This is a genomic window from Actinoplanes solisilvae (assembly GCF_003999975.1).
Lineage (GTDB): Bacteria > Actinomycetota > Actinomycetes > Mycobacteriales > Micromonosporaceae > Actinoplanes > Actinoplanes solisilvae.
This window is the reverse complement of the sequence record NZ_RJAC01000001.1, coordinates 1310184-1422469: the sequence shown is the minus strand read 5'-3', so window position 1 is coordinate 1422469 and position 112286 is coordinate 1310184. Positions and strand designations below refer to the sequence as shown.

110 protein-coding genes (1 of these 110 only partly in view) are annotated in these 112286 nt (G+C 70.3%); 45 read left to right on the top strand and 65 right to left on the bottom strand.

Going from position 1 to position 112286, the window contains the following annotated elements; genetic code table 11:
• Positions 1–213: the 5' portion of a hypothetical protein gene (locus EER30_RS06760; protein WP_240669826.1), read on the bottom strand. It extends 756 nt beyond the left edge of the window; only the first 213 of its 969 coding nucleotides appear in the window; its start codon is at positions 211–213; the stop codon falls past the left edge of the window.
• Between the two features lie 3 nt (positions 214–216).
• Between EER30_RS06760 and EER30_RS06755 the strand changes: the two genes are divergently transcribed.
• Positions 217–1647 carry a CCA tRNA nucleotidyltransferase gene (locus EER30_RS06755; RefSeq protein WP_127499187.1) on the top strand — a complete coding sequence of 477 codons (1431 nt, stop codon included), beginning with the start codon at positions 217–219 and terminating at the stop codon, positions 1645–1647.
• Here the strand turns inward: EER30_RS06755 and EER30_RS06750 are convergent.
• Together EER30_RS06750 and EER30_RS06745 are read right to left on the bottom strand one after the other, a co-directional pair.
• The gene (locus EER30_RS06750; protein WP_127499185.1) at positions 1644–2753 is read right to left on the bottom strand and encodes a TolB-like translocation protein; all 1110 of its coding nucleotides are present in this window, start codon (positions 2751–2753) and stop codon (positions 1644–1646) included. The two genes, EER30_RS06755 and EER30_RS06750, sit on opposite strands and share 4 nt — an antisense overlap.
• A complete protein-coding gene (locus tag EER30_RS06745; RefSeq protein WP_127499183.1) occupies positions 2750–3253 on the bottom strand; it encodes a SigE family RNA polymerase sigma factor in 504 nt (167 codons plus the stop codon). The genes EER30_RS06750 and EER30_RS06745 overlap by 4 nt, the downstream gene beginning before the upstream one ends.
• Positions 3254–3343: 90 nt before the next feature.
• Here EER30_RS06745 and EER30_RS06740 point away from each other — a divergent pair, with 90 nt between their 5' ends.
• On the top strand, positions 3344–3799 hold the full coding sequence (locus tag EER30_RS06740) for a methylated-DNA--[protein]-cysteine S-methyltransferase (RefSeq protein WP_127499181.1): 456 nt from the start codon (positions 3344–3346) through the stop codon (positions 3797–3799).
• A 171-nt stretch (positions 3800–3970) separates the two neighbouring features.
• Here EER30_RS06740 and EER30_RS06735 read toward each other — a convergent pair whose 3' ends face one another.
• Both EER30_RS06735 and EER30_RS06730 read right to left on the bottom strand, forming a co-directional pair.
• Complete coding sequence (locus tag EER30_RS06735; RefSeq protein WP_127499465.1) at positions 3971–5050, bottom strand: inositol-3-phosphate synthase; 1080 nt, start codon at positions 5048–5050, stop codon at positions 3971–3973.
• 20 nt (positions 5051–5070) lie between these two features.
• Positions 5071–5718 carry a PadR family transcriptional regulator gene (locus EER30_RS06730; RefSeq protein ID WP_127499179.1) on the bottom strand — a complete coding sequence of 216 codons (648 nt, stop codon included), beginning with the start codon at positions 5716–5718 and terminating at the stop codon, positions 5071–5073.
• A gap of 202 nt (positions 5719–5920) precedes the next feature.
• On the opposite strand from EER30_RS06730, the gene EER30_RS06725 reads away from it, so the two are divergent.
• The 3 genes from EER30_RS06725 to EER30_RS06715 all read left to right on the top strand — a co-directional run bounded on the left by EER30_RS06725 (position 5921) and on the right by EER30_RS06715 (position 11011).
• Positions 5921–6391, top strand: a complete 471-nt coding sequence (locus EER30_RS06725; RefSeq protein ID WP_127499178.1) for a DUF5318 domain-containing protein — start codon at positions 5921–5923, stop codon at positions 6389–6391.
• A gap of 510 nt (positions 6392–6901) precedes the next feature.
• Complete coding sequence (locus EER30_RS06720) at positions 6902–9370, top strand: transglycosylase domain-containing protein (protein WP_240669824.1); 2469 nt, start codon at positions 6902–6904, stop codon at positions 9368–9370.
• A 111-nt stretch (positions 9371–9481) separates the two neighbouring features.
• A complete protein-coding gene (locus EER30_RS06715) occupies positions 9482–11011 on the top strand; it encodes a glycosyltransferase family 87 protein (RefSeq protein WP_127499174.1) in 1530 nt (509 codons plus the stop codon).
• A gap of 92 nt (positions 11012–11103) precedes the next feature.
• Here EER30_RS06715 and EER30_RS06710 read toward each other — a convergent pair whose 3' ends face one another.
• Together EER30_RS06710 and EER30_RS06705 are read right to left on the bottom strand one after the other, a co-directional pair.
• Entirely contained in the window at positions 11104–13368 is a 2265-nt protein-coding gene (locus tag EER30_RS06710; RefSeq protein ID WP_240669822.1) for a hypothetical protein, read from the bottom strand.
• 22 nt (positions 13369–13390) lie between these two features.
• The gene (locus EER30_RS06705) at positions 13391–14167 is read right to left on the bottom strand and encodes a deoxyribonuclease IV (RefSeq protein ID WP_127499172.1); all 777 of its coding nucleotides are present in this window, start codon (positions 14165–14167) and stop codon (positions 13391–13393) included.
• Between the two features lie 130 nt (positions 14168–14297).
• Between EER30_RS06705 and EER30_RS06700 the strand changes: the two genes are divergently transcribed.
• The 5 genes from EER30_RS06700 (at position 14298) to rplI (ending at position 17303) form a co-directional block, all read left to right on the top strand.
• Positions 14298–15293 carry a hypothetical protein gene (locus tag EER30_RS06700; protein WP_127499170.1) on the top strand — a complete coding sequence of 332 codons (996 nt, stop codon included), beginning with the start codon at positions 14298–14300 and terminating at the stop codon, positions 15291–15293.
• A 323-nt stretch (positions 15294–15616) separates the two neighbouring features.
• Positions 15617–15907 (top strand): 30S ribosomal protein S6, encoded by a 291-nt coding sequence (rpsF, locus tag EER30_RS06695; protein ID WP_014448192.1) that lies wholly within the window; start codon positions 15617–15619, stop codon positions 15905–15907.
• 65 nt (positions 15908–15972) lie between these two features.
• Positions 15973–16548: a single-stranded DNA-binding protein gene (locus EER30_RS06690; RefSeq protein WP_127499168.1), complete on the top strand. Its 576-nt coding sequence runs from the start codon at positions 15973–15975 to the stop codon at positions 16546–16548.
• Positions 16549–16599: 51 nt separating this feature from the next.
• On the top strand, positions 16600–16839 hold the full coding sequence (gene rpsR / locus EER30_RS06685; protein ID WP_007073789.1) for a 30S ribosomal protein S18: 240 nt from the start codon (positions 16600–16602) through the stop codon (positions 16837–16839).
• Between the two features lie 14 nt (positions 16840–16853).
• On the top strand, positions 16854–17303 hold the full coding sequence (gene rplI, locus EER30_RS06680; protein ID WP_127499166.1) for a 50S ribosomal protein L9: 450 nt from the start codon (positions 16854–16856) through the stop codon (positions 17301–17303).
• A 174-nt stretch (positions 17304–17477) separates the two neighbouring features.
• Here the strand turns inward: rplI and EER30_RS06675 are convergent, their stop codons facing one another.
• Positions 17478–21233 carry a hypothetical protein gene (locus tag EER30_RS06675; RefSeq protein WP_127499164.1) on the bottom strand — a complete coding sequence of 1252 codons (3756 nt, stop codon included), beginning with the start codon at positions 21231–21233 and terminating at the stop codon, positions 17478–17480.
• A gap of 432 nt (positions 21234–21665) precedes the next feature.
• Here EER30_RS06675 and dnaB point away from each other — a divergent pair, with 432 nt between their 5' ends.
• A complete protein-coding gene (dnaB, locus tag EER30_RS06670; protein WP_127499162.1) occupies positions 21666–23096 on the top strand; it encodes a replicative DNA helicase in 1431 nt (476 codons plus the stop codon).
• A 3-nt stretch (positions 23097–23099) separates the two neighbouring features.
• On the opposite strand, the gene EER30_RS06665 is transcribed toward dnaB, so the two are convergent.
• Genes EER30_RS06665 through EER30_RS06650 form a run of 4 tightly spaced genes read right to left on the bottom strand, consistent with a single transcriptional unit; the run spans position 23100 to position 27802 of the window.
• Positions 23100–23435 carry a hypothetical protein gene (locus EER30_RS06665; RefSeq protein WP_127499161.1) on the bottom strand — a complete coding sequence of 112 codons (336 nt, stop codon included), beginning with the start codon at positions 23433–23435 and terminating at the stop codon, positions 23100–23102.
• Positions 23432–27070 (bottom strand): toxin glutamine deamidase domain-containing protein, encoded by a 3639-nt coding sequence (locus EER30_RS06660; protein ID WP_127499160.1) that lies wholly within the window; start codon positions 27068–27070, stop codon positions 23432–23434. The genes EER30_RS06665 and EER30_RS06660 overlap by 4 nt, the downstream gene beginning before the upstream one ends.
• Entirely contained in the window at positions 27067–27384 is a 318-nt protein-coding gene (locus tag EER30_RS06655; protein ID WP_127499159.1) for a hypothetical protein, read from the bottom strand. The genes EER30_RS06660 and EER30_RS06655 overlap by 4 nt, the downstream gene beginning before the upstream one ends.
• Positions 27374–27802 (bottom strand): YbaB/EbfC family nucleoid-associated protein, encoded by a 429-nt coding sequence (locus EER30_RS06650; protein WP_127499158.1) that lies wholly within the window; start codon positions 27800–27802, stop codon positions 27374–27376. Before EER30_RS06650 ends, EER30_RS06655 begins: the two co-directional genes overlap by 11 nt.
• Positions 27803–27903: 101 nt before the next feature.
• Between EER30_RS06650 and EER30_RS06645 the strand changes: the two genes are divergently transcribed.
• Entirely contained in the window at positions 27904–29112 is a 1209-nt protein-coding gene (locus tag EER30_RS06645; RefSeq protein WP_127499157.1) for an SUKH-3 domain-containing protein, read from the top strand.
• A 69-nt stretch (positions 29113–29181) separates the two neighbouring features.
• Here the strand turns inward: EER30_RS06645 and EER30_RS06640 are convergent, their stop codons facing one another.
• The 3 genes from EER30_RS06640 to EER30_RS06625 form a co-directional block, all read right to left on the bottom strand.
• On the bottom strand, positions 29182–29589 hold the full coding sequence (locus EER30_RS06640) for a TFIIB-type zinc ribbon-containing protein (protein WP_432417512.1): 408 nt from the start codon (positions 29587–29589) through the stop codon (positions 29182–29184).
• Between the two features lies 1 nt (position 29590).
• Positions 29591–30880 carry a glycosyltransferase family 87 protein gene (locus tag EER30_RS06635; RefSeq protein WP_127499459.1) on the bottom strand — a complete coding sequence of 430 codons (1290 nt, stop codon included), beginning with the start codon at positions 30878–30880 and terminating at the stop codon, positions 29591–29593.
• 446 nt (positions 30881–31326) lie between these two features.
• The gene (locus tag EER30_RS06625; protein WP_432417511.1) at positions 31327–33891 is read right to left on the bottom strand and encodes a putative bifunctional diguanylate cyclase/phosphodiesterase; all 2565 of its coding nucleotides are present in this window, start codon (positions 33889–33891) and stop codon (positions 31327–31329) included.
• Between the two features lie 479 nt (positions 33892–34370).
• Between EER30_RS06625 and moaC the strand changes: the two genes are divergently transcribed.
• From moaC to EER30_RS06605, 4 genes are read left to right on the top strand one after another with little or no spacing between them, the layout of a single operon-like run.
• A complete protein-coding gene (gene moaC / locus EER30_RS06620) occupies positions 34371–34862 on the top strand; it encodes a cyclic pyranopterin monophosphate synthase MoaC (RefSeq protein WP_127499155.1) in 492 nt (163 codons plus the stop codon).
• The gene (locus tag EER30_RS06615) at positions 34859–35353 is read left to right on the top strand and encodes a MogA/MoaB family molybdenum cofactor biosynthesis protein (protein ID WP_432417510.1); all 495 of its coding nucleotides are present in this window, start codon (positions 34859–34861) and stop codon (positions 35351–35353) included. Before moaC ends, EER30_RS06615 begins: the two co-directional genes overlap by 4 nt.
• A 9-nt stretch (positions 35354–35362) precedes the next feature.
• Positions 35363–36586 (top strand): molybdopterin molybdotransferase MoeA, encoded by a 1224-nt coding sequence (locus EER30_RS06610; RefSeq protein ID WP_127499153.1) that lies wholly within the window; start codon positions 35363–35365, stop codon positions 36584–36586.
• Positions 36583–37008 (top strand): molybdenum cofactor biosynthesis protein MoaE, encoded by a 426-nt coding sequence (locus EER30_RS06605; RefSeq protein WP_127499151.1) that lies wholly within the window; start codon positions 36583–36585, stop codon positions 37006–37008. Before EER30_RS06610 ends, EER30_RS06605 begins: the two co-directional genes overlap by 4 nt.
• Here EER30_RS06605 and EER30_RS06600 read toward each other — a convergent pair.
• The 4 genes from EER30_RS06600 to EER30_RS06585 all read right to left on the bottom strand — a co-directional run bounded on the left by EER30_RS06600 (position 36995) and on the right by EER30_RS06585 (position 40895).
• Complete coding sequence (locus EER30_RS06600) at positions 36995–38251, bottom strand: glycosyltransferase 87 family protein (RefSeq protein ID WP_164842235.1); 1257 nt, start codon at positions 38249–38251, stop codon at positions 36995–36997. The two genes, EER30_RS06605 and EER30_RS06600, sit on opposite strands and share 14 nt — an antisense overlap.
• A gap of 103 nt (positions 38252–38354) precedes the next feature.
• Positions 38355–38918 (bottom strand): DoxX family membrane protein, encoded by a 564-nt coding sequence (locus EER30_RS06595; protein ID WP_127499147.1) that lies wholly within the window; start codon positions 38916–38918, stop codon positions 38355–38357.
• Positions 38919–38946: 28 nt separating this feature from the next.
• Positions 38947–40152, bottom strand: a complete 1206-nt coding sequence (locus tag EER30_RS06590) for an ATP-binding protein (RefSeq protein WP_127499145.1) — start codon at positions 40150–40152, stop codon at positions 38947–38949.
• 101 nt (positions 40153–40253) lie between these two features.
• A complete protein-coding gene (locus tag EER30_RS06585; protein ID WP_240669820.1) occupies positions 40254–40895 on the bottom strand; it encodes an LppU/SCO3897 family protein in 642 nt (213 codons plus the stop codon).
• A 332-nt stretch (positions 40896–41227) separates the two neighbouring features.
• Between EER30_RS06585 and EER30_RS06580 the strand changes: the two genes are divergently transcribed.
• Positions 41228–41716, top strand: a complete 489-nt coding sequence (locus EER30_RS06580) for a prepilin peptidase (RefSeq protein WP_240669817.1) — start codon at positions 41228–41230, stop codon at positions 41714–41716.
• Here EER30_RS06580 and EER30_RS06575 read toward each other — a convergent pair.
• Together EER30_RS06575 and EER30_RS06570 are read right to left on the bottom strand one after the other, a co-directional pair.
• The gene (locus EER30_RS06575) at positions 41703–44834 is read right to left on the bottom strand and encodes a UvrD-helicase domain-containing protein (RefSeq protein ID WP_127499143.1); all 3132 of its coding nucleotides are present in this window, start codon (positions 44832–44834) and stop codon (positions 41703–41705) included. The two genes, EER30_RS06580 and EER30_RS06575, sit on opposite strands and share 14 nt — an antisense overlap.
• Before the next feature lie 106 nt (positions 44835–44940).
• Positions 44941–46179, bottom strand: coding sequence for a metallophosphoesterase (locus tag EER30_RS06570; RefSeq protein ID WP_127499141.1), 1239 nt, complete (start codon positions 46177–46179; stop codon positions 44941–44943).
• A gap of 135 nt (positions 46180–46314) precedes the next feature.
• On the opposite strand from EER30_RS06570, the gene EER30_RS06565 reads away from it, so the two are divergent.
• Positions 46315–47517 (top strand): calcium-binding protein, encoded by a 1203-nt coding sequence (locus EER30_RS06565; protein ID WP_127499139.1) that lies wholly within the window; start codon positions 46315–46317, stop codon positions 47515–47517.
• Between the two features lie 39 nt (positions 47518–47556).
• Here the strand turns inward: EER30_RS06565 and EER30_RS06560 are convergent, their stop codons facing one another.
• The 4 genes from EER30_RS06560 to EER30_RS06545 all read right to left on the bottom strand — a co-directional run bounded on the left by EER30_RS06560 (position 47557) and on the right by EER30_RS06545 (position 50356).
• Positions 47557–48021 (bottom strand): phosphotransferase, encoded by a 465-nt coding sequence (locus EER30_RS06560; protein ID WP_127499137.1) that lies wholly within the window; start codon positions 48019–48021, stop codon positions 47557–47559.
• A 12-nt stretch (positions 48022–48033) separates the two neighbouring features.
• On the bottom strand, positions 48034–48282 hold the full coding sequence (locus EER30_RS06555; protein ID WP_127499135.1) for a MoaD/ThiS family protein: 249 nt from the start codon (positions 48280–48282) through the stop codon (positions 48034–48036).
• A gap of 63 nt (positions 48283–48345) precedes the next feature.
• Positions 48346–49362 (bottom strand): GTP 3',8-cyclase MoaA, encoded by a 1017-nt coding sequence (moaA, locus tag EER30_RS06550; protein WP_127499133.1) that lies wholly within the window; start codon positions 49360–49362, stop codon positions 48346–48348.
• A 112-nt stretch (positions 49363–49474) separates the two neighbouring features.
• Positions 49475–50356: a fructosamine kinase family protein gene (locus EER30_RS06545; RefSeq protein WP_127499131.1), complete on the bottom strand. Its 882-nt coding sequence runs from the start codon at positions 50354–50356 to the stop codon at positions 49475–49477.
• A gap of 56 nt (positions 50357–50412) precedes the next feature.
• Here EER30_RS06545 and EER30_RS06540 point away from each other — a divergent pair, with 56 nt between their 5' ends.
• Positions 50413–50916, top strand: a complete 504-nt coding sequence (locus EER30_RS06540; RefSeq protein WP_127499129.1) for a GNAT family N-acetyltransferase — start codon at positions 50413–50415, stop codon at positions 50914–50916.
• Between the two features lie 42 nt (positions 50917–50958).
• On the top strand, positions 50959–51978 hold the full coding sequence (locus EER30_RS06535; RefSeq protein ID WP_127499128.1) for a DUF4192 domain-containing protein: 1020 nt from the start codon (positions 50959–50961) through the stop codon (positions 51976–51978).
• A gap of 14 nt (positions 51979–51992) precedes the next feature.
• Here the strand turns inward: EER30_RS06535 and EER30_RS06530 are convergent, their stop codons facing one another.
• Positions 51993–53633, bottom strand: coding sequence for an alkaline phosphatase D family protein (locus tag EER30_RS06530; RefSeq protein WP_127499126.1), 1641 nt, complete (start codon positions 53631–53633; stop codon positions 51993–51995).
• A gap of 69 nt (positions 53634–53702) precedes the next feature.
• Complete coding sequence (gene fdhD, locus EER30_RS06525; protein WP_127499124.1) at positions 53703–54530, bottom strand: formate dehydrogenase accessory sulfurtransferase FdhD; 828 nt, start codon at positions 54528–54530, stop codon at positions 53703–53705.
• Between the two features lie 138 nt (positions 54531–54668).
• Here fdhD and mobA point away from each other — a divergent pair, with 138 nt between their 5' ends.
• The 3 genes from mobA (at position 54669) to EER30_RS06510 (ending at position 56780) form a co-directional block, all read left to right on the top strand.
• Complete coding sequence (mobA, locus tag EER30_RS06520; RefSeq protein ID WP_255436475.1) at positions 54669–55268, top strand: molybdenum cofactor guanylyltransferase; 600 nt, start codon at positions 54669–54671, stop codon at positions 55266–55268.
• A gap of 25 nt (positions 55269–55293) precedes the next feature.
• Positions 55294–55608: a DUF6457 domain-containing protein gene (locus EER30_RS06515; protein ID WP_240669813.1), complete on the top strand. Its 315-nt coding sequence runs from the start codon at positions 55294–55296 to the stop codon at positions 55606–55608.
• A gap of 83 nt (positions 55609–55691) precedes the next feature.
• Entirely contained in the window at positions 55692–56780 is a 1089-nt protein-coding gene (locus EER30_RS06510; RefSeq protein WP_127499122.1) for a T3SS (YopN, CesT) and YbjN peptide-binding chaperone 1, read from the top strand.
• 80 nt (positions 56781–56860) lie between these two features.
• Here the strand turns inward: EER30_RS06510 and EER30_RS06505 are convergent, their stop codons facing one another.
• The gene (locus EER30_RS06505; protein WP_127499120.1) at positions 56861–58702 is read right to left on the bottom strand and encodes a beta-propeller domain-containing protein; all 1842 of its coding nucleotides are present in this window, start codon (positions 58700–58702) and stop codon (positions 56861–56863) included.
• Between the two features lie 40 nt (positions 58703–58742).
• Positions 58743–59201, bottom strand: coding sequence for an Lrp/AsnC family transcriptional regulator (locus EER30_RS06500; RefSeq protein WP_127499119.1), 459 nt, complete (start codon positions 59199–59201; stop codon positions 58743–58745).
• Between the two features lie 67 nt (positions 59202–59268).
• On the opposite strand from EER30_RS06500, the gene ddaH reads away from it, so the two are divergent.
• Positions 59269–60096: a dimethylargininase gene (gene ddaH, locus EER30_RS06495; protein ID WP_127499117.1), complete on the top strand. Its 828-nt coding sequence runs from the start codon at positions 59269–59271 to the stop codon at positions 60094–60096.
• Between the two features lie 68 nt (positions 60097–60164).
• On the top strand, positions 60165–60734 hold the full coding sequence (locus EER30_RS06490; RefSeq protein WP_127499115.1) for a bacterial proteasome activator family protein: 570 nt from the start codon (positions 60165–60167) through the stop codon (positions 60732–60734).
• Here EER30_RS06490 and EER30_RS06485 read toward each other — a convergent pair.
• From EER30_RS06485 to EER30_RS06470, 4 genes are all read right to left on the bottom strand, one after another.
• Entirely contained in the window at positions 60731–61531 is an 801-nt protein-coding gene (locus tag EER30_RS06485; protein WP_127499113.1) for an HAD family hydrolase, read from the bottom strand. The two genes, EER30_RS06490 and EER30_RS06485, sit on opposite strands and share 4 nt — an antisense overlap.
• Position 61532: 1 nt before the next feature.
• Positions 61533–62345, bottom strand: coding sequence for a Cof-type HAD-IIB family hydrolase (locus EER30_RS06480; protein ID WP_127499112.1), 813 nt, complete (start codon positions 62343–62345; stop codon positions 61533–61535).
• Positions 62346–62460: 115 nt separating this feature from the next.
• Positions 62461–63759: a serine--tRNA ligase gene (gene serS / locus EER30_RS06475; protein WP_127499110.1), complete on the bottom strand. Its 1299-nt coding sequence runs from the start codon at positions 63757–63759 to the stop codon at positions 62461–62463.
• Between the two features lie 68 nt (positions 63760–63827).
• Positions 63828–64589: a hypothetical protein gene (locus EER30_RS06470; protein WP_127499108.1), complete on the bottom strand. Its 762-nt coding sequence runs from the start codon at positions 64587–64589 to the stop codon at positions 63828–63830.
• Between the two features lie 66 nt (positions 64590–64655).
• Between EER30_RS06470 and EER30_RS06465 the strand changes: the two genes are divergently transcribed.
• From EER30_RS06465 to EER30_RS06455, 3 genes are all read left to right on the top strand, one after another.
• The gene (locus tag EER30_RS06465; RefSeq protein ID WP_127499106.1) at positions 64656–65084 is read left to right on the top strand and encodes an OsmC family protein; all 429 of its coding nucleotides are present in this window, start codon (positions 64656–64658) and stop codon (positions 65082–65084) included.
• Positions 65085–65149: 65 nt separating this feature from the next.
• On the top strand, positions 65150–65512 hold the full coding sequence (locus tag EER30_RS06460) for a metallopeptidase family protein (RefSeq protein WP_205650112.1): 363 nt from the start codon (positions 65150–65152) through the stop codon (positions 65510–65512).
• A 62-nt stretch (positions 65513–65574) separates the two neighbouring features.
• Entirely contained in the window at positions 65575–66309 is a 735-nt protein-coding gene (locus tag EER30_RS06455) for an AIM24 family protein (protein ID WP_127499104.1), read from the top strand.
• Positions 66310–66355: 46 nt separating this feature from the next.
• On the opposite strand, the gene pheA is transcribed toward EER30_RS06455, so the two are convergent.
• The 5 genes from pheA to EER30_RS06430 all read right to left on the bottom strand — a co-directional run bounded on the left by pheA (position 66356) and on the right by EER30_RS06430 (position 69705).
• Complete coding sequence (pheA, locus tag EER30_RS06450) at positions 66356–67303, bottom strand: prephenate dehydratase (RefSeq protein WP_127499102.1); 948 nt, start codon at positions 67301–67303, stop codon at positions 66356–66358.
• Between the two features lie 9 nt (positions 67304–67312).
• Positions 67313–67912 (bottom strand): hypothetical protein, encoded by a 600-nt coding sequence (locus tag EER30_RS06445; protein ID WP_127499100.1) that lies wholly within the window; start codon positions 67910–67912, stop codon positions 67313–67315.
• Positions 67913–67932: 20 nt separating this feature from the next.
• Positions 67933–68322: an ACT domain-containing protein gene (locus EER30_RS06440; RefSeq protein ID WP_127499099.1), complete on the bottom strand. Its 390-nt coding sequence runs from the start codon at positions 68320–68322 to the stop codon at positions 67933–67935.
• Positions 68323–68407: 85 nt separating this feature from the next.
• The gene (locus tag EER30_RS06435) at positions 68408–68869 is read right to left on the bottom strand and encodes a hypothetical protein (protein WP_127499097.1); all 462 of its coding nucleotides are present in this window, start codon (positions 68867–68869) and stop codon (positions 68408–68410) included.
• A gap of 104 nt (positions 68870–68973) precedes the next feature.
• Positions 68974–69705 (bottom strand): hypothetical protein, encoded by a 732-nt coding sequence (locus EER30_RS06430; RefSeq protein WP_127499095.1) that lies wholly within the window; start codon positions 69703–69705, stop codon positions 68974–68976.
• A gap of 313 nt (positions 69706–70018) precedes the next feature.
• On the opposite strand from EER30_RS06430, the gene EER30_RS06425 reads away from it, so the two are divergent.
• On the top strand, positions 70019–71218 hold the full coding sequence (locus tag EER30_RS06425) for an arginine deiminase (RefSeq protein ID WP_127499093.1): 1200 nt from the start codon (positions 70019–70021) through the stop codon (positions 71216–71218).
• Here the strand turns inward: EER30_RS06425 and EER30_RS06420 are convergent.
• The 9 genes from EER30_RS06420 to EER30_RS06380 all read right to left on the bottom strand — a co-directional run bounded on the left by EER30_RS06420 (position 71207) and on the right by EER30_RS06380 (position 79307).
• Positions 71207–71935, bottom strand: a complete 729-nt coding sequence (locus tag EER30_RS06420; RefSeq protein WP_127499091.1) for a glycoside hydrolase family 16 protein — start codon at positions 71933–71935, stop codon at positions 71207–71209. The genes EER30_RS06425 and EER30_RS06420 overlap by 12 nt on opposite strands.
• Before the next feature lie 4 nt (positions 71936–71939).
• Positions 71940–72818 carry a DUF5926 family protein gene (locus EER30_RS06415; RefSeq protein ID WP_127499089.1) on the bottom strand — a complete coding sequence of 293 codons (879 nt, stop codon included), beginning with the start codon at positions 72816–72818 and terminating at the stop codon, positions 71940–71942.
• Between the two features lie 109 nt (positions 72819–72927).
• Positions 72928–74121: a sensor histidine kinase gene (locus EER30_RS06410; protein WP_127499087.1), complete on the bottom strand. Its 1194-nt coding sequence runs from the start codon at positions 74119–74121 to the stop codon at positions 72928–72930.
• 39 nt (positions 74122–74160) lie between these two features.
• Positions 74161–74955 (bottom strand): glycerophosphodiester phosphodiesterase, encoded by a 795-nt coding sequence (locus EER30_RS06405; RefSeq protein ID WP_127499085.1) that lies wholly within the window; start codon positions 74953–74955, stop codon positions 74161–74163.
• A 3-nt stretch (positions 74956–74958) separates the two neighbouring features.
• Positions 74959–75294: a rhodanese-like domain-containing protein gene (locus tag EER30_RS06400; protein WP_127499083.1), complete on the bottom strand. Its 336-nt coding sequence runs from the start codon at positions 75292–75294 to the stop codon at positions 74959–74961.
• A gap of 19 nt (positions 75295–75313) precedes the next feature.
• A complete protein-coding gene (locus EER30_RS06395) occupies positions 75314–76495 on the bottom strand; it encodes an LCP family protein (protein WP_127499081.1) in 1182 nt (393 codons plus the stop codon).
• A gap of 114 nt (positions 76496–76609) precedes the next feature.
• On the bottom strand, positions 76610–78283 hold the full coding sequence (locus tag EER30_RS06390) for a solute symporter family protein (RefSeq protein ID WP_127499079.1): 1674 nt from the start codon (positions 78281–78283) through the stop codon (positions 76610–76612).
• A complete protein-coding gene (locus tag EER30_RS06385) occupies positions 78283–78654 on the bottom strand; it encodes a DUF485 domain-containing protein (protein WP_127499077.1) in 372 nt (123 codons plus the stop codon). The genes EER30_RS06390 and EER30_RS06385 overlap by 1 nt, the downstream gene beginning before the upstream one ends.
• 125 nt (positions 78655–78779) lie before the next feature.
• Positions 78780–79307 (bottom strand): flavin reductase family protein, encoded by a 528-nt coding sequence (locus EER30_RS06380; protein WP_240669811.1) that lies wholly within the window; start codon positions 79305–79307, stop codon positions 78780–78782.
• Positions 79308–79395: 88 nt separating this feature from the next.
• Here EER30_RS06380 and EER30_RS06375 point away from each other — a divergent pair, with 88 nt between their 5' ends.
• Positions 79396–79629: a hypothetical protein gene (locus tag EER30_RS06375; RefSeq protein ID WP_240669809.1), complete on the top strand. Its 234-nt coding sequence runs from the start codon at positions 79396–79398 to the stop codon at positions 79627–79629.
• On the opposite strand, the gene EER30_RS06370 is transcribed toward EER30_RS06375, so the two are convergent.
• The 8 genes from EER30_RS06370 to EER30_RS06335 all read right to left on the bottom strand — a co-directional run bounded on the left by EER30_RS06370 (position 79626) and on the right by EER30_RS06335 (position 88682).
• Positions 79626–81233, bottom strand: coding sequence for an ABC transporter permease (locus EER30_RS06370; protein WP_127499073.1), 1608 nt, complete (start codon positions 81231–81233; stop codon positions 79626–79628). The genes EER30_RS06375 and EER30_RS06370 overlap by 4 nt on opposite strands.
• Positions 81224–82003, bottom strand: a complete 780-nt coding sequence (locus EER30_RS06365) for an ABC transporter ATP-binding protein (protein ID WP_127499071.1) — start codon at positions 82001–82003, stop codon at positions 81224–81226. The genes EER30_RS06370 and EER30_RS06365 overlap by 10 nt, the downstream gene beginning before the upstream one ends.
• A 31-nt stretch (positions 82004–82034) precedes the next feature.
• Positions 82035–83657, bottom strand: a complete 1623-nt coding sequence (locus EER30_RS06360; RefSeq protein WP_127499069.1) for a sodium/solute symporter — start codon at positions 83655–83657, stop codon at positions 82035–82037.
• Positions 83654–84070: a DUF485 domain-containing protein gene (locus EER30_RS06355; protein ID WP_127499067.1), complete on the bottom strand. Its 417-nt coding sequence runs from the start codon at positions 84068–84070 to the stop codon at positions 83654–83656. The genes EER30_RS06360 and EER30_RS06355 overlap by 4 nt, the downstream gene beginning before the upstream one ends.
• A gap of 41 nt (positions 84071–84111) precedes the next feature.
• Complete coding sequence (locus EER30_RS06350) at positions 84112–85614, bottom strand: DUF4153 domain-containing protein (RefSeq protein WP_127499065.1); 1503 nt, start codon at positions 85612–85614, stop codon at positions 84112–84114.
• A 74-nt stretch (positions 85615–85688) separates the two neighbouring features.
• Entirely contained in the window at positions 85689–86702 is a 1014-nt protein-coding gene (locus EER30_RS06345; RefSeq protein WP_432417509.1) for a HAMP domain-containing sensor histidine kinase, read from the bottom strand.
• Entirely contained in the window at positions 86699–87385 is a 687-nt protein-coding gene (locus EER30_RS06340) for a response regulator transcription factor (protein WP_205650111.1), read from the bottom strand. The genes EER30_RS06345 and EER30_RS06340 overlap by 4 nt, the downstream gene beginning before the upstream one ends.
• A gap of 427 nt (positions 87386–87812) precedes the next feature.
• Entirely contained in the window at positions 87813–88682 is an 870-nt protein-coding gene (locus EER30_RS06335) for a poly(ethylene terephthalate) hydrolase family protein (protein ID WP_127499061.1), read from the bottom strand.
• Between the two features lie 142 nt (positions 88683–88824).
• Between EER30_RS06335 and EER30_RS06330 the strand changes: the two genes are divergently transcribed.
• Together EER30_RS06330 and EER30_RS06325 are read left to right on the top strand one after the other, a co-directional pair.
• A complete protein-coding gene (locus EER30_RS06330) occupies positions 88825–90009 on the top strand; it encodes a sensor histidine kinase (RefSeq protein ID WP_127499059.1) in 1185 nt (394 codons plus the stop codon).
• Complete coding sequence (locus EER30_RS06325) at positions 90006–90758, top strand: LytR/AlgR family response regulator transcription factor (RefSeq protein WP_127499057.1); 753 nt, start codon at positions 90006–90008, stop codon at positions 90756–90758. Before EER30_RS06330 ends, EER30_RS06325 begins: the two co-directional genes overlap by 4 nt.
• Before the next feature lie 68 nt (positions 90759–90826).
• On the opposite strand, the gene EER30_RS06320 is transcribed toward EER30_RS06325, so the two are convergent.
• Positions 90827–92413 (bottom strand): sugar transferase, encoded by a 1587-nt coding sequence (locus EER30_RS06320; RefSeq protein ID WP_127499055.1) that lies wholly within the window; start codon positions 92411–92413, stop codon positions 90827–90829.
• A gap of 171 nt (positions 92414–92584) precedes the next feature.
• The gene (locus EER30_RS06315; RefSeq protein WP_127499053.1) at positions 92585–93484 is read right to left on the bottom strand and encodes an Fpg/Nei family DNA glycosylase; all 900 of its coding nucleotides are present in this window, start codon (positions 93482–93484) and stop codon (positions 92585–92587) included.
• Positions 93485–93509: 25 nt separating this feature from the next.
• Between EER30_RS06315 and EER30_RS06310 the strand changes: the two genes are divergently transcribed.
• The 4 genes from EER30_RS06310 to EER30_RS06295 all read left to right on the top strand — a co-directional run bounded on the left by EER30_RS06310 (position 93510) and on the right by EER30_RS06295 (position 97872).
• Positions 93510–94688 (top strand): glycosyltransferase family 4 protein, encoded by a 1179-nt coding sequence (locus EER30_RS06310; RefSeq protein WP_127499051.1) that lies wholly within the window; start codon positions 93510–93512, stop codon positions 94686–94688.
• A 31-nt stretch (positions 94689–94719) separates the two neighbouring features.
• On the top strand, positions 94720–96228 hold the full coding sequence (locus EER30_RS06305) for an arylsulfotransferase family protein (RefSeq protein ID WP_240669807.1): 1509 nt from the start codon (positions 94720–94722) through the stop codon (positions 96226–96228).
• A 239-nt stretch (positions 96229–96467) separates the two neighbouring features.
• Positions 96468–97301: an alpha/beta fold hydrolase gene (locus EER30_RS06300; RefSeq protein ID WP_127499049.1), complete on the top strand. Its 834-nt coding sequence runs from the start codon at positions 96468–96470 to the stop codon at positions 97299–97301.
• Positions 97294–97872, top strand: coding sequence for a TetR/AcrR family transcriptional regulator (locus EER30_RS06295; protein WP_127499047.1), 579 nt, complete (start codon positions 97294–97296; stop codon positions 97870–97872). Before EER30_RS06300 ends, EER30_RS06295 begins: the two co-directional genes overlap by 8 nt.
• Here the strand turns inward: EER30_RS06295 and EER30_RS06290 are convergent.
• The 3 genes from EER30_RS06290 to EER30_RS06280 are packed head-to-tail and all read right to left on the bottom strand — an operon-like array spanning position 97844 to position 100327.
• Complete coding sequence (locus EER30_RS06290; RefSeq protein WP_432417508.1) at positions 97844–98572, bottom strand: CDP-alcohol phosphatidyltransferase family protein; 729 nt, start codon at positions 98570–98572, stop codon at positions 97844–97846. The genes EER30_RS06295 and EER30_RS06290 overlap by 29 nt on opposite strands.
• Positions 98547–99608 carry an iron-containing alcohol dehydrogenase family protein gene (locus EER30_RS06285; protein ID WP_127499045.1) on the bottom strand — a complete coding sequence of 354 codons (1062 nt, stop codon included), beginning with the start codon at positions 99606–99608 and terminating at the stop codon, positions 98547–98549. The genes EER30_RS06290 and EER30_RS06285 overlap by 26 nt, the downstream gene beginning before the upstream one ends.
• Positions 99596–100327: a phosphocholine cytidylyltransferase family protein gene (locus EER30_RS06280; RefSeq protein WP_127499043.1), complete on the bottom strand. Its 732-nt coding sequence runs from the start codon at positions 100325–100327 to the stop codon at positions 99596–99598. The genes EER30_RS06285 and EER30_RS06280 overlap by 13 nt, the downstream gene beginning before the upstream one ends.
• 113 nt (positions 100328–100440) lie before the next feature.
• On the opposite strand from EER30_RS06280, the gene EER30_RS06275 reads away from it, so the two are divergent.
• The 3 genes from EER30_RS06275 to eccB all read left to right on the top strand — a co-directional run bounded on the left by EER30_RS06275 (position 100441) and on the right by eccB (position 104149).
• On the top strand, positions 100441–101535 hold the full coding sequence (locus EER30_RS06275; protein WP_127499041.1) for an aminotransferase-like domain-containing protein: 1095 nt from the start codon (positions 100441–100443) through the stop codon (positions 101533–101535).
• Positions 101536–101637: 102 nt separating this feature from the next.
• Positions 101638–102747 (top strand): magnesium and cobalt transport protein CorA, encoded by a 1110-nt coding sequence (locus tag EER30_RS06270; protein WP_127499039.1) that lies wholly within the window; start codon positions 101638–101640, stop codon positions 102745–102747.
• A gap of 34 nt (positions 102748–102781) precedes the next feature.
• Entirely contained in the window at positions 102782–104149 is a 1368-nt protein-coding gene (gene eccB, locus EER30_RS06265; RefSeq protein ID WP_127499038.1) for a type VII secretion protein EccB, read from the top strand.
• Positions 104150–104194: 45 nt separating this feature from the next.
• On the opposite strand, the gene EER30_RS06260 is transcribed toward eccB, so the two are convergent.
• Positions 104195–104815 carry a hypothetical protein gene (locus EER30_RS06260; protein ID WP_240669805.1) on the bottom strand — a complete coding sequence of 207 codons (621 nt, stop codon included), beginning with the start codon at positions 104813–104815 and terminating at the stop codon, positions 104195–104197.
• Positions 104816–104978: 163 nt separating this feature from the next.
• Here EER30_RS06260 and EER30_RS06255 point away from each other — a divergent pair, with 163 nt between their 5' ends.
• On the top strand, positions 104979–105509 hold the full coding sequence (locus EER30_RS06255) for a peptidylprolyl isomerase (RefSeq protein ID WP_127499036.1): 531 nt from the start codon (positions 104979–104981) through the stop codon (positions 105507–105509).
• Positions 105510–105523: 14 nt separating this feature from the next.
• The gene (locus EER30_RS06250) at positions 105524–106435 is read left to right on the top strand and encodes a rhomboid family intramembrane serine protease (RefSeq protein ID WP_127499034.1); all 912 of its coding nucleotides are present in this window, start codon (positions 105524–105526) and stop codon (positions 106433–106435) included.
• On the opposite strand, the gene EER30_RS06245 is transcribed toward EER30_RS06250, so the two are convergent.
• Complete coding sequence (locus EER30_RS06245) at positions 106432–106839, bottom strand: PH domain-containing protein (protein WP_127499032.1); 408 nt, start codon at positions 106837–106839, stop codon at positions 106432–106434. The two genes, EER30_RS06250 and EER30_RS06245, sit on opposite strands and share 4 nt — an antisense overlap.
• A 35-nt stretch (positions 106840–106874) precedes the next feature.
• On the opposite strand from EER30_RS06245, the gene EER30_RS06240 reads away from it, so the two are divergent.
• Both EER30_RS06240 and EER30_RS06235 read left to right on the top strand, forming a co-directional pair.
• Positions 106875–108005, top strand: a complete 1131-nt coding sequence (locus EER30_RS06240) for an acetyl-CoA C-acyltransferase (protein ID WP_127499030.1) — start codon at positions 106875–106877, stop codon at positions 108003–108005.
• Between the two features lie 58 nt (positions 108006–108063).
• On the top strand, positions 108064–108507 hold the full coding sequence (locus tag EER30_RS06235; protein WP_127499028.1) for a hypothetical protein: 444 nt from the start codon (positions 108064–108066) through the stop codon (positions 108505–108507).
• Here the strand turns inward: EER30_RS06235 and EER30_RS06230 are convergent.
• Entirely contained in the window at positions 108496–109368 is an 873-nt protein-coding gene (locus EER30_RS06230) for a transketolase family protein (RefSeq protein ID WP_127499438.1), read from the bottom strand. The genes EER30_RS06235 and EER30_RS06230 overlap by 12 nt on opposite strands.
• Positions 109369–109376: 8 nt before the next feature.
• Positions 109377–110057, bottom strand: coding sequence for a transketolase (locus EER30_RS06225; RefSeq protein ID WP_127499026.1), 681 nt, complete (start codon positions 110055–110057; stop codon positions 109377–109379).
• Positions 110058–110103: 46 nt separating this feature from the next.
• Between EER30_RS06225 and soxR the strand changes: the two genes are divergently transcribed.
• Both soxR and EER30_RS06215 read left to right on the top strand, forming a co-directional pair.
• On the top strand, positions 110104–110550 hold the full coding sequence (soxR, locus tag EER30_RS06220; RefSeq protein ID WP_127499023.1) for a redox-sensitive transcriptional activator SoxR: 447 nt from the start codon (positions 110104–110106) through the stop codon (positions 110548–110550).
• A gap of 44 nt (positions 110551–110594) precedes the next feature.
• Positions 110595–111824 carry a DNA methyltransferase gene (locus EER30_RS06215; protein WP_205650110.1) on the top strand — a complete coding sequence of 410 codons (1230 nt, stop codon included), beginning with the start codon at positions 110595–110597 and terminating at the stop codon, positions 111822–111824.
• Between the two features lie 36 nt (positions 111825–111860).
• Here the strand turns inward: EER30_RS06215 and EER30_RS06210 are convergent, their stop codons facing one another.
• A complete protein-coding gene (locus tag EER30_RS06210) occupies positions 111861–112226 on the bottom strand; it encodes a hypothetical protein (RefSeq protein WP_127499021.1) in 366 nt (121 codons plus the stop codon).
• Positions 112227–112286: the final 60 nt, after the last annotated feature.

Genomic DNA, 112286 nt, shown 5'->3' with positions numbered 1-112286 from the left:
GCCGGTCAGGTCGAGCACGAGGGCATAGCCGCCGGTGACCGGGAAGGTCACCCGCAGCGCGGGGGATTGGTCGTCGCTCTCGCCCGCCCAGAAGCGGGGATCTTCGGTCAGGCGGAGCAGCTCCGAGGGAACGGGCACCCGCCAATCCTGCCCGCTGCGCTCCAGTGCCGCCCACCACGGCCCCACCGACCGGCCGTTCGATACCCTGGTCATCCCATGTCTGTGTTGAACACCGCCCAGCGGAATGCGGTCGCCGAATTGCTGAGGGTCTCTCCCGTCGCCGACGAGCTGGGGCGCCGGTTCGGCGCGGCCGGCCATGAGTTGCACCTGGTCGGCGGTTCGGTGCGTGACGCGCTGCTCGGCAGCCTCGGCGACGATCTCGACTTCTGCACCGACGCGCTCCCCGAGCAGACCCTCGCCATCGTGCAGGGCTGGGCCGACGCGATCTGGGAGACCGGTCGCGAGTTCGGCACGATCGGTCTGCAGAAGAACGGGCTGCGGCTCGAGATCACCACGTTCCGCGCCGAGGCGTACGACGGTGTGACCCGCAACCCCGTCGTCCAATACGGCACGTCACTGCTCGACGACCTGGAGCGTCGCGACTTCACCATCAACGCGATGGCGGTGTCGCTGCCCGGGCACGTCTTCACCGACCCGTACGGGGGTCTGGACGATCTCGGAGCCAAGATCATCCGTACGCCCGCGTCGCCTGAGCAGTCCTTCGGTGATGATCCACTTCGGATGCTGCGGGCCGCGCGGTTCGCGGCGAAGCTGCAGTTCACTGTGGAACCGGCGGTCATCTCGGCCATGCGCGACATGGCTCTCGATCTGCAACGAATCACCGCAGAACGGATTCGGGACGAGTTCACCAAGCTGATGATCAGCGCCGATCCGATCGCCGGGCTGCGCCTGCTGGTCGACACCGGCCTGGCCGACCAGTTCATCCCCGAGATCTCCGGGCTCAAGCTCGAGATCGACGAGCACGCCCAGCACAAGGACGTCTACGAGCACACCCTGATCGTCGTGCAGAACGCGATGCGCCTCGAGGGCGACGGCGGCCCCGACTTCGTGCTGCGCATGGCGGCGCTGATGCACGACATCGGCAAGCCGGCCACCAAGGCGGTCGGGCGCGACGGCCGGGTCAGCTTCCACCACCACGAGGTGGTCGGCGCCCGCCTGACCAAGCACCGCATGAAGGCCATGAAATACCCCAAGGACGTCACCTCCGAGGTCGTCGAGCTGGTCGGCCTGCACCTCAGGTTCTATGGGTACGGCCGAGGGGAGTGGACCGACTCGGCGGTGCGCCGCTACGTGACCGACGCCGGCCCGCTGCTCGACCGGCTGCACAAGCTCACCCGCTCGGACGTGACGACCCGTAACAAGCGCAAGGCAGCCAACCTGGCGGCCGACTACGACGCGCTGGAGGAGCGGATCTCTCGGCTCGCCGCCGAGGAAGACCTGGCCCGGGTGCGTCCCGACCTCGACGGCAACGCGATCATGGAGCTGCTCGGCGTGCCGCCCGGCCCGGTCGTGGGCCAGGCCTGGCGCTTCCTCAAGGAGCTGCGCCTCGACCGGGGCCCGCTCGACCGCGACGAGGCCGAGGCCGAGCTCTTCAAGTGGGCCCGCGACAACGGTCACCTCTCCTAAGGGGTACCGATGCTGATCTGCCGGGCGAGCAGGCTCGGCGGCAAGGTCATCTCCTCGAGCAACCGTCCGCCGGTGTCGTAGAGACGGGCCAGGGCGTCGTCGTCGCCGGTGGACAGGCCGAGGACCTTCCCGTTCGGCAGGAAATGGGCGATCGGATCCGGGACGGAACCGAGGACCTTGCCGTCGGCGGCCCGGACGATCCGCTGACCGCCGCCACGGCCCAGACCGGGGCCTCGCACCAGTACCTTCGTACCGTCCGGTGACCAGGCATCCTGGCCGGACGGCACCCCACGGACCGGCAGGGTGGTCAGCAGTTTCCCGCTGTTGACGTCGAGGATGGCGACCTTCTTGATCGTGTCGGCCACCTCCTCGTTCTGGGGGACGTCCGGGTCGCGCTGGGCGAGGGCGACCCGGCGGCCGTCGGGCAGCCAGGTGAAGAAGCACTCGTCGGGGCAGACGTCCATCACCTCGGACGTGTTCTCGCGGTGCACCTTGCCGGTCGCGGCGTCGATCACGGAGTAGCCGTTCAGCGTGGTCGCGAGCAGGCGAGTGCCGTCGGGTGACCACTGCGGTTCCAGGATGTACGACACCTTCGCCCAGGCGATCCTGCCGTTGTTCCGGACGATGCCGAGGCCGCGATCGCCGCTGACCACGCCGCGGTGCGTTTTCGGAGCACCCCAGACCGTGTAGTAGTCGCCCCCGAGGGCGACGTAGCGACCGCTCGCGCGATCGAGAACCACGTTGCCGGTCGCGAGCGTCTTTCCCGCCGGACCATCGCGGCCGACGTCATTGCGAGTGACTGCGGTCACGATGACGTCGCCGGGCAGCTTCAGCGGCGTCTTGCCCCAGACCGGCGCGGCCGTCGTCCGGCGTACGGGGGCCTCGGTCGTCGCGGCGGGGTGAGGCTGGTCACGATGCGCCTCGGGCAGGGCGAACGGCACGGCGGCCACCGCGACCAGAACCAGCCCCGTGGCGGCCAGGCCGGTCTGCCGGCGCCGGCGGACCCGGCGGCCCCGCTTGCGGGCGACCTCGGCGAGATCGGAGGGGAAAGGGACGTCGTTGGCGAGGTCGTGGACGGCGGTCCGCACCTTCTGCTCCAGATTCATCGGGATCCCTCCATCGACCAGGCGTTGTCGCCGATCCGCTCACGAAGCTTGGCCAGCGCGCGGTAGGACTGACTGGCCACGGTGCCGGGGCGGCAGCCCAGCACCTCGGCGGTCTCGTCGACCGTGCGGTCCTCGAGATAGCGGAGCACCAGCACCGCGCGCTGCCGATCGGGCAGCGTGAGCAGGGCCTCGCGCAGGGCGAGCCGTTCAGCGACGTCGTGCTCGTGGCCCGGAACATCGGGCACTTCGGACATTGGAACCTCACGCTGCCGGGCAGCACGGCGCCAGCCGGAGGTCCGGTCGTTGTAGAGGATGCGGCGTACGTAGGCCTCGGCGTCGCCGTGAATGCGCGGCCAGCGGGCGTACGCCTTGGCCAGCGCGCCCTGCACCAGGTCTTCCGCGGCGCGCGGCTCGCCGGTGAGCGCGTGCGCTATGCGCAGCAGCACCGGACCCCGCTCCGCGACGAACGCGGTGAACTCCGCTTCGAGCGACTGTTTCACCCGTCACCTCCGCTCGGTAGGACGCTCGAGGGCCGGAGAACCTTGCACGGATTTTCGAACTTGTCGTACCCGCGGAGCAGAATCGGTGCCATGTTCGTCGTCGAATCGCCCATCGGGCCGCTCGGAGTGGCCGTCTCCGATGACACCGTCGTGGGCGTGCGCTTCGCGGCCCGGCCGGGGCCGTCCGGCTCGCATCCGGCGGTCACGCAGCTCGAGGCCTACTTCGCCGGCGAGCTGACCGACTTCACGGTGCCGTTCGAGATGCCGGGCGGTTCCGAGTTCGAGCGCGCCGTCTGGGGCGAGATCGCCCAGATTCCGTACGGCGAGATGATGACCTACGGTGCGATCGCGACGGCTCTCGGCGACCCGGGTGCCGCTCGCGCCGTGGGCACGGCCTGCAACCACAACCCGATCCCGGTGATCGTCCCCTGTCATCGCGTCGTCGGCGCCGGCGGCAAGATGGTCGGCTTCGGCGGCGGCCTCGACCGCAAACGCAAGCTGCTCGAACTCGAGGCGAGAGTCGCGTTGACCATGAATTGGGGGTGATGTTGTTCAGGGTGAGAGCCGGGACAGCCCGGCAGCCGCGCGTGGAGCCGGACCCGGCAGCCAGCGTGGCGGTGATTCGTGAACTTGTCCTAAATGCGTAGGAAATCTTTGGTAGTGGGCGCAAGAGAAGGCCGGACCGCAACTTCGGCCCGGCCTTCTGCTGCGTGAGACTTAGCTCTCGATGTCGCCGCGGATGAACGCCTCGACGCTTTCCTTGGCGTCGTGGTCGTTGTACTGCACCGGCGGGGACTTCATGAAGTACGACGAGGCCGACAGGATCGGGCCGCCGATGCCGCGGTCCTTAGCGATCTTCGCGGCGCGAACCGCGTCGATGATCACACCGGCCGAGTTCGGGGAGTCCCACACCTCGAGCTTGAGCTCGGCGTTCAGCGGGGTGTCACCGAACGAACGGCCCTCGAGGCGGATGTAGGCCCACTTGCGGTCGTCGAGCCACGGCACGTGGTCCGACGGGCCGATGTGCACGTCGCTCTTGATCATCTCGTGCGGGATCTGGGACGTGACCGACTGGGTCTTCGAGATCTTCTTGGACACGAGGCGCTTGCGCTCCAGCATGTTCATGAAGTCCATGTTGCCGCCGAAGTTGAGCTGGTAGGTGCGCAGCAGCTCGACACCGCGGTCCTCGAAGAGCTTCGCGAGCGCGCGGTGCACGATCGTGGCGCCGACCTGGCTCTTGATGTCGTCACCGACGATCGGCAGACCGGCGTCGGTGAACTTCTGCGCCCACACCGGGTCGGAGGCGATGAAGACGGGCAGCGCGTTGACGAACGCGCAACCGGCGTCGATCGCGGCCTGAGCGTAGAACTTGTCGGCCTCCTCGGAACCCACCGGGAGGTACGAGACGACGACGTCGACCTCGGCGTCGCGCAGAGCCTGCACGATGTCGACCGGCTCGGCCGTCGACTCCTCGATGATCTCGCGGTAGTAGGTGCCGAGACCGTCGAAGGTCGGACCGCGCTGAACGGTGACGCCGCTCGGCGGCACGTCGGTCAGCGTGATCGTGTTGTTCTCGCTGGCGACGATCGCCTCACTGAGATCCATGCCGACCTTCTTGGCGTCCACATCGAACGCCGCGACGAACTTCACGTCCGATACGTGGTAGTCGCCGAAGGTCACGTGCATGAGACCCGGAACGCGGTCGTTGGGGTCGGCGTTCTTGTAGTACTCCACGCCCTGCACGAGGGACGAGGCGCAGTTACCCACACCGACGATGGCGACGCGGACGGAACCCATCGCGTTTGCCTCCTTGTTCATCACGGCCGGTCCTGGTGCGGACGCGGATCTTCTGGGGGTGCGTCCCCCGCTGGTCGCTCTGGTGACGCTTCAGCGGGGAAGTCGATGGTCCCGGCGGAGGCCGCCGGGGCCCGGCCGGAGCGCTCGTTGGTGATGAGCTCCTCCAGCCAGCGGACCTCGCGCTCACAGGCGTCGAGTCCGTGTCGTTGCAGTTCGAGGGTGTAGGCGTCGAGCCGGCCGGCGGCTCGGGACAGCACGTCACGCAGGCCTTCGCGCCGCTCCTCGATGCGGCGGCGGCGGCCCTCCAGGATGCGGAGCCGGGTGGCTCGATCGGTCCGGGAGAAGAACGCGAAGTGAACGCCGAAACCGGCGTCGTCGTACGTCTCCGGGCCGGCTTGGGCGAGCAGATCGGCGAACCGCTCCTTGCCGTCAGCAGTGATCTTGTAAACAACGCGGCCCCGTTTGCTGGTCATCGGGGGGACGATCGAGGGGTCGGACTGGGATTCGGTGATCCAGCCGGCCGCCTGAAGTCGCTTGAGCGTCGGGTAGAGGGTGCCGTAGCTGATCGCGGCGCGGATCGTGCCCAGCTTGGTGGCGAGTTCCTTGCGGAGCTCGTAACCGTGCATCGGGGTCTCCTGGAGGAGGCCGAGAATCGCCAGCTCCAACACTTGGCCGCCCCCTTCTCTCCATCCAACCGCCCCGCCCGCCACCCAAAAACGGACTGAAGACTGAGCCGATGTATCGGCCCGATACATCGCTACCGTAGATCTGTTGGTTCAGGTGCGCAAGGTGTTCATGGCTCGGCTACCTGTGCGCCACGCTGAGTGATGGCTGTCGCCCCTTCGCGCAGGACCGCGTACGCTTCTTGCCATGCGAACGCAGCGGCAGATCGTCGACTTCTCGCTACAGAAGCGAGCAGTGCTGCGTGACGTGCACAACGGCAAGATCGGGACGCTTGAGGTCTGTGACGCCTCGCCCTATCTCAAAAGTGCTGCTCGATTCCACGGTGAGCCCACTGAGGAGCGTTGCCCCATCTGTCGCCGCGACAACCTGACCCTCGTGCATTACATCTACGGTGATGAGCTCAAGCAGTCCGCCGGACAGGCTCGTAAGCTCTCCGAGCTTCCCGTGCTGGCGATGACGCTGCGTGAGTTCCAGGTGTTCGTCGTGGAGGTGTGCCAGTCCTGCGCGTGGAATCACCTGACCGAGCAATACCTGCTCGGCCGGGACGCGCTGACCGCCGACGAACTCGATCGGGTCGAGGCGATCGCCGCCTCGTCCGCCGCGGGCCGTCACCGCGAAACTGGATCGTTGTCACATGGCTGGGACGGCCGCCGATGACGCGGATCGATCTCGCTACCGTTGACACGACCCCGACCGGCTCGCGCATCCAGTGCCACAGCCGGTCATTCATGACATCCGTCAGGGCGGCTGCCGGTATGCAGCCCGAATCGTCCGCGGGTGACGTCGCAGGTGAAGGCCCCTCCAGGGTCGTCCCGGCGCGCGCCATCGCGACCGAGGTGTGACCGCATGAACCCGTACGGCGAACCGCAGTCTTCGCGTGCCCGGGCCCGAGTGCCCGGGTCCGTCGGCTCAACGCCTGACGACGACCAGTCCTCGTCCCCCACGGCCTCGGGCCGCTCGTCGCCGGACGCCTACCGCCGTGGGGCTGGTGGGCGCGCGTCCGTCGGCTCGGCTTCGGTGGGCAGTGCCTCCGTGGGCAGTGCCTCGGTGGGCTCGGCGGCTCCGGCCGGCCGTGCCTCGGCCCCGCCGCCCGGGCGCGCCTCTGTGGGCAGCGCCTCAGTCGGCTCCGCCCGTGTCGGGGCGAGCGCCTCCGTCGGTGCCGCCCCGGTGGGCGGACGTGCCTCGGTCGCGCGTGCCGCCGTAAGCCCGGGGTCGGTCTTCGATTCTGACGAGGGCAGCGTCGGTGGCGGCCGGTCCGGGCGGGGTGGCAAGGACAAGTCGAAGTCGGCCAAGAAGCGCCGGCGCACGAACATCCTGACCGCCGCGGCCGCCGTTCTGGTGATCATGCTCGGCGCGGGTGTGGTCGGCGGCACCTACTTCTTCGACGACGTCGCTCTGCCCCCGCCGACCACCGAAGACCAGTCGAACCTGATCCTCGACGCCAAGGGCGGGGTCCTGGCCCGGCTCGGCGAGCAGAACCGCACGGTGGTTCCGCAGGCGAAGATCAACATGGTCGTACAGCACGCCGTCGCGGCCGCCGAGGACAAGAACTTCTACAAGCACCACGGCATCGACATGAAAGGCATCGTGCGGGCCGCGTGGAACAACTTCACCGGCGGCGACAAGCAGGGCGCCTCGACGATCACGCAGCAGTACGCGCGGCACGCGGCTGACCTGAAGGACATCAGTTACAACCGCAAGCTGCGCGAGGCTGTGATCGCCCGCAAGCTGGAGTCGAAGTACGACAAGCCGCAGATCATGGCCATGTACCTCAACTACATCTACCTGGGCGAGGGCCGGTACGGCATCGAGGCCGCGGCGCAGGGCTACTTCGGCAAGTCGGTGACCACGCCGGCCGGGCAGAAGAACGCCGTCACGCCGTACGAGGCCGCGGTGCTCGCGTCGATCATCAAGCAGCCCGAGCCCACGAAGACGCACAAGGGCTACGACCCGAACTACAACCCGACCGACGCCAAGCAGCGGTGGGAATACACCATGAAGAACATGGTGGAGATGGGCTGGATCACCAAAGAGGTGTACGACGCCCGCAAGTACCCGAAGGTCAAGCCGGTCAGCTCGGGCGCCTGCAAGACGTGCGCGGCCGGCAAGCCGGTCGGCATGATCATGCGGCACGTCCGCGCCGAGCTCGCCGAGATGGGCATCAGCCAGCAGGAGTTCGACAAGGGCGGCCTGACGGTGAACACGACCATCGACCCGGCCGTGCAGAAGGCGGCCGAAGAGGCGGGCTCGCGCAAGAGCAAGGAATCGCCGATGCACGACAAGCCGGCGACCTACCAGGCCGCGGTGATCGGCATCGACCCGAGCAACGGGCGGGTGCTGGGCTACTACGGCGGCGACGACCCCGACGGGCTCGACTACGGCGGCTATCTCTCCGGCGACGGCAAGAAGATCATTGGTGGTCAGTCGCCCGGATCGACGTTCAAGATCTATACCCTCGCGGCCGCCCTGAAGGAGGACATCTCCTTCAAGACGACGTGGGACGGCACCAAGCTGCGCCCGAACGGTTCGAAGATCAGCAACGCGGGCGCTGACCCCGGCAAGGTCTGTGGCGGCAAGATCAAGTTCTGTGATCTCGAGACGGCGACGATCAAGTCGTACAACTTCCCGTTCTACTGGATCGCCGAGGGCATCGGCCGGGACAAGGTCATCGCGGCCGCGCGGGACGCCGGTATCCGGCACATGTACACCGACGGCAACGACCAGTTCCCGAACGGCAAGCTCGTCGACCTCGCCAAGACCGACAAGTCGACGTGGATGAAGGACGGCTACTTCGACAACGAGGTCGCGTTCGGCCAGTACCGCGTCCTGCCGATCGAGCACGCCGAAGGCGTCGCCACGATCGTCGGCAACGGCGTGCACCACGAGGCCCACTTCATCAAGTCGGTGACCCGGGTCGACCCCGACACCGGCAAGAAGACGCCCGCGGGCAGCGAGAACATCAAGGGCAAGCAGGTCTTCGACCCCGACCAGATGTCGAACCTGCAGTCGGTGCTCAAGGAGATCGTCCGGGTCGACGACCGTGACCTGCGCAACGGCCAGGAAGGCATCGCCAAGTCGGGCACCTGGGAGTTCAAGGAGGGCAGCGGTGACACCTGGTTCGTGGGTGGCATGCCGCAGCTCGCCGCGACGGTCTGGGTCGGTGGCGCCAAGAACAAGGTCGAGCTGAAGGAGAAGGGCGGCGGCGACATGTTCGGCGCCGGCACGCCGTCGAGAATCTGGAAGAAGTTCCTCGACGCCGTGATCAAGGCGAAGGACCTCGAGCGGGAAGACTTCCCGAAGCGGGTCGAGACCGGCAACGCGGACAGCCCCTACGCCAACGGCCAGGAACCGCCGCCGCCCCCGGTGCAGCAGCCGCCGGACAACGGCGGGGACTGTGTACTCGGCTTCATCGGCCCCGGTTGCGACAACAACGGCAACAACAACGGCGGCAACAACAACGGCGGCAACAACAACGGCGGCAACAACAACGGTAACAACGACGGCGGTAACAACGACGGCGGTAACAACGACGGCGGTAACAACGACGGTGGGAACGGCGGCAACAACGACGGCGGCGGCGGGAACCAGCAACCGACGCAGCCGACCATCGGGCCGCAGAACAACGGTGGCGATTAACACTCGCCGGTGAACACGGCGCGCACCTCCCCCGGGGGTGCGCGCCGTTTCGTTTCGGTTTGCCGTAGGTCGTTCCGGTCCCCGGTGCGAAGTACGGCATGATGCCATGACATGAGCACGCAACCGCCCGACGACGTCGACCGTCCCGATCAGCCGAGCACACCGGCGACGACAGACGGATTCGTACGGGGGATCTCGCAGGCGATCGGGGGCCCACTCGGTTCCCACGCGGTGCGACCCGGCGCGAAGCGCGGACGGTTCTGGACGGCGACCCGCATCATCCTCGCGCTGACCTGCCTGACGCTGGCGTTCTCGTGGGTGCAGAAGTCGCCCTGCCAGAGCGGCGACTGGCAGCAGAACGTGCAGTACACGCGTTTCTGCTACACCGACGTGCTCGCGCTGTACTACGCGGAGCATCTCAACGAGGGCGCTGTCCCCTACAAGGACTGGCCTGTGGAATACCCGGTGGTGACCGGCTATTTCATGGGCGCCCTGGGGCTGCCGATCCACTCCTACGGCGAGAGCCACCCCGAGATCAACCAGGGTACGTGGTTCTACAACGCGAATGCGCTGGTGCTCTCGGCCCTCGCGGTGGCGACAGCGGCGATCATCCTGGCCCTGCGTCGTCGCCGGCCCTGGGACGCGGCGATCTTCGCGATCTCGCCGATCATCTTCTTCACGGCCACGGTGAACTGGGACTTCCTGGCGATCGGGTTCGCGGCGGCCGGTCTCTACCTGTGGGCCAAGAAACATCCGGTGTGGGCGGGAGTGCTGCTGGGGCTGGGTGGGGCGGCGAAACTGTGGCCGCTGTTCATCCTCGGACCGCTGCTCGTACTGGCCCTGCGCTCGAAGGCGATGCGCTCGTGGGGCGCGGCGATGGCCACCGCGGCGGTGACCTGGGCGGCGGTCAACTTCCCGGTCTTCTTCTGGTACCACGAGAGCTGGCTGAAGTTCTTCCGGCTCAACAGCGAGAGACCGATCGACTGGGGCACACTCTGGTACATCGGCCGTTATCTCGACGGCAAGTGGAACACCGGCGGGGCCGGCAACCAAGGGCCCTTCCAATGGCTGAGCGATCACGTCCCGACGCTCAACCTGCTTTCGTACGGTCTGTTCGGGCTCGCCTGCGTGGGGATCGGCCTGCTCGCCTGGCTCGCTCCGCGCCGTCCCCGGGTGGCCCAGCTCGCATTCCTGGTCGTGGCGGCCTTCCTGATCACCAGCAAGGTGTGGTCTCAGCAGTACGTGTTGTGGCTGCTCCCGTTGATCGTGCTGGCGCGGCCCCGGTGGGGAGCGATCATCGCCTGGACGGTGGCCGAGTTCGGTTACTTCACCGCCTTTTACGCCGAGCTGATGGGTGCGGGCGGCAAGCCGGTGATCCCCGAGGGCACGTTCGTGCTGGCCTCGGGTCTGCGCCTCATCACCGTCGTGGTGCTGTGCGGCCTGGTGATCCGGGAGATCTGGCGGCCGGAGCTGGACGCGGTGCGCCAGACCTATGGCGACGATCCGGACGGTGGCCCGCTGAACGGGCCGGACGCACCGTGGATCGCCCGGCTTCGTCGAGCGTTCCGCGTGGACCGCTCCCCTTCGTCGCCCGACTCCGCGCTACCCCCGCCTGGCGATCAGATCGTCGCCAAGGTCTGATCCGCCGGCCGGCGTTCGAGCCGGGGGCGGGTGGGCGGGCGGCGCGGTGCGTGCCTGGCGTTGGCTCGTGGCGTTCGGTCTCGGCGTTTCGGTCAGCGCAGGTGGAAGACGACCGCGTCGTCCAGGTCTTCGCGGCGGATCTGCAGGCCGTCGACGGGGATGTCGCCGGCGCGTTCCCACGGCGTGCCGACCGACTGAGCCCGCAGCAGCAGGACCCGGTCGACGTTGAGGGAGCGCAGGAACTCGATGCTGGCCGCGTCGGGGAACGTCTGGACCTTGGCGCGGAGCTCGGTCTGCTCGGCCTCACCGAAACCGCCGGAGCCGTTCGCCAGGGCCTGGAAACGGGTGGTTGACCAGAGCATCACGGTCTGATCGGTGAGATTGGCCGTCGGCAGCACCAGCACGGGGCCGTTGACGGTGCGCATCGCGGCGGGCTGGGCCGGGACCACGGGGTGAGCGGTCGCGTTCCAGCCCTCGACCAGCACGAGCGCCAGCGGCACAAAGGTGGCCAGGCGCAGCCAGGGGCCGGGCCACGGAGGGATGCGTTGCTCGGAGAGGTGCTCGGCCCGGCGCACGAACTCGGCCACGGCACCCGCGGCGAGGATCGCCAGGACGATCGTGGTCCATAGCATGAGACGACCGGGGATGCGGACGTCGAGCGAGCCGGGCAGGTGGCCGAAGAGAGGCAGATAGGTCCAGCGGCCCTCGAAGAAGTTCGTACCCAGGGTCAGGATGATCGTGACGGCCAGGGCGACCAGCAGGAGCAGGCGCTGCAGCAGCGTCCAGATCGAGAACGCCAGCCCGGCGAGGGCGAGGGCGTAGAGCACGAAGCCGGGCAGCAGGCCCATCTCGGCCGGCCAGCCGAGCGAGGAGCGCGGCACCTCGTGAGGCGCACCCCAGATGCGTGACTCGGCCGGCCCGATCAGCAGGCTGCGCAGCGGCGGCGAGAAGAAGCGGATCTCGGTGGCGGCGGGGCCGGTGTCGGGACCGCGGAAGTAGGGGATGGCGATCAGCGCGCTGACGCCGGCCAGGATCAGCGGGCCCAGCGTGTCGACGAGCTGGAGGCGCCAGCCGAGAACGCGGCCCTCGGCCGGGCGGAGCAGGCGGCGGATCGGCGCCCCGATCGCGATCACGACCAGGATCAGGCCGAGTACATAGAGGAACGGCAGGCCGAGTGAGAAGCCGAGGCTGACCTGCCAGATCGCGACCAGCCAGCCGGCGGCGGCCCAGCCCGCGCTGCGCCGCTCGGGTCGCAGGCCCCGCCGCAGCGACCAGCCATGACCGCGGGCCAGCATGGCCAGGGCGAGCGGGATGCCACCGGCCGAGATGATGTCGAGGTGGCCCTCCTGAGCGAGGCGCCAGGGTGCGTATGTGATGGCGACGGCGGCGACGGCGGCCCCGGTGCGGCCGGCCCCCAACTGGCGGACCAGGGCATAACCGCCGACGGCGAGCAACGCGTGGGCCAGTACGAAGAGGATGTTGTAGCGCAGGACGGCGGCCAGCGGTCCCTCGCCGAGCATGCCGGCCGGGGCATAGCCGAGCAGGCTGTTGCCGAACGCGAAGCTGTCGGTCAGGGGATAGAAGGCGTTGGACTGCCAGAGGCGGTTCGGGTCGGTCAGCAGGATGTGGCCGGACCAGGAGATCTGCCACGCCTGGCGGGACGGGTCCCAGATGTCCTGCGGCAGGGTGTGCTGCGGGTAGCGCAGCGTGGGCCAGGTGAGGGCGACGGCCAGCAGCAGAGCGCCGTAGATGACCAGCGCGTACTCGTGGATCAGCGCGCGGAAGAAGGCACGCGTCGACCGCCGGAACGACCCGGGTGCACGTTCGGACGTGGCGGCGAACGCCTTCCACGGGTCGGGCGGGGTGCCGGGCGGGCGCTCGGTCGGCAGAGGCTCAGCGGGCTTCCTAGTCTTCTGTGGACTCTCAGCGACCTTTGCGGCGTCGGCCTTGGGCTGGTCCGGGGACGTGGCGGGCGGGCTTTCCGCTGCGGGCTCGGACGGAAGGGCCGCCGGCTTCTGGCGGGACCGTTTCCAGAACGCCAGGCCACGCTTGGTCGTCCGAGGGACGGCGGTCGCAATGACGGCGGGCGCCGCGGTGGGTTTCTCACCGGGCTTGTCCCCGGATTCCTCGCCTGTCTTCTCGGCGGGCTTATCGCCTGGTTTCTGGGCGGGCTTACCGCCTGGTTTCTCGGCGGGCGAGGCGTTGGGCGGGCCTGCATCAGTGGTGCTGACCGGGCCCGCGGCGCTCGGGGTGGCGGCCTCTGCGGGCTTGGCCTCGTCGGGGGCGGCTGGTCGCAGCGCCTCGGCGGACCGTTGAGCCGACGGGGCGGTGGGTTGCCTCGGCTGCTCGGTGGTCATGACCCTCTCCCCGTGCGGCGCGTCACCGGCCCGTCCGCTCCCGCAGGAACGAAATGTCGGCGGTCTGTCCTTCGGAGCCACCCGGAGTCTCCACGACGGCCGGCGCACCGGCGGCGCGGATGGCGGCCACGATCAGTTCGGGGTCGATCTTGCCATTGCCGAGGTTGTCGTGTCGGTCCTGGCCCGAGTCGAATCCACCCTTGGAGTCGTTGGCGTGGATCAGGTCGATGCGCCCGGTGATCGCCTTGACCCGGTCGACGATGCCGACGAGGTCTTCGCCGCCCGCGAAGGCATGGCACGTGTCCAGGCAGAAGCCGGCGCCGAACGAGCCCACCGCCTCCCACAGCCGGGCCAGGTCGTCGAACCGGCGGGCGCAGGCGTTGTCACCGCCGGCCGTGTTCTCGATCAGGATCGGCAGGGGCAGGCCGCCGTCGGACTCGGCGTATTCGAAGGCTTTGCGCCAGTTGTCGAAGCCGGTCGCGAGGTCGGCGTCCTTACCGACGTGGCCGCCGTGCACGATCAGCCCCTTGGCGCCCAGCTCGGCCGCGGCCTTGGCGTGGGCCATCAGCAGCTTGCGGCTCGGGATGCGGATGCGGTTGTTGGGCGAGGCCACGTTCACGATGTAGGGCGCGTGAACGTAGATGTCCACCTCGGACTCGCGCAGCGCCGCCGCGTCGTCCCGCGGTTTGGGCGTCTTGTAGCCCTGCGGGTCGGTGAGGAAGAACTGCACCGCCTCGGCCCCGCGGGAGGCGGCCTCCTCGAGGGGTGCGGCGGGATCGACATGGGCTCCGATGCGCATGAGTCGAGACTACGACGAGGGTCCGACAGTTCGCCTCCTGCGTCACCGTGCCTCGCCGGGCCTCGTTAGCCCCATTGATCACGTTTGACCGATACCGGCGTCCGGGCCGGTGCGAAGTGGGAGATGGTGCATGTCTCGGCAGGTCCGACAGCGAGTGACGGCGATCGTGCTGGGCGGTCTGATCTTCGGAGCCCCGATGCTCGCGAACGGAGCGGCCAGCGCGGAAGAGGTTCCCGAAGGCGCCCGCCAGGTGACTTTCACGAGTGGCGGGATGTTCGGCATCTCCTGCGACTCCCGGCCCGACGTCGAGTCGATGACCGTGCCCGCGCAGACCACGATCCGGGTGGTCAACCAGACCGGGTACGCCGCGAGGCTGCTGCTCGCCGGTGACACGAAGGGCACCGTGCCCGACAACTCGGCCACTGAGGTGATCTTCCGGCGAGGTACCACGTCGGTCGTGCTCAAGCCGAACTGCGCGATCGGCGACGACGTCTCGCCCGTCCTGGTCACCGCTTCGCCGTCCGCGTCGGCGGCGACCCGGCCCGACCCGGCCTCGGCGGCGCCCCCGGCGGACCAGACGCCGATCTCGCTCGCGCCCCAGGGCTCCGGCAACGCCTCGCGCACGGCGGCGGGCTCGTCGGCGCCGGGCCTGGCCAAACCGGACGATCATCCCTCGCGAGCCCGGTTCGCCGACCGTCCCGGCACTCCTCAGCAGTCGTCGCACCGCTCCACCGGGTCAGCCCACGCGGCCACCACGGCGGCTCAGGCCATGCCCCACGGCGCTGCGGTGTCCCGGCCCAAGGTCAAGTCCAAGACCCCTTCCGGTACGCCGGGGAGCGCGGCACCGGCATTCGCGGGCATGCCGCCCGGCGCGGAGAAGGAGCTGCTCCCGAGTGCACCCGGGCTGGACCTCGAGCCGGCGACAGTCGGCGCGGAGCCGGCGGGAGAGGTGCCGGCCACCACGGAGATCGCCGCGGCCGAGCCCGTGGCCGTACTGGAGCCGATGCAGGAAGGCGGCTCGCTGGGGCTGCTCGCGCTGACCGCCGCCGTCTGCGCGATGGGCGTAGGAGTCGGTGCTATTCGGGCAATCGTGTCGCAACGTGCAAATCGGGCGAGAATGGCTTAGTCTTTCTCTCACAAGCTCCGCGGGGCGGCCGTGTCCAACCTCATCGGTGTGGTCGTTCCTCCCCAGGTCCCACCCAGCGAATGCGGACCGGGCGCCCCGCGGCTCCACCAGGCAGGACCCCGTCATCCGGCGGGGTCCTCCTTTTTGGCGGCGCGACGGTCCTGGGTATGCTTGCTCGGTTCGCACTGTGACCGCCGTGGGCCATGTCCCGCGGTGTCGGCTTTCGGGGCCTAAATCCCGGGGTCGGCAAACATTGCGATCGACACAAGACCTCCTGCCACGGAGAGACCGTGGCCGTTCAGCCCACAGGAGGTGAGAACGTCTTGCGTCATTACGAACTCATGGTGATCCTCGACCCTTCGCTCGAGGAGCGCACCGTCGCCCCGTCGCTCGATCAGTACCTGAACGTCATCAGGACCGCGGGTGGCTCGGTGGAGAAGCTCGACGTCTGGGGCCGTCGCCGGCTCTCGTTCGAGATCAACAAGAAGGCCGAAGGCATCTATGCGGTCGTCGACCTGCAGGCGACGCCCGAGGCCGTGGCCGAGCTGGACCGTCAGCTCCGGCTGAACGAGTCCATCCTGCGCACCAAGGTCATCCGGCCCGAGACCCGCTGAGTCTCGTTTTTGTCAGGGGGTCCTGAGACCCTCCAACGAACGAGCGAAGCGGCGAGGAGAAGATCATGGCAGGAGAAACCACCATCACGGTCGTCGGCAACTTGACCGACGACCCCGAGCTGCGCTTCACCCCTTCGGGTGCGGCGGTTGCCAAGTTCCGCATCGCCTCGACGCCGCGGACCTTGGACCGGCAGTCGGGCGAGTGGAAAGACGGCGAGCCACTATTCCTCGCGTGCAACATCTGGCGTGACGCCGCCGAGCACGTCGCCGAGTCGCTTCAGCGCGGCTCACGGGTGATCGTGCAGGGTCGGCTGCGCCAGCGGTCCTACGAGACCCGCGAGGGCGAGAAGCGCACCGTCTACGAGCTCGAGGTCGACGAGATCGGCCCGTCGCTGCGGTACGCCACGGCGAAGGTGCAGCGCATGAACCGCTCCGGCGGTGGCTCCGGGGGTAACTCGGGCGGCGGCTTCGGCGCCTCCGGTGGTGGTAACCGGCCGGCCGGTAACGGCGGCGGCAGCGGCGGCGGCGGAGGTAACAACTTCGACGACCCGTGGGCCACGGCCGCTCCGGCTTCCAGCGGCAGCACCCGCTCCGGCGGTGGCGGCGGCAACTCCTCGTTCGACGACGAGCCTCCCTTCTAGCCCACTGGTTTATCGCAAACACAGGGCTTTTTGACATCAGGAGTAAGAGCAATGGCTAAGGCTGCGGCGCTTCGCAAGCCGAAGAAGAAGGTGAACCCGCTCGACAAGGACGGGATCACCTACATCGACTACAAGGACACCGCTCTGCTGCGGAAGTTCATCTCCGACCGGGGCAAGATCCGTGCCCGCCGGGTCACCGGGGTGACGTCTCAGCAGCAGCGGCAGATCGCCCGCGCGGTTAAGAACGCCCGTGAGATGGCGCTCCTGCCGTACACGGCGACGGCGCGCTGAGGGGGATCGCCAATATGAAGATCATCCTCACCCAGGAGGTGTCGGGTCTCGGCACCCCCGGCGACATCGTCGAGGTCAAGAACGGCTACGGCCGTAACTACCTTCTGCCCCAGGGCTTCGCGATCCTGTGGACCAAGGGTGCCGAGAAGCAGGTCGCGGTCATCAAGCGGGCCCGCGAGGCTCGCGAGATCCGTGACCTGGGCCAGGCCAACGAGGTCAAGGGCCAGCTGTCCGGCCTCAAGGTCACGCTGACCGCCCGCTCCGGCAACGGTGGCCGGCTGTTCGGCTCGATCACCCCGGCCGAGATCGTCGACGCGGTCAAGGCCGCCGGCGGTCCGTCCCTCGACCGGCGCCGCCTCGAGCTGCCCGGTCACATCAAGACCACGGGCGCCTACAGCGTTCAGGTCAAGCTCCACCCCGAGGTGACCGCGACGTTCCCCGTGAACGTCGTCGCCGCCAAGTAACAAACGCCCCGCGCGTCCGGACGGCGCGTCGAGATCCTCGATCTCGACGCGCCGTTCGTGTTTTCAAAGCGGGGTGCGCTGCCGACAATGCGGTTCCGGCGCCGGCTCGCCCCGGAGACGGTGTCCGGCCCCGCCTGGCCCATCCAGCCGGCCCAGGTCGGTCACAATGGACGGTCAGCTGAGGCTGTTGCCGGTGATGGCCGAGGTCAGCACGGTAGCCAGGCCCCCGCCGACCACCGCGGCGGCCAGACCGACGCTGATCGCCTTCCACGATTGGCTGACGAAGCGCAGGCCGATCGCCACCAGGACGCTCAGCACCAACGAGATCAGGAACTGCGGGGCGGCCTTGGCCAGCGTGCCCAGGGCGTGGCCCTGTCCGCCGGCGCCGACCACGAGCATGTAGGCGATGAAGAGGACGACCGGGACGCCGTACCAGATGACGGTGTAGCCGACCACGGCGAGCGGGCTGCCGGAGCCCTGTTCATCCTCCTCATCGTCCGGATCGAGCAGATCGCTCTTCCGGCCGGTGGGGTAGCCGCCGGTGACCGGGCGGCGTTCGTAGGCCCCCGACGGGCCGTTCCAGCTCGCCGCGGCACGCTGCGCGGGACCCGTCGCAGCCTCGCGGGGGGCCGAATCGCGCCCGATCGGCGAGATCAGCGAGGTCGACGTGGTGGATAAGTTTGATTGTCCCGTGACAGCGGCTGAGCCGCTCGACCGAAAGGGCACGTAATCCGAGGTGCCAAATCGTCGGGACTCGCCCTCGGCCAGATCGCTCTGATCGGCCAGGTCGCGGCGCCAGTCGCCGCCACCACCGTCGCGGTACATCGCGCTGCCGCGAGCACGTTCCCGACGTTCCTCGAGATGCCAGGCGCCCGAGTCGGGCTCAGGCGGGGCCTCGGTCTCGTCGCTCGACCACGAGGGAACGTCGTCGGCGCGGCCCGGGCGATTCGTTCGGGAGTCGGGGCCGGGCTGCTGCCAGGTCGCGGGACTCAGCGGTTCGGCATAGCCGCCCGGGCCGGCGGCGTTGCGCCGGGTGGGCTCGTCGTCCTCGGCGCGACGGCGACCGGAGCGCCGTGGCTCTTCGAGCGGAATCAAACCGCCGGAAGGCGCCGCACCCGACGAGTAGCGCGAGGTGTCGGCCGGAACCGAGCTGACCTGCGCGGAAGCGGACCCGGAGTAGCCGGGGGCGCTGCGTGGCGCGGCTGAGCCACCCGAGTAGCCGGGGGCGCTGCGCGGCGCGGCTGAGCCACCCGAGTAGCCGGGGGCGCTGCGCGGCGCGGCCGAGCCACCCGAATAGCCCGGGGCGCTGCGCGGCGCGGCTGAGCCACCCGAGTAGCCGGGGGCGCTGCGCGGCGAGGCCGAGCCACCCGAATAGCCCGGGGCGCTTCGCGGTGCGGCCGCGCCGCCGGAGTAGCCGGGGGCACTTCGTGGGGCGGCTGAACCACCTGAGTAGCCGATCGGGCCGCCGGGAATGCCGCTTGCCGGAGCGGAGGGGCCGTCGTAACCGGGGGCGCTGCGCGGGGCACTCGGCAGGGCGCGCTGACCACTGTAGGGAGCCGCGGGCCCGCTGCGGGGCGCGTTGCCGGGCTCGTCATCGCGGTAGCCGCGGCGGGAACCAGCGCCGCCGTAGCCGCGAGACTGGTCGGCAGGCGCGGCGCCGTAACCGTAGGGGTCACGGCCGGGAATCTCGTTGCCGTAGTCGCGCGGCTCGTCGTAGGGGGCCGGGCCGGCGGGGGCCGCGTCATAACCGCGAGAAGGCGCCTCGTATGAGTCGCGACCCCGAGCGGAACGGGCGGGCCCGCTGCCGTAGGGGTCGCGGTCGGGAAGCGAACGGGTCGGACCGCTGTCGTAGTCACGGCTCGGCACCGAGCGGGTCGGACCGCTGTCGTAGTCGCGCGCGGGGTCGTACGAGTCGCGGCCGGAAGTGCCGCTGCCGTAGTCGCGCGGCTGGTCATAGGGGACCGAGCTGGCGGGCGCGACACCATAACCGCCGGACGTCTCATAGGAGTCTCGGCGCGAGCCGGAGCTGGTGGAGGCGTAGCCGGGTTCGGTGTAGGGGGTAGCGCTGCGCGGCGTGGGGCCGGGCGGCAGAGGTGCCGGCGGCCTGTTCCGCCAGCCGGCGGCGGCTGGCGGCTCGGGGCGCGGTTCCGGGCCGATCTCGGGCTCCATCGCGGCGGGCGGCGGGGCGGGCAGGGCACGAGGGCCCTCACCCATCGCCTCGCGCCGGGCGGCCTCGCGGCGCCACGCCAGGATTCGCGGGTCGTCGTCGGAGCGGCTCCACTGGCCGGTGTCGGGATCGCGGACCCAACTGCTCGTGTCGGGTTCGGCCTCCCACGAACCGGTCTGTTCACGCCAGTCGTTGCCACCGCCGTTGTATTTCGCCCGGCCCTTCGGCGGGCCGTTGCGAGGGGTGTCGCCCGGCGCCGGGACAGCGCTGCGGGGAGCGGGCATCGGCACCGCACTGCGCGGCGCTGACGTCGGCTGCGGGGCCGGCATCGGCACCGCGCCGAAGGCGCCCGAGTCGTCGCGCTGCTCGGGGCGGGAGCGCCGCGGAGCACGGGGCTCGGGCGGCGCGTACGAACCGGCAGCCGGGGCGCCGTCGGGCTCCTCGGCATAGCGGCGTGAACGTCGACTGCGGCTGCCCTGTGCCTCGTCGGCATAGCGGGGCTGGTCGTCGTCGGGTGCGTAGCGCTGTCGCGGGGTCTCGTCGTAGCCGCCGGGGGGCAGCGCACGGGCGCTCGCGGTGTCGTCGCGGCGAGGCGGGCGGGGCGGAGGCTCGTACGGCGTGGCCGGGGGCACCTCGTAGGCGGGCGAATCGCCGTACGCGGAAGGAAGTTGACGGCGGCCGGTGTCCTCACGCCGGTTGACGTTGCGCGAGCCGAACCCCGTGCCTGTGCCCCAGCTCGTCGAAGGTGGGGCGGGCGTGTCGCCGTACAGCTGGATGCCGCCGGTGTCGGTGTGCCGGGCCCAGCCGTCGGTGTTTTCCCAGCTCTCGTTCTCGGGGCGGGCCGCGGACCAGCCCGTACCCCCGGAGGGGGCGGAACCGGGCTCGGGAGCGCGACGCCGCCCCACCTGAGGTGACCCACCGCCGGAATCGCGTCGCCAGGCGGCGCGGTCGTCCTCACGCACCAGGTGACGGCCGTCGTCGGGGTTCTCGGTGCGCAGCCAGGTGGTGCCGGAGTCGGCCGGGGCGGGCGCGGGAGCCGAGCGCTGGTCGGTGAGGTCGGTCCAGGTCGCGGAGCCCTCGATCGCGTCGCGCTGCCATGAAGGTCGGGAGTCCCGCGGCTGCGGTTGAGGCGGATCGACCAGTTGCTGCCACGACGGCGAGCTTTCAGCGGGCGTACGCGGGGAGGGCTGTTGCCAGCTCGGCTGGGCACTTTCGGCGGGCAGTGAACGCCGCCGATCGGGCTCGGGCTCGTTCGACGGGTCGGCGAACTGCTGCCAGGCGGGGCGGGAATCGGAGTTCGACTCCTCGGACCACGCGGTGCTCGCGATCGCCGGCTGGGACATGGGCGTCTCGGCGTCGTCCGGGTAGGCGCTGTTGCCGCCGGTCTGCCAGGCCTCGGTCGTCGAACGCCAGACATGCGAACCGGTGGTGGAACGCCACTCCGTGGTCTGCCGCCAGCGGGCGCCGGTCGCGCGCCACTCGGCCGTCTCGGTGCGCCAGCCCACGCCGTCGGCGGGGAACGTGGTGCGACCCGTCGACGCCGCGTCGGACCAGCGGTTGGCCGGCTCGACAGCCTGGTGATCGTCGGATTCGGCCTGCTGAGCCCACTGATCGGCCCGGCGCTGCCAGTCGAGTGCCTCGTCGCTCGGTTTCAGACTGCCGGTGTCGGTGAGCGAGGACCAATTAGGATCAGGCTCGGCGAAATCGGGCGAATCCGGGTTGCGAGGAGTACGGGCGTCGGCCGCTCGTCGCTGTCGCGACATGCGGGCACCGTAGTCCCACTCCCGTTGGTCCACCTGAAAAGCGTGCCTTCCGCGCGTCAGAACCGCAACGCCTCCGTGCGACGGCTTGCTCACGCGGCGAACCTTTTCGCAGTTGTGCAGGTCTTTTTTGCTCTCCACAGGTGGGGATGAAGAAATGCCTGCTCGACAAGGCAGAACCGTCGTCGTCCCCAGGAGTTGTACACAGGCTGTGCACAGGGCTGCCCACAGGCTCGGCGGAGATGTCCACAGGTTGTCCCGAGGCTCGTCCACCGGGGCGCTTGGGCAGGTGGGGGCGGGGTTCGTAGAGTGGTGCGGCCGCAGCAGCGGAGCTTGATCGGAAGTTTTTCCTGATCATGGTGGTGGATCAGCCGAAAGTGTCACACCCGAGCGGTTGTATTCGGGGTGCACGAACGGCGAACGGAGGAGGTCCGGGTGTCGATCACCGACGAGACGCGACCGCCGGCGAAGCCGTCAGGTGGTGGGCCGTCCGGTGGTGGTCCGCCCGGCGGCGGGCCAACCGGGGGCGGCGGCTCATTCGACAAGTCCCCACCGCAAGACGTCGCGGCTGAGCAGGGCGTTCTCGGCGGCATGCTGCTGTCCAAGGACGCGATCGCCGACGTCGTCGAGATCCTGAAGACACACGACTTTTATCGCCCGGTCCACGGCACGATCTACGACGTCATTCTCGATCTCTACGGACGGGGCGAGCCCGCCGACGCGCTGACCGTGGCCGCAGCCCTGGCCGACTCGGGTGATCTGCAACGCATCGGTGGCGTGCCCTATCTGCACACGCTGATCGAGAGCGTGCCCACCGCGGCGAACGCGTCCTACTACGCGCGCATCGTCAGCGAGCGAGCCATCCTGCGCCGCCTCGTCGAGGCCGGCACCAAGATCGTCCAGCTCGGCTACGGGGCGAACGGCAACGGCGGCCGTGACGTCGACGACATCGTCGACCTGGCCCAGCAGGCGATCTACGACGTCACCGAGAAGCGGGTGAGCGAAGACTTCGCGGCCCTCGGCGACATGCTGCAGCCCACGCTCGACGAGATCGAGGCGGTGGGCGCGTCCGGCGGCGTGATGACCGGCGTGCCGACCGGCTTCTCCGACCTCGACCGCCTGCTCAACGGCCTGCACCCCGGCCAGCTGATCATCGTGGCGGGCCGCCCCGGTCTCGGTAAGTCGACCGTCAGCATGGACTTCGCCCGCAACGCGGCGATCCGCGCCAACTGCGCCAGCGCGATCTTCTCCCTGGAAATGAGCAAGATCGAAATGGTCATGCGTCTGCTCTCGGCCGAGGCCCGGGTGCCGCTGCACGTGCTGCGTTCCGGCCAGCTCACCGACGACGACTGGAGCAAACTGGCCCGCCGCATGGGCGAGATCAGCGAGGCCCCGATCTTCGTCGACGACACGCCGAACATGAACCTCATGGAGATCCGGGCCAAGGCGCGCCGCCTCAAGCAGCGACACAACCTGAAACTCCTGGTAATCGACTATCTGCAGCTCATGTCGTCCCCGAAGAAGACCGAGAGCCGTCAGCAAGAGGTCTCGGAGCTCTCCCGTGGTCTCAAGCTGCTGGCCAAAGAGGTCGAGTGCCCGGTGATCGCCGTGTCCCAGCTGAACCGTGGCCCCGAGCAGCGCACCGACAAGCGACCCCAGCTGTCCGACCTGCGTGAATCCGGCTCGATCGAGCAGGACGCCGACGTGGTCATCCTGCTGCACCGCGACGACTACTACGACAAGGAAAGCCCCCGAGCCGGCGAGGCCGACTTCATCGTCGCCAAACACCGAAACGGCCCCACCGACACGGTCACCGTGGCCGCCCAGCTCCACCTGTCCCGCTTCGTCGACATGGCCATCGTCTGAGGCTCAGGTTCTCGGTGGCCCATATCCCCAGCCGTTGCGCTCACCCTCGTCCGACAGTTCGGTGAGGGTGCTTTCGGCGGGAAGTTCCGTGTGGAGGATGTCGCGGGAGATCTGCTCGGCGGTCTGGCGATCGACCGGGCGCCCGCGGTCCTGCTCCTGATCGTCGTAGAGGATCGGTGCGGCGATGTTCGGTGCGTAGATCCATTGTTGGCGCGGCACACTCCAGATGACCGCGCGAAGACGTTGATCGCCGGGCGCTTGATAGGCGATGAGGCTGGTGATGGTCGAGCGGTCGTCGCTCTTCAGGATCGCTTTGTAGGCGAAGTTGTGCTGTGTCATTCGAACAAGCCCACTTCCTCCATCCCCGGCACGTCGCGCCAGGTCAGCCCGTGCTGTCGCAAATGATCGCCGAACGAGATGCCCCGCGTGGAGAGAGCATCACGGTATTGACGAAGTGTCTCCTGATCCGAGGCTAGCCAGGAGGCCAGCGTCGTTCGCTTCGTTCGCAGCTTGTCGACCAGATGCAGATCGGACGGTCGGTGGTCATAGATGCTTTTCGTCTTGTTTGTCGCAAGAATTTCGAGGAAGGCGTTGACACGGTCGTAGCCGTGACTGCCGCCGAATCTCATGATCTCGTAACTGTGATGGGTTGCCTTACCGACAGCGCGGGAGAGCGGCGTTGGAAATTGGACTTCGACCTTGAACCCGTTGGGGTCGGTCAACCACACGTTCAAGCCGTTGTGTCTTCCATGATCGGCCCAGAAGCTCGCCGTTTGCATGGTCCGGTAGCCGCGGCTATGAAGTTGATCAACTAGCTGAGCCACGGTTGCTCCGTAACCTGCTTCAGGGACTTCAACAGAAAACCGGACGCGATCCTTGACCCGGCGGAGGTACTCGTCAGGGTCGATGTCCTCGAACGATGACGCTTCGAGATATTTTCTGCCGAGTGATTCGACAGATTTAACCCGATATCCCTCGTCCACCACACGGGCATGCCCAGCGTGGAGAGTCGACGTCACCTCGTGCAAATCAGCCGAGACCCGCGCTGCGGTGATGCTGGAGTCCGCGATGGACCGTTCTAGAACAGCGCGTCGATCGGCAGGGAGCGACTCGAAGGCCTCCCGCTCGGCTTGTCGGATCGCCTCGGAAGGGTCATAGGCGCCGGTGGGCGGTTGGGCGGACCAGTTGCCGGGGGCGTGGTTGGGCAATGGGGCGGGGGTGCCTGAGGCGTCTACCACCAGGGCTTCCAACGAGACGATGTTGATGGGGGTGGGGACGCCGTGGTGGTGGTACATGGGGGTGTGTTCGGAGATGCGGCCTATCTGGGGGTCCAGGTAGAGGATCGTGCCGTTCTGGTTCAGGGCTGACCAGGAGTGGCTGCCGCCACCTTCCAGGTCGGTGAGGATGAAGGCGTAGGCGCCATGTCCGGTGTTCAGCAGGTGGTTGGTCAGGTTCTGTACGGCCTGGTCCATGGCCGGCTTGGCCTGGGCGGGGTCTGCCTGGCCCAGGTAGGGGCAGAGGCCTTGGAAGTCGCCGCCGGTGGCCAGGCGGATGCGGTTCACGCCCTCCAGTTCGCCGCCAAGGGGCCGGTCGGGGTTGCCATGGGCGTAGACGTCGAAGGTTCTCGGGGCCGAGACGCGGGGGCGGCCGTGGATGTAGGTGTCGAACAGGGCCAGGACACCGTCCACGCAGTTCAGGCCCCGGGTCGGGTCGGCTGCGGGGCCACCGTCGTTGGCTAGGCGGAACCAGGTGCCGGCACGCGGGTCGGGGAGGCGGGACACCTGGCCGTGCTCGTCGCGGGGGACGGCGTTCTCCAGGTCTACCTGGTGGACGGCCAGCGGGGCGCGCAGGCCGCCAACCACGTCGTAGCGGCGGGTGCGGTCGATGGGTGGGCGGCCGGAGAAGCCGTCCAGGGCCGAGCGGTCGCCGACGCGTACGCCGCCTGGGGCCAGGTTGCCCACGTCGTGGTTGATGCGGGACCAGTCGGGCGGGTCGACCTCGATGCGGGCGGGGGCCAGTTCGCCCGAGCGGACCTGGTCGATCTGGATTTCGATCTCGGCGACGATCTCGGTCAGTTCGACTGCCTGACGGCGGTATGCGGCCTCGCGCAGGGTGAAGCCGGCGCGGCCGGCCTGGTAGGCGCTCTGCCCCAGGTCGGCGATCCTGGCGCGGTTGTCCTCGGCGATCGAGTCGAGGTAGGTGGCGTACTCGTCTCGCCGGTTCTGCTCGTGGGTCCGGCGGGCGTGGTCGACGTAGCCGAAATAGGCCTGTTCGTCGCGAGCCTCGGGTGCGGGCGGAGCCGGACGGGCGGGCGGGCGGAAGTTCGTCAGCCGGGGAATGTCGACGTGGCGAGGGGCCGGGCGGGGTGGAACGGGGCGCGGGGCGAGGGCTTCGGCGATGCGGTCCAGGTCGGAGAGTGGCGTACGGGGGGAGCCCGGAACCGAGGAGCCGGAGGAGCTGGAGGGGCGGCCCGTCGCGGGAAGGTAGGGGCCGAGGAGGGGATCGCTGCTGGTGGCGGGCGTGGGCGACGGGAGTGGTGACGTGGCGTTGGTGGTGAGCGGGTCCGCGAGGGCGAGCGTCGGGGTGGCGAGTGGGTCCGCCAGGGCGAGCGTCGGCGCGGAGGTCAGGGCGCGAGAGTTTTCGGTGGCAGCCGACGAGGGAGGAACCGGCGAAGACGAGGAGGACGAGGACGAGGAGGACGAGGAGGAGGAGGAATCGGGGGACGGCAAGGGCGAGGTCGGGGTGGGGGATGGGGACGAGGACGAGGTAGCGGACGAATCGGGTGCGGAAGCGGTCTGGGGGTCGGGCGAGATGACCTCGGACCGAGCGGGCACGGCGGTGTCCGGTGTGGAGGGCGACGGACCCTCAAATGCTTTCGTGAACTCGACCGGAAGCGATGGTTGGGCCACTCCGCCTATCAGTTCGACGCTTTCCCTCGTACGGTCGAAAAGCGGGACGGAATCACTCACCGGGACCGATGGGAGGACCGGCGGGGCCAGGCCTTCGAGGGAGCCGAGCGAGAGCGCGGACGGTGCGGCGTGCAGGGCCGAACCCGCGGCACCCGAGGTGGCGGATTTCGCGAGCCCTGCGGCGTCGGGCAGTTCGCCGAAGGTGGCGGCGGCGCCGAACTCGGCCAGCACCTCGCCGCCGGCGCCACGCAGGGTGCCGCCGGGCCCGTGCGATCCGAGGGAGGATCCGGTCGACGCGGCTCCTCCGGCGAACCCGGCCGCCGCTGATCGCCCGAGGTCGTTCAGGTCGAAGCTGTCCAGTCGACCGTTGGACTGCTGATAGAGCTGGATGCCGCCGTTGACCGCGATCTCTTCGCGGGCCTCGTCGAAGCCCTCGCCGACCGCCTTACGACTCAGCTTCCGCACTCCCTCACGCGTCGTGACCTGCTTGAGCGCGCGTCCGGCGGTCTGCTTGAGCGCCTTCATGCCGAGCTGTTCGACCAGCTTCCGGAAGATCTGCTGGACGGCGAGGCGGGTGGCGATGATCAGGCCGCCGGCCGCGGGCGAGGCGGCGCCGAAGGTGAGCGCGACCGTGACCGCGGCGCCGATCAGCTCGATGAGGAAGATGCCGATCTCGATCCAGGCTTCGAGTTTCGCGGCCTCGATGTCGGTGCCGGCGCCCTCGACCAGGCGACCTAGTTCGTCCGAGACGCGCAGCAGGTCGTGCAGCGGGGCGTTCTCGTCGCCGGCCACGCGACGCCACGCGTTGTCGAAGCCTTCGGCCGTGATGCCTTCGCCGCCGTAACCGGAGAGGAACTGGTTCGCGGCCGACATCGCTGCCTCGTTCGGCGCGGCCAGCGACGTGGCCAGGTCATACCAGCGGTCGGCGATGTCCCAGGTGGCGACCTCGTTGCCGGCCGGCCAGTCGAAGCCGACCACCCATTCGAGCGCCTCGTAGGCCCAGGCGGGAACGTCGAACGGGCTGAACTCGAGCGGGTGCGGAACGGGACTGGGCAGCAGGCTCATGATCGGAACCGCCGTTCCGCGTCGACGTCCGCGGCCAGGTTGTCGCGCACCGACTGGCCCGCGGCGTCGCCGAGCCCCGAGACATAGGTGGCTAGCTGCTGCCAGGCGTCGAGGACCTGCTGCTCGAACGGCCGGTAGTGCTGCTCGAACGACTGCCCGTACTTGTCCCGGCCCCACGGCGTGGCCGAACTCGCGGCGGCGATCTCGGCGCCGGACCGGTTGCGGCGCGCGCCGAGGTCCTCGCCGGCCGCGCTCAGGGCGCGTGATCCCGCGAGGGCCTCCTCGGCGTCGAGCCGCAGCCGGTCATTGATCATGACGGCCGCCCAGGTCGTGAACGATTTCGTCGGAGCGGCCGAGCAGGGCGCCGAAGTCTTGGTCGCGCAGGTAGCGAAGGGCGCCGGAATCAGCCGGAAGATAGTCGCCCATCAAAGTCTGGACACGTTCCGCAGCGCGTTGGGCGGCACTGTGGACGGTAGCGACGATGGTCCGCGAAACGTATTCGCTGTCCATGTTCCGAGTGGCTCGGCGGATCAGCTTCAAATCGATCAGCTCGCCGCGCGGGCCGACCGTCACCCGCACCAGTCCGTCCGGGGAGACAACGGTGATCCGGACCGCGGCCAATCGCTTCTGAAGATCGTCCAGATCGGACCTCAAGCGCGCATAGCGTTCGTGCACCTCTGCGAGGCGATCCCTCAGTTCCCGATTCGCGTCGCGATTCGCCGATACAGCCACCGGGCCACACCCCTCGTCCGTGCCGAGACTTTGCGTGTTCGGTTAACTTCAATCTGCGAACGTCGTCCGGGCCGATCGGGTTCAGGAGGAGGAAGCGGGCAGTGATCACACGCGGGGAAGCCGAACAGATCGCCGAGCGCTGGGCGCGCAACGAGTCCGAGCAGCGCGGGTACGGATGTGAGCCGATGCTCGCCGAGTTCGACCTCGGCTATGTGGTGTGGACGCGCCAGCCCTCGACCATGCTCTCCGTGCCCGGCGACGGTGCACGGACGGTCATCGACCGCGAGACGGGGCTGCTCTCGACGTGGCCCGGCGTGCCGGCCGAGGAGATCGCCGCGGTCTATCGAGACCGTCGCCCGACGCCGCCCGGCACGGTTGATCCGGCCATCTCGCTGCTGCGGCTAACCCGCCGGAGGCCCGCGCCGACCACGGCCGCGCACCTCACGGCGGGTGACCGGCTCTTCCGGGCGCAGGGTGCGAAGGGTGACCAGCGGATCAACCACCATGCCCTGGTGATCGACCGCCTCGAGATGCTGGGTGCCGAGGCTCGGGTTCGTGGCGCCCATCGGCACGCGGAGTTGATCGCCGTTTCCGACGCGCTGCACGACGCTTCCCGTGCCCGCGGGCGGGAGATCGCGCTCGACGAGGCCAGGGCCTGGCTGACCGAGGCCGCGTTCACTGCCTATCTCGTACGTGACCAGGGCGATCCCACGGCAGGCAAGGAGATGCGCCCATGCGAGACGTGTTTGAGCGTGCTTGTCGACCTTGCCGTGCTGCCGTGGTCGGACCTGGCGTTCACCAGTGAGTGGCGGCACGGATCCGACCGGATTCCGGCGCCCGGACGTTTTCCGCACGAGGTGGCACGCACCCTGGCCGGGGGTGGCTGGATCGGCACCGAACCGGGCGCTTCACTTGGCGCTGCGGCGGTCGAACGGGCGGTTGACGCCTCGGACGGACGTCTTCGGCCCTTCGACGCGGCTCGGGCCGCGGTGGCCGACTTTCCCCGTGTGCGCTGCGGGCGGCGTGGGCCTGGGCAGCGCCGGGCTATCCGCCTGCTGCTGCTCGACCCGGTGCCAGGGGCCCACGCGTCGGCCGCTCTCTCGGAGTTTTCCGAGGTCATCGGGGTGCCGCTCTTCCCGATCGGTGTCGAGGGCGGCGACGCGGTGGTGGCGATCGACGAACTCGGCCGGGTCTTCGTGCTCGATCAGGCCGGCGAATGGTTTGTGGGCAGCACGCTCGACGAGGCGCTGACCGGTCTGCTCACCGGTGACGGACCGGCCCGCCGGGTGCACGACGACGGCACCTGGTGAGCCGGGCGCAGCACTGGCCTCCGCCGGTCTCGTGAGGAGACCGGCGGACAGCGGCGAGTGCCTGCGCTCTTAGTCGAAGAGGTTGTGCAGGAAGCTCTTGCGGCGGTTGTAGTGGCCGTGGTGGCCGCGCCGGTAGTGGCCGTGGTGGCCGTAGACCGGCGCGCCGTGGCCGGGGACCGGGGCCTGCGGGTAGGCGTGGCCCGGCTGACCGTAGCCCGGCGCGGGCGGCGGAGGCGGCGGGGCGTAACCACCCGGCTGGGGCTGGCCGTAACCCGGCTGAGGGGCGGCGGCGGGGCGCGGCGGGGCGGACTGAGGCGGGGCCTGGCGAGTGTTGAAGCTCGACTCGGCCTCGAACAGTTTTTCCAGCTCACCGCGGTCGAGGAAGATCCCTCGGCACTCGGTGCACTGGTCGACTGTGACGCCGCTGCGCTCGTACACTCGCATGTCGCCGTGACACTTCGGACAGGTCATCTGCATCTCATTGACGGTACAAGGCTGTGTCATCCAACGGGCCACTTGTAGCTGTGTGGTTCCTGTGCACGGGACGCAGCGCGGACACCCAGACGAGGAACGCGACGGGGTAGAGCAGGTAGCCGAACCGGGTCGTCGGCACCAGCAGGATCGCCGCCAGCAGGCCCCAGCCGCAGATCAGCGAGGCCGAGGCGGCGGTGCGCGGAGGCCGCCACAGAAGGCTCACGCCGATGATCGCCGCGACGGTGAGCAGCAGACCCACCGCGACATAGCGGCCGCTGGGAACATTCTGGGCGATCAGATAGCCCGGAAAGGGTGACTGGGCGGGACTCTCGACCAGGCCGTGGCCGAGCGGGAAGCGGATCACATTTTCGAGGAACGCGTCCTGGTCGACCTGGAACGGCGGGATCAGCACGAGGATCGGCAGACCGAGCGCGCCGGGCAGCAGCTTGCCGCCACGCCCCCGGGCCAGGGCCAGGATGATCAGTACGGCCACCACGGGCAGCGCGAAAAGCTTGCAGGCCGCGGCAGCGCCGACCGCCACGCCGGCCCATCCGAAGCGCTCCGTGGCCGCGAAGGCCAGCGCGAGCAGGCAGAACGCGAGTACGGGGATGTCGTCGCCGCCGGTGGCCAGGGTGAGGGCGCAAAGGGGGAGAACGGTCGCGACCTGAAGAGCTCGAACGATCGGGTGGCGTCGTAGCAGCAGGACGGCGGTGATCAGCAGGATCGCGGTGGTCAGGGCGAACCAGATGCGGGCGTCGGTCCACCAGACGTCGCCGAAGAGAGCCCGGGGCAGACCGAAAATCGACATTCCGGGCTGGTACGGGCTGTATCCCATCAGGCGTTCGTCGGCGGGCAGGGCGGCGATTGCCTCCCGGGAGAGGTACGGCGTGCCTTCGGTCCACAGACGTTCGCCCATGTGCTCGACGACCAGCACTTCTTCCTGAGCGCGGTCGGTGCGGCCGTCGGCCCGCTGAACGGCCTGGACGACGAGGGGGAGCAGGGCGGCGCCGGCCCAGGTGAGCCAGGTGAGGGTGGCCCGGCCGGCGCGCCAGCGGCGAGCTCGCCGACGGGTGAGCAGGTAGATCGTCAGCTGCAGGGCCGCGATGAGGAAGGCGCCGGCGTAGGCCCAGACGGCGATCGCGCCCCACGCCCGATGGGGCAACAGCGTCGAGTTCAGTGCGGTGACCAGGGCGAACACCGCGGACAGGCCGTAGAGCGCCAGATCAACCGCGAAGCCGCCGGCCGCCTGATCAACACGCGCGAAGAATCGGCCGAGCCGGCGGGACGGCGAAATGTCCTTTGTGGGAGAAGTGGCGGCGGTGTGGCTGGTCGGAGCGGGCTCGTCGTCCAGCTCAGGCGCGTCCACCGGCGGGGGCACTGCGTCGGGCACTGCGTCAGGGGTCTCGGCCGGCAAGGGTGTTTCGACCGGATCGGACGCCTCGAGAGGCGGAGGGGCTTCGCCGGGGTCAGGAGTCTTGACCGGCGGACGCGGGTCGGGCGCAATGGCCGACGCAGGCGACTCAGGCGCAGGCGACTCAGGCGCAGGCGATGCGGGCGCGGGCGATGCGGGCGCGGGCGAATCGGTCGATGCCGGCGCGGGCGAGTTGGTGGGTGCGGTCGGCGCAGGCGGAAGCGCGTCGACGGATTCGGAGGTGTCCGCAGGTGCGGGTGCGTCGTTGGGACCGGGGTCGTCGACGGGTTCCTCAACTGCGGATTCGCTCGCCGTCCGCCCTGGTTCTGTCACGCGGGCAAGTGTGGCAGAGCCGATCGGCCCGCTCCCCCGGACCGCCGCCGCGACATGCGAACCACCGCCGCCCCGTCATGCAGCGACGACGCCAGCGCCCCCGGCCGCCCGCCCGTCCCCCGCTGCAACGTAGCCAGCAGGCGCGCCGCCGACATCGGCCGGGCGAAGAGGTGCCCCTGCCCGGCCACGCAGCCCAGCCCCCACAGCGCGTGCCTCTGCGGTTCGCTCTCTACCCCTTCGGCGATGACCGTGAGGTGCAGGCTGCGCGCGAGGTCGACCGTTGACCGGATCACAGCCGCCGCCTCGGACGACGTTTGCACCGAGGTGACGAACTCGCGGTCGATCTTCAGTTGGTGGACCGGGATGTGGGAGAGGACCGAGAGCGGCGACACCCCGGTGCCGAAGTCGTCGAGGGCCAGCCGCACGCCGGCCTCGCTCAGCTCGGTCAGGGCGCGCCCCACCACGTCGAGCTGGCTGAGCGTCAGCGTCTCGGCGAGTTCGAAGACCAGCCGGTCGGCCGGGACGGCGTGGCGGCGCAGACGGGCCAGCACCGATTCGGGGAAGCTCGGGTCGAGCAGGCTGCGGGGCGACACGTTCACCGCGACGGGCAGGTCGAAGCCGGCTTCACGCCACAGGTCGGTCGCGTCGAGCGCCTGTTCGAGCACCGCGTCGGCGAAGGCCGGCAGCCGCCCGGAGCGCTCGACCGTCTGCAGGAACTCCATCGGGGTCAGGTAGCCCTGGTCGGGGTGGTGCCAGCGGGCCAGCGCCTCGGCCGCGGTCACCTCGCCGCTGCCCAGATCGACGATGGGCTGGAAGTCGACCACGAACTCGTGCTCGGTGACCGCGCGATGCAGTTCGCCGCCGAGCACGAGCCGGTTGACGTCGGCCGTGTCCTGCGCGTGCGCGTACGTGGCGGTTTGCTGGCCGGCACGTTTGGCCTGGTACATCGCGATGTCGGCACGTCGCATCAGCTCGTTCACGCCGCCGCTGCCGGGGGCGAGCGCGATGCCGCCGGCCGCCTCGACGGTGATTTGCATGCCCTCGACCGTGACGCTCTCCTCGAGCGTGGCCAGCATCGTCTTGGCGCGGTGGGCGGCCAGGGCCGGCGTGGGCAGGTTGACCAGCAGCACCGCGAACTCGTCGCCGCCGAGCCGGGCCACCAGGTCGCCGGGCGCGGCGGCGTCGGCCAGCCGACGGGCGACCTCGCGCAGCACGGTGTCGCCGGCCGCATGGCCCAGCGTGTCGTTGACCTCTTTGAAGTGGTTGAGGTCGATCAGCAGCAGCGCGGCCACGCCTTGCTCGGTGCGCCGCTGGAAGTGGGTCTCGGCCCGCTCGTAGAGCTCGCGACGGTTGGCCAGGCCGGTCAGAGGGTCGTGCGCGGCGTCGTACGCGTTCTGCTCGTTGAGCCTTTGCAGTTCCGCGTACGCCGTGGCGTTGCGGATGGCCGTGCAGAGCGCGGCGGCGAAGGTCTTCAACTTGTACTGCTCGAACTCGTTGAGCTTGACCTGCTGGTGGAAGCCGAGCGCGAGCAGGCCGGCCCGATAGCTGCGATCGCTGGTCTCGAGTTCGGCGGTCATCTCGCTGACGCAGGCGATGCGGCGGGGCCCGGGGCCGTCGTAGACGATCTCGCTGCCCCGCGCGAGGACGACCCGGTCGACGCCGTTGCCGGTCAGGTCGATCTCGACCTCGTCGGAGGAGAAGACGCGCGCGCCCTGGGCCGCCGCCACATGCAGCACCTGGGTGAGCTCGACGGAGTTGAGTTCGTCGGTGGTCTTGGCGAGCTCGCGCCAGGAGCGTCTTTCTTCCCGCGTACGCAGTTGGCGCGAGAGCCACAGGTGCAGGCAGGCCACGAGCAGCGGCACGAAGCCGAGCAGGATGGGGCTGGCGCCGGAGCCGAGGACCTCGATGATGTAGACGATCGCGACGAGGCGTACGGCGTGGGCGAAGACCTTGCCGTCGAGGTCTTTGCGGATCACCTGGCCGATCGGTGAGCCGGAGGCCGTCGCGATGACCGGCATGAAGACGAGGTCGTCGACGAACCACATGGCCAGGTAGGCCAGCGAGACGGCGAGGGCCGTGCCGAGGATCGAGTCGGAGCCCAGGTTGAGGTCCATCACCGTGAGAACGAGGCTGGCCGTGCTCGCGGTCAGCACTTCCTTGGCGACGGCGAAGACCGCGCGGTGCGGTGCCGCCCGCATTACGATCTTGACGGTGGCGATGCCGGCCGCGGCGCAGAGCACGACCCAGCCGTGCGGCAGGAAGACGAGGCCGACCAGCACCGGCACTTCGCCCCAGGCCGTGCCGTAGAGGCTGGAGCGCACTCGGACATAGACGTTGACGCGGTTGGCGACGACGGCGCCGACGAGAACCAGCCCCAGGAGGGCCGGGTGGGGCAGCGGCTCAGGATGGCTGACGGCCCACCACGCATCGGCGGCGGCGGCGCCCGACGCCAGAACGACGACGAGACCGATGAGCAGCTTGAGCTGCCGACCGGTCGCGTCGTCGTTGGAGCTTTGCGGTTTTCGCAATTGAGTCGTCCAGTCGCCGAGCACATCGGACACGGGTCCGGGCTCAAGCGTATGCAAGTGCGCTTGTTCGCGCACCGCCCTCAGTGCCAGTCGTTCGACTTCATCGTTCTTCTCCTCGCGGTTTGGCCCCTGGTGGGACCGGAGAGTTCAGGATTTTCGGCAGTTCGTCGCGACGAGAACAACAATATGCAATGAGAAGCGATGTTGGTACCGATTCATGTCGTATTGAGCAGAAAGCGATAACCCGAGGGGATTTGACTACGCGCCGTCCATGGCGCAAAACTCTCCGCTACCTGAATAGGCGTTTTGGCCGCAGTGTCCATATCGCCGAGCGTGCCGTTTGTCTGACGCTCCGGATTGTCAATAGCCGCTGCGGTCGTCGCACCTATTCCGCCCCGCACATGGTCCCTGACCTGCGCATAGATCGCCAACATTCGACGTGACCGAATCGTGAGGCGAGAGCCACTATTAAGCGAACAAGTTTCTCGGAGAAGCTTCTATAAACTCCCGGTATGCCCGACGAATCCCTGCTGACTCACGTCGACGAGGCCGGTGCCGCCCGCATGGTCGACGTCTCGGCCAAGACGGTGACCGCGCGCCGTGCCGTGGCCGCCGGCCGAGTGGTGACCACGCCTCAGGTGATCGCCCTTCTCCGGGGTGACGGACTTCCCAAGGGCGACGCGCTCGCGGTGGCCCGGCTGGCCGGGATCATGGGGGCCAAGCGCACGCCCGACCTCATTCCGCTGTGTCACCCGATCGGGCTGCACGGCGTCAAGGTCGATCTCACCCTGACCGACACCACGATCGAGATCACCGCCACCACCAAGACGGCCGACCGCACCGGTGTCGAGATGGAGGCGCTGACCGCGGTGGCCACGGCCGGCCTCGCCGCCATCGACATGATCAAGGCGGTCGACCCGGCCGCGAGCATCGAAGCCGTCCGAGTGCTGCGCAAAGAGGGCGGCAAGACCGGCGATTGGGTACGACCGGAGGACCGTCCATGACGATGACGGCGCGAGTGATCGTGGCCAGCAATCGGGCCGCCGCGGGCGTTTACGCCGACACGAGCGGCCCGCGTCTGGTCGCCGGGCTGCGTGAGCTGGGCTGCACGGTCGGCGAACCGGTGGTCGTGCCCGACGGCAAGCCGGTGGCCGAGGCGCTGCGCCTGGCCGTCGCCGACGGCGTCGATGTCGTCCTGACCAGCGGCGGCACCGGCGTCACCCCCACCGACCGCACCCCGGAGATGACCCGAGGCCTGCTCGACTTCGAGATCCCGGGCATTGCCGAGGCGATCCGGGCCTACAGCCGCGACAAGGTGCCCGCCGCCGCGCTGTCCCGCGGCCTCGCGGGCGTCGCCGGACGCACCCTGATCGTCAACCTGCCCGGCTCGACCGGTGGGGCCAAGGACGGTCTCGCCGTTCTCGGACCGTTGCTGAGGCACACCGTCGACCAGATCAACGGCGGCGATCACCCCTCCTCGGGCGCGGCTGGATAGGCTCGACCGGTGAGCGGCGACGACACCACCCCGGTCGACTGGCAAAAGGCCCGCGAGCTGGCCTACGAGGCAGGCCGTGCGGCAGCCGGCGCGGCCGAGCCGGTCGCGCTGCCCGACGCCGACGGCCGCACCCTGGCCGAGCCGTTGCGCGCCCTGACCGACCTGCCGGCCTTCCCCACGTCGAGCATCGACGGCTGGGCCGTGCGCGGCCCGCAGCCGTGGCGCCCGGTGGGCCGGGTGCTGGCCGGCGGCGTCGCCCCGCCGCTGACCGACCCGGGCACCTGCGTCGAGATCGCCACCGGCGCGATGGTGCCGCCCGGCGCCGACGCGCTCGTCCGCGTCGAAGAGTCCACACGCGACGGCGACGGCCGGGTCAGCGGCACGTCTCGTGAGATCCCCGACTGGCGACTGCCCGGCGAGGAGGCGAGCAAGGGCGAAGAACTGCTGCCGGCCGGCACCGCGATCGACCCGGCGGTGATCGGGGTCGCGGCCACCTGCGGCTACGAGTCTCTCGCCGTCTATCCGCGTCCCCGGGCCGGCGTGCTGGTCTTCGGCGACGAGTTGCTCACCGCGGGCGCGCCGGGCGCCGGCCGGGTGCGTGACTCGCTCGGCCCTCAGGTGCCCGGTTGGCTGCGCCGCTACGGCACGACCACCGCCGCGGCCGTCGGCCCGGTGCAAGACACGCTCGAGGCCCACATCTCCGCGGTTCGCGGTGCTCTCGCCGACGCCGACCTGGTCTGCACCACCGGCGGGACGATGCACGGCCCGGTCGACCACCTGCACCCCACCCTGGCCGAGCTCGACGCCGACTACATCGTCAACACCGTCGCCGTGCGTCCCGGCTTCCCGATGCTGCTGGCCCGGGTGCCCGGCCCCGACGGCCGCCCACGCTTCCTGGCCGGTCTGCCCGGCAACCCGCAGTCCGCCGTGATCGCGCTGATCACGCTGGTCGCCCCGCTGCTGGCCGGCCTGCAGGGCCGCCCCGCGCCCGCGCTCTCCCGGGTCGAGACCACCACCAAGGTGCCCGGGCGCGGCGGCTTCACCCACCTCGCGCTCGCCCGGCTCGACCACGATGGACGGTCGGCCACCCCGGTCGGCCACGTCGGCTCGGCGATGCTGCGCGGCCTGTCGAACGCCCACGGTTTCGTCGTCGTCCGTCCCGGCACCGAGGCCGCGGCGGGCGACCTGGTTCCCTTCCTGCCCCTCCCACTCGTCACCGGGGAGCGTCCATGACCGGCACGATCGCCATCGCCGAGGTGCTCGACACCCCGCTCGACCTGGCCGCCCACGAAAAGGCCGTGGCCGACGCCCGGGCCGGCGCGGTCGTCTCGTTCCAGGGCGTGGTGCGCGACCACGACCACGGGCGGGGCGTGACCTTGCTCGAATACGAGGGCCACCCGAGCGCGGCCCAGGTGCTGCGCGAGGTCGCCGCCGAGATCGCGGCTGATCCCGACGTCTTCGCGGTCGCCGTGTCGCACCGGGTCGGCACGCTGGCGATCGGCGACGTCGCGCTGGTCGCGAGCGTGAGCACAGCTCATCGGGCGGCGGCGTTCGCGGCCTGCTCCCGCCTGGTCGACGAGGCCAAGGCCCGGCTGCCGATCTGGAAGCGGCAGGTCTTCGCGGACGGCTCCGAGGAATGGGTCAACTGCCCCTAGGTCCGGGGATGGCGGGCACCCGGACGGGCGCGACCGGCCTGCGGGCCGGTGTCGTCGTGGGAGCCACCCCCGGTCGCCACGGCAGGCCGTTCATCAGGGCGATCACGGCAAAGGCGTACGCGTTCCAGTCCACCATCATTTGTGTGGGCAACACGAGGAGTAGATAGACGACGAGCGCGGCCGCCGCATACCCGATGCCCGCGAACCGTGAGGCGCGCGGCCTTCGCAACCGGGCGGCCGCGTCCACCAGGATCAGCATCGCGGGCAGGACCCAGAACAGTTCATGCCCGGTGGTTACCGGTGCCGTCGCCGCGCCGGCCAGGCCGACGAGGGTGAACGCCGTGATCTCGTCGCCGTCGGCGTGCGCGGCCCGGGCCCGGATCAGGCCCACCGCCACCAGCAGGGCCGCGAACGAGATCCAGACCAGCACCGGGGTGCCCGTCGAGTCGTTGAGGCGGGCGAGCAGGCCGGCCAGCGACTGGTTGGCCGGGTCGCTGATCGGCCCGGCCCGGTCGACCTGGGCCAAGGCGGTGCTGAACCAGGTTCCGGTGGCGCCGGGCGTGATCAGCAGCGCGCCGAGGGTCAGTGTCGCCGCCGTCGAGGCCGCGGTCAGGGCGGGCCGCCACTGCCGGGTCACGGCCAGATGGACGATGAACAGGACGGGACCGACGGCGAGGGCCGAGGCGATGCCGATGCCCAGGCCCGCCCACGCCCCGGTCGACCAGGAGCGTTCCAGCCCGGGGCGGGTGCCGGGCCACCAGGTCGCTCGGCGTCGCGCCCAGGCCGCCCGGCGCAGGGCGACCAGGTCGGCCACGATCAGGCCGAAGATCAGCAGGTCGAGGTGGCCGAGGCCCAGCGTGGCGCGCACCGGCTCGGTCATCAGGGCGACGGCGGCGGCGACCGCGACGGCGGGGCCGCGAGCCCGTCCGTAGCGGCGGGCGACCGGGCCGGCCAGCGCGATCACGGCCAGGATCAGAGCGGCCACGCCGGCCAGGGCGAGCAGCCAGGCGGCCACGGTCAGCGGGAGCGCGGCGGCCGGCGCCAGCAGCAGTGCGGCCGTGGGCGGGTGGGCGGTGCCGAGCCCGTAGAGGTCGTCCCCCGCGAGCCAGGCCCGGATCGCCTCGTGATCCACGGCCAGGGCCTGAACCCCGTACGTGTGAAGGAAGTGGCCCGTCGCCCAGAGCACCGCAAGGCATCCGAGCCCGATCACGACGGGCCGGAAGGTCCGTTCGCTGTGTTCCATCGCCGGCATGGCGCGACCCCCGTCGCTCTCGTCCCCCGGTCTAACGGGAAAGATCGCGGAGAGGTTGTTTAGCTCCTGTTTAGGAATGGGGCCGAGTCAGGAGCTAGCCCGGCAGCCGGCGCGCCGCCGAAGCGCTCAACGCGGCGATCTTGGCTTCCCGCTTGGCGGTGCGGACGGCCCGCTTGACCGAGCGCCGGGAACGCTCGAGCGAGTGCTGGGAGCGGTCGACCGCGTGACTCGCGCGATAGCTCAGACCAGGCCGGCCCTCGGTGTCGACCGCGGCGAGCAGCAGACCGCCGAGCAGGCCCAGGTTCTTGAGGAACTGGATCTCCTGCCCCTGGCGGTCGGGGTGCGAGCGGTCCCAGAACGGATGGGCGGTGATCGTCGACGGCACCAGCCCGGCGGCCAGCACGGCGGCGGCGGGCCGGGTGAAGTGGCCGGTCGCCAGCGCCACCCCGGCGGCCACGTCGGTCACGCCCTTGAGCCGCACCAGCGTGCGGGCGTCGGTGGGGATGCGCGGATCGGTCTTCTCGAGCAGCGGACCGAACCGGTCGGTGAGGCGGTGGGCGGCCTCGGCGTTGGCGTTGGGTTTGACGAGCGCGCGGACGCCTTGAACTACGAAGATCGAGGCGAGCAGGGCGCGGGCGGCCGTGCGTACGGGCTTCATGAATCTGGTTATACCCGCCGGGCGCGGATCACACCGGCTGGGTGCGCAGGTAACGGCCGAAATGCGGCACGGTGAAGGCGACCGTCCCGCGCTCGCCCGAATAGATCAGACCCTTCTTGATCAGGGCGTCGCGGGCCGGGGAGAGACTGGCCGGACGGCGGCCCAGCGCGGTGGCGATGTCGGCCGTGGGCACGGCCGCGTCCATGTCGTTGCCGGGGTCGCCCGAGAGCGTGGCCATGGCGCGCATGTATTCGCGCTCGGCGGGCGTGGCGCGCTCGAACCGGGAACCGAAGAAGCCCACGGCCAGCTCGGCCTCGGCCTCGGGGGCGGCGACACGAACGTCGGCGTCGGTCACGGGTGACTGCGGGGCATGGTCCCAGGTGGCTTTCCCGTACGCCTGGACGAAGTAGGGATATCCGCCGGATTTCTCGTAGAGCAGGTCGAGCGCCTTCGCCTCGTACTCCACCTGTTCGCGCGCGGCCGGGGCACAGAGCGCGAGATCGGCCGCGACCCGGTCGAGCCGGTCGATCCGCTGATAGCGGAAGAGGCGCTCGGAGTACGACTTGGCCGCCGACAGCACCGCCGGTAGGTGGGGCAGCCCCGCCCCGACCACGATCAGCGGCGCCCCGAGCTGGGACAACTCGTGACAGGCGGCGCAGAGCGCGGAGACGTCGGCCGGGCCCAGGTCTTGCATCTCGTCGATGAACAGCGCGATGCCGGTGCCCACGTCGGTGGCGAGCGAGGCCGCGTCGGTGAACAGCTCGACCAGGTCGATCTCGATGTCGCCCGAGTCGGCGCGGCCCCGGGCCGGCGGCACGTCGATGCCGGGCGACCAGCGGTCACGCAGCTTGGACGAGCTGTCGTTGGCCCGCAGTGCGAATGCCTTGAGCACGGCGAGCACCTCGTCGACCCGGTCGGGGTCGCGGTGGTGCGGGGCCAGCTCGCGGATCGCCATGTGGAGCGCGGCCGAGACCGGGCGGCGCAGCGACTGATCGGGCCGGGCCTCGATCTTGCCGGTGCCCCACAGGCGGCCGATCGCGGCCGAGCGCAACGTGTTGAGCAAGACGGTCTTGCCGACCCCGCGCAGGCCGGTGAGGACGAGGCTGCGCTCGGGGCGGCCCCGCGCGATCCGCTCGAGCACCACGTCGAAGGCGTCGAGCTCGCGGTCACGACCGGCGAGCTCGGGTGGGCGCTGACCGGCGCCGGGAGCGTACGGATTCCTGACCGGATCCACGGATAGCACAGTATCGGCTCGTCTAGCAAAATGGCTAGAGTCCGCTATGGAATCCTCGTCGAGGTAGATCTAGCCCTTTCTAGCAGAATCCCTAGAAACGGCTAGAGCGCCTTATGCTCCTTGAGGCAGAGCACGAAGTCGAGATCGTCCAGCGGGCTGTCGTAGAAGAACCACTTCGTGTAGCCGCTGACCTTGGCGCACTTGCGCTCGGCGTCCTTCTCCCCCGTGGTCTTGCCCTTGATGCGTTCGAGCACCTCGTAGGTGCCGCTCGTACAGGCCGTGGCGCGCATGTTGGGCTCCTCGTCGGTGCCCTCGTTGACCACGCAGTCGCCCTTCTTCACATAGAAGCGCGCGTCCTCACTGCCCAGCGGAGCGGGACCGGGCACCTGAGCGGTCGCCGACTGGGTCGGGGTCGCCTGGTTGCCGGAGTTGTCGCGACGCTCGTTGAGCAGCCACGCCGTCGCGCCGAGGCCGACGACGATCAGCAAGCCCAGCGCCACCACCAGCACGAGGATGGGGGTGTTGCGTTTCGGAGGTTTCTCCCACGGCGGAGCGGCCGGGCTCATCGGCGCCGAGTGGTAGCTCACCGGCTGCTGCGGGATCGATGGCGGATGACCGCCCCACGAGGACTGCTCGGAGACGGGCGCACCATGATCGCCCCAGGGATCGGCAGGCTCCGCATAGGGCTCGTCGGAGCTCCCGTGCGACCACGGCGGGCCGGAATGCGGGCCGTTCTGCGACATCGAGGTTTCCTCCGGAGGCGGATGTTGCTGTCACCGTAGCGTGCACGACCGACCGGAAACCGCCTTGAATCGCCGTCGGTGTCGGCAACACGACGCGCACACGGGGGACCGGGCCACTACGGTGCCCAACCGTGCCCGTACTTCTCGTAATCTTGGCGGCCGTCTTCGGTGGTTCGGCGGCCGCCTTCCTTCCCCGGGTCGCCGATCGGCTGAGTGTCCCCTTCGGATCTCGGCCTCGATCGGCGTGTGCCTCCTGCGGCCTCCGCTTCGCGGTCGGGCCCGCCGGTTGGGTCCGGGTGGGTGCCTCCTGTCCCTGTTCCCGGGCGTACGCGATGACGGTGCTCGCTGGTGCGTCGGTGGCCGCGCTCCTGGCCGTGGGACTGGGTCCGTCCCCGCTGCTGCCGGCCCAACTATTGGCGGCCGTGCCGGGCCTGCTCCTCGCCCTGATCGACCTGCGCTGCCTGCGGCTGCCCGACCGTCTCGTCGCCGCCGTCGCGATCCTCGCCGCGGTGCCGGCGGCGATGCTGCGCCCCGACCGCATCGGCCCGGCCCTCGTGGCCGGCGCGATAGTGCTCACGGCGTACCTTGTGGTCGCTCTTCTGCCGGGTGGCGGGCTCGGTCTGGGCGACGTGAAGCTCGCGGCCGCGCTGGCGACGATCCTGGGCTTCTTCGGCTGGCCGGCGGTGCTCGCCGGCCTCGTCGTGCCCCACCTGATCAACGGGCCGATCGCGCTGGCGATGCTGCTCGCCCGTCGCGGCCGGCCGCTGCCGTTCGGGCCGGCGCTGCTGGCCGGCGCCCTGATCGCCCTTACAGCAGCCTGAGCTGGCGGTCCCGAGGGCGCGCCGGCACGGTGTCGCCCAGGCGCTCGAACAGGCCCGAGTCGATCACGTCGAGGAACGGGCTCGGCGTCTGCTCGCGTTCGCTGCCGTGACGGAACCGGCGTGCCGCATGCGTGACGTAGAGGCGGTCCTGCGCGCGCGTCAGCCCGACGAAGAACAGACGGCGCTCCTCGGCGATCTCGTCCTCGTCGGTCTGGCCGCCCGGCCAGCGCATCGGCAGCAGCCCGTCCTCGCAGCCGACGAGGAAGACCACCGGGAACTCGAGGCCCTTCGCGGCGTGCAGCGTGAGCAGGTTGACCGCCTCGGCCCGAGGATCGAGCGCGTCCACCTCGGCGCCCGTGGCGATCTCTTGCAGGAAGCGGGACAGGTCGTCGCCGATCTTCTGGGCGAGCGGGCGCAGCAGGTCGGCCGCGGTCCAGATGTCCTCGGGGGCGAGCTGCTCACCGTCGAGGGTAGGCGCCGCGAAACGCTGGGCCAGCATCTGGGCGGCCTGCTTCACACGGGCCGGAAGCGACGCGCCCGGCACGTCGGCGTGCTGCAGTTCGCGGGCGATCTGTTGCACGCCGGGCCGGTCGCGCAGCCGGTTGTGCGAGCGCTTCTGCACCGGCACGCCGGCCCGGGACAGCGCCTCGACGATCGCGGACGACTGGGAGTCCGTACGGTAAAGGACGGCAATGTCCGAGAAGGACAGATTGCCGGCCGCGATCGACCGGGAATCGACCCGGCCCGAATCCAGCGACCGGTGCGACAGACCGCCGACCAGATCGTCGACGGTGCGCACGACGAAATCGGCCTCGTCGGCGACGCTCGCCGCGGCGTAGCGGCCGACCAGCGGCGCCTCGGGATCGAGCCGGGCCGGATCGAGCCGCCGACCGCTGACCAGCGACGACGGGGCGATCGCCTGCACCGCGGCGGCCAGGATCGGCGCGGAGGACCGGTAATTGCGGGTCAGCCGCACCAGCCGAGCATCGACGAAGTCTTCGTTGAAGCGCAGGAAGTACTTCACGTCGGCGCCGCGGAACGAGTAGATCGCCTGGTCGGGGTCGCCGATCGCGCAAAGGTTGCCGTCGGTCGGGCTGAGCAGGCGCAGCAGCTCGTACTGAACCTCGTCGACGTCCTGGTACTCGTCGACGAAGATCCACTGCCAGCGGCGGCGGTACTTCTCGACCAGGGCCGGCTCGTCGCGCAGCAGGGCGACCGGCATCGAGATCAGTTCGTCGAGGTCGACCAGGTCTTGCTGACGCAGCAGTTTCGCGTAGGCCAGGTCGTCGTCGCCCGCCTGCTCGCGTGCCTCGGCCCGCTCGCTCTCGTCGGCGATGCGCCAGTTGGCGCCCAGCCCGGCGGCCTTGGCGTTCTCCTTGAGGATGGTCAGGCCGAGTGAGTGGAACGTGCCGACGGTGATGTCCTCGGCGACGTCGCCCAGCAGCGCGTCCAGGCGCTCCCGCAGCTCGCCCGCGGCCCGCCGGGTGAACGTGATGGCCAGGCAACGCTCGGGAAAGACGCCCAGCTCGGCGCAGAGGTAGGCGATCCGGTGGGTGAGCGTGCGGGTCTTGCCCGTTCCGGGACCGGCCACGATCAGCAGCGGGCCACCGGGTGCCGACGCCGCCACCCGCTGCATCGCGTCGAGGCGGTCGAGCAGGCCGGTGCCGACCTCTTCCATGCCGGCGAGCATCGGCTCGAACGGCTCGTGCGGGCTCGGCGGGGGCGCGATCGGGGGCGCCGCTTTCTTGGGTTCCTTGGGCGCTTTGGCAGGCTTGGGTCGCGGCGCGGGTTCCGGCTTCCGCTGCTGCGGAACGTCGAACAGCGTCTCCATCTGCGGCGCGCTGGCCCGGTTGCGCAGCTCGCCGCGATCGAACAGCGTGATCACGCCGTACTCGCCGTCGTAGCCCGCCACCCGCCGTACGTCACCACGACGCAGCCGGGTGATCGCCTCGCGTAGCTCGTCGCCGCCCGCCTGGCCGATCGCGTCCACCGGGATCTTGCGCAGGATGTCCAGCTCGGCGCCGAGCGTGGCGACGAGGTGGTTCATCTGGCTCTCGACGGTCTTGGACTTCGGGCCGACCCCGTTGATCTCGCCGAGGATCTCGTGGAGCTGGATCAGGTGCTCGACGTGCGTGTCGCGGTGGAAACCGACGGGCCGGTCGGCCAGGTCTTCGACCCGGCTCAGCACGCCCACGGTGAGCGGTTTGCCGCACTCGGGGCAGCGACCGCCGTGCTCCCGGGTGCGTTCGGGCTCCCAGTTCACGCCGCAGGCCCGGTGGCCGTCGGCGTGATACTTGCCCTCCTCGGGGAAGAACTCGAGCGTGCCGGCCAGCCCCACGCCGTCGCGGACGGCGTCGTAGCTGGGCTCGCCCGTGTAGAGCGTCGCCTCGCGGGCCAGCGCGGCCGGCGAGTGGGCGTCGGAGTTCGAGACCAGGCGGTAGCGGTCGAGGCTGGAGACGCGCCAGTTCATCTCGGGGTCGGAGGAGAGGCCGGTCTCGACGGCGGTGACGTGTTCGGCCAGGTCGGCGTAGCAGTCGGCGATGGCGTCGAAGCCCGACTTCGAGCCGAGGGCCGAGAACCACGGCGTCCAGATGTGGGCCGGAACCAGGTAGCCGCCGGCCTCGAGGGTGATCTCGAGCAGGTCGCGCGAGTCGAGCCCGAGGATCGGCCGGCCGTCGGCGGTCAGGTTGCCGATGCGGCCCAGAGCGGTGTTGAACCGGGCCGCCGACTCGAGGTCGGGCATGTAGATCAGGTGGTGCACCTTGCGGGTGCGGTCGTCCCGCTTGTAGATCGTCGAGATCTCGACGCTGAGCATGAGCCGCGCGGCCGGACTGGCCTGCAGCGAACCGGGCAGCCGCTTGGTGACCTCGGGCTCGTCGACATAGCGGAACAGGCCCGGGCCGTCGGGCACCAGGCTCTCGCGCAGATGGTCGAACCAGGCCGGGTGGGTGAAGTCACCGGTGCCCAGCAGGGCGATCCCCTTGCGCCGCGCCCACCAGGCCAGATTGGGCAGCGTCAGGTCGCGGCTGCACGCGCGCGAGAAGCGCGAGTGGATGTGGAGATCCGCGACGTACGTGTCCGCGGCATAACCTGCGTCGTCCGAGGGCACGCGCTGCATCCTGTCACGCCCTCCACCGCTTGCACGAATCGCCACGCTTGACGAACTTACGGATCTTGATGCCTCCGGCCTCGCTTCGTCGACCCTTTTTGGCCCGGCCGCGGTGTTATGTGGATCGCAGCTCGAGGACGCTCACCTGGGGCGGGGCACCTACGCGGACCGGCGGACCCCAGAAACCGGCACCATTCGTGACATAGACCGGCACGCCGTCGACCTGGCCGAGCCCCGAGACAACCGGCTGCTCAAGCTTCACCAGCAGGTTGAAGGGTGCCATCTGTCCGCCGTGGGTGTGACCCGAAACTTGAAGATCAACCCCGAACGGGGCCGCTTCGTGAACGGCGACCGGCTGGTGCGCCATAAGCACGACCGGACGGGCCTGGTCCCGGTCGCCCAGGGCCTTGCGGAAGTCGGGCGGGTCACCGGCGTCGGCGCCACCCAGGTCGTTGACGCCGGCCAGGTCGAGGCCGCCGAGTTCGAGTCGCTCGTTGCGCAGCGGCCGGATGTTCAGGCGTGCGACCTCGTCGATCCACTCCTGGAAGCCCGAGTAGTACTCATGGTTGCCGGTCACGAAATACGCCCCCTGCCGCGACTCGATCTCGGCCAGCGGCGCCGCGAACCGCCCCAGTTCCGCCACGCTGCCGTCAACAAGGTCACCGACGACGCACACGATGTCCGCCTGCACCGAATTGATCACGGTGACTATGCGGCGGGCGTGATCGACGCCGGTCAGTGGGCCGACGTGGATGTCCGAGACGACGGCCAGGCGGGTGCCGTCCATCGCCCGGGGCAGCTTGGCGATGGGGATCTGAAGCCGGTCGATGCGTGGGGTGCCGAGCGCGGTCTTCACGCCGTAACCGGTGACGCTCGCGGCGGTGAGCCCAGCGAAGATCGCCGCTCCGCGGGCCAGGACCAGCCGTCGATCAACGCCCGGCTCGTCGGGTGTTTCCGGCTGGACGGCTGTCAGAACCGGTGCGGCCCGTGTTTCGCCTGCGGCGGGGCTTCCCTGGTCACTCTCGGCGGCGACCGTTGCGCTGCCCTTCCCCGTACGCCTCTGTGAGCGCCACACCAGCACGAGGGCGAGCCGGGGGATCTCGAGGACGGCGAGCGTGACGAGCAGGTAGAACATGACCGCGATCCACAGGTAGCCGGGCCACGCCAGCCACGGGATCGCGCCCGACCGCACCCCGATGAGGGTCGCCGGGACCAGCACGGCCAGCGCGACGACGATGCCGGCGCCGATCCGACGGGCTCGCCGGCTGGGCAGCGGATCTTTGACGAGCCGCTTCCACAGGTAGAAGTGGATGAGCCCGATCACGACAAAGATCAGCCCGACGAAGACGACCAAGACTTTCCTCCCCCAGCGATTCCACCCCACAGTCTCCCGGTCGATCCTGAGAGCCGACTGTTGAGTCCACCGGTTCGCCGCATCTTGAGTTGCAGTGATCGACCACTATGATCCTCCGGACTTCATGGGGGGAAAATGTCTCGATCGCAGTGGCCGGCCCGTGCCGGTGTTCTGCTGCTCACGACCGTGGCCGGTGGTGTCCTCGCCGCGCCGGCCATGGCAGCCGGCGCCGGTGTCGCCTCGGTCTCCGGCTCGACGAACGTGCTTTACCGGGCCGGCAGCGGCCTGACCAACCAGGTCGTGGTGACCGGGTCCGGGCGCGTGGTCACGATCGACGACCGCGTCGCGATCACGGCGGGTACGGGCTGCAAACGGGTGGGCAGCGACAAGACCAAGGTCAGCTGCACCACCGCGAAGACGCCCGCTCGCGTTCTGGCCTACCTCTACGACGGCAACGACTCCGTGGCCAACAAGGGCAGCTTCTACTTGACCGCCGATGGCGGCAGCGGCAACGACACGATCACCGGCGGGCCGTTCGGCGACAACCTCCGCGGTGGATCAGGCACCGACCGCATCGTCGGTCTCGGCGGCAACGACACGATCCTCGGCGACAGCGGTAACGACAGTCTCGACGGCGGCGCCGGTAACGACATCCTCGGCGGCGCCACGGGCAACGACTGGCTGGGCGGTGCGGCGGGTAACGACGGGCTCTGGGGCAACGACGGCAACGATGGCCTGGCCGGCGGCGACGGCTCGGACGACCTCTTCGCCGGCGCGGGCGCCGACGTGCTCGACGCGGGCGCCGGCAACGACGACCTCAACGGCGGCGCCGGCAGCGATCGTCTGTACGGCGCTTCAGGAAACGACAACATGATCGGCGACGACGACCCCGCCAAGACCTCGGCCGATGTGGTCTCCGGGGGAGCCGGGACGGATTCGGTCTCCTACTGGTACGTGAAGCGGGCGGTGACTGTCGACCTGGACGGTTCTTCCCGCGACGACGGCCAGGCGGGGGAGTACGACACCGTGGGCGCCGACGTCGAGAACGCCACGGGTGGCCCCGGCAACGACCGTCTCTTCGGCAACGCGAGCGCAAACCGACTCGCCGGGCTCGACGGTGACGACGTGATCTATGGCCGTGGCGGCAACGACGACCTCATGGGCGACGCGGGACGCGACTACCTCTACGGCGAGGCGGGCGACGACTTCCTGACGGACATCGACTCCTACTTGTCGGACCCCGTGGACACCCTGGACGGCGGCCCGAACGGCACGATGCTCGGCGACGTGTGCCGGGCGCTCGCCACCGACACCCTGGTGAACTGCGAACGTCTCTGATCGGACCGGGCGTCCGGCGGGTGCCGGGCGCCCGGGGCGTCAGAGGCGATAGTTACGAAGCGCGGCGACCAAGGCGGGTGTCTCGGCGATCTGCTCCGCCGCCCGCCGCTCGACGGCGGCAAGATCGCGTGAACCGAGGTCCTGGTCGCCCAGGGACATGCGCAGCCGCTCGGCGAGCCGGCCCAGTCGCAGCCCGGCCCGGCGGGCCAGCACGTCGGGCCCGCCGAAGGGTGTTCCACCGTTGCTGACATACGCATCGACGGTTCTGTGGACCGCCGCCGCGTCGGGAGCGTCCTGCCGCCCGCGGCGCGCGAACTCCAGCGTTGAGTGCGCCGCTTCGAGGCTCGCGCTGTCGGGGCCGGCCACGTCCCAGTCGATCAGCACCGGCCCCTTCGCGCTCATCAGGACGTTCCACGGCTCCACGTCGCGGTGGGTCACGACGTAATCCCCGGCGTTCAGGAACGCCCGCGCAACGGACTCGGCCCGGCTTCGCCGATCATGCATTGGTTCGAGGGCTCAGCCGCCGGCGAACGGGGGCAGGATGTCGATCGTGGCGTCCGCGGGCAGAGCGGCGCTCGGGTCGTGACAGGTCAGGCCGTCGACCAGGAAGCTGGCCGCCTTCAGGACCACGCCGAGCCGTTCGCCGTGGCGATCGGTCAGTCGCTGCCTCAGCTCTTCGAGCGTGGCGGCCTCGGCGGGCTCACTGCGGACACCGCTCGCCGCGGCCCGCGCCCCGGCGAAATATCGGACGGTCACTGTCGCCACTGATACCTCCGATCGACCTCATCCGCTGTCCGGGTGCGGGCGCTCCTGCGTGGCGAGACCACATCAGCCACCGATCGCGGACATCGGACGCGCCGGCTGCAGGAACGTCGGGTCGTCGATGCCATGACCGGCCCGCTTGCCACTCATCGCCACCCGCCAGGCCTCGGCCAGCTCGTCGTCGGTGGCCCCATCGCGGAGCAATTTGCGCAAATCGCTCTCGTCGGTGGCGAACAGGCAGTTGCGTACCTGGCCGTCGGCGGTCAGTCTCGTGCGGTCGCAGTCGCCGCAGAATGGCCTGGTCACACTGCCGATGACACCCACCCGAGCGGGCTCTCCGGCCGCGTCGACATGGCCGGGGATCAACCAGGTCTCGGCCGGCGCTGTTCCACGTGAAACCGGATCGGGGAGCAGGCCGTAGGGCTGGAGCGAGGCCAGGATCTCGTCGGCCGTGACCATCGTGTGCCTGTCCCATTGGTGCTGGGCGTCGAGCGGCATCTGCTCGATGAAGCGCAACTGATAGCCGTTGTCGAGCGCGAACCGCAGCAGCACCGGCGCCTCGTCGTCGTTGATGCCGCGCATGAGCACCGTATTGATCTTGACCGGGGTGAGGCCGGCCTCGGCCGCCGCGGCCAGGCCCCGCAGCACGTCGGCCAGGCGGTCGCGCCGCGTCAGCGCCTTGAACCGCTCCTGGTCGAGCGTGTCGAGCGAGACGTTGACCCGGTCGAGCCCGGCGTCGCGCAGGGGCGCGGCGAGCCGCTCGAGACCGATGCCGTTGGTCGTCAGCATCAACCGGGGCCGCGGCTCGAGCCGGGCCGCCGCCTGCACGATGCCGACGAGACCGCGGCGCAGCAGGGGCTCCCCGCCGGTGAACCGCACGTCTTCGACGCCGAGCAGCTCGACCGCGACGCGAAGAAGGCGGATCACCTCGTCGTCGGTGAGCTGCTGCTGGCGCGGGAGCCAGGCCAGGCCCTCTTCGGGCATGCAGTAGGTGCAGCGCAGATTGCACCTGTCGGTCAGGGACACGCGCAGATCGGTCGCCACCCGGCCGAACCTGTCGGCGAGCGGGATCACGAGCGCCACCTGCGGAGGGCCGCGTCAGTGGTCGATCTCCAGCGCATGTTCACAGATCGAATCTATCCGCTCCGAGCGCTCTTGGCTTCAGCCGATTTCGCCCTGTGGACAACCGACTCGATCACAGTCCGCGCAGTGTGGATATCGCAGCGGCACGAACCTGGCCGCGATAGCTTTCCCCGAACGCGGCGGTGTGCACGAGCAAGAGGTGCAGTTGATGCAGCGGCACGCGCTCCTGCCATCCGTCGGCCAGGGGATATGCCTCGTGATAGGCGCCGACGATCGACGAGAGGTGGGGTGCGCCGCCGAACAGGGCCAGTTCGGCGAGGTCGGTCTCGCGGTGACCGCCGTGGGCGGCCGGGTCGACGAGCCGGGCCTGACCATCGGCGGCCCACAGGATGTTGCCGGGCCAGAGGTCGCCGTGTGTGCGGCTGGGTGCCTCGCTCCCGCCGTACGCCTCAAGGGTGTGCAAGATGCGCTCGATCAGCCTGACCTCGGCCGCCGACAGGGCGCCACGATCGGCCGAGATCTTGAGGTACGGGAGGAGCCTGCGCTCGCCGTACCAGGGGCCCCACGGTCCGGTCGTGGGCGTGTTGTCGAGGGCGAGCGGACCGATGTAACCGGTCCAGGGCGCTCCGAACGCGCCGGCGCCGCAGCGGTGCAGTGCGGCCAGGTCGCGTCCGAACCGCTCGGCGGCCTCGCGGCTGGCGTCGCCCGGCTCGATCCACTCGGTCGCGATCAGCGTGGGCAGCGCGGCGATCACCTCCGGCACCGGCGCGCCGGCCTCCCGCAACCAGGTCAGACCGGCGGCCTCGGCCGTGAAGAATCCGGCCGGGGGCTCGCCGGAGGGCCAGGTCTTGGCGAAGACCGAGGTTCCGTCATCGAGCGTCAGGCGGCTGGCGGTGGCAAACCCGCCGCTGCCCATCGGGGTCTCGCGGATGCGTTGGTGGGTGAGAAATGTCGGGAGGTGCTCCGGGTGCGCGCGCAAGTACGCCTGGTCCACCGCCTTATCTTCCGCTTCGGCTTACGCATGCCCGAAATCGGAGTCAAAATGTCGGCATGAGCCCTGTCACAGTGCGTTCGTACCGTCCGAGTGATCACTCCGCGGGCCGGCGCCTGTGGTCCGAGCTGACCAACCAGCACAACCAGATGTACGGCGTGAACGCCGACGACGGCGGCGAGGGGTTCGAGGAATACCTCACCCGGCTCGACCTCGGCGGGCTCTGGGTGGCCGACCACGCGGACGACGGCGTGATCGGGCTCGTCGGTCTGGTCCTCCGCGGACGGGCCGGCGAGGTGGAACCGATCGTCGTCACGGTCACGCACAGGCACAAGGGCGTGGGCCGCCAGCTGCTGCGGCACGTCGGCGACGAGGCACGACGGCGCAACATGACCGCCCTGACCATCTCGCCCGAGTCGCGCAACGTCGACGCGATCCGCAGCCTGCACGCGGCCGGTTACGACGTGGTCTCGTCGATCGAGCTCACCCTTGACCTCAACCGCGCGCACCATGAGTGGCAGCAGGAGGGGCTTGAGCTGCACGAACGGCAGTTCCGCTCGTAACCGACCTGTGGATAACGCGCGTGTCGTCCACAGGCGGGGACGATGGCACTCGCGGAAGGCGCCCGACGGGCCACGCTGCCGGGCATGAACCCCGAGTGCACGATCGCCGTCCGGTCCGCCGCCGACCTTATCGCCGTCACCCCCTACCTGCTGAGCTTCCATCCCAGCGACAGCATCGTCGTGATCGGCACGGTCGGGCGGATCGTCACCTTCGTCGCGCGACACGACCTGCCACCGCCCGGTGCCGACGGCAGCGAATGGATAGCGTCGCTGGTCGCGCGCCAGGGTGTGGAAGCGGCCGCGGTTCTGGGCTTCGGCCCGGCCACCCCCGTGGCGCGGTCGGTCGAGGCCCTCGCCGCCACTCTCGAGCGCCGTGGCCTGCTGGTGCCGGAAAAGCTGCGGATCACCGATGGCCGCTGGTGGATGGTCGGCTGCGCCGATGGCCGCTGCTGTCCGCCGGAGGGTCGCCCCGTCCCGTCACCGAGCAACCCGGTCGCCGCGGCGGCGATCTTTCAGGGCCAGGTCGCGCTGCCCGACCGGGCGGCTTTGGTCAAGCAGATCGCCGCCGTTGAAGGTGAGCCGCGCCGGCTGATGGCGGCCGCGACCAAGGAGGTCTGCGACCGGCTCTGCATTCCGCGCGGCTTCCTGCGCGACCAGGCCGGGTTCGCCGTGGTGCGTGCGGTGGAGGAGCGATATGCCAAGAGCGGCTCCCTGCCCTTCGACGAGACGGCCTGTCTGGGGGTCATGCTGGCCGAGCCCGAGGTGCACGACTACGCGCTCGACCGCACGGCCGACGAGCCCTGGCGCCTCTCGCTGTGGACCGAGGTGACCCGTCGGGTCGAGCCGGTCTGGGTGCCCGGCCCGGCGACCCTGCTGGCCTACGCGGCGTGGCGGGCGGGGAACGGGGCGCTCGCTCGAATCGCGCTCGACCGTGCACTGCTGCAGGATCCCGGTCACCGGTTCGCCGCCCTGCTCGACCGGCTGCTCGCCGCCGGCATCAGCCACAGCTCGGTCGAAGACCTCAATCCGCCGGTCGGCATCGTCCGGGGGCGGTCGCGGTGAGCCGGATTGCCCGCTCAGGGCCGTTCGGTCTCTTGCCGCACGGTCTGCTCGCCCAGGTCGGCCGACCGGGCCGTCGGCGACAGCGGGGTCGGGAGGTCCGCGACCTTGTGCAGGCCGGGCCTCCGGTCCTCGACTACGAAACTCGCCCTGGTGTGGACCGGCGCGCCGGGCATGGTCACGAAAGGCACGACGCGGAAGTCGGCGGCCATCGACGCCTCGGTGATCCGGGTGCGCACGTACCCGCGCTGGCCGTTGTAGAACTTGAGATGCGGGTTCCAGGCCGCCCACGGGTGAGCGCTCGCGGGCACGTCAGCGCCGTCCCCGTTCGAGGTGATCGACGAGCAGACCAGTTCGGCGCCGACCGTCGGCGACGTCGGATCGGTGTAGTCAAGCTTCAGCTCGTTGGCCCAGTGCGCGTGGACGTCGCCGGTGAGCACGACCGGGTTGCGCACCTTCGCGTCGACCCAGCCCCGGGTGATCCGCGTCCGCGAGGCGACATATCCGTCCCAGGCGTCCATGCTGGTCACCGTGCCCGGTCCGGCGTCCTTGTCCCGCTGGGCGAAGAACACCTGCTGCCCCAGCACGTCCCAGCGGGCGGTCGAGGCGCGCAGACCGTCGAGCAGCCACGCCTCCTGCTCGGCGCCGACGATCGAGCGGGTTTCGTCCGAGGCGGCGGGACACTCCTTGTATCCGTCACCGCAGGCCTGGTCGGCGCGGAACTGCCGGGTGTCGAGCAGGTGGAAGGTGGCGAGCCGCCCCCAGCGCAGCCGCCGGTGCAGTCGCGCCCCGGCGTCGTTCGGGATCGAGGACCGGCGCAGCGGCATGTTTTCGTAGTAGGCGAGGAAGGCGGCGGCGCGACGGCTCGCGAAGTGCGGGTCAGGCTTCTCCGGCGTCGCCCCGGCCCAGTTGTTGGCGACCTCATGGTCGTCGAAGATCACGGCCCACGGCGCGACAGCGTGCGCCGCCCGCAGGTCGGGGTCGGTTTTGTACTGAGCGTGCCGACGGCGGTAATCGGCGAGCGTGACGGTCTCGGGCCCGACGTGGTCGCGCGGGTTGCCGTCCGGCACCAGCATCTGCCCGGCCCTGTATTCGTAGTAGTAGTCGCCGAGGTGAAGAATCAGCTCGGGCTCGTCCTCCGCGAGGCGTCGGTAGGCGGTGAAATACCCCTGCTCGAACTGCGAGCACGAGGCGAAGGACATCGCGAGGCTCGAGACGGCGGCGTCGGGGGCCGGGGCGGTGCGGGTGCGGCCCACGGGCGAGAGGTGACTGTCCACTCGAAACCGGTAGAAGTACTCGGCGCCGGCCTGCAGGTGCGTGAGTTCGACGTGGACGGAGTGCGCGCGCTCCGCCCGCGCGACCTGCACCCCGCGGCGTACGACGGTGCGGAAGCCTTCGTCGGTGGCGACCTCCCACTCGACCGGCACGTCGCAGGCGGGCATGCCACCGAGCCCGTCGTCGGCGAGCGGTTGCGGGGCGAGCCTGGTCCAGAGCAAGAAGCCGTCGTCCTCCGGTTCCCCCGACGCCACCCCGAGCGTGAACGGGTCGGCGGTCAGCGGTCCGCGCCGTGGCGCCGCGAGGGCGGTCAGCGGAATGGTCGTGCTGGTGAGCCCGGCCGCGGCGCAGGAGAGCAGCAGGGATCGTCTCGAGATGGGCATTCCCGGGGCCTCGCGGTGATCGACGGTAATGGATCGTCGTCAGTCCGGGGCATCGGGAAGCCCGTGTGGTCAGACGGTGACGCGCTGTGGCGAAGTGTATACGTTCATGCTCTTTCCCCTGAGGAAGCCGACGAGTGTCATGCCGGCTTCGTCGGCCAGCTCGGCGGCGAGTGTGCTGGGCGCGGAGACGGCCGCGAGCAGCGGCAGGCCGGCCATCCAGGCCTTCTGGGTGAGCTCGAAACTGGCCCGCCCCGAGACAAGCAGCACGTGACCGGTGAGCGGCAGCCGGCCCTCGCGCAGCGCCCAGCCGATCACCTTGTCGACGGCGTTGTGGCGGCCCACGTCCTCGCGCAGCACCAGCAGTTCGCCCTCGGCGGTGAACAGCCCGGCGGCGTGCAGACCACCGGTGCGGTCGAAGGTGCGCTGAGCCGTGCGCAGGCGGTCGGGCAACTCGGCCAGGGTGGCCGCGGGGATGCTGAGCGGGTCGCCGGAGACGTCGAACTGCGACCTGGTGCGAACAGCATCGATGCTGGCCTTGCCGCAGACACCGCACGAACTGGTGGTGTAGAAGTTGCGGCTCGGGTCGGTGACCGGGGGCGGCACTTCAGCGTCGAGCACGATGTCGACGACGTTGTAGGTGTTCGGCGTGTCGGTGCCGGCGCAGAGCTGGGCGGTGACCACGTCGTCGGCGCTGCTGATGACGCCCTCGGTGAGCAGGAAGCCCACGGCCAGGTCGATGTCGTGGCCCGGTGTGCGCATCGTCACGGCGAGCGGCGCCTTGCGGACCCGGATCTCCAACGGTTCCTCGGCCGCCAGATCGTCCGGGCGGCGGCGCGGGTCGCCGGTCCCGTCAAGATTGATCTTCACGACCGGTCGCCGGGTCATCGTCCTCGCCATGGTCCGAGCGTAGGTCGATTCGCCGCCGGTGGCTCGCTCGCCCGGAGGGGAGATGATCGGCCGGAATCGCGGAGTGATCCACAACTGGTAACTGAGCGCGCGGTCACGCTCGACACGCGGTCGGGATACGGTACGTACGTGGGGGGATTTGCGGCGGTGGTGCTGGCCGGCGGAGCTGCGCGGCGAATGGGTGGTGCGGACAAGCCGACCCTGACCGTGGCCGGTCAGTCCATGCTGACCCGCGTGCTCGCCGCGGTGCACGACGCCGAGCCGCGCATCGTCGTCGGCCGCGTTCCGCCCGACCTGCCCGTGACGGTGCACTCCACCAGGGAGGATCCGCCCGGTGGCGGCCCGGTGGCAGCAACCTCGGCGGGGCTCGCCCTGGTGCCCGACACTGTGACCTACACCGCTCTTCTCGCGGCCGACCTGCCGTTGCTCACCGGCGAGGCGATCGACGTGTTGCGTCTCACTGCCGAGTCCGCGCCGATGCAGGGTGCGGTCTATCGCGATGCCGAGGGCCGGCGCCAGATGCTCTGCGGCGTCTGGCGCACGGCGGCGCTGCGCGAGGCGGTCGAGCGGCTGGCCGAGGAGAGGGGCAGCCTGCACGGCGCCTCGGTGCGCGAACTGATGAACCATCTGCGCGTGGCCGAGGTCTCCTGGCGGCGCCCGGGTCCGCCGCCCTGGTTCGACTGCGACACCGATGACGACCTGCGCACGGCCGAGGAGTGGGCGCGGTGACCTCGACGCCCGGGGAGCGGATGCGGTGAACGAGCTCGACTCTTGGATCGCGGCGGCCGGTCGGGAGGCCGGCGTCGATTCTGCCGAGATCCCGACGCGCCTGGTGCTCGATCTGGCGCGCGACGTGGCCCACGGCGTGGTTCGGCCCGGTGCCCCGGTCACGGCCTATCTGCTGGGGCTCGCTGTCGGGCGGGGCGCCGATCCGTCGGACGTGGCTGACCGGCTCAGCGCCCTGGCCCAGGCCTGGAGCCCCGCCGCCGAGGCGAGTGCCCGGAATGGCGGGGCGGCCGGCGGCGGGGCCGCCGACGGCGGGAGCGGCGGCGCCGGCGCCCCGGGATAACGGGGCAGAACCGCCCATCCCCTGAGAGAGGGCAGAGGGGGCGGACGCCGCTCGATAGGGTGGCGGGAGCGGAGGTGACGATCATGACGGCACAGAGCGCCGAGGGCAGCGAATCCACCGAGGGTGTGCTCCTCGACGAGCCGACCACGGCCGACCTGAGGGCCAAGGTCGGCGAGGCGTGGCGAGAGTTCGCGAGGGCGTTGGCCGGCGTGCTGCCGACGCTGGCCCCGGGGGCACACATCGACCTGACTCTCGATCCGACCGCCTCGGGCACCGGCATGGCCGTCTACTCGGTCAGCATCCGGGTGCGCGAGGGCGGCGTGGTCGAGGCGTTGGCGATCGGCAACGCGGGGCTGCCCGAGGGCTACCGCATGGACCGCTCCTCGATCGCCGACCTGGTCGCGCTGGGCTGGTCGCCGCCGGGTGTGCTGGCCGGCTCCGGCGACTCGTTCGGGCTCAGCTCCACTCAGGACAGCGCGAACCGCCTCGCCACCGTGGTGACCCGTACGCTGCGCGACGTCTACGGCGCGCCCCACCCGGCCTTCCTCGTCTACCTGGTGCACGACGAGAACGACGAGCCCATCGACACCGTGCCGCTGGCCACCGCCCGGCATGAGCCGAGCATCGACGCCGAGCTCAGCCTCGACGACCTCGACGAGGACGGTGTGCTGGCGGCGGCGCTGGCCGACGCGGCCGACGAGGTCGTCCCGCTGGAGGAGCGGGTTCGCACGGTGGTCGCGACCATGTCGAAGACCACGGTCGACCAGCTTCAGGTCGACGCCGACGGTGACATCGGCATCCGGGCCGGGTCGGCGATGGTCTTCGTGCGGGTGCGCGACAATCCGCCGCTGGTCGACGTGTTCTCGCCGCTCCTTACCGAGGTCGAGCCGACCGAGCTGCTCTACGTGAAGTTGTCCGAGCTGACCAACCGGATGCCGATCGGCCGGCTCTACTGCGCGTCGGACACGGTCTGGGCGTCCGTCCCGGTCTTCGGCCGCAACTTCCAGGCCACCCACCTGATGCTGGCCGTGCAGGTGATGACCGGTCTCGCCGACGAGCTCGACGACCGGCTGCACGGGGAATTCGGCGGCAAGCGGTTCTTCGTCGAGGGCGACAAGCCGGCCCCCGCCAAGGAGCCGGCCGACGACCACCGTACGGGCATGTATTTGTAGAGGCAGGGGGCTTGCCCGGTCCGGTCGCGCGGGGCTGAAGTGCGGACCGGACAGGGCAAGTCCCGGCTGAGCGGGGCCGCCTACTTGAGGGCGACCCAGGCGACACGGTCCAGGGTGGACAGGTTCGAGGCGAGCAGACCGCCGTCGGTCACCGACCAGAGTGCGTCGCCGACCACGACAGCCCGGCGCATCGGGCCCGCCTGCGTCGTCGCGGGAGCGAGCCGGGTGGCCTTCTCCAGCCGGTCGCCGGTGATGCGCAAGGCCAGCGCGCCGTCGGCCTTGGCGTCCGCGAGCGGCAGCACCAGCAGGCCGGCCGACGGCCACCACAGCAGGGCGTGCGGGTCGGCCTCGGCCTCGGACTGGCCGCCCTTCACCAGGTGCTGGTCGAGACGTTTCGGCGCCGCGGGATCGGACACGTCGAAGAGCGAGACCTGCAAGCCGGTCGGCGCCCCGGTCGACGTCGCCTCCTGCCCGATGCCGACCAGCCGGTTCTCCCCCACGGGTTGCAGGTGCGCGGAGTAGCCCGTGATCTTCAGTTCGCCGGTCACCCGGGGGCGGGCCGGGTTCGCGAGGTCGAGGCTGTAGAGCGGATCGGTCTGGCGGAAGGTCACCACGTAGCCGCGGGGCCCGAGGAACCGTACGGAGTAGATGCGCTCACCCTTGCCCAGCCCTTCGGCCGCGCCCACTTCGACGAGCTTGCCGTCCTTCTCGCGCAGCACCCGCACCGCCGAGGCGTCGTTCTTCCAGCTCGTCGTGGCCACGCGCAGATGGCCGTCCCACTCGGACATCGAGTATTGGTTGAGCAGGCGTCCCGGGATCTTGCCCGACGCCACGTAGGCCGGCTTCCCCACCGGCGGCAGGCTGAACTTGTAGATGTCGGTGCCGTCCGGCGGTGCGATCCGTGCTGAGTCCGCGACCGCGTTCATCCGCCAGCTCTGGTTGTTCGCGATGTAGAGGCCGTCGGCGCTGCCGTAGACCGCGTCCCCGTCGGCGACCACCGCGACCGGATCCCCGTCATCGAGCGCGGCCGCGTTCAGGTCGAACGAGAGCACCCGCAGCATCGCCATGCCCGAGTACGACTCCGGCCGGCTCACCGCCGCGCAGTCGAGCTGCCCCTTGGTCGTACGCCCGTCGGTGGTGATGTCCCAACCGGGCAGCCAGGCGTCGACCGGGGCCGTGTCGATGGTGTCGCGGTCGTCCTGCATGACGTTCTCGGGGACGGGGTCACCGCGGAACGGGAACCGGATCGCCGGGCTGCTGCTGATCACCACCCGGGCGACGTTGCCGTGCTGCCGAGCGTCGACCAGCCGGCCGTCACCGCGATAGCGTCCGAGCAGCTTGGGCGGGCCGTCGGCCAGGTCGACGAGCAGGATCTCGGAGCGTCCGTTCGACGGCCGGATCATGCGGGTGTCGTCGCGCAGCGGGGAGCCGCCGCCCCCGTCGGCCAGCACCAGCGCCCGGTTGCCCGACAGCAGCAGCTCGGGTTCGCCGAACGACCCGACGAGAAGGTCGAGCTTTCCGGTCTGGACCCGGGTCACGGTGTCGACCACGCGCAGGACGCCGCCCGAGATGGTGACGATCTGCCGTCCGTTGGTCTTCACGATGTCGGGCTCGTCGACCCCCGCCTCGTGCACGTTGGTGCCGGAGGCCGACGGTGCTCCGGCGGCGTCGGCCGCGGCGCCGTCGGGGATCGCCGTGCGCACGTTGGGTGGGATGGCGCCCGAGGGATGTTCACCCGCCGCGTGGCTGAGCCGGGTGGCCGCGCGCAACTCCTTCTCGAGCTCGGCGCACGAGTCGAAGGCGACGAGCTTGAGGGCCGGGGCGGCGGCGGTCGACGGCCTTGGGCCGGACGGGGCCGACCCGGTGCAACCGGCCAGCGGCAGGACGGCCAGTGCGGCCAGGAACCAGGATCGACGCGACATGTCCGGTTGGACGCGCTCGCCGACGGCCGGGTTCCCGGGTTCACTCCGGAGCGGGAACCGCGGTCGGGGTCTCGACCAGCCGGGACAGGACGATCATGCTGCGGGTCGAGGTCACGAACGACTCGGCGCGCAACCGTTCGAGGGCCTGCTCGAGGTGGCCGATGTCCGCCGCACGCAGGTGCACCAGGGCATCAGCCTCACCCGAGACCGTGTACGCCCCGACGACCTCGGGATGCCGCCGGGTGGCCACGGTGATCTGGGCCGGAGTCGTGCGCCCGGTGCAGAACAGCTCGACGAAGGCCTCGGTCGTCCACCCGATCGCGGCCGGGTCGACGACCGTGGTGAACCCCTTGATCACCCCACTCGATCGAAGTCGGTCGACACGTCGCTTGACCGCCGGAGCGGAGAGCGAGACCTTCGCGCCGATCTCGGCGTACGACGAACGGGCGTCGGCCACCAGCAACGCAACGATTCGCTGATCAACGGCGTCCAATTGCAACGATTCGCCTCCAACAGGCAAGACTTCTAGCTGTTTCGTGCATCGCAGCCTACCTACGCTCTAGCTCATGAACCACAGCGAGCGCCTGCCGCGAAACCGGACATACCTCATGTGTCCTCCGCAGCATTTCACGGTCCAGTACGCCATCAACCCGTGGATGGACACGACGGTCCCCGTCGACGCCGCCCTGGCGCTCAAACAGTGGCAGATCCTGCACGACACGCTCGGCGACCTCGGGCACCGGGTGCACGTGCTCGACGCCGTGGCCGGCCTGCCCGACATGGTCTACGCCGCGAACGGCGCCTTCTCGGTCGACGGCACGGTCTACGGCGCGCGCTTCCGTCATCCCGAGCGCGGCGCCGAGGCCGACGCGCACCGCGAGTTCTACACCGGTCAGGGCTGGCGCTTCAGCGGTCCCGAGCACATCAACGAGGGCGAGGGTGACTTCGCCTACCTGCCCGGGGCGTACGGCGGTCTGGTCCTGGCCGGCTACGGGTTCCGCACCGACCCGGCTGCGCACGCCGAGGCGCAGGACGTGCTCGGCCGCCCGGTGATCTCGCTGCGCCTGGTCGACCCGGCCTTCTATCACCTGGACACCGCGCTCGCCGCCCTCGACGACCGCCACGTCACCTACTATCCCGACGCGTTCTCGCCCGCCTCGCAGCGCGTGCTCGCCCAGCTCTTCCCGGACGCGGTGATAGCCGACCGGACCGACGCCGAGGCCTTCGGGCTGAACCTGGTCAGCGACGGCCGGCACGTGATCCTGAACACCGAGGCGACGGCGATGGGCGACAAGGTGCGCGCGGCCGGTTATCTGCCCGTGCACATCGATCTGTCCGAACTCAAGCGCGGCGGAGGCAGCGTGAAGTGCGCCGTCGCCGAGCTGAGGCCGTGACCGCGGACACTATGAACAAGGCATGGGCGCTGGCGAATGAGTGGAGGCCGTGCGGGAAGATGGACCGCATGACCGACGAGAAGCGCACCTCGGAGAAGCAGGAAGACGGCTCCGTCATCGTGGTCGGCCCCGACGGTCGCCCGCTGGGCACCATGGAGGCCGACGGGACGGTCAACCCCGAGGAGCCGGGCAACCTGATCGAGCAGCCGGCCAAGGTCATGCGCATCGGCAGCATGATCAAGCAGTTGCTCGAAGAGGTTCGCGCCGCGCCGCTCGACGAGGCCAGCCGCAGCCGGCTCCGCGAGATCCACCAGCGTTCGATCACCGAGCTTGAGGACGGTCTCGCCCCCGAGCTGCGTGAAGAGCTCGAGCGTCTCTCGCTGCCGTTCGAGGGTGAGACCCCGCCCAGCGAGTCCGAGCTGCGCATCGCCCAGGCTCAGCTCGTCGGCTGGCTCGAGGGCCTCTTCCACGGCATCCAGGCCGCGCTGGTCGCCCAGCAGATGGCCGCGCGCCTTCAGCTCGAGCAGATGCGCGGCGGTCACGGGAGGCCCGCCCTGCCGATGGGCTCGCTGCCCGGCATGCCCGGCCAGCCCGGCCCGCAGACCGCGACCGACGGCCGCACCGGGCAATACCTCTAGATCCGGAACAGATCCTTCAGGTAGAGCGCCACCCCGTCCTCGTCGTTGGTGTGGCCGACCTCGTCGGCCACCTCCTTGACGGCGGGGTGCGCGTTGCCCATGGCCACGCCGCGGCCGGCCCAGGCCAGCATCGGTATGTCGTTGGGCATGTCACCGAACGCGGTGACCTGGGACTTGTCGACGCCGTGCCGCTCGCAGTGCCAGGCCAGCCCGGCCGCCTTGGTCACGCCGGCCGCGCTGATCTCGACCAGCGCGCTCGACGACGAGTGGGTCGTCTCGGCCAGGTCGCCCAGGGTGCGGCTCACCAGCTCATAGAAGTCGTCCACCTCGTGGTTCGCCGAGCGGGCCAGCAGCTTGACGGCCGGGGCCGACGTGAGCTCCTCGGGGCTGGCCAGGACCCGTACGGATTGACCGTCGCCCTCCCAGCGCACGGGCCAGGCCTCCTCGTACCAGAAGGAGCGGCCGTCCTCGACCTCGACGGCGAGCGCGATGTCGGGAACCGCCTCGCGCAGCCGCTTGCTCACGTCGACGAGCAGATCGACCGAGAGGGTGTCGGCGCGCAGCACCTCGTCGGTGTCGGCGTCGTAGATCACCGCGCCGTTCGCGCAGATCGCCGGGACCGGCGCGGCCATCTGGTCGAAGAGCTGCCGCAGCCAGCGGACGGGCCGGCCGGTCACGACCACGAAGGGAACCGGAAGCGCGTCGAGCACCTCGATGGTTCGCTTGCTCAGCGTGCCGTCGCTGCGGATGAGGGTGCCGTCGATGTCGCTGGCGACCAGCTGAAAAGGCGAAGACATATCACCTTGACAGTAGCCGGTCGAGGTAGACCGCCACTCCGTCCTCGTCGTTGGTGAGGGTCATCTCGTCGGCGACCGCCTTCAGCGTCGGATGAGCGTTGGCCACGGCCACCCGCCCCCAGCCCGCCCAGGCGAACATCGGCAGGTCGTTGGGCATGTCGCCGAAGACCAGAACGTCGGCCGGGTCGACGCCGACGGCCTGGGCGACGACCGCGAGGCCGGTGCCTTTGTCCACCTTCGCCGGGCAGATCTCGACGTAGTCGAGGCCGGCCTGGGTGACCGAAGCCACCTCGGGCGCGACGACCTGGCGAGCCACGGCGAGCAACTCGTCGACGTCGTAGGCGAAGGAACGGGCGAACGCCTTGATCACATTGCCGGTGAGACACTCGGCGCGCGGACGCCGCTCGAGTACCACCGGGTAGCGCCAGGTCGGGTCGTAGTCGCCCCAGAGCGGCGCGTCGTCGTGATCGAGCGCCTCGACCATGACGGACAGCTCGCCGACCTCGGCCTCCAGCGCGGCCAGCACCCCGGCCAGCTCGGAACCGGGCAGCCGGGAACGCAGCAGATAGGTTCCCTCGGCCTGGTCGAGCACCCAGCCACCCTGGGCCATCACGAGGAAGTCGGCGTCGCGGATGTCGCCGCGGGTGAGTGACGTCAGCCGCGGGCCGCGGCCGGTGGCGCCGACGACGCGGATTCCGGCGGCCCGGACCCGGGCGAGAACCTCGTGGGTGTATGCGGACACGGTGTCGTCGCTGCGGACGAGGGTGCCGTCGAGATCGGTCGCGACCAGCTTGGGGAGTCCCGGCTTGACCATCGATTACCTCCGAGGGCGGTGAACCCCCGCGGAGGGCGGAAGGAGAACGTTACACCCGTGCGGCTACCAGCGGCTATGACTTTTGGTAGCCGACGGGTGTATTGACAGTAGCGGCTCAGCCTTCAGTCTTTTTTCGGGTGGTGGGCGGGGTGGTTGGATGGGGCTCCAGCACATCGCGGCCGCCGAGGTAGGGCTGGAGGGCCTTCGGGACGCGCACCGAACCGTCCGGCTGCTGGTGGTTCTCGAGGATCGGAATCAGCCACCGGGTGGTCGCCAGCGTGCCGTTCAGCGTCGCCGCGGTCTGCGGTTTGCCGTCGGCGTCGCGGTAGCGGATGTTGAGCCGCCGCGCCTGGAACGTGGTGCAGTTCGACGTCGAGGTGACCTCGCGATAGCGGCCCTGCGACGGCACCCACGCCTCACAGTCGAACTTGCGGGCCGCGCTCGACCCGAGGTCGCCACCGGCCACGTCGATCACCCGGTAGGGGATCTCGACCTTGGCCAGCATCTCCTCCTCCATGGCCAGCAGGCGCAGGTGTTCCTCGGCGGCATCCTCAGGCTTGCAGAACGAGAACATCTCGACCTTGTCGAACTGGTGCACCCGCAGGATGCCGCGAACATCCTTGCCGTACGACCCCGCCTCGCGCCGGTAGCAGGACGACCAGCCGGCGAAGCGTTCCGCCCCGCCCTGAAGATCGAGGATCTCGTTCGAGTGGTACGCCGCGAGGGCGACCTCGGACGTGCCGACCAGATAGAGGTCGTCGGCCTCGAGCCGGTAGATCTCGCTCGCGTGGGCGCCGAGGAAGCCGGTGCCCTCCATCGACTCGGGCTTGACCAGCGACGGCGTGATCGACGGGATGAAGCCGTGCTCGACCGCCTGGGCGATCGCCATCTGCAGCATGCCGAGCTGCAGCAGCGCGCCGACGCCGGTCAGGAAGTAGAACCGCGAGCCCGACACCTTGGCGCCGCGCTCGGTGTCGATCGCCCGCAGCGCCTCGCCGATCTCGAGGTGGTCCTTGGGGTTCTCGATCCGGGGGATGTCACCGACCTCGCGCAGAACGACGAAGTCGTCCTCGCCGCCGGCCGGCGTGCCCTCCTGCACGACGTTGGGCACCGCGAGGTGAGCCTGGCGCAGAGCCTCGTCGGCGATCTTCGTCTCGGCCTCGGCCTCTTTGACCTCGGCGGCGAGCTCCTTCGTGCGCGCGAGCAGCGCGGGCCGCTCGTCGGCGGAGGCCTTGGGCACCTGCTTGCTCAGCGATTTCTGCTCGGACCGCAGCGCCTCGAACCGCTGGGTGGTCGAGCGGCGGGCCTCGTCGGCGCGCAGCAGCTCGTCCACCACCTCGGTGGACTCGCCACGCACTCGCTGGCTGGCGCGGATCCGGTCGGGGTCTTCGCGAAGCAGACGCAGGTCAATCACGAGTGTCGAGCCTACCGGCGAGCAGCCACGGTCAGCACCCGGATATGTCCCCGCGCGCCGGAAGGTGGTCAGCTCGGGCGGTCGCGGTCGTCGCGGTAGGGCGTGAACGGCTGCGAAGGCGAGACGGTGAGGTCGAGCGACTCGTCACCCGCCTGGTCATCCTCGCTCGTGGGCGGACGACGCCACGACCAGACCGTGGGCGAATCCTCCTCGGTCACGACGGGCGGCTCGGCGTTGCTGCTGTGGCGCCCGGCGAGGAACAGCGCGGCCAGTGCGAAGAGCACCGCGACGAAGGCGCACCACAGGCCACGCCCGTACGTCAGGGTGGTCTCGTTGCCCTTGAGAGCGACTCGATAGACCGGGTCGATCACGTAGCTCTCGGAGCCGAGCACGGAGGCCACGGCGAGCAGCAGGCCGAGCTGGGTGCCCGCGACGCTGAGACCGGCCAGGCGGGCGTAGCGGCGGCCGCCGGGCGGCCCGAACAGCGTCAGCACCACCGTCGGCACCACGAGGAACAGGCTCAGCACGAAGCCGATGCCGAGCGCGCCGAGGTCGTCGATGCCGCTGGGCAGGATGCGCTCGCCCCCGCCGACGCCGAGCGCGCTCGCGTCGAGCGTGGTGACCTGCCACTCGGAGAGGACCGAGACGAGCGCGGCCAGGGCGGCGAGGGCGGCCGCCAGCGGCACGGCACGCCGGTCGGCCAGCAGGTCGCGGCCGAGACCGGAGAGATGCCGGCGCGGACGGCGGCTTTCTTGAGCCGGACCGAACTCGACCACGGCCTCGGGGGAAGTCACGTCGATCTCGAGCGGCGGCTGCTGCGGCGCGGGCATGGCGTCCATGGTGCCCTGTGCCAGGTCGCCCGGCCAGGGCCCACCGTATGCACTAGCGTTTCCGGTATGCCTATTCGCAACGCTACGGCCCGCTGGCAGGGGAACCTCACCGAGGGTTCCGGCACGATCAAGACCGGCAAGGGCGGCATCCAGGGGAACTACTCGTTCAAGTCGCGCTTCGAGGAGGGTGAGGGCACCAACCCCGAGGAGCTCATCGCCGCCGCGCACTCCGGTTGCTTCTCGATGGCCTTCGCGAAGGCGCTCTCCGACGCCGGCTTCACGCCGACCTCGGTCGAGACCGTCGCCAAGGTCCACCTGGACAAGACCGACGCCGGCATGACGGTCACCCGCATCGACCTCGAGACCCAGGGCGACGTCCCCGGTGTCGACGAGGGCACGTTCCAGAAGATCGCCGAGGACGCCAAGGCGAACTGCCCGATCTCGCGTCTGCTCTCCCCGGGCGCCGAGATCACCCTGAGCGCCAAGCTCGCCTGACGTCACGCATGCACGCCGGTGCGGCCGCGCCGCACCGGCGGCATCTTCGTGCGCGCCGAGGCACAATGGCACCCGTGCCGGTCGAGATGAGTCGGGAACGCTTCGAGGAACTGGTCGGTGAGGCCCTCGACGAGGTGCCCGCCGAGCTGCTCAAGGTCATGGACAACGTGGTCATCGTCGTCGAGGACGAGCCGGCCGACGGCACCGACGACCTTCTGGGCCTCTACGAGGGTACGGCCCTCACCGAGCGCGGCTGGGACTACGCCGGTGTCCTGCCCGATCGCATCACCATCTATCGCCTGCCCACGCTGCGCATCTGCGACACCGAGACCGACGTGGTCGACGAGGTCGCGATCACCGTGGTGCACGAGATCGCCCACCACTTCGGCATTGACGATCATCGTTTGCACGAGCTGGGCTGGGGCTGAAAGACGGTCACAGGTTTGGCGACCTCCCCTACGCTGAGTTGAACAACGAAGCAGGAGGCGGCATGCGTAGCGAGCTTTTCTCGGCCGAGAACCTCGAGAAGGAGTCGGCCCAGCCCGGGCTCCGGCTTCAGAATTCCAAGCTGCTCAAGGCCGAGTTGAACGGCGAGTTCATGGCCCGCGTCGGGTCGATGGTCGCCTACCAGGGGCAGGTGCAGTTCGAGGCGCTCGGCTCGGGCGGTATCGGCAAGTTCCTCAAGCAGAAGCTGACCGGCGAGGGTGTGCCGCTGATGCGCGTACGCGGTCACGGCGACGTCTTCCTGGCCGAGAACGCGGCCGACGTCCACCTGATCGACCTCGAGGGCGGCGACGCGCTGTCGATCAACGGGGCGAACGTGCTCGCCTTCGACTCGACCCTGAAGTACGACATCAAGATGGTGCAGGGCGTGGGCATGATGTCCAACGCCGGCCTGTTCAACTGCGTCTTCAGCGGGCACGGACGGATCGCGGTCACCACCAAGGGCACCCCCGTCGTGCTCACCGTCGACCAGCCCACCTTTGTCGACCCGCAGGCCGCGATCTGCTGGTCGGCGAGCCTGCAGACCGGCTATCACCGCGCCGAGCAACTCGGTCTGGGCACGCTGATGGGCCGCACCACGGGTGAGCGCTTCACGATGAGCTTCGCCGGTCAGGGTTTCGTGGTCGTGCAGCCCTCCGAGGAGCCGCCCGGCGGCTTCGCGGGCGCCGGCAGCGGCAATCAGCAAGAGGGCGGAATCCTGGGCGGCATCTTCGGCAACTGAGCCTGCCGGCCCCGCTCCGCGATGCGACTCGGCTGATCCGGGTGACTCAGGCGATCAAACCCGCGCGCACCTGGGCCAGCCATGACGCGGAGTCGGCGAAGTCGGTGTTCGAGAGGCCTCGGGGGGACGCCACCGGGGCCTCCGGGGCGAGGCGGTGGCGGGGGTAGCTGCCGAGGAAGCGGACGTCGGCGCAGATGCGCCGCAGGCCTTGAAGAGCCTCCCCGAGGCGGGGCTCGGCCACGTGGCCGGTGCAGTCGAGAAAGAAGACGTACGTCCCGAGCTGCTCGCCGGTCGGGCGGGACTCGATGCGGGACAGGTTGATGCCGCGCACGGCCAGCTCGGTGAGCACCGAGAGCAGCGCGCCGACCTGGTCGCGCCGGATCGAGACGGCCAGCGACGTCACGTCGTCGCCGGTCGGCTCGGCCGGCGGCCCGGGCCGGGTGAGCAGGGCGAAACGGGTCACCGCGTCGGCGTGGTCGGCCACCTTGTCGGCCAGCACGGCCAGCCCGTTGCGCTTGACCCCGATCGGCGCGCAGAGGGCCGCGTCGTGCTCGCCCGAGGCCGCGCTGATGGCCGCGGCCGCGTTGGAGAGCACGTCGACGATCACCGCGTCGGGCACGTTGGCCAGCAGCCAGTTGCGGCACTGGGCCGAGGCCTGCGGGTGGGCGGCGATCGAGCGCAGATCGGCGAGCGGGGTGAGCGCGCGGGCGGCCAGCACGAACTCGACCGGCAGCACGACCTCGCGGGTGATGACCAGAGGGCTGCCGGTGGCCAGCTCGTCGAGGGTGACCGGGACGGCGCCGCCGACCGAGTTCTCCAGCGGCACTAGGGCCGCGTCGGCGTCGCCGGAACGGACGGCCTCGAGCGCCTCAGGCACGCTGCGCGCGGGTGTGCGCAACCCGTGCTCGGCCGCGGGGATGGTGCGCAGGGCGGCCTCGGTGAAGGTGCCCTCCGGACCGAGGTAGACGAAGCGTGTGGGCGGCGTTCCCGGCATGGCGCGAGTCTACGACCCGGGCCGCTCAGGACCGCAGGCCAGCACGCGAATGCCGGGCGGCGCCGTGGTGCGTACATATTCGCTGCTGCACGGGTCGGACCCGACCGCGACGGGCTTGAGCGAGGCGCCCTGGCCGGTGAGCACCGCCGACATCGGCTCGGGGTCGTCGGCCCCGGTGACCTCGATCTTGGCGAACGACCACGTGCCCGAACAGAACGGCCCCTCGGCGATCCGCAGCGGCTTGTTCGGCACGCCCTTCTCCTTCTTGACCACCTCGAGGATCTGCGCGCCGGTCGGCTCGGTCTGGCACCGGGCGGCGGCCGGCGTCGGCACAGCGGCGGGCGGGCTGGTCGTGGGATTCGGGGTGGGGGTGACCGTCGAGGTCGGGTAAGTGGGGTACGCCGGATAGGTCGCGGTCGTGGTCGGATACGGCTGCGTCGTGGTGGTGGGCAGGGGGAAGTCCACCGACGGGCCGATCGAGATCGGGGCCGCGCTCGGCGTCACGTACGGCGGTGACGTCGGCAGAGGTTGCGGCGGTTCGCCGCAGGCGCCCAGCAGCATGCCGGCGCCGACGACAAGCACGGGGATGAGACTTGTGTGGGGGGACACGCGCAAATGGTAAGACCCGGTCAGGAGGCGATGCGGTGCCCAGCGGCCCGCAAAGTGTCCATCGCCTCGGTCAGCCGCACCGACGGGACCAGCAGATAATCGGTCGAATACGTCGAAAACGTGACGATGTTGACCCGCGCGTCGGCCAGCGGACCGATCAGCGACGCGAGCACGCCGGTGAGCGCGAGATCGAGCGGCCCGACCACGCGCAGACAGCGCCAGGCGGTGTCGACACTCGCGCCCTCGGGCACCCGGTCGGCCGGGCAGATGATCGAGAGTTCGTCGGCGTCCCACGAGAGCGAGATGACGCTTTTCTCGTCCGGACCCGCGCTCAGCGAAGCCGGGATCGGTGAGCCGGCCGGCAGCCGGGTCACCGCGAACTCCGCGGGTAGCAGATCTAGATCGAGCATGAGGGCAGACTACGTTTCGCGATCAGGGTTGCCCAATGCCCACGGGGTGCGTCAAACGCCACAGCCCGGACAGGCGAGAGAAGAGTCAGTAACGGACCGCGGAGAAGAACGTCATCGAGCCGGCCACGCGCTCGTTCTCGAGCAGCGGTGTGGCGATCGCGTCGACGGTCAGCGGCGTCTCGCCCGGACCGGGCACCACCCGCAGCAGACCGCGGGCCAGGCGCTCGCTGCGCAGGGCCAGCAGCGGCGGGATCTTGTCGGCGTCGGATTCCTCGAGCTCGGCGGCGCCGGCCGTGAAGTCGAGCAGACGGAGCACGCTGCCGAGCGCCTTGCCGATCACCTCGGGTGGCTTGCCCAGGCCCAGCAGCTCGCCGCACGAGACGGACACCGCGACGATCGCGGTCGTCGTGTCGATGATCAGGCAGGGCTCCGCGGCGGCGGAGACGGTCGCCGTCCACCTCTCGAGGCTCGGCACGAACTCGGCCTCGGAGGGAGTGCGCGCCTGGGGGACGAACGCTCCCGAGAGTGAGAGTTCGACGTGCGCCACCCGATCCTCCTCGCTCCTGCGGATCGACGGCCCGCCACGGCGCACACCCGCGTCAACGGGTGGCGCCGCGGCATCGAAGCCGTCGACTACAACCGGAAGGAACGTTACCGGCGCGCTGTCCGCTTGTCAGCGGCCGTTTGTCCGTCGGCGTGCCAGCGGTAGTCACCGGCCGGACGGTAAGGCGCGTTCGCCCAGGTGGCGGGGTGCTCGGCCACGGTCGTGAGCTTGTTCGCGGTGGACGGCGAGATGCGGGCGCCGCCGGCGATCAGCAGACGGTCGAGCTCTTTGTCGGTCGCGACGAGCACTTCCTTGGGCAGGCCGTGCACGCTGATGACGCCGGAACCGACGAACGTCAGCACGGGAGTCACCGGGACGCTGAGGCCGACAGCGGCGGAGAGCGCCTTGCTCGCCCGGCGGGCCTCGCGGCGGGCCTCGGCGATGTATTGCGGGCGCTTTCCGTTGATCTGCACGACGTCACCGGCGATGAGCACCCGGGCGCGACCGTGGTCGGCGACGGTCACCGCGTAGACACCACCGGGACCGATCGCCAGGAACCCGGCGCGGTCGTCAGCGGGGTCGGGCTCGTAGTAGCCGAGCGCGTCGGTGCGCGGCCAGTCCACGATGTGCCAGTTGGGCCCGAGGCGATCGAGGCGGGTCAGCGCGCGGGCGCCGGCGGCTTCGAGTCGGCGGGCGCCACGCTCGGCGCGACGACGGCGGGCCCACTCGCTCGGCGAGGTGCGGGGTGGCGCCTCGAGAGCGGCGGGGCGGCCCAGTCGACGGTCGATCGGGCTGTTCGGAGAGACGGGTAGAGCGGGGCGTGCTGGGAAGACAGTCACTGCGACCTCCGGCAAAAGGTCCTTCGGGCTCTCTTTTCACTACCGTAAGTGCTCGACCCCATACGGAAGCAAGACACCGGAGTGGAAAGAAAGTGGAATGAGAGGGGATGAATGCCACATTCACGCATCGCGACTTCTTGCGGATGGTGCATCTCGGCGCCTGTTCCCCTCTTCGACCAACTCCAGGACAAAGTTAGTCGTCCCGTCGCGGTCGCGCACTGATGTCTCATGATCTAGGCAGATTGTTATCGACCGATCGCAGTGCGTGCCGGGGTGGATGCCAGGAGATCGACGGGTGGGCTACGGTCAGCGGGTGGCGCACTACGTCGACAGTGAAGTGGGCCGGCTGCGCACCGTGCTGCTGCACCGCCCCGGACCCGAACTTGCCCGGCTGACTCCGAGGAACAACGACAGCCTGCTCTTCGATGCGATCCCCTGGGTCGGCCGTGCCCAGGAGGAGCACGACGCCTTCGCCCAGGCGCTGCGCGATCGCGGCGTCGAGGTGCTCTACCTCGGCGAGCTGCTGGCCGAGACGTTGGCTGTGGAGGACGCGCGCGCCGAGCTGACCGAGAGCGTGCTGGCCGACCGCCGGCTCGGCGACACCCTGCGCGACAACGTGGGCCGCTATCTGGCCGATCAAGACCCGCGCCGCCTCGCCGAGGTGCTGATGGCCGGCCTCGCGCACGAGGAGCTCAAGCCAGGACCGGGCGGCCTGGTCTACGAGATGATGGACCGGCTCGACTTCGTGATCGACCCGCTGCCCAACCTGCTCTTCACCCGCGACTCGTCGGTCTGGGTGCGCGACCGGGTGGCGGTTACCAGCCTGGCCATGCCGGCCCGCAGCCGTGAGACGACGCTGACCCGGGCCATCTACCGCTACCACCCACGCTTCGCGGGCTCCGCGCTGCTCTACGACCCCTCGCTGGAGCGGCTCGAGGGCGGCGACGTGTTGCTGCTGGCCCCCGAGGTGGTGGCGATCGGGGTCGGCGAGCGCACCACCCCGGCCGGCGCCGAGCGGCTGGCGCGCCGAATTTTCGCGACCGGAGCGGCCCGCACGATCCTGGCCGTGCCGATCGCCCAGGAACGCGCCACCATGCACCTCGACACGGTCTGCACAATGGTCGACGTCGATTCGGTCGTGATGTATCCGATCATCGCGGACACTCTCCAGGCGTACACCGTGGTCGCTGACGCCGACGGCGAACCGAGGGCCTCCGGGCCGCGCCCCTTCCTGCAGGCGGCGGCCGAGGCGATGGGGATCGACCGGCTGCGGATCATCGACACCGGCCTCGACCCGGTGACCGCCGAGCGCGAGCAGTGGGACGACGGCAACAACACCCTCGCCATCGCGCCCCGCCTCTGTGTCGCCTACGAACGCAACGTCGAGACGAACGCGCAGCTCGAACGGGCCGGCATCGAGGTCGTGCGAATAAGCGGCTCGGAACTCGGCAGCGGCCGGGGCGGCCCGCGCTGCATGAGCTGCCCGGTCGAGCGCGATCCCCTACAGAGGTGAGCCGGTTACCCGGGTGACGACCATTTCGGGTACGTCTCCCGGCGGACCCTTGTCGGGAAAGTCGAAGACGGCGATCTCGAGCTGCACGGGGTAGTCAGGGGCCTGGCTGACCCGCTTGACCACCTCGCCGTCGACCGAGAAGGCCAGCGAACCGGGACGCCAGCTCACGCCGTACGCATGAATCTCGGAGACGTCGATCGGCAGCGTGACGGTTCCCCAGTCCTCTTCGAGGCCCGGGTCGCGGAAGCGGTGCAGACCCATCCCGATCGCCTGCGGGGCCGTGCCGAAGACCTCCATCACGCAGATCTCGCCCGATCGCGACGGCTCGTCCTCGATTCCGGAGAGCCAGAACGCGGCCATCGACCGAGGTGTGATCGTCGCCCGCATCTCGATCTCGATGTCACCGTAGAGCGGTGTGTATCCCCAGAACTCGCCCTGCTCCTCCAGCACCCGCTGACCGGGCCGGAACGGCTGGCCGCCGACCGTGCTGCCGACCGGCCCCGAGAAGTTCGCGCTCTGGATCCCCGACACGCGCAGCGGCGTCTCGTGCACGCCCTCGGCCCACAACGGCTGCTCGGCCGGGATGCTCAACCGCAGCTTCCCGCCACCGACCTCGTACGTCGCCGCCGAGGCCGCCCGAGAGCTCCAGTGCGGCAGATACCAGGGAACCCAGACAGAGCGGTCCAGCTCGTCGGAGATGAACCGCTCGTCCAGCACGGCTTTACCGGAGTGTGAGCTGCCGGCCGATAAGGCCCTGCTTGGCCCGGCGCGCGTCGGCGTCGAGCGGGCCGGTCTCGGCCAGCGTGTCGGCGTAGCGCTTGGCGAAGTCGGCCAGCGGGGCCTCCCAGTCGGCCGCCTCGAGCTCGCCCGGAATATCCCAGACGGGCACCAGCAGGCCGTGCGCGCGGAACATGCCCGCGAACTTCGTGCGGTCGCCCAGCAGCAGGTCGCCGGCGGCCGACAGACGCGACAGCGCGTCGAGAGCCTGGTCCTCCGGTTCCTGGAGCACCCAGCGCACGTGGCCCTTGTCGGGGGCGACCCGGCACCAGTACGCCGCCCGGCCCGCCGCGAGACGCACGGTCGGGTAGATCGAGGCGTTGGCGCGTTCCAGCGACGCCTTCACGGTCGGGTCCTCGGCCTGGTCGGCGTCGAGCCAGTATTCGAAGCCGTCGTGCATCGTGATCTCGAGCGGGCCGTCGACCAGCACGTCCTGCAGCCGCGGGCCCTCGCCGGGCAGGGCCGGAACCGCGACCGTGTCGCCCGGCTCGGTCCGCAGCGCGTTCAGGATCGCCACGGCGAGGTCACGGGACACGTCGCCGGACTGGACGTGACGCTGCAGGCCGATGAAGACCCGGCCGTCCTGGCGGGTCATGGCCGGCCACGCCATCGGCAGCACGGTCGAGAGGGTGACGGGACGGTCCCCGTACTCCTCGATGATCTCGGGCCGCAGGGTGAGCGGCGCGGAGGCGGCGGGCACCAGCTCGCGCAGCGCGATCCACTCGGTCTCGTCGGCCAGGCCCTCGAAGGGACGAGCCACGAAGATGTCCCGCACCTTCTCGCGCTTGGGTGCGGACTGGCGTTGGTTACGACGCTTGCTCACGGCGAGACAGCCTAGGCGCTCCCCACCCGAATGGGACACTCCAGGTGTCCGTGTCCCGTCCAACCACCCCGCCCGCCACCCGAAAGCGGACTGAAGGCTGAGCCATGGCTCAAGCCCGGGGCAAACGGACCTCGGCCGTCGTCCCGCCGCCCTCGCGCGGCCTCAGTGACACCCAGCCGTGCTGTCGTTCCACCAGACGGCGTACGAGGTAGAGCCCCAGACCCGCCCCCGGGTGGTGCCGGCGGTCGCCGCCCTCGGCCTGCCAGTAACGCTCGAAGGCCTGCTCGACGTGTTCGGGTCGGATGCCCACCCCGCGGTCGGAGACCCGGAAGCGCAGCGTCTCCTCGTCGGTGCCCGCGCAGAGCTCGACCATCGAGCCGGGCGGCGAGTGCTTCTCGGCGTTCGTCGCCAGTTCGGTCAGGATCGTGGCGATCGAGTCGCGCTCGCCGAACGCCTTCGGCAGGTCACCCGGAAGGTTGTCGGCGATCATGCGGCGGCGCAGGTCGGCGGGCAACTCGTCGACGGCGTCGCGCAGCGCCTCGGACAGGTCGAACGGCCCGGCCGGGGACGCGCCGACGTCACCGTCCTCGCTGGCCGCCGACAGCAACCGGTCGACCAGCCGGGCCAGTTCGCCGGCGCGCGTGCCGATGATGCGCACCGCTTCCTGACGGCCGGACTCGCCGAGCGTCTCCCAGTGGTTGGTCAGCGTGTCGGCGTACCCCTTGATCACCGTCACCGGGGTGCGCAACTCGTGGCTGGTCACCGCCACCCAGAGGTCGCGGCCCTGCAGGCGGCGGTTGTGCTCGGCGCGGTGCACGGGCAGGCCGTCACGGGCCGCGTAGAGCCGCCCGACGTGCCCGGCGAGCAGCTCGAGAACCGCGTGATGCTCGGGGCCGGGCTCGCCGTCCTCGTCGCCGAAGTAGACGTGCAGGGAGCCGACGATCGCGTCGCCGACCTCGCAGCGGGCGCCCAGCATGCGCCGCACGTCGCCGCCCTCGACCTGCTTGGCGAACTCGTCGTTGAGCGAGTCGAGCGGGATGAGCAGGGTGCGGCCGTCGCGCAGGCGGGTGTCGGCGCGGTCGACGCGACGGCCGATCGCGGCCTCGCACACCCCGGTGGCGGCGACGATGCGGCCGTAGTCGGGGGCGTACTCTGCGATGCCCGCGCCGCGGCCACCCAGCGATTCCTGAGCGACGCGCACGATCTGCTGAAGGACGGGGAGCCCCGCCTCACCGGCGTTGATCCGATCGAGGATCGCGATCTGCCCTCGGGTCAGCACGCGGTAGTCGGGACGGTCCGGCATGTCTGCGAGTGTGCCTCGCTTCCGCGAGTTTGGGCAGCCTCAGCGGGTCGCCAATTGGTCGATGACGAACTTGGGCCGGTCGGTGATGACCCCGTCCACCCGATGCTCCAGGACGAGGTCGAGATCGGCCTTGTCGTTGACGGTCCAGACGTACGCCTTGTGGCCCGCGGCCCGGATGGCCGGGATCAACCCGGGCCGGGCCCGCACCAGCGCCACCCCGGGTCCGGCGATGCGGGCGCCGAAGGGCAGCCGGCCCCGGCCGACCCCGGGAGGCAGCAGTTCGATCAGGTAGACCGTCGGGATGGCCGGAGCCAGGACCCGCACCCGGCGCAGCGCGAGCGCGGCGAACGACATCACCGTCACCTGCACGGGGCTGTCCGGCCCGGGCTCGGCCAGGCCGTGGCGGCGCAGCGTCTTGACCAGGCGGCGCTCGACCTCGGCTCCGTACCGTGACGGGTGTTTGGTCTCGATGAGTAACCGCACCGGGCGGCCGCTGTCGCGCACCGCTTCGAGCAGCCGGTCGAGGGTCAGCAGCCGGGAGAGCTCGGGCAGCGGTTCCTCGTCACCCGGATAGGCCGGATGCCAGGAGCCGAAGTCGAGCGAGTCGAGCTCGGCCAGTGTCTTGGTGCTGACCTTGCCGCGACCGTTGCTCGTGCGATCGAGCCGCCGGTCGTGCACGCAGACCAGGTGGCCGTCGCGGGTGAGCCGTACGTCGCACTCGAGCCCGTCAGCGCCGTCGGCGAGGGCACGCAGGTAGGCGCCGAGCGTGTGCTCGGGCAGGGCGTCGGCGCCGCCGCGGTGCGCGAACACCAAAGGGCGGTAGTCGGTCGTCACGGCTCAGATGACTCGGGCCGGTTGTCCGTTCTCGGCGACGACCTCGCGGCCTGAGGCGGCCCACGACTTCATGCCGCCGTCGAGGTTGCGCACGTTGTCCCAGCCGTTGCCCATGAGGTAGGAAACGACCTGGCCGGAGCGGCCGCCCGACCGGCAGACGACGACCACCTCGCGGTCGGTCGGCACCTCGGCCATGCGGGCCGGAATCTCCATCATCGGCACGTGGTGCGCGCCGGGGGCGTGCCCCGCCGTCCACTCGTCGGGCTCGCGCACATCGAGCAGGTACGCCTCGTCGGAGACGTCGGCGGGGGTCACGCTGGGTACCTGGGGTCCGAACACACCATTCAGCGTACTGGCGTCACTTCGCGGCCGTCGTCTTGAGGTTGGACGCCATCCACTCGTCCATCTTGTCGGCGGCCATCGCCTTGTAGAGGGCCAGCGCCTTCTCTTTGTCGGAGACCACCACGGACTGGCCGGCGATGGTGTCCGAGCCCTTGTTGGGGCTGGTGATGAAGGTGAGGTCGGAGCCGCGGACGCCGCGCATCTCGACCGCCATGTCGGTGAGCGAGAAGTCGTGGTCGACGGTGACGGCCTTGGTCACGGACTTGAGGAACGCGTTCAGCTTGGCCGGGTTGCTGATCGTGCCACCGCTGGCCGCCTTGTCCATCAGCGCCTTGAGGAAGTCTTGCTGGTGCTGCATGCGGGCGAAGTCGCCACGGGCGAACTGCTTGCGCTGGCGCACCCAGTCGAGGGCCTGGTCGCCGTTCATGTGCATGGTGCCCTTCTTGAACACCCGGAACGGCTTGTGGATCGAGGTGATGGTCTGCTCGACCTTGAGGTCGACGCCGCCGAGCGCGTCGGTGACCTCTTTGAAGCCGCCGAAGTCGATCGCCATGACGTGGTCGACCTTGACGTCGGTGAGGCACTCGACCGTGTGCACCGCGCGGGGCAGGCCGCCGAAGGCGAACGCCGCGTTGATCTTGGCCCGGCTGCCGTCGCCGCACTTCGCGTCGTTGCTGCGCGGGATGACGACCCACAGGTCGCGCGGGATCGAGACGAGCTGGGCGGATTTGTGGTCGGCCGGGATGTGCATGAGGATCAGCGTGTCGGCGCGCCATTTGCCGGCCCCGTCGTCCTTGGCGTCGGGGTCGCGCGAGTCGCTGCCCACGAGCAGGATGTTCTGGGTGCCCTCGATGGCCTTGGCGGGCCGGTCGGCGGTGATGCCCTCGAAGGCGTTGGTGCGCTTGAGGTCCTTGTCGAGACCCTGCGCGTAGCCGTAGAGCGAGATGCCGGCGATCACCGCGATGATCAGCACAGCCAGACCGGCCAGCAGGGCGATGCGGCCCCAGCGGCGCGGCTTACGGCCACGGTAGGAGGTGCCACGACCCGGGCCGTCACCGCCGCCGGGCGGGTAGTTGCCGCCGCCGCCCTGGGGCGAGGTGACGGGATAGGCGCCGGACGGGCGGGCCGAAGCCCGGGCCGCCGAGGACGGGACGGAGGCTCTACCGGAACCCCCGTGGGGGGACGTGGGCGCTGACATGGAACCTAGGTTACGTACCAAGTGCCCGTACGCCCCGCCATCGAAGCGACACGGCACGAAGTCGGTAGACCCGGCCCGGGACGGACGCCTGCGGCATCCGCCCCGGGGGGATTCTCAGTGAGCTCCGTGCCCGGTCAGGGACCGGACCTCGAGCTCCGCGTACTTCGCGCTGTCGTCCTCCTTCGAGATCACCGTGCCGATCCAGCCGCAGAGGAAGCCGATCGGGATCGAGATGATGCCCGGGTTGGAGAGCGGGAAGAAGTGCCAGTCGCTGTCCGGGAACATGGCGGTTGCCGAACCGGACACAACGGGCGAGAAGAACACCAGGACGACGGCGGCCGTCAGACCGCCGTAGATCGACCACAGCGCGCCGGAGGTGTTGAACTTCCGCCAGAACAGGCTGTAGAGGATCGCCGGCAGGTTGGCCGAGGCGGCCACCGCGAACGCGAGCGCGACCAGGAAGGCCACGTTCAGGCTCTGCGCGAAGATCGACAGTGCGATCGCGACCGCGCCGATGACCAGGGCCGAGATGCGGGCGACCCGCACCTCGTCGCGCTCCGAGGCGGTACCGCGCCGGATGACGTTGGCGTAGAAGTCATGCGCCACGCTCGACGACGACGCCAGGGTCAGGCCGGCCACCACCGCGAGGATCGTGGCGAACGCGACCGCGGCGATGATCGCCAGCAGCACCGCGCCACCGGTCTCGCCACCCAGATAGTCGATGCCGAGCGCCTGGGCGAGCTGCGGAGCCGCCGTGTTGCCCGCCTTGTCCTGGGCGGTGATCGCCTTGCCGCCCACCAGAGCCGCCGCGCCGAAGCCGAGGGCCAGGGTGAACAGGTAGAACGTGCCGATGATGCCGATCGCCCAGAGCACGCTCTTACGGGCGATCTTGCTGGTCGGCACGGTGTAGAAGCGGGTCAGGATGTGCGGCAGGCCGGCCGTGCCCAGCACCAGCGCGATGCCCAGCGAGAGCAGGTCCATCTTGCTGTAGAAGGTGGCCGACGCACTGGCCGACTCGACGCCGTAGCGCAGGCCCGGCTCGAGGAAGGCGTCCCCCTTGCCCGACTGTGCCGCGGCGTCGCCGAGCAGCTGGGACAGGTTGAACTTGTAGTGCGCGAGCACCAGCAGCGTCATGACGAGCGCGCCGGTCATCAGCATGAACGCCTTGACGATCTGGACGTACGTGGTGCCCTTCATGCCGCCGACGATCACGTAGACGATCATCAGGGCGCCGACCAGGATGATCGTGGCGACCTTGGCGGTGTCCGCGTCCATGCCCAGGAACGTCGTGTCCGGCGTGATGCCGAGCAGCAGTGACACCAGCGCGCCCGCGCCGACCATCTGCGCGATCAGATAGAAGATCGACACGACGATGGTGGAGGCACTGGCCGCCGTACGCACCGGGCGCTGACGCATGCGGAAGGCGAGCACGTCGGCCATCGTGTAGCGGCCCGAGTTGCGCAGGTACTCGGCCACCAGCAGCAGCGCGACCAGCCACGCGACCAGGAAGCCGATCGAGTAGAGGAAGCCGTCGTAGCCGTACAGCGCGATCAGGCCGGCGATGCCCAGGAAGGACGCCGCCGACATGTAGTCGCCGCCGATCGCCATGCCGTTCTGGAAGCCGGAGAACTGGCGGCCACCGGCGTAGAAGTCGGTCGCGGTCTTGGTCTGGCGGCTGGCCCAGATCGTGATGGCCAGCGTGACGGCCACGAAGACGAGGAAGAGCGTGATCGTGAGGCCGCGGGACGTCGAGGTCGAGACCTCAGCGGCAAGGAAATGGGGTTCCATCAGTCCTCGCTCTTCTTGACGTCGCCGCCGTCGCTGTCGCCTTTTCCGGCGTTGAGCTCAGCGAGGATCTTGTCGGCCAGCGGGTCGATCTTGCGAGCCGCGTAGCGCGAGTAGTACCAGGCGATCAGGAACGTGGTGACGAACTGCAGGAGACCGAGGATCAGCGCGACGTTGATGTTGCCGATGATCTTCGCGCTCATGAAGCCGCGGGCGTACGCGGAAAGTAGGACATAGAGGGCGTACCAGAGGAAGAACGCGACCGTCATGGGGAAGACGAAGCTGCGCGCAGCGTGGCGCAGCCGGCCGAATTCCTCGGAGTCTTGGACGGCCCGGTACCTCTCGGTGGAGGACGAGGGCACTTCGGTAGTCACCGGGGTTCACCACCTTCGGGGTGGGGCGGACTTTTCGGCAACGTACGAAGATCTGGCCGCGCGTGAGGGCCACCGGTCGGCCCTTGCGCCGAGTGGCGGTTTGACTGCGCTGAGCGGGGCCGGCGCTAACCGGCGAGGTCGCGATATCGACCGCGGTAATGGAGAAGTGGGCGCGGTGCAGGGCCGGTCTCCACCTTCTCGATCACGGCCTCGACCAGGAGCGCCCAGCCCACCACCCGGGACGACTCGAGCCGGCAGCCGGCCCAGGTGGCGGCGCTCGCGGGAACCGGGCCGTAGCCGGTGTCGGTCCAGCCGTCGCCGGTGAACAGACCGCCCGGCGCGGGCATCAGTCCGGCGAACTTGTCGGCCAGCTGCCGGTCGGCCGGTGTGAGGGGGACCATCGCGAACCGCCCGGCCTCTTCGAGGGCGTCCCAGAAGTCGCTCTCGTCGTCGATCAGCCCGAGCACCCGTCCCGGGTCACCGTCGGCGACGAGGGTGGACGAGACGGTGAGCCCGGCCGGACCCGGCGTGGTCCAGAGCGTGACCGGGGCCGCCAGCCGGCCGCGCAGCCGCCGTACGGGTGACTTCTCGTCGTCGGGGGTGGCGAAGGGGTCGGTCGAGTGGATCCGGGCGCCGGGCTCGTCGGAGGTCACGCCGACCATTCTCGCTTTCTGCACAGATAGTGCACGACCCTACCGTCAGCATTGATCAACAACTATCTTCTGACGGAGGGGGTCGACCGTGCATCAGCAAGTGCAGCTCCAGCCCGGCGAGGTGCTGCACATCGGCGGCGAGGCGAGCGTGCAGTTCGAGGGCGCGCGTGCCCTGACCTTCCGGCTGATCCGCGTCGACACCCGCAGCACGTACGACGGTTGGCTGTGGCTCGAGGGCTATGTGCTCGGCCCCTCCGGCGTCGCCGTGCAGCGCCGGCGCATCTTCGTCCGCCGCGAAGGCCTGCGCCCGGCGTTCCACTAACGGCCCGCGGTCACCGCGACCAGCACCTCGGGCGCCCGCTTGTCGAGCCAGTCGCCCGCGACCTGCGAGCCGATCAGGTAGGCCGCGCAGCCGAACGCCGCCCCCACCGGCAGGCCGATCCAGAGCCACACGCTGCCGAGCACCCACGCCAGAATCTGCAGCGGGACCGTGGCCACCAGCGTGCCGAGCATGACGCCGAGGGTCAGGAAGCCCTTGGCCAGCCCGCCACCCGACGACAGGGCGAACGGGCTGGTCGACTCGGGCAGCGAATAGGCCCCCCGCACCGAGACCGGCAGCACCAGCCCGAGACCGGCGCCGTAGGTGGCGAGCAGCAGCCCCAGGTCACCCGCGATACGTTCGGGCCGGCCCGACACGACGCCCACCACCAAAGCGACCAGCAGCAGGAGCGGCAGCACGAAGACGGCGTGTGCGGCCGCCCGCGAGTGGACCTCGACCCGGCCCGGAACCCCGGCGGCGACATTGGCCGCGTACGCGTTTCCCTCGTACCCGAACTGGTTGGCCAGCGCGACCGCCGCGAGCGCGCCCACGAAGACCGCCATCGGCCCGGCCGCGCCCCCGCTCAGCGAGATCGAGACCGGCAGGAACAGCCCGGCCACCGAGAACGTGATCAGCGAGGCCCGTCGGCGCGTCTCGCGCCACCAATATCGGGTCTCGCGGGCCACGAGCGCCCCGAAGCGACTGCGTGGCAGGCGGCGGCCGAGCAGCAGGCCGGTCGGCGAGCCCGCGTTTCCGGTGGCGCGGGACGAGCCGTTCGAGGCGGCGCCGAGCATGGCGCGTTCCAGCGTCGCGCTCCACCACCGCAGCAGTCCCACGAGGGTGACGACAATGATCAAGAGCTTCAGCGGTACGGCCCACAGGCGCCCGGCGACCACGTCGAGGCCGAGCGACCACGGGGCGCCCAGCGGCGTCCAGCCCAGCACGTCGGCGATGGCGGCGAAGGCCGGCCAGTCGGCGCGCTCGGCTCCGGCCAGCAGTGCGAGCTGCAGCGGCCCGAGCAGCGCGGCCACCACGGCGAACAGCACCACGGCCAGGTCGCGTGACCGGCGCGAGCGCAGCCCGGTGGCGAACGCGCTGGTCACGGCCCGGCTCACGGCTACGCAGATGAGCACTCCGCCGACAATGCCGACGAATTGGACGAACGCCGCCGCGGCACCGCCCAGGTCGGCCACCGTGCTCACCATGCCGGCCGTCGCGGCCAGTGTGGACAGCGCGGGCAAGCCGGTCAGCGCGGCGGCGAACAGGCCCATGATCAGCGTGCGGCGGCTCAGCGGCAGCAGCGCGAATCGGGAGGGGTCGAGCGACTCGTCGACCCCGAAGAACAGCAGCGGGAAGATCAGCCAGCCGAAGACCAGCATAGAGCCCCCGAGCTGCAGCAACAGGCTCGCCGCCCGCTCGTCGCCGACCACACCGGGGATCGCGAAGATCGCATAGCCCGCGACGGCGAAGAAACCGGCCAGCACGACACCGGCGACGAACAACGCGGTGCGGGCCGGCCGCCCCCGCCAGCCGTTGACGAGCATCCGCAGCTTGAGCCGCACGAACGGCCAGACGGACGGCCCGGCCTCGGCCGTCGTCACAGCCACGCGAGTTCCGAGCCGGTGCTGACCCGGCCGCCGACCACCTGGACGAAGACCTCTTCGAGCGAGCGGTCGCCGCGCACCGCGCCGAGCGTGCCGTGCAGGCGCAGCACGCCGTCGGAGAGGATCGCGACGTGCGAGCAGAGCCGCTCGACGACCTCCATGACGTGGCTGGAGAAGATGACCGTGCCGCCGCCGGCCACGTAGCGCTGGAGGATGTCGCGGATGCGGGCGGCCGAGACCGGGTCGACCGCCTCGAACGGCTCGTCGAGCACGAGCAGCCGCGGGGCGTGCAGCAGGGCGCAGGCCAGGCCGATCTTCTTGCGCATGCCGGCCGAGTAGTCGACGACCAGGGTGCGGTTGCCGGCGCCGAGTTCGAGCACGTCGAGCAGCTCACGGGCCCGCTGGTCGACGGTCGTGGCGTCCATGCCGCGCAGCAGGCCGTGATAGGCGAGCAACTCAGGGCCGGTGAGGCGGTCGAAGAGGCGTACGCCGTCGGGCAGCACCCCGAGTCGCGCCTTGGCCGCGGAGGGGTCGGCCCACACGTCGTACCCCAGCAGGAAAGCGTGACCGGCGTCGGGGCGCAGGAGGCCGACGGCCATGGACAACGTGGTGGTCTTGCCGGCGCCGTTGGGACCGAGCAGGCCGTAGAACGAGCCGGCGGGCACGTCGAGGCTGACACCGGAGACCGCGAGCTTGGTGTCGAACCGCTTGACCAGCCCGCGCAACGCCATGGCCGGGATCTGATCGCCCTCGCGCTGCACCGGCACCGTCATGTTCCGAACCTAGCCCCTCTGACCAGGGCGTTCAAACCCGTAGAGACTCGGGGGCGTGCAGGCGCAGCATGGTCGCGCCGACGTCGGAGGGGATGCGGCGGCTGGTCAGCAGCGAGCCGGCGACCATCACCAGGAACGCGAGAGGCACGGTCCACGCGGCCGGCTGCCCGACAGCGTCGGCGAGCCAGCCGTCGAGCGGCGGGCCGAGCACCGTGATCAGGACGGCCGCGATCGAGGCGCCCCCACCGGCCAGGAGACCGGCCACCGCGCCCACGTCGGTCAGCCCTCGCCACCAGATGCCGAGCACGAGCAGCGGGCAGAAGCTGGACGCGGCGACCGCGAAGGCCAGGCCAACGACCTGCGAGACGTCCATGTTGGAGAGGTAGAGCGAGAGCAGCACCGGCACCGACGCGGCCAGCACGGTCGCCAGCCGGAAGTCGCGCACCGACCCGCTGCGGCCGGCGTGCAGCACGTCGGTGAAGACCACCCCGGCGACGCTGGTGAGCAGGCCCGACGACGTGGAGAGGAAGGCGGCCAGCGCGCCCGCGGTGACCAGGGCGCCGAGAAGTTTGCCGAGGTGGCCACCGCCGAGCGCGGCCTCGGGCAGCAACAGCACGACGGCGTCGGTGCGGCCGGTCATCAGCAGTTGCGGGGTGTAGATGCGGCCCAGCACGCCATAGAGGGTGGGCAGCAGGTAGAACGTGCCGACCAGCCCCAGCACCACGAGTGTCGTGCGGCGGGCCGACGCGCCGTCGGGATTGGTATAGAAGCGTACGAGTACGTGGGGTAAGCCCATCGTGCCGAGAAACGTCGCCAGGATCAGCGAATAGGTGGCGAAGAGGCTGCCGTCGCCGCCGGGCAGCAGCCAGTCGGCGTCGAACCGGGCGTCCACCGTGCTCACCGCCGGCACCGGGTCGCCGGCGTCGAAGCTGAGCTGCGTGCCCGCTTTCACCGCGACGCCGTCGACGAGCGCGTCCTGCTCGATCACCACCGAGGTCGCGGCCGGGAACGCAGTCCCGGCCGGCGGCGCGACGTGCGGGCGGCCGTCGGACTGCCACTGCAGGGCTAGGAAGATCACCGGGACGGCGAGCGCGGTGAGCTTGAGCCAGTACTGGAAGGCCTGCACGAAGGTGATCGCGCGCATGCCGCCGAGGGCGACGTTCGCCGTGACGACCACGCCGACCAGCAGCGCGCCCCACGCATAGGAACCGCCGGTGACCGTTGTGAAGGTCAGGCCGGCCCCCTGCAACTGCGGCACCAGGTAGAGGCAGCCGATGAAGACGACGAAGACGCTGGCCAGACGGCGCAGCAGCGGCGATCCGAGCCGCACCTGGCAGAAGTCGGGCAGGGTGAAGGCGCCCGAGCGGCGCAGCGGGGCCGCGACGAAGAGCAGCAGCGCCAGATAGCCCGCCGCGAAGCCGACCGGGTACCAGAGCACGTCGACGCCGTAGCGCAGGATCAGGCCGGCGACGCCCAGGAACGAGGCCGCCGAGAGGTATTCGCCGCTGATCGCCGCAGCGTTCCAGGCCGGGCTGACCGAGCGTGAGGCGACCAGGAAATCCGAGGTGGTGCGGGCGAAGCGCAGCCCGTAGACGCCGATGCCGACGGTCACCAGCACCACGGCCACCAGACCGGGGACGAGGTACGGGTTCACTGCTCGGGCCGGCGGATCAGCGCGATGAAGTCCTGCTCGTTGCGTTCCGCCCAGCGCACGTAGGCCCAGCCCACGCCGATCAGGAACGGGAACGAGAGCACGCCCAGCAGCAGCCACGGCAGGTAGACGCCGAAGACCTTTACCCCGGCGACCCCGGGCGCGACCGCGAAGAGCATCGGGAGCGCGCCCAGGCCGGTCACGACCACCAGCGCCAGCCGCAGGGCGAGCGCTAGCTGGGCGCGGACCAGACCCTTGACCAGGGCTTCGCCGACGGGCGTCTGTTCCGCGAGGTCGGCGCGGGCCCGGTCGGCGGGGCGTCGACGGGCCGCCGCCTCACCCAGAACCACCCGCGTACGCCGAGGGACCGTGACGCCCGTGGCGGTGTCCGGCTCGGTCTGGTCGTCGGCGGCCATGCCCGGGAGTCTGGCCGCCGACAGCCGGATGTCAAGTCCTTCTACTCGCACTTCCAGCTTCGGCCGCCGAGTTGCTGGTCGATCACGTCGCGGGCCCGCTCGCGGCCGAGGTTGAAGGCCCGCCAGTCACCGGAGGTCCGGTCGAGCTGGAAGCTGAGCCGGCCGAGCACGCAGTCCCGCTGCTCCGGCGGCAGGCCGAGGACGGCCGGCACCGCGTCGGGCGAGAGGTCGCCCAGATATTCGAGGTCGATCGGGTGGTTGCCGGTGTGCACGTTGCGTTCGGCGATCAGGCCGTCGGGGTTGACCACGGCCAGGCCGAGCAGCGCCAGCACGCCCGCCGCGATCGCGATCCGGGGCAGCCAGGGCGCGCGCAGCCGCCGCCCGGCCACCAGCACCAGCAGCAGCACGAAGACGAACCACAGCTCGCAGCAGAAGACGAGCAGGCGCAGCCGGGTCAGGCCGAACTCGGCGGTGTAGGACATGATGCGGTGCAGCGCGGTCGCCGCGATGACCAGGGTGAGCGCGGTCAGCGTGCCGAGGATGACGCGGAACAGCAGACGGTCGGCGGGTCGCTCGCGGGGCGCCCAGCGGGCCGCTCCGGCCAGCACGATCAGGGTCAGGCCGGTCACCCAGCTCAGCTGGAAGAACCCGCTGCGGGCGGCGTCGGCGTAGGCCCCGGGCAGCCGGTCGCCGCGGACCAGCACGACGACCTGCACCGCGACGAAGGCGATGAAGAGCAGGGTGAGCAGCCCGAGCGGGACGGCCCATTCCCAGCGGTTCACCCTGCGGCCCTCGGTCCCGTCCAGTTCGGACAGGTGGGGCGGAGCGGCGCGGAGGAACGCGGCGCCGCCGATGAGTGCGGCCGCGCAGCCGCCCACGAAGATCCAGCGGAAGAGCGTGTCGACGCCGAGGTCGGGCACGAGCCTCTGCAGCGCGGTCGCGAAGTAGATGTCGGCCGAAGCCAGCAGGGCGCCGAAGACCAGCAGCATGGCCACGGCGACCAGGGCGGTGAGCGCGATGCGGGCGCCGGAACGGTTCAGCCCGGTCAGCCCGCGGGTCAGCCACGGCACGGCGCGGAACGCGGCCAGGCCGGGCATCGTGCAGGCCGCGTAGATGCTGCGCATCGAACGGCCGCCGGTCAGCGCAAGCACGCCGGTCAACGTCGAGACGAGCACGCACAGCACGAAGAGCCAGCCCGCCGAGCGGAACGTGCCGACGGCCAGCAGGGCCACGCTCGCCGCGCCCCAGGCGATCCTTTCGGCGCCGAGCGGCGGGCGCGGCCGGGACACCAGCGGGGGCGGACCCACGTACGGCGGCACGACGCCGGCGATCATCACGGCCGTGACCGCGGCGACGGCGGTGATCAGCCAACCCACGCCGGCCTCGTCGAGCGGAAGGCTCAGTGCCGCGACCGCGGCGGCCCCCGCGACCGCCGCGACGGTGACGACCGAGGCGGGCCGCGCCGGGCCGAGCCAATGCCGGCCCCACGGGACGCCGGGTGGCCACGGACCGTGGAACGTGGGAACAGGGGCAGCGGTGGACATGGGAAACCTCCACGAGGGCAGGGTCGACCGGCCGCGGCACCTCGAGGCGCTCGGCTGATCGCGTACGGGATGGGTCAGCTGGGGCTGAGCGGCAACGTGACGTGGATCAGGCAGCCACGCGGCTCGGGGTCGACGGCGGCGATCGTTCCGTGGTGCAGCTCGACGACCCAGCGGGCGATGGCCAGCCCCAGCCCGGTGCCGCCGCCGGCGGGCCGCTCGCCGCGGGTGAAACGCTCGAAGACCCGGTCGCGCTCGGCCGCCGGGATTCCCTCGCCCTCGTCGGCCACGGCGACCAGCACGTGGTCGTCGTGTCGTTCGGCGCGCACCTCGACCGTGCCGCCGGACGGGCTGTGCCGCGCGGCGTTGTCGAGCAGGTTGGCGAAGACCTGGTGCAGCCGCTCCCGGTCGCCGGGCACGACGATCGACGGGGCGGCGACCTTGAAACGGACGTCACGACCGGCGCCGGCCGAGTTGATTTCCGCCTCGCGCACGACGTCGTCGAGGAACGCCCGCACGTCGATCGGGTGGCGCCGCAACGGCACCACGCCTGCGTCGAGGCGGGAGAGATCGAGCAGTTCGGTGACGAGCCGGCCGAGGCGCTCGGTCTGGGCGAGCGCGGTCTGCATCTGGGTGGGATCGGCCGCGGCCACCCCGTCGACGATGTTCTCGAGCAGGCCCTGCAAGGCGGTGATCGGCGTACGCAGTTCGTGCGAGACGTTCGCGATGAGCTCGCGCCGCTGCCGGTCGGCCGCCGCCAGATCGGCCGCCATCTGGTTGAACGCCGCCGCGAGCTCGCCCACCTCGTCGGCCGAGGTCGCCCGTACCCGCCGGTCGTAGTCGCCGCGCGCCATGGCCCGTACGGCCGTGGTCATCTCACGCAGCGGCGAGGTCATGCCCCGGGCCAGGAACTGGACGATCGTCACTCCGATGACCGTCGCGGTGACGCCGGTCCAGATCGGGAACCAGCCCAGCCAGAGGTAGAACCAGACCAGCCCGCTGCCGCCGCCCGCGAACAGCACCATGATGATCTTCATCTTGATCGAGCGGACCGGGTCGAGCGGCCGTGGCAGCCAGGCGAGCCATCTCACCGCTCCACCTCCAGCGCGTAGCCCACGCCGTGCACGGTGCGGATCAGATCGGGGCCGAGCTTGCGGCGCAGCCCCTTGATGTGGCTGTCGACCGTGCGGGTGCCGGAGGCGTCGGCCCAGCCCCAGACGTCGGCGAGCAGCCTTTCCCGCGGCAGGACCGTGCGGGGGTGCGCGGCCAGGTGAACGAGCAGATCGAACTCGGTCGGGGTCAGGTGGGCCTCGACCCCGGCCCGCAGCACGCGCCGCTCGGCCTGGTTGATCTCGAGGTCGCCGAACCGCAGCGTCGGTGGCCCGGCCGGCTTGGCGGCGGTCTTCGCGGCCCGCCGCAGCAGGGCGTGCACCCGGGCGGCCAGTTCGCGCATCGAGAACGGCTTGACCATGTAGTCGTCGGCGCCGACGGCCAGACCGACGAGCAGGTCGGTCTCGTCGTCGCGGGCGGTGAGCATGAGGATCGGGACCGGGCGCTCGGCCTGCAGCCGCCGGCAGACCTCGAGTCCGTCGAAGCCGGGCAGCATGACGTCGAGCACGACCGCGTCGGGCGGCGTGCGCCGGGCCGCCTCGACCGCGGCCGGGCCGTCGCCGGCGACCTCGACCGTGAACCCCTCGGCCCGCAGCCTTACCGCGACCGCCTCCGCGATCGTCCGCTCGTCCTCGACGACCAGAACACGCCGATCCGTCTCCACCGTCCACCTCCCGAGCCACCGATCCAACCGGTTCGTGGCAAGTCGGCCGGTGCGCCCCCGTGGCCCACCGACCTTCGGCGGGGAGCCTATTGACGCCCGGTGCAGGCCCGGCGGTGGGTTTGTGAACAACCTGTGGAGATCACAACGCTGGGTTCGTCGCCGCAATCCTCTGTTTCGAACTGGATGCCGAGGCCCGGTGCGGCATCTGGTTCGTGCGGCCGTTCGCCCAGGCCATCTCACCCGTGACGGGCCGGTCGCGGTGACCGGTTGGTCGCGCAGGCTTTCCAAGCCGGCCACCGGGCCCGGCCGGAAGCCGCGTGATCGGGGTGACCAAAGACGGCGCGTGGCGTCGCGATAGGACGCGTTGGAGGACTCGTACATCTGAATTTTGGAAAGTGGCGCCCGGCGGACCGGGCACCGCAAACCCTCAGGAGTGGGGGCAGGTGTCGCGGTATTCCTGGATCGCGGAGCCGGACGGGGCCGGGCAGAGGAACTGCTCGTAGCGGGTGTCGTTGTCGATGAAGCGCTTGAGCCACGAGATGCTGTACTTCGCCACGGTCACGTTCGTCGAGGTCGGAGCGGAGTGCGAGGCATTGTTGAGCTCGAGATAGGCCTTGTCGTTCGTGCTCGGCATGCTCGTGTAGAACGGCTCGGCGTGCGAGCTCACCGACGCGACGGTGTCGTTCTCGGCGCCGATGATCATGGTCGGGACGCGGTCGGAGGACCAGTTCTTGGTGCCGTGCCACGGGGTGAGCGGAATGGCCGCCTGCAGGGACGGGCGGGTGACCGAGGCCGACAGGCTGCCGCCGCCGCCCATCGAGTGGCCCATGACGCCCAGGCGGGTCGCGTCGATGCGGGTGCGCACGCTGCTGGTGCGGGTCAGGTAGTCGAGCGCGGCCAGCAACTGGCTGCCCCGGCTGGCCGGCTGGTCGAGGGTGCTGAGCGTGTCGATCGTGATCACGACGAAGCCCTGCGAGGAGAGTCGGGGGCCGAGCCACGACACGCTCGACTGCGAGGCGGTGAAGCCGGGCGAGATGGCCACCGCGCCGAAGGTGCCGGCCGCGGTGCTGGTCGGGTAGTAGATCGTGCCGCCGCCGAACCCGCTGACCGCGGATCGGGCGACGGTGGCCTGGGCGATCGCGAAGGAGCCGCGGGACGCCTCGATCGTGCTGGTGGAGGGGGCAGGACCGCGCTCGTAGGGGTTGGCGGCGCGGGCGGGGGAGGCGGGCGACGCGGCCACGAGGGTGACGGCTGCGACGACGGCGGCAAGACCTGTGCGGAGCTTGGGAACGGACATGGGCACTCCCTGAGCCGGGCGATCCTGGGTTGGCCAGGTATCGAATTAGGTCAATATTTGATCCATTCGTTACCGGCCGGTAATCCCAATTGGCACCCTGTCAATACGCTATGAGTGCGCGGACGGCCGGTAATCTTCCGGCGTGGCCGGACAGGTGGGCAGCGTGCTGGCGGTCGTGGCCGTCCTCGCCGCCCTGGCCGCGGCCGTGGTGGCCGCCGTGCGGCTGCGTGCGCGCCGGGGCATCGCGACCGCCATGCAGCGGGCCACCTACGACGTGTTGCACACCGCCGCCCTCGCGGCCGACCCGTTGCGGGCCGGGCTCAGTCCGGGCACGGCCGCCAAAGCCGCCCGCCACCTGCGTACGTTGGTCGGCGCGGCCGGGCTGACGATCGCCGACGGGCAGCGCTGCCTGGCCTTCGACGGGCGCGGCAGCCACCACAGTGATCAGTTCACCGCCGCGGCCGCCCGCGCCCTCGACAGCCACCGCTCGATCGTGCTGACCGCCTCCGACCTGCCCTGCGACCAGGTCGACTGCATCGTTCGCGGCGCTGTGGTGGCGCCGCTGTCCGGCCAGGTCACGGCCGTGCTGGTGGCCGTGGCCGACGATCATCCGGCGCCGGGGCTCGTGCAGGCGACGCTGGAGACCGCCCGCTGGGCCGGCTCGCAGCTGGCGCTGGCCGAGCTCGACTCGTCGCGCGAGCGGCTCGCCCGGGCCGAGGTGCGGGCGCTGCGGGCCCAGATCAGCCCGCACTTCATCTACAACGCGCTGACCGCGATCGCCTCGTTCGTACGCACCGACCCCGAGCGGGCGCGCGAGCTGATCCTGGAGTTCGCCGAGTTCACCCGCTACTCGTTCCGCGCGCACGGCGACTTCACGACGCTGGCCGAAGAGCTGCGCTCGATCGACCGCTACCTGACCATCGAGCGGGCCCGGTTCGGCGACCGCCTGCAGGTGCGGCTGCAGATCGCCCCCGAGGTGCTGCCGGTCGGGCTGCCGTTCCTGTGCCTGCAGCCGCTGGTCGAGAACGCGGTGCGGCACGGGCTCTCGCGCAAGCCGGGCGTCGGTATGGTGAGCATCGAAGCACGGGACGCCGGGGCGGAATGCCACATCACGGTCGAGGACGACGGAGTCGGCATGGATCCGGCGGTCTTCGCCGCGGGCATGCCCGAGACCGACGACGGCCAGCACGTGGGTCTGGCGAACGTGGACGAGCGGCTGCGCTCGGTCTTCGGCGACGGCTTCGGCCTGGTGGTGGAGACCGCGCCCGGAGCGGGTACGAAGGTGAGCATGCGAGTGCCGAAATTCCACCCGGGGGTGAGGGCGTGAACCTCGTCGTGCTCGCGGTCGACGACGAGCCGCCCGCCCTGGACGAGCTGGCCTACCTGCTGAACGCGGACGGCCGGGTGGCGCACGTGCACCGCGCCGGGGACGCGACCGAGGCCCTGCGGGTGCTGCGCGACACCGAGGTCGACGCGGTGTTCCTCGACATCCGCATGCCTGGACTCGACGGCATGGAGCTGGCCCGCATTCTGCGACGGTTCGCACGGCCGCCGGCGATCGTCTTCGTGACCGCGTACGACGACGGGGCCGTGGACGCCTTCGACCTGGGTGTCACCGATTACGTGCGTAAACCGGTGCGGGCCGAGCGGCTCGGGGAGTCGCTGCGACGCGTGTCCGAGGCCCGGCCGGTGCCCGCGGTCGTGCCGGTCGCGCCGGTCGTGCCGGTGGACGAGCCGTCGATCCCGGTCGAGCTGGCCGGAACCACCCGCATGCTCCCCCGGTCGTCGGTCCGCTGGGTCGAGGCCCAGGGTGACTACGCACGGCTGCACACGTCAGATGCCTCACACCTCGTACGGGTCTCGCTCGCGACCCTGGCCGAACGGTGGGCCGACGCCGGGTTCGTCCGCATCCACCGGTCCTACCTCGTGCAGATCCGCTTGATCGTCGAGCTGCGGCTCACCGGCTCGGGATATGTGGTGTCGGTGGACAACATCGAGTTGCCGGTCAGCCGACGGCACACCCGCGAGCTGAAGGATCGGCTGATCAGAGCGGTCAAGCACGACTGGACCAGGTAAGCCTGGCACTCCCGTCCACACGGTTATCCACAGCTCCATGGACTTCTCCACAGAGTTATCCACAGGGCTTAGTAGGCGCCCTTGCGCCGCAGCACGACCCAGATCGTGCGCCACATGATGCTCAGGTCGTAGGTGAGCGACCAGTTGTCGACGTAGTAGAGGTCGAGCCGGACGGCTTCGTCCCACGAGAGGTCGGAGCGGCCCGAGACCTGCCACAGACCCGTGATGCCCGGCCGCACCAGCAGGCGACGACGGACGTCGCCCAGGTAGTCGCCGTCGTCGGCGGGGAGTGGGCGCGGGCCGACCAGGGACATCTCGCCCTTGAGGACGTTGATGAGCTGGGGCAGTTCGTCGAGCGAGGTGGCCCGCAGCTTGGCGCCGAACGCGAAGATGCGCGGGTCGTTCTTCATCTTGAACAGCATGCCGTCGGACTCGTTGAGCTCTTCCAGCGTGCGTTTGCGCTCTTCCGCGTCCTGATACATCGTGCGGAACTTCCACACCCGGAACGTGCGGCCCTCGTGGCCGACACGCGGCTGGCGGAAGAAGACCGGGCCGGGATCGGAGAGCCGGATGCCGATCGCGATGGCCACCAGGATCGGGCTGATCAGCAGCAGGCCGAGGCCGGCGGCGACCCGGTCGATCAGGTTCTTCAACAGCCAGCCGGGGCCCGAGAGGGTCGGCTCCTCGACGTGCAGCAGCGGCAGGCCCTCGATCGGGCGGATGTGCACGCGCGGCCCGGCGATGTCAGTGAGCTGCGGGGCGACCACCAGGTCGACGCCCGTGCCCTCGAGCTGCCAGGCCAGGCGGCGCAGTTCGCCCGGTTCGGCGCTGGCCGAGCCGCAGACCGCGATCGTGTCGGCGCCGACCTCGCGCACCAGGGCCATCACGTCGCGGGCGGCGTAGACCGGGACCGGGGTCTCGATGCCACGGGCGGCCGCGTAGCCGTCGGTGATGTGGATGGCGACCGGGATGAGACCGGCGGCGGGGCTGCGGGTGACCGCGGTGTAGACCTCGAGCGCCTCGGGCAGCGTGCCGACGAGGATCATGCGGTGGGCACCGTGGCCCGTCCGGCGGCGGGCGAAGTGCAGCACCTGCCGGGCCCCGACCCGGCCGAAGAGCAGGAAGAGCAGGGCGCTCAGCGAGACCACGGCGACCGTGCCACGAGACAGACCGGTCTTTGTGGCGAAGGCGAGCAGGGACACGCAGGCCACGACGGTGACCGACGTGCGCACGATGCGTTTGAACTCTTCGCTGCCCAGGCCTAGATAACGGCGGTCGTACGTGCCGTTGGCCCAGAGCAGGATCAGCCAGCCGATCGGCAGCACCAGGTAGGCGAAGAAGACGAAGAGCTGCTCGTCGTGCAGGAAGCCGAGGCTGCGACCCATGAAGCCGGAGCGGGACTTCTCGAGATTCTGGGCGAGATAGCTGGCGGCCAGCACCGAGAGCAGGTCGAGGACGATCAGGACCATGGTGTACGGGCGGTGCCAGCGCGACAGGCGCTTGTGCTGCCGGTTCCACGCCGATCGGGGGACCCCGTTGCTCGGCGGCTGCTGTTGCTGCCACTCGAAGCTCTCGTACGGCACGGCGCTGCTCCGGCTGCTGTCGGTAACCGGGCGATGCAGGCTAGCGGTCACCTCGCCTGTGTCCTCCCGCATCCGGAAAAGATTACGCACCGCCACGGTTGCGGCGGAGGGCCCTCAGGCCGGGATCCGCTCACGCGCGTCACGGAAACGTGGGACCGGGCCACTATACCGATGGATCGGGCGGAAAGAAGCGGACGTTCTGGCCGCTTTACCAGCTGTGTACGTAGGGTGACTGACAGGCGGCTATCGGATCAACTTGGACAGGCGCCGGTCGGCCAGCGGTTTTCCCCCGGTCTGGCAGGTAGCGCAGTATTGCAGGCTTTTGTCGGCGAAGGAGACTTCGCGCACCGTGTCACCGCAGACCGGGCAGGGCAGGCCGGTGCGCGCGTGGACCCGCATGCCCGCCCGCTTCTCGCCCTTGAGCTCGGCGGCTTTCTGCCCGACCGAGCGGGTGACGGCGTCGGTCTCGACCTCGCGCATCGCCGCGTAGAGCGTGTCGATCTGCTCGTCGGTCAGCTTGCCGGTCAGGGCGAACGGCGACAGCTTGGCGACGTGCAGGATCTCGTCGGAGTAGGCGTTGCCGATGCCGGCCAGCACCTCCTGGTCGACCAGCACGCCCTTGACCTGGCCGTTGCGCCCGCGCAGACGCTCGGCGAACTCGTCGCGGGAGACGGCCAGCGCGTCGGGGCCGAGCCGGGACACGCCGGGCACCTCGGCCGGGTCGCGTACCAGGTAGGCCGCGAGGGACTTCTGGGTGCCGGCCTCGGTGAGGTCGAAACCGGAGCCGTCGTCGAGGCGCACCCGGATGGCGATCGGGCCGCTGCCGGGCTTGAGCGGCGCCGGCGACTTGAACGCGTCGCGGTAGTGCAGCCACCCGGCCCGGGCCAGGTGAACGACCAGGTGAATATCGGCTGAGCCTTCCCGCGGCGGAAAACCGAGATCAACCCCGGATGAGAAACCGATATCGAGGAACTTGCCGTGTCGCCCGGCCGACGTGATCGGCAGCCCGGCGATGGCGCTAGGAGCGGGATCGTACGTCTTCAGCGCGCTGAACGAGGACACCTCGAGGCGCTGCACAGTGTGGCCGACCGCGCGCTCGCGCAGGTAGGCCGCGAGCGCCTCGACCTCAGGGAGTTCGGGCACGGTGTCAACGGTAGCGTTTCTCACCGTGAAGGTCGTCGTTGCGCACAACCGTTATCGGGAAGCCATCCCCTCCGGCGAAAATGTCATAGTCGACACCGAGATAGCCCAATTGCGCGCCGCGGGGATCGAGGTGCTGCCGTTCCAGCGCAGCTCCGACTCGATCGGTGACCTGCCGCTGGCCGAGAAGGCGCTGCTGCCGCTCTCGCCGATCTACGGCCGGTCGGCCCAGCGCGACCTCTCCCGCCTCATCGAGTCCGAGCGGCCCGACGTGCTGCACCTGCACAACCCGTACCCTCTGCTCTCGCCCTGGGTCGTGCGGACCGCGCACGCGCACGGTGTGCCGGTCGTCCAGACGGTCCACAACTACCGCCAGGTCTGCTCGTCGGGCCTCTACTTCCGCGACGGCCACAACTGCACCGACTGCCGGGGCAAGCTCATCGGCTGGCCGGCCGTGCAGCACCGCTGCTACCGCGGCTCGGCGGCCCAGAGCGCCCTGATGGCGACGACGCTGGCCGTGCACCGGCCGACCTGGCGCTCGGTCGACCGGTTCATCGCGCTCACCGACCGCATCGCCGCCCACCTGCGCGACTACGGCATCTCCGACGAGCACATCGTGGTGAAGCCGAACGGCCTGCCCGACCCGGGTGAGCCCGCGCCGCTGGGCGACGGCTTCCTCTACGGCGCCCGGCTCTCCCCCGAGAAGGGCCTCGACCTGCTGCTCGACGCCTGGCAGCGGCACCCGGACGGCAGCCTCGGCACGCTGCGCATCGCCGGCGACGGCGAGTTGCGCCCGCTGGCCGAGAAGGCCGCGGCCGAGCGCTCCGACGTCATCTACCTGGGCATTCTCGATCAGGAGGGCATGCGGGCAGCGCGGCGTGAGTCGGCCGTGGTGGTCGCCGTGCCGACGTGGAACGACACGTTGCCGACCGTGATCCTGGAGGCGATGGCGGCCGGTCGCCCGGTGCTCGGCACGGCCGTCGGTGGCATCCCCTACCTGGTCGGCTCGGGCGCCGAGGCCGCCGGCTGGGTCGTCGAGCCGTCCGGTCTGGCCGACGCGCTGCCGATCGCCCGTGCCGGTGCGCCGGCCTTCGCGGCCGCGGCCCGCCGCCGCTACCTGACCCATTTCCACCCCGACGTGCTCACCCCGCGGCTCATCGAGATCTACAGCAGCCTCACAGCCAACTCTGATCACCTACCGAGGTAGATCTTGAATCGTCCGGGGAACGCTTGAAGATGTGAGCGTCTCCCGCAGGAACGTGCTGTTCGGCGTGGGCGGTGCCGTGGTGACCGGCGTGGCCGGCGGCGGCATCGGCTATGCGATTGGCCGTGAAGACGACCCGCCGCCGACCGCCTCCACCCCCGCCCCGGGGCCCAAGTTCCGGTCGAGGCCCGACCTCAACGCGTTGCCCGAGGTCACGATCACGACGGCCGCCGCCGGGACGGTGGCGGGCTCGATCTTCCTGACGCCCGCCTCGGGCACCGGCCTCTGGGGGCCGCTTGTCGTCGACGAGCGCGGCTCGCCGGTCTGGTTCCGCAAGGTGCCCGACCCGGCGACCGTGGCGATCGACCTCAAGGCCCAGATCTATCGGAACAAGCCGGTGCTGACCTGGTGGGAGGGGACCATCGGGGGAACCGGCGGGCAGGGCGTGGGGCAGGGCGAGTTCGTGATCGCCGACCAGTCGTACCGGGAGATCACCCGGGTGCGCGCGGCCGGCACCGAGCAGGCCGACCAGCACGACCTGGTGATCACGCCCCGGAACACCGCGCTCTTCTGGGTCTACGACCCGGTGCCCCACGATCTGAGCTCGGTGGGCGGCCCTGCGGACGGGGTGCTGCATGACGGCGTCATCCAGGAGATCGAAATCGCGACCGGCCGGAAGGTCTTCGAGTGGCGGTCGAGTGATCACGTGGGGCTCGACGAGTCGTACGCGCCGCTGCCGGTGGGGGATTCGGCCCACCTCCCGTACGACTACTTCCACGCGAACTCGATCGGGCTGGCCGCCGACGGCAACCTGCTCGCGTCGGCCCGGCACACGTGGGCCGTCTACAAGATCGACCGGAGGAGCGGCGAGGTCGTCTGGCGGATCGGCGGGAAGAAGTCGGATCTCGAGGTCGACGAGCGGACGCGATTCTCCTGGCAGCACGACGTGCGCCAGCGGCGGGACGGGTCGTACGGCCTGTTCGACAACGGCGCCGGCGTCACCAAGGAACGCGACTATTCCCGTGGCCTGGTGTTCAAAGTGGACGAGGCGGCCCGGAGGACGACCTTCGTCGCCGAGTATGTGCATCCCGACCGGCTGTCGGCCCCGACCCAGGGCAGCTTCCGCGAACTGGCCGACGGCGGCTCGTTCGTCGGCTGGGGGCAGATGCCGCACTTCACCGAACACAACGCCGACGGCTCCGTGCGGCTGGCCGGGCACCTGCCGCTCGACAACCAGTCCTACCGCGCCTACAAGGCGGAATGGGCCGGTTCCCCGCTCGACCAGCCCGCGCTCGGCCTGCGCGTCGAGAACGGCAACGTGATCGTCTCGGCCAGTTGGAACGGCTCGACCCGGGTCGCCCGATGGCGGGCCAGGTGGGGTCAGCAGCCCGGCGCGCTGGCCGGCGGCGCGGTCGAGGAGCCCCGGACCGGCTTCGAGACGACATTGACGGTTCCGGGCACACCCGAATATGTGGTGGCCGAGGCGCTGGACACGGCCGGGAAGGTGCTGGGCGCCTCCTCGGCCGTGCCGGTGCGCGTCTAACGCTTGAAGCGCAGGTAGATCGGAGAGCCGTAGGTCGCCGCGTTCAGCGTGGAGCCGGCGAAGCGTGCCCGCAGCCGGTAGTTGACCCCGGTGGAGCGGGTGCCCGTGTAGGAGTAGCCGACCCGGCCGGCCGAGTCGAGGAGTCCAAGCGGGATCGATCACCCGCGGGCAGAAGGGGTTGACGATTCTGGCTAACGGCGTTAGCTTTAGCTAACAACGTTAGCCAACTGGAGGTCGAGATGACCGAGTTCCTCTCCGTCGACGGCGGCACGCTCGCCTACGAGGTGACCGGCGAGGGCCCGCTCGTCGTGCTGGCGCACGGCATGGGCGACAGCCGCGAGTCCTACCGGTTCGTGATTCCCCAGCTCGTCGCGGCCGGCTATCGCGTGGCCGCCGTCGACCTGCGCGGCGCCGGCGAGTCGAGCGCCGAGTGGCCCTCCTACAGCCGCACCGACATCGCCGGAGACCTGATCGCCGTCGTGCGCCACCTCGGCGGCCCGGCCGTGCTGGTCGGTCACTCGATCTCGGGCGGCGCGGTCACGATCGCCGCCGCGACAGCGCCCGACCTGGTCGAGGGCATCGTCGAGCTGGGCCCGTTCACCCGCGCCCAGGCGATCACCCTCGGCGCCCTGCGGTCGAGGCGTTATCGGGCCGGCATGACCCGGCTGATCATGATGACCATGCTGGGCAGCGTGAAGTGGTGGCACCGCTATCTGGACGTCGCCTTCCCCGGGCGCAAACCGGAGGACTGGGCCGACCAGCTGCGGCGCAACGCGGCCATGCTGGGCGAGCCCGGCCGCATGAAGGCGCTGCAGGGCATGGGCCGCACGACGCCGGCCGACGCGGGCGCTCAGCTCGCCAACGTCCGCTGCCCGGCGCTGATCGTTGAGGGCTCGCTCGACCCCGACTGGGCCGACCCGCGGGCCGAGGGCGAGGCGATCGTCGCGGCCATGCCGTCCGGGCTGGCCACGGTCGAGATGATCGAGGGCGCGGGCCACTACCCGCACACGCAGTTCCCCGACGAGACCGTCGCCCTGCTGCTGCCGTTCCTCAAGGCGTACGCCCGTGCCTAGGGCCGGTCTTGACCCGGCGGTCGTGGTCAGCGCCGCGGCCACGCTGGCCGACGAGGTCGGGCTGGCCAACGTGACGATGGGGCTGCTCGCCGAGCGGCTGGGGGTGCGCGCACCGTCGCTCTACAAGCACGTGGCGAGCCAGGCCGACCTCAACCGGCGGATCGCCGCCCTCGCGCTGACCGAGCTGGGCGACCAGATGCGTGACGCCTTGGCCGGTCGGGCCGGTCGGGACGCGCTCGCGGCGGCGGCGCACACGATGCGGTCGTACGTGATCGAACACCCCGGGCGCTATGCCACGACCGTGCGGCTCGACGCGGGCGGGCCGGACGACCCGGTGGCCCAGGCCGGGGCGCGACTCCTCGAATCGCTGGCGACGGTGGTGGCCGGATACGAGATCGATCCGGCCGACACCGTCCATGCCCTGCGGATGCTGCGCAGTCAGTTCCACGGATTCGCCACGCTCGAGGCGGCCGGCGGCTTCCAGATGGAGACCGACGTCGACAAGAGTTTTGAGTGGCTGATCGACTTTGTCGACCGTGGACTCAGTGCCTCAACGCCTCCCGGGCGCTGAACATCACGCTGGCCGCCAGGAAAGCCGCGTTGACCAGGGTGAAGAGCCCGACGAACCAGATCGTCCACTGTGGCGCGACGGTCAGCACGAGGCCGGCCAGAGCGATCACCGCTCCGTAGTCGCGCACCAGCTTGACCAGCCGAACCGGCAGCGACCGGCTGGTCACCATGCTGGTGGGGTTGTCCCCGGTCTGCATCACCGAGGTCACCAGGTTGACCATCCAGGTGCCGGCGAAGGCGGCCAGCAGCCACGCCGGGGTGTCCGGCACCTGCGCCTCAGCCGTCGCGGCCAGGGCCGCCACCAGCGAGATCTGCACGGCCACGTCGCAGAGCACGTCGAGGCGGCCACCGGCCGCGCTCTTCTGGTTGGTGACCCGGGCGAGCTGCCCGTCGGCGCAGTCGAAGGCGTACGCGAGCTGCCAGCCCAGCAGCGCGAGCAGGCCGATCGGCCAGGCCCAGACCCGGCCGTCGGCGATCGGCTCGGCCGCCGCGACCACCACGATCGAGACCAGACCGCCGATGCCCAGGTTGAGGACGGTCAGCACGGTCGGCGCGAGGCGGTGCTTGTGCGCGACGACCGCGATGCGCGCGCCGAGATGCTGGCTCAGGGCCTCGCTGAAGAGGCCGCCGCCCCGGTTGACGGCGTAGTAATCGGCCGCCGTGGGCGCACCGGTGTCAGCGGCGTTCGACGGCATCGACATAGTCCCCCAACCTTCCGCGGATCTCGTCCGGTGTCATGGCGAGGTGTTCCAGGATCGTGTAGCGGTCGGGGCGGGTGCGCGGCGCGAACTCGACGGCCTCGACGAACTGCTCGTCGCTGAGGTTGACGTCGGAGGGGACACGCGGCAGTTTGTGCCGGCCCAGGCAATCGGCCATCTGGGCGAAGCGGCGCTCGTCGCCCCGCAGGAACGTGCAGAACAGCGCGCCCAGCCCGGCCAGCTCGCCGTGCGACGCCGTGCCCGGGTAGAGCGAGTCGATCGCGTGCATGATCTCGTGGCAGCCACCGCTGGCGGGCCGGCTGCTGCCGCACACCGCCATCGCCAGCCCGCTCGAGATGAGGGCCTCGGCCAGGACCGTCACGAAGGCGTCGTCGCTGAGATCACCCGGCATGGTGAGCACGGCCTCGGCGCCCATCCGGGCCAGCGAGGCGGCCAGCCCGTCGACCGGCTCGCCGCGGATCTCACGGGCCAGTTCCCAGTCGGCCAGGGCGCTGATGTTGCTGATCGCGTCGCCGATGCCGCCGCGGTTGACCCGGTCGGAGCCGGTCTCGACGAAGTCCAGGTCGACGATGACGCCGAACGGGATGTGCACCCCGTACGAGCCCTTGACGCCGTCGTTGATCAGGCTGGCCACCGGCGAGGCGATGCCGTCGTTGCCCAGGCTGGTGGCGACCGAGATCATCGGCAGGCCCCAGCGGCTGGCCGCGTATTTGGCCGCGTCGACCGTGGTGCCGCCACCGATGCCCACGACCGCGTCGTACGGCCGGGAGCGCAGCTTGTCGGCCAGCTCGAGGGCCGCGTCGAGGGTGCCGCCGCTGGTCGTGAAGACGTCAGCCGACGCCAGCGACGGCCGGATCAGCTCGGCGATGCGCTCGCCCTGTCCGGGGCCGACCACCACGGCGACATCTCCGCCGGCCGAGACGCGGCCGTCGGCCAGGATGCGGCCGAGGTCGGCCACGGCCCCGCGGCGCACGTGGATGTGCAGCGGGGCCTGGACGCTGCGGGCTAGTAGCGGCATGCGATGTCCCGGGCCTTGGCCAGGTCGTCGTGGTTGTCGACCTCGACCCAGTCGACGTCGCCGATCACCGCGGCCCGCACCTGGCCACCGCGGTTCGCGTATTCCTGGAAGCCGTCCTCGTAGTAGAGGTCGGGGTTGCGTTCCCAGGTCGCCTGCAGGGCGTCGGCGAGGGCGGACGCCGCCGACGCCTCGATGATGTTGGCGCCGATGTATTCGCCGAAGGCCTCGGACGGCTCCATCAGTTTCGTGATTTTGGTGAGCTGTCCATCTTCGCTGAAGACGGTCTTCATCTCCTCGTCAGCCAGCTTCTTCACATTGTCGATGGCGAGCAGGATGCTCGGGCCACGCTGGGCGAGGAGGGTCTGTTCGACGCTGACCGGGTGCACGGTGTCGCCGTTGACCATGAGAGCGCCCTGCGCGAAGTGGTCGCGGGCGAGCCAGAGCGAGTACGCGTTGTTCCACTCCTCGGCCTTGTCGTTGTGGACGAGGGAGATCTTGACGCCGTACTTCTTCTCGAAGGCGGCCTGGCGCACCTCGACGGCGCTCGAGCGGTAACCGACCACGATCGTCACGTCGGTCAGCCCGGCCGCGGCCAGGTTACGCAGTGAAATGTCCATGATCGTGGTTTCCCCGTCGACCGGGACCAGGGCCTTGGGCAGGGTGTCCGTGTAGGGACGGAGCCTGCGTCCGGCACCAGCGGCGAGTATGAGACCGATCATCGGGGTGTCTCCATCTGTTTGACGAAGCCCCGAATATAACGGTCGCTGTCCCACAGCCCGGACCGAACGAGGCAGACGAAAAGTCTATAGAGGCGGCTCGTAAGCTTGTCGCCATGACCGCTGAGCAGCTGATCTCTTTCGCCCGGGGCGCTCCCTCGCTGGACATCATCGACGTCGAGGGTCTCAAGGCCGCCGCCGCGCGCGCGTTCGACGCCGATCCCGCCGGTGTGACCGCCTACGGCACCTCCGTCGGATATGTCCCGCTGCGCAAGTGGATCGCCGAGAAGCACAATGTCTCTCCCGACCAGGTCATCGTCACCAACGGATCGCTGCAGGCCGACGCGTTCCTGTTCAACCACCTCGTGCACCCCGGCGACGACGTCGTGGTCGAGAAGCCGACCTATGACCGTACGCTTCTCAGCCTGCAGAACCTCGGCGCCAAGGTGCACCAGGTCACGTTGCGCCCCGACGGCATCGACGTCGACGAGCTGCGCGCCCTGCTCGAGTCGGGGGTGCGTCCCAAGCTCGCCCACATCATCCCGAACTACCAGAACCCGGCCGGCATCACGCTCTCGGTCGAGAAGCGCCGCGCCCTGCTCGACCTCGCCGTCGAGTACGGCTTCACCATCTTCGAGGACGACCCGTACGTGGACATTCGTTTCCGCGGCGACGCCCTCCCGTCGATGCTCTCGATGGACTCCGAGAACACCGTCGTGCACGCTTCCAGCTTCACCAAGACGGTCTGCCCCGGCGTGCGCGTCGGCTACCTGGTGGGCTCGGCCGCGCTGATCGACGCGATCGCCAAGAAGGCCACCAACCTCTACATTTCGCCCGGCATGGTCTCCGAGGCGATCGTCCACCAGTTCTGCGTCTCGGGCGACATCGATCGTTCCGTGGCGACGGTGAGCGCCGCCCTCGGCGAGCGGGCCCGGGTGCTGGCCGAGTCGCTGCGCGAGCACATCCCCGGCGCGACCTTCACCGAGCCCGACGGCGGCTACTTCCTCTGGGTCGACCTGCCCGCCGACGTCAACGTCGACAAGCTCTTCCCGGCCGCCATGAAAAAAGGTGTCGCCGTCGTCAAGGGCAGCGACTTCCTGCTCGAGGGTGGTCACAGCTCGGTCCGGCTGGCCTATTCCGCGGTCACCGTCGACCAGATCGATGAGGGCGTACGCCGCCTCGCCGCCGCCATCGAAGAGGTGCGCGGCTGAACTGATCGCAAGGGGGCCGGCGTCGAGCATTCCGCTCGGCGCCGGCCCGTTCGTGAAGTAACCTCGGGCGGTTTGCTGGTTCGTGCGTGCGAGGAGGTTCAGATGAGCGATCGGAACAGGCACACGCCGCTGTCGCGAGCCTTCGCCGCTCCGGTGCGGGCGATGAACCGCATCCTCGGCGCCGCCGACGGGCACACCGAGAACGGCGCGGGCCGTGTCGCGGGCAGCGCGGTCGTCGACTGCGCGGTCTACGCGGCCGGCCAGCGGTTGCCCGGCGATTTCACCCCCGACGAGGCCCTTCGTACGGCCTGCGCGCGCGACGACGCCTTCGTCTGGCTCGGCCTGCACGAGCCGGGCGAGGAGGAGATGACCGCGATCGCGCGCACCTACGGCCTGCACGAGCTGGCCGTCGAGGACGCGGTGAAGGCCGAGCAGCGCCCCAAGCTGGAGCAGTTCGGCTCGGTCCACTTCCTGGTCATGCGCACCGCGCGGTATGTGCCGCACGGCGAGATGACGGAGAATTCGCAGGTCGTCGAGACCGGCCAGATGATGATTTTCGTCGGCGAGCAGTTCGTCATCACGGTGCGCCACGGCGACGCGTCCGAGCTGGGTTCGGTCCGCGCCGATCTCGAGTCGCACCGGGCCGAGCTGATCGAGCAGGGGCCGTGGGCGGTCGCCTACGCGGTGACCGACCGGGTCGTCGACCACTACGTCGCCGTGGCCGACCGGGTGGAGTCCGATCTCGACCTGATCGAGGAGGGCGTCTTCTCGCGCGACCACGCGAGCCCTATCCCGGCGATCTACCAGATGAAGCGTGAGCTCGTGGAGTTCCGGCGCGCAGTCGTCCCGCTGCAGCGCCCGCTGGCCATGATCGTGACGCTCGTGCCGAAGCGGATCGGCAAGTACTTCCGCGACGTGCAGGACCACCTCACCCGTACGGTTGAGCAGGTCTCGTCCTTCGACGACCTGCTCAACTCGATCCTGCAGGCCCGGCTCGCGCAGGTCACGGTCGACCAGAACAACGACATGCGCAAGATCGCGGCGTGGGCGGCCATCGCGACCGTGTGGACGGCGGGCGCCGGCATCTACGGCATGAACTTCACCTTCATGCCCGAGCTGACCTGGAAATACGGCTACGCGTCGTGGTGGCTGATCATCGTGGTGATCTCGGTGCTGCTCTACCGAGTGTTCCGCCGCAGCGGCTGGCTGTAACGATCCATCGACGGCTCCCGCTACAGTCACGAAGGTGCCGTCCCGTCAGGACCAGCTCCACTCGTACCAATACTCGCTGCAGCGCGTGGTGGCCGCGCTGGTCACGCACGATCCCGACCCGCAGCGCTCGCCACTGCGCCGGGCCGGGATGACGGCCCTGGTCAGCCTGCTGATCGCGGCCATCCTGGTCGGCGCGGCCGCGCTCTACGGCCTGTTCACCGGCAACAGCCGGGTCAACCCGCGCGATCCCGGCGTGGTCTTCCAGGAGAAGGGGACCGGCGCCCGGTTCGTCTATCTCGAGGCCGACGGCAAGCTCCACCCGGTGCTCAACTTCACCTCGGGCCTGCTGCTCGCCTCGGCGCCGGCACCGACGCTGAAGAGCGTCTCGGCCTCGAAACTGGCCTCGGTGCAGCTCGGCGACCCGCTCGGCATCCCGGACGCGCCCGACTCGCTGCCCGGCAAGGGCGACCTGGTCACCGGCCGCTGGTCGGTCTGCACCGACAACCAGGGCACCCGCAGCAGCCTGCTGGTCGGCCCGCGGCTCACCGACGGCACGGTGCTCGCCCGCGCCGGTCGCGCTCTGCTGGTCCGCGACCGGGCCGGCCAGAACTCCCTGGTCGTCGGCAATCGCCGGTTCGCGATCCCGGTCGCCCGGGACGACCAGACGCTGGACGCCCTCAACTACAGCAGCAACCGGCCCTGGCCCGTCTCGGTGGCCTGGCTCAACGCCGTCCCGGCCGGTCCTGACCTGGTGGCCCCCGAGATCGCGAACGTGGGCGACGACTCGGTGGTCGGCAATCTGCGGGTCGGCCAGGTGATCACCGACGGGCGGCAGTCCGCTGTCGTGCTGGCCGACGGCAAGGCGGCGTTGACCGACATGCAGGCCAGTCTGATGCGTACGGTTCCCGGCGCGGGTCAGGCGGTCAACCTCGGCGACGACTTCATCGGCGTGCCGACCTCGCGAACCCGGGTCAGCGACGCGGGTGACCCGCAGGGCCTGCCCCCGCGCGTGCCGCAGCTCGTCGACGGGGCCCCGGCGCGGGCCTGCGTCACCCTCCCGGTGGACAAGGCGGGCGAGGGCATCCGCATCGACCCGACGATCCCGCTCGGCAAGGCCGTCGCCGCCGCCGGCGAGGGCGTGCAGGCCGATCTTGTCTTCGTGCCGCGCGGCCAGGGTGCGGTCACGGTCTCGGCCGCCTCACCCGGCGCGCCCGCGGGCACCGGCACGATCAGCGTCGTCACCGACACCGGTCGGCAGTTCCCGCTGGCCAACCGTGACCTGCTCGCCAAGCTCGGCTACGGCGGGGTCAAGCCGCAACAGATCCCGTCGGAACTGATCTCACTGATGCCGGCCGGCCCGGCGCTCGACCCGGCCCGCGCCCGGCAGACGGCACCACAATAGGGCGGGTCGCCGAGGCAACCCGCCCGATCGGGCGAAACCGCTGCGCTACCGAGGGGTGTGCGGCACGGTGCCGTTCTGAGTGCTGGGCGACTGACGGTTCTCGGGCTCGACCGTGTCGGGCTCGAAGGCCGCGTCCTCGGCCCCGCTGACCTGGGTCGACGGGGTGATCGGGGCGGCCGGGTCATATTCGTCCCACTGGGCCGCGCGACGCCGCTTGGCCGCCCAGGCCGCGCCGACGCCGATCGCCGCGCCGAGAAGCGCGAAGCCGAGCAGCTTGGAGCCGCGGCCGCGGGGCTTGCGGCCCACCGCCTGGTCGGCCCGCTTCTGCAGCTTCTTGGCCGCCTTCTTGTTCTCCTTGACGGCCTTCTTGGTCTTGGCCTTGCTGACCTGTCGCACGTTGCCGCCGGCCTGGCGAATGTTCTCGCCGGCCGCCGCCACGAGCGGCGTGATCGTCGCCACGGTGCTGTCCCAGCCGCTCGAGGCGGCGTCCTTGGCCTTCACCGCGGCCGGCTGAACCCGGTCGACAGCGGCCGTCAGTGTCGGTCCCACGGTCGCGCTGGTCTCCTGCGCCGCCAGCGACGCTGCGCGCTTGAAGTGGTCAACGCCCTGTCCGAGCTCGTCCTTCATCTTTCGGCCACGGCTCTTGCGGCGCAAAGTTGTGATCACCAGTGCCACCTCCTGAGGTTCGCTCCCACGTCATCGTGCCCTGTTTCGGTACCCCCGCGCTGCTCCTTCAGACACATGGGGGAGGATCCGAACTGCAAGAAAAACTTGTCCCATCGCCCCGCCGAGGTATGCACGGGGCGACCGCGTCGCAGAAGGAGTACCCGTGGCCGAGAAGCTTTACGCCATCCTGCACACCAACCACGGCCCGATCCGGCTCCAGCTGTTCCCGGATCACGCCCCGGCGACCGTGCGCAACTTCGTGGAGCTTGCGGAGGGCACGAAGGACTACACCGACCCGCGCACCGGCCAGAAGGGCAGCGGGCCGTACTACGACGGCACGATCTCGCACCGGGTCATCGCCGGCTTCATGATCCAGCTCGGCGACCCGACCGGCACCGGCCGTGGCGGCCCGGGCTTCCAGTTCGCCGACGAGTTCCACCCGGAGCTCCAGTTCGACCGCCCGTACCTGCTGGCCATGGCCAACGCGGGCCCGGGCACCAATGGCTCGCAGTTCTTCGTGACGGTCGCGCCGACCCCGCACCTGAACCGTCGCCACACGATCTTCGGCCAGGTCGCCGACGAGCAGTCGGCCAAGGTCGTCGACTCGATCGCCACCACGCCGACCGGCCCGGGCGACCGCCCGCGCGAGGACGTCGTCGTCGAGCGCGTGGAAATCGAGCGAGTGCAGGACTGAAGTACCGTTAGAGCATGAGTGAGGCTCCCTCGACGGCTCCGGTCTGTTATCGCCATCCGTCGCGGGAGACCTACATCCGCTGCACGCGGTGTGACCGGCCGATCTGCCCGGACTGCATGAACGAGGCGTCGGTCGGTCACCAGTGCCCCGAGTGCGTCACCGAGGGGCGGAAGACTCAGCGCCAGGCGCGCACGGTCTTCGGCGGCAGCACCCTCGGCCGCGCGGGCTACGTGACCCAGGCGCTCATCGGCATCAACGCGATCTTCTTCATCATCTCGGCGATCGCCGGCGGCCCGCGGGCGATCGCGGGCGCGGGCGGCTTCCTCGGCCTCATGGGCGAGGGCACGCCGGTCACCCGTTGGGGTTCCGTTCTCGGTTACGCACCGTACGTGCTCGGTGGCGAACCTCACGGCATCGCCGCCGGCGAGTGGTACCGCCTGATCACCGCGATGTTCCTGCACTACGGCGTGCTGCACCTGCTGCTCAACATGGTGTTGCTGTGGCAGCTCGGCCGCTATCTGGAAGACAAGCTCGGCCCGCTGCGGTTCATCGGTCTCTATCTGCTGGCCGGTCTCGGCGGCAACGTGGCGGCGTACATCTTCACCGCCCCCAACGCCCCGACCGCGGGCGCCTCGACCTCGATCTTCGGCCTGGTCCTGGCCATCATCGTGATCAACCGGCGGCTGCGGCTCGACATCACCCAGCTCATCCCGCTGCTGGTGATCAATCTGCTCTTCACCTTCAGCGTGCCGAACGTGTCGGTCCCGGGTCACCTGGGCGGCCTCGTCTTCGGTGGCCTGGTCGCCTTCATCCTGGCCTACGCGCAGGGTAAGAGACGCAGTCAGATCCAGGCGATCGGCCTCGCCGCGGTCTTCCTGGTGCTCGTGATCGCGGCCATCATCCGCACTCAGGTGCTGCTCAGTTAGGCGCTGACTCGCAGGTCAGCCAGGGCCGCGGCGACGTCCTCCGGCAGCGCGCCGAGGTCGTTCGCGCTGAAGAGGTAGATCGCGTCGCCCGCGTCGAGTTCGAGCATCTCGCTGCGCAGACCACGGTGCGAGCGACGATCGACCCGTACGCGCTCGATCTGACCCCAGGTCAGCCGGCGCCGGCCCAGGAAGCCCGTCGCGACCGTGACGCCCTCGGCGTCGGCGGCCAGGCGCACCGGGCGCAGCAGGTCACGCAGGCCCCAGAGGATCAGCGCGACCCCCACCACGGCGGCGAGTGCCCACCGCACCGGGTCGTTGCCGGCGAAGGCGACCGCGAGCACCACCACGGCGACCGCGCCCATCAGTTTGCTGACCGGAAGAACCGGCTTCATACGCCACTGCATCCCCCAACTATGGCAGTCGGGGTTACGGTCGAGCCATGCGTGATGCGGTGATCATCGGAGCGGTCCGGACCCCGATCGGGCGGCGTGGCGGCGGGCTGGCCGGGGTGCATCCGGTGGAGCTGTCCGGCCAGGTGCTGCGGGCCCTCGCCGAGCGCACCGGGTTCGAGCCGGCCGACGTCGACGACGTGCACTGGGGCTGCGTCTCGCAGGTCGGCGAGCAGTCGTGGAACATCGGGCGGAACGCGGTGCTCGCGGCCGGCTGGCCCGAGACGGTGCCGGGCACGACCATCGACCGGCAATGTGGTTCCAGCCAGCAGGCGTTGCACTTCGCGGCGGCCACGGTGATCTCCGGTCAGGCCGACCTGATCGTGGCCGGCGGCGTCGAGTCGATGACCCGGGTGCCGATGGGCTCGAGCGGGCAGGGCGCCGATCCGTACGGGGAAAGTGTTCGCACCCGCTTCGGCGTCGACGCGTTCGCGCAGGGCGAGGGCGCCGAGATGGTGACCGAGCGCTGGGGCTTCTCGCGCGCCCAGCTCGACGAGTTCGCCCTGTCCAGCCACGCGGCCGCCGCCCGGGCGCAGGATGCCGGCGAGTTCGACGCCGAGATCGAGCCGCTCGCCGGGGTGAAACAGGACGAGGGCATCCGCCGTGACTCGACGATCGAGAAGCTGGGCCGGCTGCGGACGCCGTTCCGCGAGGACGGCAAGGTCACCGCGGGCACCGCGTCACAGATCTCGGACGGGGCTGCCGCGCTCGCGGTCACGACGTCGGAGTGGGCCGCCGCACACGGCATCAAGCCCCTGGCCCGCGTGCACACCGCCGTGATCGCCGCGGCCGACCCGGTGATTGTGCTGACCGCGCCCATCCCGGCCACGGCCAAGGCCCTCGCCAAGGCGGGTCTGACGATCGGCGACCTCGGCGTCTACGAGGTGAACGAGGCCTTCGCGCCGGTGCCGCTGGCCTGGCTCGCCGAGACCGGCGCCGACCCCGCCCGGCTGAATCCCCGGGGCGGGGCGATTGCCCTCGGTCACCCGCTCGGGGCATCCGGCGCGCGCATCATGACGACGATGCTGCACCACATGCGACAGTCCGGCGTGCGATATGGCCTGCAAACCATGTGTGAGGGGGCCGGAATGGCCAACGCAACGATTGTCGAGACTTTGTAATTCGACATTCATCTGCTGGTGGCAGCGACTTACCCGTTCGGTCGCCGTTAAACGCCACATGGACGTCTTCTCCCGTACGTTCCTTCCCGCGGCCGCCGAGGGCGGTGTCGCCATCCCGACCGTGAGCCGGCACCTGCCCGTCGTGCGCCGCTGCGTCGAGCCCGACGAGACCACCGTGCTGGTCGGTCGATGTCTGCGCCCGGAGGCCCCGATGGCCGGCGAGTTCATGCTCGTGCTGACCCAGCGACGGCTCGTGGTGACCCAGGAGACCAAGGTCTTCCACCGGCTGCGGCTGCACCTCAACGCCAACCTGCGGCACCTGAGCAACGTGTCGTGGAGCCCGTCGGCGTCCCGGACCGCCCTCGACATCGCCGCGACCGCGGTCGACGGAGTGCGCGAGCGGTTCCGGATGCGCCTGAACGACTCCGACACGGTGTGGCACATGGACGCCCTGCTGCGCCAGGTCTTCCATGCCAAGTCGGCGCAAGCACTAGCGGCCTAGGAAATCAATGATCGACGCGCGCAGTCCGGCCGCGTCGAGGCCGTGCGCCCGCGCGTGATCCTTCGGGCTGCCGTAGCGGCGCACCTCGTGCCGGCCGACGCCCAGGTGCATCGCACGGTGCGGCAAGCCCTCCAGCGCGGCGCTGACCACGGCGGCTGAAGTGCCGGCCAGGTACGGCTCGACGAGCACGACCTCGCGGTCGGTCAGCGCACGCAGGCCCTCGGCGTCGAACGGACGCGGCCGGTTCGTGTAGGCGATCGCCACGTCCAGACCCTCGGTCGCCTCGAGCACCGGGTCGAGCATCGGCCCGACCGCCACGATCAGCGGCCCGCCACGGCGCAGCAGCCGCAGCCGCCCGCCGTCCGGGTAGGCCCGCCGGTTCTCCTGGCTTCCCAGCCGCACGTAGACCCGGTCGTCGTGCCGCGCGGCCTCGCGCAGCATGGCCGGCACCTCGTCGTGGTGACCCGGCACGTGCACGGTCCAGCCCTCGAGCGTGTCGAGCAGCGCGACGTCACCCGGTGACTGGTGCGTGTAGCCCTCGGCGGCCGCGTCGTACGACCCGCCGATCGTCACCATGACAGCACCCGTGTCCTGGTGGCCGAGGTCGAGTTTGAGCTGCTCATAGGCCCGATCGACGGCGAACGGGGCGTACGAGTGCAGGTAGGGACGCAGGCCGGTCAGCGCCAGGCCGCCCGCGACGCCGACCATCAGCTGCTCGCGGATGCCCACGTTGAGCACCCGGTCGGGGTGCCGGCGCCGCGCCGTGACGAAGGCCTCGGCCGAGATGTCGGCCAGCACCAGGGCGGTGCGCGGATCCTCGTTCAGCAGGTCGGTCGTGGTGGCGACGAACGTCTCGCGCATCATCTCGCTCAGCTTCCCTTCTTCTCGACGGTGGCGACGACCAGGTTGGGTCGGTCGTGTCTCGGGGTCAGCGCGAGCTCCAGCCGGTCCCGGTCGTGTCCGTCCACAACAGAGACGTCCCAGTTGGGGAAGCGCGCGGGGATCCCGCCGGGCCAGCCGTGGGTGGACGACTGGTTGTCGACGACGATCGCCGACAGGGGCAGGCGTGTCGCGGCGGCGTACGCGATGGCCTCGTGGTTGGAACCCTCGTCGAGCTCGGCGTCGCCCAGGAGCACGAAGGTGCGCGTGCCGGTGTAGCCCTGGGCGCGCAGGCCGAGCGCGACGCCGACGCCCAGGCCGAGCCCGTGGCCGAGCGAACCGGTGCCGATCTCGACGCCGGGGATGCGTACGCGGTCGGGGTGGTGACCGAGCGGACTGTCCCACCCGCCGAGATCGTCGAGCCACTCCTCGGGGAAGAAACCCTTCGCGGCCAGCACCGCGTAGTAGGCCGCTGGACCGTGCCCCTTGGAGAGCAGGAAGCGGTCGCGGTCGGGGGCGTCGATCGTCTGCGGGGTGACCCGCAGGACGCGGTCGTAGAGCACCCATAAGACGTCCAGCGTCGAATGGGCGCTCGGGGCGTGTTTCTCGTCCCCGGTGATCCGTCGCAACGCAGGGGCGAGCCGGTCGGTACGCATCGTCGTCGTTGTCATGGAGATAGGCTGCAAGTTGAAGCGCACTTCAACTCAAGGGATGCGCATGGAGACACTCACCATCGGTGACTTCGCCGCCCGTAGCGGGGTCGCTCCGTCCGCTTTGCGATATTATGAGCGCGAGGGGCTCATCCGGTCCACCCGCACCTCGGGCAACCAGCGACGGTACGAACGGACCGAGCTGCGGCGGGTCGCGTTCATCCGGATCGCCCAGCAGGTCGGCGTCACCCTCGACGAGATCCGCGCCGCCCTGGCCGAACTGCCCGAGAACCGTACGCCCACCCGGGCCGACTGGGCGCGGCTGTCGGACCGCTGGCGCCACCGGCTCGAAGAGAAGATCAGCCTCATGCAGCGGCTGCGCGACGACCTGTCGGGCTGCATCGGCTGCGGTTGCCTGTCCCTCAACCGGTGCAAGCTGATCAACCCGGGCGACCAGTTCGCCGACGAGGGACCCGGTGCGCGGATCCTGCTGAACCCGCCCGCTTCGTCCTGACGCGGCTCGTGCTCAACCCGTCCGCTTCGTCCTAACATCGCAGGATGGGCCGGAACAGCACGACCTTCGGCGGCAACCTGGCCCTCCCGGTCCACCGCTGGTTCCGCTACTCGGCGGGCTTCGCCGCGGACTGGGTCGCCGCCGAGGTCGGCCGGCGCGGCGCGCGGCGCGTGCTCGACCCGTTCGCCGGCTCGGGAACGACGCTGCTCGCGGCCCAGGCGGTCGGGGCCGAGGCGGCCGGCGTCGAACTGCACCCGTTCGTGGCCCGGGTCGCCCGCGCGAAACTGCTGTGGACCGCGGACGAGGCCGCCTTCCGCGCCCGCGCTCTGCAGGTCGCCTCCGACTCGCTCGCGCTGCGACCCGACCTGCCCCAGGCGGGCGGGCTCACCGCGCGGTGCTTTCCAGCCGAGACGCTGGGCCCGCTCCTGGCGCTGCGCGACGCGATCGACCATCACCGGCGTGGCGACGACGTCGATGAGCTGCTGTGGCTCGCGCTCGTCGGGATCCTGCGCCGGTGCTCGCCGGTCGGCACGGCCCAATGGCAGTACGTGTTGCCGGGCCGCACGAAGGCACGGGTGGCGCTCGCCGGTGACGCCTTTCGCGAGCAGGTCGACATGATGGGCCAGGACATGTCCTCGCTCCGGTTGTCGCAGCCCTCGCCGCCCCGGGCCCGGCTCAGCGAGTCGGACGTGCGGCAGCCCTTCCCGGTCGGCGAGGACTGGGCCGACCTGGTGATCACCTCACCGCCGTACGCGAACAACTACGACTACGCCGACTGCGCCCGCCTCGAGATGACGTTCCTCGGCGACATCGGCTCGTGGAGCGACCTCAACCCGCTGCGGCGCCGGCTCGTGCGCTCCAGCACGCAGCAGATGGCCCGCTACGACGGCGAGACAGTGCTGCGTACGTCCCCGGGGCTGTCGCCGATCCGCGACGAACTGGCCGCGGTCTACGCAAACCTGGCCGAGGTGCGCCGGACCCGCGGCGGACGCAAGGTCTACCACTCGATGATCGTCGCCTACTTCGACGACATGGCCACCGCCTGGCACCAGATCCGCCGCTCCACGGCCCCCGGCGGCCAGGTCTGCTTCGTCGTCGGAGACTCAGCCCCGTACGGCGTCCACGTGCCGGTCGAACGCTGGCTGGGGATTCTGGCCGTGGCCGCGGGCTTCCACTCCTGGCACTTCGAGAAGGTCAGAACCCGCAACGACCGCTGGGAGAACCGCAAACACCGGGTCCCGCTGCACGAGGGCCGCCTCTGGGTCTCCGGCTGACGTCGGGGTCTCGGCGCCGGGCGGTGTGCCCGACGGCTACTTCGCGTCGTCGGCGGTCCAACCCAGGGCCAGGCACTGGGCCGAGAACGCGTCCGCGCTGACGGTCCAGGCCTCGTCGCCCCCGTTCGCGCCCTTCGCGAGCTTTTCGCCGCCCGACTTGATGCCCTTGCTGGTGCTCGTCCGCGCCCACTTGTTGACCTTGTCGGCCAGGTCCACCCGGGCCGACTTCGCTGTCGCCTCCTGGTAGCCGGCCGCGAAGTCGGTGCACGCGAACGTGCCGGATTCGTCGAGTCTCGCCGCCGGATCCGCGACCGCCACAGGATCGCTGCCGGTGCATCCGGCCAGCGCACCCCCGGCCACCAGCCCAGCGGCAAACACCAGAACCTGACGTCCTCGCACCATGACCACCGTCCCTATTGGATCGATCCGGCCAGCACCGTACGGCGTTTCGGCGGGCTTCGG

What these genes read in the sequence shown, in the direction of transcription:
- EER30_RS06280 (WP_127499043.1), bottom strand. Translation starts at nt 100,327, where the DNA reads ATGATCGGTCTCATACTCGCCGCTGGTGCCGGACGCAGGCTCCGTCCC.
- EER30_RS06410 (WP_127499087.1), bottom strand. Translation starts at nt 74,121, where the DNA reads ATGCCGGACCGTCCCGACTACCGCGTGCTGACCCGAGGGCAGATCGCG.
- EER30_RS06460 (WP_205650112.1), top strand. Translation starts at nt 65,150, where the DNA reads ATGGCACCCGTGCCGGTCGAGATGAGTCGGGAACGCTTCGAGGAACTG.
- EER30_RS06440 (WP_127499099.1), bottom strand. Translation starts at nt 68,322, where the DNA reads ATGCTCGATCTAGATCTGCTACCCGCGGAGTTCGCGGTGACCCGGCTG.
- EER30_RS06715 (WP_127499174.1), top strand. Translation starts at nt 9,482, where the DNA reads ATGAGCACGCAACCGCCCGACGACGTCGACCGTCCCGATCAGCCGAGC.
- EER30_RS06215 (WP_205650110.1), top strand. Translation starts at nt 110,595, where the DNA reads ATGGGCCGGAACAGCACGACCTTCGGCGGCAACCTGGCCCTCCCGGTC.
- EER30_RS06540 (WP_127499129.1), top strand. Translation starts at nt 50,413, where the DNA reads ATGAGCCCTGTCACAGTGCGTTCGTACCGTCCGAGTGATCACTCCGCG.
- ddaH (WP_127499117.1), top strand. Translation starts at nt 59,269, where the DNA reads ATGAACCACAGCGAGCGCCTGCCGCGAAACCGGACATACCTCATGTGT.
- EER30_RS06320 (WP_127499055.1), bottom strand. Translation starts at nt 92,413, where the DNA reads ATGCGGGAGGACACAGGCGAGGTGACCGCTAGCCTGCATCGCCCGGTT.
- EER30_RS06600 (WP_164842235.1), bottom strand. Translation starts at nt 38,251, where the DNA reads ATGGAACACAGCGAACGGACCTTCCGGCCCGTCGTGATCGGGCTCGGA.
- pheA (WP_127499102.1), bottom strand. Translation starts at nt 67,303, where the DNA reads ATGCCGGGAACGCCGCCCACACGCTTCGTCTACCTCGGTCCGGAGGGC.
- EER30_RS06665 (WP_127499161.1), bottom strand. Translation starts at nt 23,435, where the DNA reads ATGACACAGCACAACTTCGCCTACAAAGCGATCCTGAAGAGCGACGAC.
- EER30_RS06530 (WP_127499126.1), bottom strand. Translation starts at nt 53,633, where the DNA reads ATGCCCATCTCGAGACGATCCCTGCTGCTCTCCTGCGCCGCGGCCGGG.
- EER30_RS06455 (WP_127499104.1), top strand. Translation starts at nt 65,575, where the DNA reads ATGCGTAGCGAGCTTTTCTCGGCCGAGAACCTCGAGAAGGAGTCGGCC.
- EER30_RS06735 (WP_127499465.1), bottom strand. Translation starts at nt 5,050, where the DNA reads ATGGGTTCCGTCCGCGTCGCCATCGTCGGTGTGGGTAACTGCGCCTCG.
- EER30_RS06575 (WP_127499143.1), bottom strand. Translation starts at nt 44,834, where the DNA reads ATGCAGCGCGTGCCCTCGGACGACGCAGGTTATGCCGCGGACACGTAC.
- EER30_RS06275 (WP_127499041.1), top strand. Translation starts at nt 100,441, where the DNA reads ATGACCGCTGAGCAGCTGATCTCTTTCGCCCGGGGCGCTCCCTCGCTG.
- EER30_RS06565 (WP_127499139.1), top strand. Translation starts at nt 46,315, where the DNA reads ATGTCTCGATCGCAGTGGCCGGCCCGTGCCGGTGTTCTGCTGCTCACG.
- EER30_RS06395 (WP_127499081.1), bottom strand. Translation starts at nt 76,495, where the DNA reads ATGTCAGCGCCCACGTCCCCCCACGGGGGTTCCGGTAGAGCCTCCGTC.
- EER30_RS06285 (WP_127499045.1), bottom strand. Translation starts at nt 99,608, where the DNA reads ATGCCGCTACTAGCCCGCAGCGTCCAGGCCCCGCTGCACATCCACGTG.
- EER30_RS06595 (WP_127499147.1), bottom strand. Translation starts at nt 38,918, where the DNA reads ATGAAGCCCGTACGCACGGCCGCCCGCGCCCTGCTCGCCTCGATCTTC.
- EER30_RS06225 (WP_127499026.1), bottom strand. Translation starts at nt 110,057, where the DNA reads ATGACAACGACGACGATGCGTACCGACCGGCTCGCCCCTGCGTTGCGA.
- EER30_RS06560 (WP_127499137.1), bottom strand. Translation starts at nt 48,021, where the DNA reads ATGCATGATCGGCGAAGCCGGGCCGAGTCCGTTGCGCGGGCGTTCCTG.
- EER30_RS06235 (WP_127499028.1), top strand. Translation starts at nt 108,064, where the DNA reads ATGGACGTCTTCTCCCGTACGTTCCTTCCCGCGGCCGCCGAGGGCGGT.
- EER30_RS06580 (WP_240669817.1), top strand. Translation starts at nt 41,228, where the DNA reads ATGACGGTGCTCGCTGGTGCGTCGGTGGCCGCGCTCCTGGCCGTGGGA.
- EER30_RS06690 (WP_127499168.1), top strand. Translation starts at nt 15,973, where the DNA reads ATGGCAGGAGAAACCACCATCACGGTCGTCGGCAACTTGACCGACGAC.
- EER30_RS06655 (WP_127499159.1), bottom strand. Translation starts at nt 27,384, where the DNA reads ATGATCAATGACCGGCTGCGGCTCGACGCCGAGGAGGCCCTCGCGGGA.
- rpsR (WP_007073789.1), top strand. Translation starts at nt 16,600, where the DNA reads ATGGCTAAGGCTGCGGCGCTTCGCAAGCCGAAGAAGAAGGTGAACCCG.
- EER30_RS06505 (WP_127499120.1), bottom strand. Translation starts at nt 58,702, where the DNA reads ATGTCGCGTCGATCCTGGTTCCTGGCCGCACTGGCCGTCCTGCCGCTG.
- EER30_RS06480 (WP_127499112.1), bottom strand. Translation starts at nt 62,345, where the DNA reads ATGGTCAAGCCGGGACTCCCCAAGCTGGTCGCGACCGATCTCGACGGC.
- EER30_RS06725 (WP_127499178.1), top strand. Translation starts at nt 5,921, where the DNA reads ATGCGAACGCAGCGGCAGATCGTCGACTTCTCGCTACAGAAGCGAGCA.
- EER30_RS06535 (WP_127499128.1), top strand. Translation starts at nt 50,959, where the DNA reads ATGGCACTCGCGGAAGGCGCCCGACGGGCCACGCTGCCGGGCATGAAC.
- EER30_RS06640 (WP_432417512.1), bottom strand. Translation starts at nt 29,589, where the DNA reads ATGCAGATGACCTGTCCGAAGTGTCACGGCGACATGCGAGTGTACGAG.
- EER30_RS06705 (WP_127499172.1), bottom strand. Translation starts at nt 14,167, where the DNA reads ATGCGCATCGGAGCCCATGTCGATCCCGCCGCACCCCTCGAGGAGGCC.
- soxR (WP_127499023.1), top strand. Translation starts at nt 110,104, where the DNA reads ATGGAGACACTCACCATCGGTGACTTCGCCGCCCGTAGCGGGGTCGCT.
- EER30_RS06510 (WP_127499122.1), top strand. Translation starts at nt 55,692, where the DNA reads ATGACGGCACAGAGCGCCGAGGGCAGCGAATCCACCGAGGGTGTGCTC.
- EER30_RS06365 (WP_127499071.1), bottom strand. Translation starts at nt 82,003, where the DNA reads ATGACGGTGCCGGTGCAGCGCGAGGGCGATCAGATCCCGGCCATGGCG.
- moaC (WP_127499155.1), top strand. Translation starts at nt 34,371, where the DNA reads ATGCCCGACGAATCCCTGCTGACTCACGTCGACGAGGCCGGTGCCGCC.
- EER30_RS06700 (WP_127499170.1), top strand. Translation starts at nt 14,298, where the DNA reads ATGTCTCGGCAGGTCCGACAGCGAGTGACGGCGATCGTGCTGGGCGGT.
- EER30_RS06470 (WP_127499108.1), bottom strand. Translation starts at nt 64,589, where the DNA reads ATGCCCGCGCCGCAGCAGCCGCCGCTCGAGATCGACGTGACTTCCCCC.
- EER30_RS06615 (WP_432417510.1), top strand. Translation starts at nt 34,859, where the DNA reads ATGACGATGACGGCGCGAGTGATCGTGGCCAGCAATCGGGCCGCCGCG.
- EER30_RS06230 (WP_127499438.1), bottom strand. Translation starts at nt 109,368, where the DNA reads ATGCGCGAGACGTTCGTCGCCACCACGACCGACCTGCTGAACGAGGAT.
- EER30_RS06350 (WP_127499065.1), bottom strand. Translation starts at nt 85,614, where the DNA reads ATGTCCACCGCTGCCCCTGTTCCCACGTTCCACGGTCCGTGGCCACCC.
- EER30_RS06250 (WP_127499034.1), top strand. Translation starts at nt 105,524, where the DNA reads ATGAGTGAGGCTCCCTCGACGGCTCCGGTCTGTTATCGCCATCCGTCG.
- EER30_RS06270 (WP_127499039.1), top strand. Translation starts at nt 101,638, where the DNA reads ATGAGCGATCGGAACAGGCACACGCCGCTGTCGCGAGCCTTCGCCGCT.
- EER30_RS06710 (WP_240669822.1), bottom strand. Translation starts at nt 13,368, where the DNA reads ATGACCACCGAGCAGCCGAGGCAACCCACCGCCCCGTCGGCTCAACGG.
- EER30_RS06290 (WP_432417508.1), bottom strand. Translation starts at nt 98,572, where the DNA reads ATGTCGATGCCGTCGAACGCCGCTGACACCGGTGCGCCCACGGCGGCC.
- EER30_RS06355 (WP_127499067.1), bottom strand. Translation starts at nt 84,070, where the DNA reads ATGGCCGCCGACGACCAGACCGAGCCGGACACCGCCACGGGCGTCACG.
- EER30_RS06490 (WP_127499115.1), top strand. Translation starts at nt 60,165, where the DNA reads ATGACCGACGAGAAGCGCACCTCGGAGAAGCAGGAAGACGGCTCCGTC.
- EER30_RS06300 (WP_127499049.1), top strand. Translation starts at nt 96,468, where the DNA reads ATGACCGAGTTCCTCTCCGTCGACGGCGGCACGCTCGCCTACGAGGTG.
- EER30_RS06750 (WP_127499185.1), bottom strand. Translation starts at nt 2,753, where the DNA reads ATGAATCTGGAGCAGAAGGTGCGGACCGCCGTCCACGACCTCGCCAAC.
- EER30_RS06675 (WP_127499164.1), bottom strand. Translation starts at nt 21,233, where the DNA reads ATGTCGCGACAGCGACGAGCGGCCGACGCCCGTACTCCTCGCAACCCG.
- rplI (WP_127499166.1), top strand. Translation starts at nt 16,854, where the DNA reads ATGAAGATCATCCTCACCCAGGAGGTGTCGGGTCTCGGCACCCCCGGC.
- EER30_RS06740 (WP_127499181.1), top strand. Translation starts at nt 3,344, where the DNA reads ATGTTCGTCGTCGAATCGCCCATCGGGCCGCTCGGAGTGGCCGTCTCC.
- EER30_RS06245 (WP_127499032.1), bottom strand. Translation starts at nt 106,839, where the DNA reads ATGCAGTGGCGTATGAAGCCGGTTCTTCCGGTCAGCAAACTGATGGGC.
- EER30_RS06335 (WP_127499061.1), bottom strand. Translation starts at nt 88,682, where the DNA reads ATGTCCGTTCCCAAGCTCCGCACAGGTCTTGCCGCCGTCGTCGCAGCC.
- fdhD (WP_127499124.1), bottom strand. Translation starts at nt 54,530, where the DNA reads ATGGCGAGGACGATGACCCGGCGACCGGTCGTGAAGATCAATCTTGAC.
- EER30_RS06485 (WP_127499113.1), bottom strand. Translation starts at nt 61,531, where the DNA reads ATGTCTTCGCCTTTTCAGCTGGTCGCCAGCGACATCGACGGCACCCTC.
- EER30_RS06605 (WP_127499151.1), top strand. Translation starts at nt 36,583, where the DNA reads ATGACCGGCACGATCGCCATCGCCGAGGTGCTCGACACCCCGCTCGAC.
- EER30_RS06755 (WP_127499187.1), top strand. Translation starts at nt 217, where the DNA reads ATGTCTGTGTTGAACACCGCCCAGCGGAATGCGGTCGCCGAATTGCTG.
- EER30_RS06240 (WP_127499030.1), top strand. Translation starts at nt 106,875, where the DNA reads ATGCGTGATGCGGTGATCATCGGAGCGGTCCGGACCCCGATCGGGCGG.
- EER30_RS06465 (WP_127499106.1), top strand. Translation starts at nt 64,656, where the DNA reads ATGCCTATTCGCAACGCTACGGCCCGCTGGCAGGGGAACCTCACCGAG.
- EER30_RS06585 (WP_240669820.1), bottom strand. Translation starts at nt 40,895, where the DNA reads ATGTCGCAGAACGGCCCGCATTCCGGCCCGCCGTGGTCGCACGGGAGC.
- EER30_RS06210 (WP_127499021.1), bottom strand. Translation starts at nt 112,226, where the DNA reads ATGGTGCGAGGACGTCAGGTTCTGGTGTTTGCCGCTGGGCTGGTGGCC.
- EER30_RS06660 (WP_127499160.1), bottom strand. Translation starts at nt 27,070, where the DNA reads ATGAGCCTGCTGCCCAGTCCCGTTCCGCACCCGCTCGAGTTCAGCCCG.
- EER30_RS06390 (WP_127499079.1), bottom strand. Translation starts at nt 78,283, where the DNA reads ATGGAACCCCATTTCCTTGCCGCTGAGGTCTCGACCTCGACGTCCCGC.